The sequence below is a fragment of the Chromohalobacter canadensis genome (assembly GCF_034479555.1).
In the GTDB taxonomy this organism is placed as follows: Bacteria; Pseudomonadota; Gammaproteobacteria; order Pseudomonadales; family Halomonadaceae; genus Chromohalobacter; species Chromohalobacter canadensis.
In genome coordinates this window covers 625,044-739,179 of the sequence record NZ_CP140151.1, presented here as the reverse complement: position 1 = coordinate 739,179, position 114,136 = coordinate 625,044, and the positions used below count along the sequence as shown (strand labels likewise).

The window sequence follows — 114,136 nt, the reverse complement described above, 5'->3', positions numbered from 1 at the left end:
CCTCGAGGCGCCAATCTTCGCTCTGCGCCGTGGGGTAGAAGGTGCGCAGCTCGTCGACGCGCTGCTCATGGGAGAGCCGTACCTGGTCGAGAAGGTATTTGACCAGGCTAAAGTTATCGCGCGCGACCGAGAGCATCGAGGTCACGTTGGACGAGCGCACAGACTTGACCAGATCCAACACTGAGCCGGTCTTCAGGAACTTGGTAGTGAAACCGGCGAAGGGCCCGAACAAGAGCGAGGGCGTGCCGTCGACGTTGCGTGTGTCCAGGTGCGGTACCGACATCGGCGGCGCGCCGATGGGGGCTTTGCTGTAGACCTTGGCGTGATGCCGGGAGACGATTTCAGGCTTGTCGCAACGCAGCCACTGACCGCTGACCGGGAAACCTGCGTAGCCCTTGCCTTCGGGAATGCCGCTTTTCTGCAGTAGATGCAATGAGGCACCGCCGGCGCCCAGGAACACGAAGCGTGCACGCAGGGTGCGCTTGGTGTTGTCGTTGCCTGTGACCTTGAGAGTCCAACTGCCATCGTCGTTGCGGTCTAGATCCTCGACCGTTTGGCCCGTGGTGATGCGTACCTGCTCGTCGGGCTTTTCTTCGAGGCGGTCGAGGAGCTGGCGCGTCAAAGCGCCGAAGTCGACATCGGTACCGCCAGCGACGCGTGTCGCGGCCAACGGTTCGTCGCCCTCGCGTCCATCCAGCAACAGCGGCGCCCATTGGCCGATGACGCTGCGCTCCTCGGTGTATTCCATCCCCTCGAAACACGGATGTTCGCGCATGGCATGGTAGCGGTCGCGCAGGAAGCGGACGTCGTCTTCGCCGCGCACGAAGCTCATGTGCGGTACCGGGTGCACGAAACGTGCCGGATCGCCGAGGTTGCCCTTTTCGACCAAGTAGCTCCATAGCTGCTTGGACTCCTCGAACAGGGTATTGGTATGGATGGCCTTGTCGAGCACGATCGAGCCGTCCTCGGCGCGGGGCGTATAGTTGAGTTCGCACAAGCCGGCATGGCCAGTGCCGGCGTTGTTCCAGGCAAACGAGCTTTCGCTGGCAGTGGTGTCGAGACGCTCGATGATCTCGATGCGTGCCTCCGGCTCCAGCTCGTGAAGCAGTGTCGCGAGCGTGGCGCTCATAACGCCTGCACCCACGAGTACGATGTCTACTGACTCATCCATATGCGTGCCAACCATTCACATAGCCCTTGAGAAGGTGCGTCGGTCAGCCGGCGAACGGCATCTCGAACTGCGACCGGCGCGATGGAATTCTGCGTTGCATTATAACGCTTTTGACGCGGAAATACTGCCTTCCCAAGCTCGACATTATGACTAATGACAAAGCCATAAGGGATCCCTTTGGCGTCTTCTATATAGGCTGCAGGATCGAGGTACCCTCAATCACGCAGGCTGATGATGCGCCAGCCACGTTGCTCGGCTGTCTCACGAAGGGCGTCGTCGGGATCGACGGCGACGGGATGGTCGACGCGTTCTAGGAGAGGCAGATCGTTGTGCGAGTCGCTGTAGAACCAAGCGCCGTCGAGGGTGACGTCTTCCTCGGCGAGCCAGGTGTCCAAGCGCGTCACCTTGCCTTCGCGGAAACTCGGGGTGCCCACCACGCGACCTGTGTAGCGGCCGGCATCGATCTCGGGCTCGACGGCGATCAGGTCATCCACACCCAGGCGTTCGGCGATGGGGCCGGTAATGAAGCGGTTGGTAGCGGTGATGATCAATAGCCGATTGCCTTTGGCGCGATGGCGTGCCAGCAGTTCTTCTCCGCGCGTCAGAATGTGCGGCTCGATCTTGCTGGCCATGAACTGTTGATGCCAGGCGGCTAGTTGCTCCGGCGTGTTCTCGGCCAACGGCTGGAGCGCCAGGGCCAGGTACGCCATGATGTCGAGATCGCCGCTCTGGTAATCTTGGTAGAAGCGTTCGTTGGCATCGCGATAGGTCGTCGCGTCGACGGCGCCTTGCTCGATGAGGAACTCACCCCAGGCATGGTCGCTGTCGAGGTCCAGTAGGGTATTGTCGAGATCGAAGATCGCCAGGCTCAAGGAGGACTCCTTGCATCGTGCTGGGTGAACAGGAAGATTGCGTGCGGCGTAAAAGGAGGTGGATTATCGCAGAGTTACTGAATGTTGCCCACCACAAGGCGTATTGATGCGCTTTCTGGCTTTGTGGAAGAATGGCCTCAACGAATATTCATTAAGGTGATGTCCGTGATCGACGCTGACGGCTTCAGGCCCAACGTTGGCATCATCATTGCCAACCGCAGTGGACAGCTGCTCTGGGCGCGTCGTGTGGGACAGAATGCGTGGCAATTTCCGCAAGGAGGAATCAAGGCGCATGAGACACCGGAACAGGCATTGTATCGGGAGCTCGAGGAAGAGATCGGCTTGACGCCGGAGGATGTCGAGATCTTGGCCTGTACGCGCGGATGGCTGCGCTACCGTCTCCCACGACGCATGGTGAGAACGCATTCGAGGCCGATATGTATTGGCCAGAAACAGAAGTGGTTCCTGCTCAAGATCCGGTGTCGGGATAGCCGAGTTTGCGTGGATTCCACTCCCAAGCCGGAATTCGATGGCTGGCGTTGGGTCAGTTATTGGTATCCACTGGGACAGGTCGTGCCCTTCAAGCGCGAAGTCTATCGCCGCGCTCTGCGCGAATTGGCGCCGCGCGTTCACCGTTTGGCGAACGAAGAGGGGCCTTGCTAGGCGCCGCTCAAGAGATCGCCACCGAGGGTCGATATCGCGGGGTGGGTCAATATGCCCTGCGTTCGCCTTGAGACCAACCGTCGCACGCACGTCGTGACGACAACAAGAAGAAATGCCAATGCTCGATGTTCTCCGACGCATCATTCAGGAAGTCAACGGTGCGCGTAGCCTGGAAGCCGCGCTGGCGACCATGGTGCGTCGAATTCGCAAGGCCATGCGCACCGATGTGTGCTCCATCTACCTGTTCGACGCTGAGCGCGAACGCCTAGTGCTCATGGATACGCTTGGCTTGCACAGCGAAGCGGTGGGGCAGGTGAGCATGGAACTCGGCGAGGGGTTGGTCGGGTTGGTAGGGCAACGCGAAGAACCGCTCAATCTCGAGGACGCGCCTTCGCACCCGTATTTCCGCTATTTCGCCGAGACGGGCGAGGAACGTTTCTCGAGCTTCCTCGGCGTGCCGATCATTCACCAGCGCCGCATGCTCGGAGTATTGGTCGTCCAGCAGCAGGCCATGCGGCGTTTCGACGAAGGCGATGAGGCATTTCTCATTACCATGGCCGCGCAGTTGGCCGGTGTGCTGGCGCACGCCATGGCGACGGGCACGCTGACCCGGCCGGCCCAAGCCGATGGCCAGGCGATGTTTGCGGGTGTTGCGGCATCGCCCGGCATGGCATCGGGAGAACTGGTGGTGCTGATGCCACCAGCGGATCTCAACAGCGTGCCGGACCTGATTCCCACCGATATCGAGGCCGAAATCACCCGCCTGCACGAAGCAATCGCCAATGTTCGCAAGGAAATCGGCGTCGCGGCGGCACGTTTGGTCAAGCGCATCTCGGCGCAGGAAGTGGCCCTGTTCGATGCCTACCAGCAGATGCTGGGTGACGCGGCGTTGGGCCAGGAGGTCGAGAAGCGCATCCGCGAAGGACAGTGGGCGCCTGGCGCCTTGGCCGATGTGGTCAAGCGTCATGTGCAGTATCTGGAGCGTGTCGACGACAATTATTTGCGTGAGCGAGCCGCCGACATCCGCGATCTGGGGCGCCGCGTGCTCGCCCACCTGCAGGAAGATAGCCCGCGTACACCGGATACGTTCCCCGAGCAGACCATCCTGATCGGCGATGAATTGAGTGCGGCATCGCTGGGCGAGGTACCACGCGACAAGTTGGTGGGGCTGGTATCGATTCGCGGTTCGAGTACCTCGCATGTCGCTATTCTGGCGCGCGCAATGGGCATTCCCACCGTGCTGGGGATGGTTGATTTACCCTTGCCGAGGCTCAACGGCGCCCGGGCGATTCTCGACGGCCATCGCGGTCGGTTGTTCGTGCGCCCGGATGTCGAGCGCGAGCACCATTACGAGACCTTGATCGCCGAGGAGAAGGCGCTCAGCGAGGTCCTCGAGCATGAGCAGGATCGCCCCAGCGAAACCTCCGACGGGTACTACATGCCCTTGATGGTCAACACGGGGCTAGCCGTGGAAGCTGTGGCGTCCCTCAAGTCACGGGTCGGTGGCGTAGGCCTTTATCGCACTGAAGTGCCGTTCATGATGAACGAGCGCTTCCCCAGTGAGCAGGAGCAGACACGGCTTTACCGCGATCAGCTCGAGAGTTTCGCGCCGTTGCCAGTGGTGATGCGCACGCTGGATATCGGTGGCGACAAGGATCTGCCGTACTTTCCCATCGACGAGGCCAACCCCTTTTTGGGGTGGCGTGGAATCCGCGTGACGCTCGATCATCCGGAAGTGTTGATGGTGCAGTTGCGCGCCATGCTGCGTGCCTCGGTGGGGCTCGACAATCTTTGCATCCTGTTGCCGATGATCTCGAGCATCGAAGAAGTCGATACCGCGCTCAAGCTCATCGACCGGGCCCAGCGGGAACTGATCGAGGAGGGCGTCAAGCTGGCGCGCCCTCAGGTGGGAGTAATGATCGAGGTGCCGGGAACGCTTTATCAGCTCGATGCGTTGGCCGCCCGTGTCGATTTCTTCTCGGTGGGCAGTAACGATCTCACCCAATACCTGCTGGCGGTAGATCGCAACAATCCTCGTGTGGCGAGCCTCTACGATGCCTGCCATCCAGCCGTGCTGGGCGCCTTATCGCATCTCGCCAGCGAGTCGCGACGCTTGCAGGTGCCAGCCTCGGTATGCGGCGAGCTGGCAGGCGATCCCGCGGGTGCCTTGCTGCTGATGGGGATGGGCTTCGAGGCGCTATCCATGAATGCCCCTAGCTTGTCTCGCGTGCGCGCGGCGATCCGGCGTGTTTCCCTTGCAGACACGCGGACGCTGCTCGACGAAACGCTGGCGTTGCCCACCACCGCGGCGGTGCGGGCGCACCTTCGCCAGCGTATGGGCGAATGGAAGCTGGCACATTTACTGCCCCCCGATGACTGAGTCCTGGTGGCGTGCGCTGCCGCGGGGCCGTTTGATAATGAGTCGTCAGGATTGAGTGGCGTCCGTCAGGGCGAGTGAATATCGGTGACTGTCGTACTCGATGCCGTTCGGGCTGAAGCGTGATTCCTGTAGCTCGATGCCGGTGGGGCGCCATTCCACGAGCGTCGTGGCGCGAGTGCCGTAGCGCTCCCCGCGAATGAAGATCGGTGATAGGAAGCTTTCCATTTCCATGCCCACGCCGGTATCCGGTAGCTCCGATGTCGGCGCCGACCGGGTATCGTGCATCGTCTCCAGCGCGGGCGCCTGCCACGCGGGCTGCGTCAGTGCACGCTCGAAGCCGTCCCGTGCGCGGATCACTTTCGGCCAGGGGGTATCCAGGGTGGCATTGGAAAGACCATGCACACCGGGCGAAACCCGGGCGAGCGTCGTGCCTGCCGGGCCATGGTGAACATGCACGAGCGTGACGCCATCGCAATAGAGCAGATTGAACCAGTCATAGGCCTGCGCCTCGCTCGCCGCGAGAGTCTCGAGCCAAGCGATTGGTGCTTCGTGCGTCAGCGCCTGGTAAGGCAGGGCGCCACGGCTGGGAGGTGAAGACGGTGCTGTAGCGTGTGCGTCGCGAACATTGGTCACTGCTGCGATGCGTCCCGTTTGCGAGGCCGCCAACCAAGTGCCTCCGGCACGCAGATCACGACCGCCGACGAGGGTGGGTGCATCCGGCCATGCGCCCAACGCTTGTGTCGGTCGGGCGTGAAGTTCATCACGGTTGGCGGCTAGACGCAGGGGCGTGTCGCTGCCTGGGCGCCAGTCGAAGACGATCAAACACATGTCATATTTCTCTCGCCAAAGGCTTTCTTGGACGTTGCTATCGCGAAGATGATAGCGCCAGCGTAACGCGCCATGCCGAGGCCCGCACGTGCCATGACAGCCGGTAAGCGAGCGCGTACACTCGCTGCATCGTCACGAGCAGGGTTGGGAATGCACAAAGCCGCGACTCCTTCGAGCCCCCAGCGTTCGCGCTGGAAAGCGTTGCTGTGGCCGTTGTTGCTGGCCGAGATAGGCTTCACGTTGGTGTGCCTGGGCGCCGGGGCATTAATCTGGCAGGCGAGCGACCGTCGTGAATCGGAAAACGCGCTGGCGCGTCTACAGGCCTCGCACAGTGTCTACGCGCGCCAGTTGGACGCTCGCTTGACCGCTCAACAGCAGCATCTGGTGATGCTTGCGCGTGGCTCGCGGCGCATCCTTCAGTCGATGGAAGAGCATGCTTCGTCCTCCCCGAGTATGGCTCCGGGACTGCCGGCCGTGCTGTCGCACGACGATACCCAGCGGCGGCTGACGAGGCTGCTCGATGACTATGACGGCATGGATGCCTTGGTCACTCGCCTCTTTGTCTTGCCGGTGGACATGCGCGAGTTCAGCGTCCCCGAGTTGCAGGACGATATCGATAGCAGCCTTCCCCCATATCAGCGAGAGCCCGTCCCTGGCGATGTGGAAGACGTGACTTGGTGGACCGAGGCGCAAGCACCATCGGGACGTCTGGTCGCCACTCATGATGTCATGTGGAATGAGCGTTACCTCGCGCGGGTGGGGATGGAAATCTCCCTACCGCGGTTGAAGCGTTTGATTCGTGATGAGACGGGCAACATCGGGGAACACTGGCTGATCGACAGCGCCGGGAATGCCTTGATGCGCGATGACGCTTCCCGCGTGTTGCCGGACGCCGCGGGGCGTTATGGCATGCAGTGGCTAGAGGAGGGCCGCCAGGCTCTGATCTGGGACACGCTGCCCAGCACCGGTTGGCGGCTGGTGAGTCGCCTGAGCTTGCCTGACGACAGTGCCTGGCAGAAAGCGCTGCCATGGCTGAGTATCGGCTTGATTCTCGGCAATGTGCTGATCTTCGCGGGCTTCGTGACCGTGCTCTATTGGCGATTGCAGCGCGAGGAGGATGCCTGGCAGGCCGCGCTAGGTAGGCTCCAAGGCTGGCTCCTCCGGTCGCAGGACGATACACCGGACATCACCACCGTCTCGCCGGCTACCTTGGATGCGCTATTGACGCGTCTCGAGCCACAATTGGGGACTCACACATCGAACGATGTTTGGGATATGCCGGCATGGCTCAACATCCTGCAACTACCAGCCCTGCTGACCGAGGGCGATACCATCGTCACTCTGAACCCCGCCTTGGCAAGGTTGCTCGGCGAGCGCCCTGAGGCGTTGCGCGACATTCTGTTGACCGAGTGGTTGAAGCCGCGGCTCGTTGACGAGCAACGGCGCCGGGTACAGGTGAGCGATGCGGGAGGAGGAGCGCGTGAATATCGTCTCGAATGCTTGGCCGTGCGTGGTGAACACTCCGTCTGGGGGTTAATCGATCAGACCGAGGCCGGCGAAACCTTGCATCGCTTGCGCCTCGCCCGTGATCAGGCGCGTGAGGATGCACGTCTCAAGACGGGCTATCTGTCACACCTGCGCCAAGAACTCGAAGCCTGCGTTAATACGCTGACCTCGCCCCCCGAGGGTGATGCGCCTCATCGCCCGCCACAGTGGGAGGCGCTGCGGCGACGGCTGGAAGACGCCATGCTCTTGCTCGATACCTTGACGGAGGAAAAGCCGGCGGTCGATACGCATTCAAGCGATGCGAGCCCCCGGGTGCTAGTCGTCGATGATGGCCCCGTCAATACGCTGCTGGCATGTAGCGTACTCGAGCGCCAGGGGTGTCATGTCGAGACCGCTACGAACGGTGAGGAGGCGCTAGCGCTGGCCGAGCGTCAATCGTTCGATCTGGTATTCATGGACATCTACATGCCGACTCTCGACGGCATGGAAACCAGTCGTCGCTGGCGTCGGTTGGAGCGTCGTCTGGCGAGGCGGCATGCCAGCGTGCTGGTGGCGTTGACCGCCAATGTCACGCAAACCAATCGTGAAGCCTTTCTGCAGGCGGGCATGGATGACTGCCTGGCCAAGCCTTACCGTCCCGGTGATTTGGTGGCGATGGTGCGCCGTTGGGTGGGCAACGGCGATACGCCCGAAACGTAGCCGATGCTGTGTGTCGTTGCCGCCCGGCAGCGGCTGTCGTAAGGTGTCGGGCCCACGCCGACCAGAACGTATGCAAGGAGTACGCATGCTCAGTTACCCCGATATAGACCCCATCGCCATCGCCTTGGGGCCCTTCAAGGTGCATTGGTACGGGCTGATGTATGTCATTGGCTTCGTGGGGGCCTGGTGGCTGGGGCGCAAGCGCGCCGCCCGCATCGGTCTCAAGCCCGATGATATCGGGGACTTGTTGTTCTATGGGGCGCTGGGGGTCGTTCTCGGTGGACGCGTAGGATATGCGATCTTTTATGGTTTCGAACGCCTGATGGCCGATCCGTTATGGATCTTCCAGGTCTGGGATGGCGGAATGAGCTTCCATGGCGGCTTGGTCGGTGTCTTGATTGCCGCTGGCTTGTTCGCGCGTAAGCATCGCTTGGCGTTTTTCCAGCTGACCGATTTCGTGGCGCCCATGGTGCCGATTGGCCTGGGGGCCGGACGCATCGGCAACTTCATCAATCATGAATTACCCGGGCGTGTGACCGATGTGCCCTGGGCGCTGGTGTATCCTGGTCTGGGCCCCGAGGGACGTCATCCCTCGCCACTTTATGAGTTCGCGCTGGAAGGCGTGGTGATGTTCGTCGTGCTGTGGTGGGTCTCTAGCCGGCCGCGTCGGCGTGGTATGATATCCGGCCTGTTCCTGTTGCTTTACGCGGTGTTTCGCTTCTCGGTCGAGTTCGTGCGTCAGCCCGACCCACAGCTAGGTTTCATCGCCTTCGGCTGGCTGACGATGGGTCAATTGTTGACCGTGCCCATGGCCTTGGCCGGCATCGCCTTGATGTCCTGGTCGCGTCGGCAGCCGGTCGACGACGCGCGAGAAGCGCAGCCGACAGCGTGAGTGGCCAGGTGTCCAATTCCGGCGTGGCAATGCCGCGCCTTCATCGTTCAACGTTCGGATGACATGCAGCCTTATCTCGATTTGATGCGCCATGTGCTCGATAATGGCGTGGAAAAAAGTGACCGCACCGGGACCGGGACGCGCAGCGTTTTCGGTCATCAGATGCGCTTCGATCTGGCCGACGGCTTCCCGCTGGTGACCACCAAGAAGCTCCACTTGCGCTCCATCATCCATGAGCTGCTGTGGTTCCTGCGTGGTGACACCAACATTGCCTACCTCAAGGAAAACCGGGTCCGTATCTGGGACGAATGGGCCGACGAGAACGGCGATCTGGGGCCCGTTTATGGTTACCAGTGGCGCAGTTGGCCGCGCCCGGATGGCGGACATGTCGATCAGATCGCCAATGTCGTCGAGCAGATCAAGCGTAACCCCGATTCGCGCCGGCTGATCGTCTCCGCCTGGAATCCCGCATTGGTCGATGACATGGCGCTGCCGCCGTGCCATGCCTTGTTTCAGTTCTATGTTGCCGATGGTCGGCTATCGTGCCAGCTGTACCAGCGCAGCGCCGACATCTTCCTTGGGGTGCCATTCAACATCGCCAGCTATGCATTGCTGACTCATATGGTCGCGCAGGCATGCGATCTGGTCCCGGGTGAGTTCATCCATACCCTGGGCGATGCTCACCTCTACCTCAATCACCTCGATCAGGCGCATCTCCAGCTGAGCCGCGCGCCGCGCCCGCGTCCACGCTTGGTGCTCAATCCCGATATCAAGGATGTGTTCGCCTTCACCTTCGAGGATATCGCTATCGAGGATTATGATCCGCATCCGCATATCAAAGCGGAGGTTGCCGTATGAGTGAGCGCACGACCACCTGTGTCGATACGGTGGTGCCTATTGCACTGGTGGCGGCGATGTCGCGCGAACGTGTCATCGGTGTCGATAACGAGTTGCCTTGGCACTTGCCGGAGGATCTCAAGTTCTTCAAGGCTGTCACCATGAATAAACCGCTGGTCATGGGGCGCAAGACGTTCGAGTCCATCGGCAGGCCGCTTCCTGGACGGCTCAATATCGTTGTCACCCGTGACCGTGACTATGTCCATGATGGAATCAGTGTGTGCCATGACCTGGCCAGTGCTCTCGATATGGCCGATAGCCAAGCCATCATCGAGGGTGTCGAGGATATCTGCGTGATCGGCGGTGGCGAAATTTTCGCCGCCGCTTTGCCGTGTGCGACGCGACTTTATCTGACCGAGGTCGATGTGTCGGTGCAGGGCGATGCCTGGTTTCCCGCGGTCGACACCACGCATTGGCAGGAAACCCAGCGTGTGCCGGGACAGGGCGGCGACGGCAAGCCTGACTACGCGTTCGTGCATTACGAACGGCGGTGAGGTTGCCAGCGCGGCGAAGCTGGCACAGACTTACCCGGTAGCCCGCATGGGCCGGGCCTGTCTGCCGTGTCGATGGTACATCAATACGTAGACGATTCGAGGCCCAGCGTTTGTTCAAGGCAATCAGGGAGTGCACGCCTTGCTGACCGACCACGCAGACGCCCTGTTCAGGGCATTGGAACATCAAGCCGAGGCCTGTCGGGCCAACCTCGAAGCCGCTCGTGGCCAGGTCTCGGCACTCGAGTCGGAAAACCGCGCCCTGCGTGAGCGCCTCCTGGCGCTTGCCGAGTTGGAGCCCGACGAGACCGAGACGCCCGCCACCCAGGCGGAGTTGCCCGACGCCGGCGCGAAAGCCCGAGGGCTTGGGCCCATCGCGTTTCGTGGCCCGCGTCGGTCGGCGGGAGAAACCACCGACGATCAAGCGTCTTCAGCCCCTGCCTCGTCGTCAGACGATCAAAGCAAAAGCGCTAGCCACGCTGAAAGTGAAACTCTGCAGGCAAACCTGGCGCTGGGCGCGGAACATGAGCCGCCTTCTCCCCAGTCGTTGCTGGCGCAGTGGTACCAGCGCTATCCGGAAACCTTCTTCAAGGGCCATACTCAGCCGCTCAAGACGGGTATTCATCTCGATTTGGTGGCGCGCGAGCCCTGGCCGGAGAAGCTCGTGCGTCGCGCCCTGGCGTGCTATGTGCACTTGCCGCGTTACCTCAAGGCGGTACGTGCCGACGTGACGCGAGTGGATCTCGACGGCCAGTCAGCAGGCACCGTGACCGAGGGTGAGGCTCGCCACGCCCGCAAGCAGCTCGATGAGCTCACGAAGAAGCAGAAGAAACAGCAAAAGCAGCGCAACGAGCACAAGGAATCCGAACAGTTGGAGCGCAAGTTGAGCCAGCTACTCGCCAAGCATGGTCGATGACACTCGGATGAAAGTATTGAAAAAGAGGGGCGCAAGCCCCTTTTTTCTTGCCATGTTTTCAACATCGGGCGGGAGTTATCTCCGTGTTATACGACTTTTGTAGTAAAACTTGCCCTTGGTGTGGATTGCCCCTTGCCAGAAAGAGCCTTGAATCGTAAAGATGAGTGCGTCGCTGACGTCACGCCAATGTAATATTGGCGGCGTAGAGTGGCTTCCAGGCCTTTTGGGGCCGGCTCGCGGTAAAGGTGACCTTGACCGAAACGACAGGAAACGCGGAAGGAAAACAGTGTTTTTTTCTTGTTGCGTTCTCCAAAAGACCGGTATATGGTTTCCCTGCGAGCATTGGATAACAACAAGGCTTTACGGACTCGTCGCGGTGTTGCCTTGGCAAGCCGTTGAATAAACAAGCCGGGCCGAAAGCCGACTGCATTTGCAGACACGATCGAACAGTAAGCTAGTTAAGGAATTTATCGCGATGAAAAAGACACTCTTAGCGACTGCCGTTGCCGGTGCCTTGGGCGCCTCCGCTGGTATTGCACAGGCTGCCACTGTCTACAACCAAGACGGCACTCAACTCGACCTGTACGGCAACGTCCAGTTGGCCTACCGCTCCATCGATAATGCAGATGGTGATACCGAAGACGATCTGTTCGATAACGGGTCAACTGTCGGTTTTTCTGGCCAACACATCATCAACCCGGGCCTGACCGGCTACTTCAAGGCTGAGTTCGAATTTGACGCGGACGAGCAAAAAGGTGGCGGTAAAGGTCTTGATACTGGCGACCAAGCTTACATGGGCTTGAAGGGTAACTTCGGTGACGCCCGTGTCGGTTCCTGGGATCCGCTGATCGACGACTGGGTCCAAGACCCGATTTCCAACAACGAATACTTCGATGTCACAGATTCGAGTTCGGACCTCGGCGGCCTTTATGGACAAGATTTTTCCAACGTAGATGATGATCTTGCCACTGACCGTGAAGGCGACAAGATTCAGTATGTTTCGCCGTCACTGGGTGGCTTGCAATTCGCTGTGGGTAGCCAGTACAAGGGCGATGCAGAAGACGAGTTCAACGCCAATGGTGGGTATGAGGGTGACGTATCCAGCAATGGCTCTAATGCCTCCTTCTTCGGGGGTGTGAAGTATACCGTTGGCGCGTTCTCAATCGCCGGTGTCTATGATGATCTGGATAACTATGATCTGACTGGCGCAGATGGTGAGAAATATAGCGCCAAGGCCTATGGTCTGAACGCTCAGTACACCATTAATGCACTGCGTCTGTCGGCCAAGGCAGAAAACACCGACGTCGACTACGCCGGTGAAAGCGGTGATATTATGCGCTATGCCTTGGGCGCCCGTTACGGCTATGGCTTCGGTGATGTCTACGGTTCTTATCAGTACGTAGATGCCGACTCTGAAGTTGCAGCGGTTGCGAACCCAGGCGGTGTTGATGCTACCACTGGCGATTACAATGGCGACGACAGCTTCAACGAATTCGCCTTGGGCGCTACATACAACCTGTCTTCGGCCATGTACACCTTCATTGAGTACGCTAAGTACGATCGTACTAACGACGAAAATGATGGTGTTGCCGTGGGTGCTGTCTACAGCTTCTAAGCTGTCGATACCTCAGCGATCTTGAAGATCGCGAACAAAACGAAGCCGGCTCATTGCGAGCCGGCTTTTTTAATGCGTATCTGTAAGGCGTGATTTCTTTTAGTAAGAATATGTATAGATAAATACGGGGCTATGTCGTGGCTTCCATGGTTTTTTCAAAGGATGACTGGGCCAGAATCCGGCGGGCATCGTCGCGTATTTCTTCGCGCCAAGTACTGGGTTTCAAGACTTCGACATTGGCGCCCATTCCTTTCAGCCACCAGAGTGTTTGCTGATCGTCAGGCAGTTTGACGCTGAGTCGCTGCCAATCACTATGTGGCAAGGGCTCGAGGGTTTGCTCGTGCGCTAACGGTGTTTCGGTGAGTAGCCAGGCGACTTGTGGGGCGACATTGGCAAGCAGGTGGATATCATCGTGCGATTGTCGATAACCGAAAGCGCCGTCGGCGATGTACGCATCGAGATCGAATTCCGGCGTTTCACGCCACGGCATCTGACTGATTGTCGCTTGTTGTATTCGGTGTAGTGCGAACTGGCGTAGGTCGCTGTATTTCTCTACGGTCGCTACGACATAGGTAACGCTGTGACGATTCACGATCCCCTGGGGGTGGAGAATCAGTGTTTTGTAATCCTCACGACTCCGCGACAGGTAACGTACCTCGATAGCATTGTTTTCCAGCAAGGCTTGCGTCACACATTGCCATATGGAGGCTTCGACAGTGGCAGGGAGAAGGGCTTTGCCATTGGGAATGGCCCGAACACGCTTCCTCCATTGGCTCAAGCTGTTGCCATCCAGGTCGTCTAATAATCGGTGTGCATCGGCGAATTGATGAGATAGCTGCCCCAGTACCACGGGGGGCAGAATTCCCTTGAGATACTCTTCGGCTAGCACGAGCGTAAGAGCACTGGGTAAATCCAGAGCTGGGAGATTGCTTTGAAATTGGCGGTCAAAATACCAGCGAAAGGGTTTTTGTGTATCGTCGCAGATCAACGGGAAATGTAGCGCCAACTTGTCACGTAGATCCCGTTGCAGTGAACGAGTATCGACCCTGAAACCGCGTTCGCGAAGCTTCTCCAGCAATACGGGGGTCGCGATGCGACCCGGACTACGGGGGATCAGTTGCAACAGGGTCAGGTAGCGAAAAAGCGTATCGCGCACGTTGGACATGACATACTCGTCTTGGGTTACGTTTTATTACAACGTAATTATCGGCCAGCGACGATCTTGCTTTAGAAAATTCGCGTGCTCATCGTCGGCTGGTCGATGTCGTGTCAAAGACCGCGCAAGCGTTCGGCGATGGGAGCAGGGAGGTGTTGGGTACACCGATAGTCGTTGGCCAGCATGCGTGTATGCGAGCGCCAGCTTTCTGTCAGCTGCCGGTTGACCGTACCTAGTTCGAAATCGAGGTCATGACAACTGCTTCGGGATGACAGGGATGTGTGACATTCCTGCCAGAGACGGTCGGTCGGGAGCTCCTGCTCCAGTGCGGGGTGGGTCAAAAGCCAGTCATACACTTCACGGGCCGGCCGTGTGACTTTGGCAAAAAACAAGACCGCCGAGGTGGGCAGGGCATAGCCTTGTTGTAGCAACAGGCTGTTGATCTCGTGATCCCATGCCAAGTGCCAGAGTGCATGTCCCTGGGTGTTGGGCAGTAGATAGCCGAAGGCGCAGTGCCAGAGCAAGTGAGCCTGCAGGTAACGACGATGCTCTGCGTTGAGCGTTGCACTGAAGCGTGCATCGAAATAGATGCACCGCCCATCGGTGGTGGCTGTCGCCACGCGATCGTCGGTGACAGGGACGAGCGTGAGGCTATCGGCGAGATCGGCATTCATTGGACAGCTATCTCGCCAGTGAGCGCGATCCGCCACCCACAGCGCGAGCTGCTCATCCTTCAATGCCTGTAGATGCTTATCTTCGGTATTCACTTTCTTGCGTGCGATATACGACGCCAGCGGCGTTACCACTCCCTTGCTCATACCGGACTCCTGTGCACGTTGAGGTATGCAGGGAGTATCGAGGTAGGTAGCGACAAAGGGTGTCGCATTCGGTCTCAAGACAAGATGTTCGTCAGAGGGAGGAAGTTGTTGGGGCCGTCAAGAAACGGCCCCAACGGGGGCGGCTTACATCTGCCCCAGGAGCTGCATATCGTCGCGCAAGTTGTCGGGTACGTCCTTGAGAAGGACTAGATTCAGCTCTTGAGAGCCTTTGTGCTGGGCGACACTCTCTCCCAAGTTACCATTGACTTCATCGGGACTAAGCGTATACATGGCGCCCGTCAGCGGATCCACGATCAACCAGCCGATCAAGCCACCGAACAAAATGTTGCCTCCGATATACCAGCCATTGGGTGAGCTGGAAATAGTGATAGCCCGTGATTCATAGCCATCTTTACTGAGGGTGACGCTATAGTCCTTGCCTCCGAAGTAGGATCCATCCGCCTTTGTTAGCGTTACGGTCGTCGGCGTTTCCCCCTGAAAAACTTCCTGATTGGTCTCGTCCGTGATCACGAGGTCTGCCTGAGATGGCGTGCTGTTGATCGTGATTTGCTGGTCCGTATCGCCCACGATGCTGGCACAGCCAGACAGCGACACCATACCCGCTGCGCAGATGGCTGCTGCAGTCATTTTTAGATTCATGGAATTCCCTTGCGTAATTCGATTTTTAATTAGCCTGAAAAGGCGCTGGGATATTACGCAATTGGCGTAATATTAACAATGCTTATAATAAAACTTCGAATGGATGACGCTTTAAAGGGAATGTCGCGAGGAAAGGGTCGGGACGTCTCTAATAGGTCTTGGCATCGGTGCTTGAAGCATGATGGTGCCCCCGATAGGGTTCGAACCTATGACCTTCCCCTTAGGAGGGGGACGCTCTATCCAGCTGAGCTACGGGGGCGTGGCGGGGTGGGCATTATAAGCGCCCTTGGCCTCGGGATAAACCCGTGGTATATGCCGGCGTGCCGTTATTGCGCCTGTAACGCCAGTGGATAGAGGAGTTGGGTCGTGCCGGCTAGATAGTGTGCTTCGAGTTCATCGCTTGGCATGGGATGGCCGATAAGAAAGCCTTGTGCCATGTCGCAGCCCATGTGACGCAGGACGTCGAGCTGCTCGGGCGTTTCGACACCTTCGGCGAGCACGATGCGTTGCATGGCATGCGCCATGTCGATGATACCGCTGACGAAACGACGTTGTTGCGGCCGCTCGACGAGATGACGAATGACGGCCTGATCGATCTTGACGATATCGATGGGAAGCTGGCTGGCGTACGTCAGCGATGAGACGCCGGAGCCGAAGTCGTCGAGGGCGATCTGGGCGCCGAGGCGTCGTGCTTGCTGGAGTTGATTATGGGCCAGGTCGACGTCATGGAATTGGGCGGTTTCCACGACTTCGACATTGAGGAACGGCGAGGCGAGGGCATGGCGCTTGCGTGCTTGCGCCATGTCTTCGGCGAGCTGGCCGGACTCGACCTGATCGCGCGTGACGTTGATGCTCACGGTGACCGCCATGTGGCAGGCTTGAAAGCGTTGCGCGGTGCGCGCGGCCTGGTGGACAAGCCAGGAACTATAGGCACGCTCCAGAGAGGAATGATTGACGATATCGATGAAATGGTGCGGTGCGAGCAATCCCTGGTCGGGGTGATGCCAGCGTACCAGTGCTTCGAAGCTGACGATGCGTTCATCGGCCAGCGACAAGATGGGTTGATAGAACAGCGCCAATTCTTCCTTCTCCAGGGCGCTCTGCAGGCGTGTGTAGAGATCGTAACCATCGCTTGGGTGTCGCTGGCTCATCGCGACGCGGTTCTTGCCTTGGCTCTTGGCTTCGTACATGGCGCTGTCGGCGGCCGCGATCAACGCGTTCGCTGCGAATTGGCTGTCCTCGGTATAGGCGACCCCCACGGAGGCCGAGAGCGTGATGCTATGCTCGTTGCGCAGGCTGATGGGGCTGACTAGGTCGTCGAGGATCTTGAAGGCCACCTTCTCGGCTTTTTCTGCGCTGCGCATGCCCGCCAGAGCAATGACGAACTCGTCGCCTCCCAGACGCGCAACCAGGTCAGTGCTGCGTGTTTGCTGCTTTAGCCGCTGGGCGATGATCACCAGGGCTTCATCCCCTGCCGCGTGGCCGTATGTATCGTTGATCGGTTTGAAGTCATCGAGGTCGATGAATAGTACGGCGACCCCGATGCCGGTGTAGGAAAGCCCGGAGAGCAGGTTTTCCAGCGCACCTCCGAAATGGTCGCGGTTGAACAGGCTGGTAAGTGGGTCATAGATGGCGCGCCGCTCCATGCGTGCCTGTTTCAGGTGTTTCTGGGTGATATCGCGAAACACGGCGATGTAATGCGTGATGGTGCCTTGGACGTCGTGGATCGCCGAGATAGTGACGTTTTCGATGAGCTGACTACCGTCCTTGCGAACGTTCCAGATATCGCCCGTCCAGTACCCTTGTTGGTGCACGGTGGCGAACAGGCTGGTATAGAACTGCGCATCGTGTTTGCCCGAGGACAGCAAGTGGGGAGTGCGTCCCAAGGCTTCCTCGGCGCTGTATCCGGTCAACTGCGTGAAGGCGGGATTGACATCGATGATGCGCTTGTCGGCATCGGTCACGAGGATGCCGTCATGGGTACTGTCGAAAACCGTCTCGGCCAGCGCCATGCGTTCTGTGGCGAGCTTGCGCGCGGTGACATCGGTCAAATAGCCATGCCACAGCGTGCCCCCGTTGGCTAGCCGTGTTGGTATGGCGGCGCATTCCAGCCAGCGCAGCCCTCGAGTGGGGTGATGATAACGAAAGGCCCTTTGCCATAGCCTGAGCGACGTGGCGGAGCATGCGAGTGCGTCGCGCAGCTGCTGTCGATCCTCCGGTGCGATCCGGGCCAATAACGTCTCGGCGTCTTGTTGCAGAGCGTCGCGGTCGATGCCGCAATAGTCGGCCAGCCGGGGACTGATGTAGGGAAAGTCGCCCTGCCCGTTGGGCCATTGCCGATATTGAAACAGTACGCCGGGCGCCTGGACACTGAGCTGTTCGAGGAGACGGTCTTGGATGCGCCAGCGGGTGCGTGATTGATGCTGTTCATCGATGTCGCGCTGCACGCTGACCAGGTAACAATGTCCCTCCTGACTGTATAGCGGGGCGAGCATCAGTTCGCTGTCGAAGCGTGTGCCGTCCTTGCGACGGTTTTCGAGGGTCAGCGTCAGCGGTGTGCGTTCTTCGATGGCCCGGTGCAGGCGGTGGTTGGCCTCCGGGTCTGCATCGCCCGTCTTTAGCAAGCGGCAGGAGCGCCCCAACACGTCCTCACGGGCATAGCCGGTGAGTTGCTCGAAGCCCTTGTTGACGAAGATCAAGGGGCAGCCGGGCTGATCACCATCGGCAATCGCGAGTGCCATGCCTGACACTTCCAGTAACTCGATCAGCGACGCAGGCAAGGTATGTGGGGCCAAGGTCTCGTGTCCTCTACGACATCCACGCGAAAGCGTGGGAATGGCGCTATTTCGCCGGCCACCGGCCGGTGCGCGATCAAGTGGCGTCATGCGTGTTGAATCGACGCCGTGCGCCGTGCGTGAAAGCCCCGTCTGGTCTGGGCTGGAGGCGTACGGCCAGCAGCGATAGACTACTCCTTTTTTACATTCCAGTGCCAGGCTTTGAGCGGAAAAGTGTCTTCATTCGCCGACATTTTAGGCGGGCTGGATGAGTAGGGGATGCCATTGGTCACCAACGACCGGATTTTCGACGGCTTGGCCGACAAGTTTGAACGTAGCCTCTACGGGACGCCGCGAGGTGCGATTCGTCTGGCGGTACTGGGGCACGTGTTACCGAGTGAATTGCCCACCGATGGTCGGTCCGCGCTGGATGTGGGCGCGGGCCTGGGTCAAATGAGCATATGGCTAGCGCAACGTGGCCATACGGTCACCATGGTCGAGCCCTCGCAGGACATGCGCGAACGCGCCATCGCGTGCATGGGCGATCTGGCTGTCACGCCCGTCGATGCCACCTGGCAGACGCTTCCCGAACGCACGCCGGGGCCGTGGGGCCTGATCGTGTGCCACGCGGTTCTGGAGTGGTTGGCCACGCCAGAGGCTGCCTTCGCACAACTCGCCACGCTGCTGGCGCCGGGTGGATATCTGTCGTTGATGGTCTTCAACCGCGATGCATTGCGGTTCTCCAACGTGATCAAGGGCAACCTGGACAAGGCACTCGATGATCGGCTGGAAGGGCTCGGGAAACGCCAGCGTCTGACGCCGATCTCTCCGCTCACCGATGCCCAGATACGCACATGGTGTACGGCGGAAGGCCTGTCGGTCGCGGCAGTGGCGGGAGTGCGTATCTTTCACGACTACCTTTGGGAGCGCCACCCCGCGCCGGCGCAGCTCGAGAAGGTCATCGAACTCGAGCGCCGTTATTGTCAGCAGGAACCGCACTGGCGCCTGGGACGTTATCTGCACTACACCCTGTACAAACCGGAGACCGTGTCATGAGTGCGGAGACGCCCCCTTGCCAGTTGCTGGCCCGTCAGTCCCATGATTATCGCGATTGGTTGTGGGTCGCGCCGCCTCACGATGCCTGGCTGGAAACGAACGGCGGCAGCGTGTGGAGCGCGGATGCGGCGATTTGTCAGGCATGGCGAGCGCGTGGAAACCGGGTTTACGACGGTCTCGCGCCGGTGCTGGAAACGCCGGTTGCGGGGGCCGTGCTGTTCTGGCCCAAGACACATGCGCTAGGCGAGTGGTGGCTGCTGGCGCTGTGCGCGGTGTTGCCCGAAGGCACGCCGCTACAGGTTGTCGGCGAACATCAAGGGGGCGTCAAGCGTGTGCTCAAATCGTTGGCCGCGCTGGGGCTGGGGTGTCGCAAGGTGGATAGCGCGCGGCGCTGTACGCTTTACGCCACGCGTACGGCGGCGTTATCGCTGTCGCCGGAGGCGGCCTGGACAACGTTCGAGGCTGCCGGACTCAGCGTGGCGAGTCATCCCGGCGTGTTCGGTCACGGCAAGCTCGACGACGGCACACGCTTGTTGCTCGAGACGTTGCCCGACGCCCTCGGCGACCCAGCGGGGCGTCACCTACTTGATATGGGATGCGGTGACGGCATTCTCGCCGCCTGGCTCAGCGTAAGAGGCGCAAGCGTCTCGGCGGTGGATCTCAACGCCTTCGCGGTGGCCGCGACGCGTCGCACACTCGAAGCCAATCAGGTGGCGGGGGAGGCGTGGCAGAGCGATGTCTACAGCGAAGTGGCGGGAAAATTCGATGCCATCGTCAGTAACCCGCCTTTTCATCAGGAGCGTGCCATCGACTACGGCCCGGCGGCGCGCTTGATACGCGAGGCGCCCGACAAACTGGTACGGGGTGGCTGTCTAATCCTGGTGGCCAACGCCTTCCTGCCGTATCCCCGCTTGCTGGAAGAGGCTTTCGGTGATTTCACGGTGCTCGCCGATGATCGGCGGTTTCGTGTATATCGCGCCATCAAGCGTTAGGGAAGCACTGCATAAATGTCTGCACAGACGAATCGCCGCGTTACGCGGTGCTCGAAGGCTCGCCTAACCCCATGTTATGTCTCGCCTTCTGTGCTCCGGGCGCCTTGCGACGGGGCGCCGTTCCGATTCATTCTGCTCGACGATTTATTCAGCACATCCGAGGCACTTTTCAGAAAAGAACTTAGGCATCGGGATCGGCGTAGGCGATGTCCGTGATCACGTAGGTGGTGTCGCCGGCCGGGGCGTTGACGGTGACGTCCTCGTCGAGCCCTTTGCCCAGCAAGGCTCGGGCGAGCGGGGCGTCGACGCTGACCCAGTGCTTGTCGGTGTCGGTTTCGTCGTGACCCACGATGCGAATTGCCAGTTCCTCGCCGTGTTCATCCTCGAGCGTGACATAGGCACCGAAGTATATCCGTGAGGTATCGGCGGGCAGGCGGTCGACGACCTGAACCTCATCCAGGCGCTTGCCGAGATAGCGGATGCGCGCGATGACACGGTTGAGCTCTTTCTTGTTATAGGTGTAGTCGGCGTTCTCGCTGCGGTCCCCCTGGGCGGCGGCTTCGCCCACCTTGGTGGAAAGCGCGGGGCGTTTGACGCGGGAAAGATGCTCATGGATGCCCTTGAGTCGGGCATAGCCTTGTGCCGTGATCAGCGGGCTCTTCTTTTCCTGGCGCGGGTCCTTGGCAGGGTCGCGCCAGCGGGTCATGTTGCGGCCTTTCATGCCTACCTCCAGACGTGGAGTGATCACCCTACGCAAGCCTTGCCGGTACGCCAACCCCACTGCCTGGTGCAGGGCTTGTCGGCACTACGACTCGAACTACGACGAATCGACTTAGCGATTAATTCAAACGTTCGTTACATTTTAGGGCGAGTGAACATACCTATTATCACAATGGTGCATCACGCCAGGAGGTCGCCATGCAGGTTCGTTATTTTGCGGAAGCATGCCGTCGACGCCGCCTCGTACCGGCACGTCTTCATGTTGTCTTGTGCGCCGCATTGATCGGTGCGCTCAGTAGCGCTCTGGCCTGGGCCGACGCCTCGCCGGATGGTGTGTATCCGCTGATGTCGCGTTGGGGAAACGTGGAGTATGGCATGCAGGGCGCGGCACAGGAAAAGGCATTGGCAAGCCTGGCGGAAGAAGCCGATGCACTCGCCGAGGCGCATCCCGACAACGCACATGTGTTGACGGCCGAAGGCGCGATTCTTGCCTCGTACGCCAAGGCCAAGGGCGGCCTCGGGGCGCTTGATCTGGCGACGCGCGCACGCAAGGCGCTGGAACGTGCCATCGAGCTCGACCCGCGCGGGGATGACGGCGCCGCCTATGTGACGTTGGGGGCGCTTTATGATCGTGCGCCGGGTTGGCCAGTATCGTTCGGCGATGACGACAAGGCCGGTGAACTGCTGAGTCGCGCGCTGGAAATTCGCGGCGATGGCATCGACACTCATTACTTCTATGCCACGTATCTCCGTGACGAGGGGCGTCGTGCCGAGGCACGTCGCCACGCGCAGCAGGCCGTCGATGGACAGGCCCGCGAGGGGCGCGATTCTGACGAGGCGTTGCGAGAGAAAGCGCGGCGGCTATTGGACGAATTGTCATAGAAGAGCGCGGCGCGGTTGGCATCGCCATGCCGCGTCGGGATAATGAGGCGCAATGTGCCCGTGTATCGGGACGACGCGCCTTGCACCGTGTCGCCTCGTGCATGGCTTTACTGTCAGGAGGCGTCATGACTGAACAGGCTCATCCTTACAAGCCGCGTTACGCGCATGAGTCGGTCGAGGAGCGCTTCGATGAAACGCTGCAGTCGGGATTTTTTAGTCTTGAGCGGCGTCACTATCGGCATCGCCGTTTTGACGGTCGATGGAGCGAGCGGGTCATCCGCGAAGTCCATGTGCGTCACGACGCGGTCGGTGTGCTGCTTTACGATCCGCAGCGTGATTGCGTGGTGCACGTCGAGCAGATACGTGCCGGTGCGTTGGACGATCCGCTCAGCCCCTGGAAGCTGGAGCCCGTGGCGGGGTTGGTCGACGCAGGCGAGACTGGCGCCGAGGTCGCCCGCCGTGAATCCATGGAAGAGGCGGGCTGTGAGATCGGCGAGTTGATCGAACTGTATACGTATTATCCGAGCCCCGGCGCCTGCACCGAGAGGGTCACATTGTTCTGCGGGTTGGTGGATAGCGATGGTGTGGGGGGCGTGCACGGTCTCGAGAGCGAAAACGAAGACATTCAGGTTCACGTACTCACTTTTGCCCAGACCTGGGCACTGCTCGAGCAAGGTGTCATCGATAACGCGATGTCTCTGATCGCGTTGAATTGGCTGGTGCGTGAGCGCGCCTCGCTACGGGCAAGGAGGTAGAGGATGGCGAAAGCGGCATATGTTAACGACCTCAAGTCCCTGCAAGGCGAGTGCACGGCCAACTACCTGCGGCTGAGCCGGCTGCTCGGTGACATGGGCGCCGGAGAAACACGCGAGGTCGCTCTGGCCAGTGAGCATCGCCGCTTTGGCTCGCTGTGGTTGGAAGTGCTCGAATGTGCGCCTTACACCACCATTTGCCGTGTCTCGCAGAGTGGTGTGCTGGACGGCATCATCGAGTCACCGCGCATGCGCGTGCATTTGTATCACGATGCGCGTATGGCGGAAGTTACCGACTTTCAGCGCCAACGGCATTTTCATGGCCGGTATCGCTATCCCAACGCACGCATGCATCAGCCCGACGAAAAACTCCAGCTCAATCGTTTCTTGGGCGAGTGGTTGGAACATGGGTTGGCCCACGGGCTGACCGTGGACGTGCCGGAGCTGCCTTGATGCGCCTGATCCAGATCAGCGATTGTCATCTCTGTGCCAATCCCGAGGCGCGCTCGCGCATCGGGTACCCGCTACGTCAGTTGCGTGCTGTCGTCGCCCAGGCGCGGCGGTTGCGCCCGGATATCGTGCTGGTCAGCGGCGATATCGGCCATGATGAATCCCCGGCCGCGTACCGCCATGCCTTCGAGGTCTTCGCTGAATTCGAGTGCCCATGGTTCTGGATGACCGGCAATCACGACCACCCCGAATTCATGGAGGAGCTGCATCCTTTCCATGATGAACTCGATCTCGGCGAGTGGCGGCTACTGCTGCTGGATTCCCGCGTTCCCGGCCAGGCGGGTGGAGAGTTGGGCCAAGCTGCCTTGCAGGACCTTGCCGCGCGCCTCGAGGAAGACGACCGTCCCACGTTGCTGGCCATGCACCACCCACCGCTGGAAATCGGCTCGGCGTGGATGGATGCGCTGGGCCTGGCGGACCGTGAGGCGCTATGGCAGACGCTGGCCGCCTATGGCCAGGTGCGGGCGGTGCTATGTGGACATATTCACCAGGCCTTTGCGGCACGGCATGGCGACATTGCCGTTTACGGTTGTCCCGCTACTGCCGATCAGTTTCTTCCCCGGCGAGACGATTTCACGCTCGATGAAGCGTCTCGCCCCGGTTTTCGGATCATCGATCTGCAAGGGCAACGGTTGTCGACCTGGGTCGAGCGCGTCGATCCATGACCTGGGGCGTTCTTGCAGCTTTATTCTTTTGTGTACTTAAAAGATAGTTCTTAATTCTTTGACGTTATCATGTGTCTCTGGGTACCGTGAGCGCCATGACGCGTAGAGCGGCGGGCCACGAGCTTCCAGCTTGTCTCAACGACTGTTCCTAAAAACCAAGGTTTTCAGATGTCTGAAATCTCACCCGAACGCCAAACTCATTTGAAGCAGCTTGAGGCGGAGTCGATCCATATCATCCGCGAGGTGGCTGCCGAATTCGCCAACCCGGTGATGTTGTACTCCATCGGCAAGGATTCGTCGGTGATGCTGCACCTGGCGCGCAAGGCGTTCTATCCCGGCACGCCTCCGTTCCCGTTGATGCACGTCAACACCACCTGGAAATTCCGCGAGATGATCGAGTTTCGCGACCGCATGGCGGACGAGGTGGGCATGGAGTTGATCGAGCATATCAACCAGGAAGGCGTCGAGGCGGGCATCAACCCGTTCGATCACGGGAGTGCCAAGCATACCGACATCATGAAAACCCAGGCGCTCAAGCAGGCGCTGGACAAACACGGCTTCGATGCTGCCTTCGGCGGCGCGCGTCGCGACGAGGAAGCCTCGCGCGCCAAAGAGCGCGTCTACTCCTTCCGCGACAAGCATCACCGCTGGGACCCCAAGAACCAGCGTCCGGAGCTGTGGAGCATCTACAACGGCAAGATCAACAAGGGCGAGTCGATCCGCGTCTTCCCGCTTTCCAACTGGACCGAGCTGGATATCTGGCAGTACATCTATCTGGAATCGATCCCCATCGTCCCGTTGTACTACGCCGCCTCGCGCCCGGTGGTCGAGCGCGACGGCACGTGGATCATGGTCGACGATGATCGCATGCCGCTGGAAGACGGCGAGGTCCCCGAGGAGAAGTGGGTGCGTTTCCGTACACTGGGCTGCTACCCGCTTACCGGTGCGGTGGAATCGAAAGCCGACACGTTGCCCGAGATCATCCAGGAAATGCTGCTGACCAAGACCAGCGAACGCTCAGGCCGCGCCATCGATAAGGACCAGGCGGGGTCCATGGAGCGTAAAAAACGCGAAGGGTACTTTTAATGTCACACCAGTCATCGCTGATCGCCGACGATATCGAGTCCTACCTGCAGGAGCATGAGAACAAGGACCTTTTGCGCTTCATTACCTGCGGGAGCGTCGACGACGGCAAGTCGACCCTGATCGGGCGCTTGCTGCACGACTCCAAGATGATCTACGAAGATCAGCTCGCGGCCATCACGCAGGCCTCCAAGACCAGCGGCACCACCGGCGACCAGGTCGACCTGGCGCTGCTCGTCGACGGCTTGCAGTCCGAGCGTGAGCAGGGCATCACCATCGATGTCGCGTACCGGTATTTCTCTACCGACAAGCGCAAGTTCATCATCGCCGACACGCCGGGGCACGAGCAGTACACCCGCAACATGGCCACCGGCGCCTCCACGGCCAGCCTCGCGGTGATCCTGATCGATGCCCGTCACGGCGTGCAGACCCAGACCCGGCGGCACAGCTTCATTGCCGACCTGCTGGGCATCCAGCACCTGGTGATCGCGGTCAACAAGATGGACCTGGTCGACTACTCCCAGGCGCGTTTCGACGAGATCGTCGCCGAGTATCGCGAATTTGCCGCCAAGCTCAACGCGCCGGACATCCACTTCGTGCCGCTGTCCGCGCTGGAAGGCGACAATGTCGTCAATCGTAGCGAGAACATGCCCTGGTACACCGTCGATGGACAACCGGGGACGCCGTTGCTCGAACTGCTCGAGACCGTCGAGGTCGCCCACGACCGGAACCTGACGGATCTGCGGCTGCCGGTACAGTACGTCAACCGCCCGCACCTCGATTTCCGCGGTTACTGCGGCACGCTCGAGGCCGGTATCCTGCGCCCCGGGCAGGCGGTCAAAGTGCTGCCCTCTGGCAAGCACTCCACGGTGTCGCGCATCGTCACCTTCGACGGCGACCTTGAGGTGGCCTATCCGGGGCAGGCGATCACCGTCACCCTTGAGGATGAGATCGACATCTCGCGCGGCGATTGGCTGGTTGCCGCCGACGCTGAGGTGCCGCTGGCGGACGCCTTCGAGGCGGACATCGTGTGGATGCACGACACCGCTCTCGAGACCGGTCGGCTCTACGATCTCAAGCTTTCCACCCGGGATCTGGCCGGCAAGGTGAGCCAGATCGACTACCAGATCGACGTCAACACGCTTGAGCACTACCGTGCCGACAGCCTGGGGCTAAACGCCATCGGCCGCTGCCGCATCGAAGTCGCCGGCACGCTGCCGGTAGACGATTACCGTGTGAGTCCCGGTACCGGTAGCTTCATCGTCATCGATCGACTGACCAACGTCACCGTGGGCGCGGGTATGGTACGTGGTGCGGCCAAAGGCACCGGTACGAGTAATGGCGAGGTGGATTGGCAAGCCTTCGAGATAGAGCTCAATGCCTTGGTCCGTAAGCATTTCCCGCACTGGGAAGCGAAAGACGTCCGCTCGCTATTAGGGCACTGAGCTGCGGTTGCCCGGTGTACTGCATGCCCTTTCCCGACTGCGGGGAAGGGCATTTTTGCATTGGGTTTGGCGCTGAGTGATGTAAGTCCGCGGTATCGAGGTCGCACTCGACCATGAGGCGGCTTATCATGAGTCACTCGTATTCATTGAGGACACGGTGAGGTATGCATAACGTCGATTGGCAGCTTGAGGAAATCGTGACGCAGTTGAGAGCCACGCGCGAAACCTGGCGCGAGCGTCATGGACGCTCGCGCGAGCGTGGCTGTCGTGAACTGCCGTCACGGAGTGCCATTCGTGTCATTACCGACGACTTGATCGGAGCGTTGTTTCCGATGCGTCTCGGCCCTAGTGACCTGCGCCGCGAGAGCGAGGACTTCTACGTCGGCCATACGCTGGATGCCACCCTCAATGCGCTATGCCACGAAGTGTGCCTGGAGCTGAAGTACATCGCCCGGCAATTGGGACACGATGCCGGTGATACCCAGGCGCGTGCGGTGGAGATCGTGCAGGGTTTCGCGGCTGACCTGCCCGAGCTCCGTCGCCGCCTCGATGCCGATGTGATGGCGGCCTACCATGGCGATCCGGCGGCGCGCAGCGTCGATGAGGTGTTGTTGTGCTATCCGGGGGTGCATGCGGTCATCCATCACCGTATCGCCAGCTATTTTTACCAGGAGGATCTTTCGTTGCTGGCGCGGATGATCGCGGAAATCGCGCATTCGGATACGGGCATCGACATCCATCCGGGAGCCACTATCGGCGAGGGTTTCTTCATCGACCATGGCACTGGCGTGGTCATCGGTGAAACCGCGATCATTGGCAATAACGTGCGTCTCTATCAGGCCGTGACGCTTGGGGCCAAGCGCTTTCCATCGGATGAGCGCGGCCATCTGGAAAAAGGCCTGCCGCGCCACCCCATCGTCGAGGACGATGTGGTCGTCTACGCCGGGGCGACCATTTTGGGGCGGATCACCATCGGCAAGGGCTCGATCATTGGGGGCAACGTGTGGCTCACGCGTAGTGTGGAGCCGGGCAGCAACGTGACTCAGGCCAACCTGCAAAGCGGGCCGTGTCCGTAAGACTAAGAGAGCCAGTCTATATTGCGACGCGCGGTTTCGGCCGCGCGTCGTCGTTTGTGAAAGCGCCTCTTTTCCCGCTGATACCTCTTACCTTTTATTTCTCATTAGCCCGCTAACGTGTCGTCAGCGGCGTCCAAGGTCGGTATAGTGTGCGCGCTTATCAGGCTTGGATGACATATGTATAAAGATTCCGTGACCGTTTCGCGTTGGCAGCACTGGCGCGAAATGAACCGTCAACTGTGGCGGCTAGGGCTCATCGGGGCAGTGACCCTGACCTTGATGCGTGTCTTGCTGTGGCAACTGAACGCGCCGTCTTCCCTGGAAGTGCCGGGTGTCGAGATATTTCAGGCCTTCTGGATGGGATTACGCTTCGACGCCAAGATCATGGCGATTCTCCTGGGGCCATGGCTGGTGGTGGCGACGGCGCTGCTACCCTTGCCGCGGGTTTTTATAGCGGGCTGGCGTCGCCTATGGCCAGTCTGGGCCATTGCCATCATGGTGTTGATCAATCTCTTGGCGTTGATCAATCATTTCTTCTTCACCTTTTATCAGGGCCCGATCAACTCGCTGATATTCGGGTTGTTCGAAGACGATACCCAGGCGGTACTGGAAACGATCTGGAGTGATTATCCCTTTTTCTCCTTGCTGATTGCCTTGACCGGCATGACGGGAATCCAAGTCGCCTTGATGCGGCACGGCCACCGACAAGAACGGCGTCGGCTAGGCTGGCGTCGGGCCACCTTGTTGGTGGTCGTTTCCTGGGTGGCGTTGATTGGGTTGGGGCGTGGCACTCTGGGGACCTTTCCCTTGCGCGAGATGCACATGGCGGTGTCGTCGAGTGCCTTTGTCAACGATTTGGTGCCCAGTGGACCGCAGGCGCTTTATCTCGCCTGGAAGGAGCGTCAGGTCAATCAGATTGGCGACGATCCTCAGTCGGGCTTGGCGCGTTATGGATTCAGCTCGCCCATGGCGGCGGCAGAAGTGCTCGGTTGGTCGCAGGCCGATACTCCGCAGGCGGTTTTCGACCACATGACCGAGACGACTCCCGCGCGATCCGCTGAAAAAGATAAACCGCCGCATGTCGTGTTCAGTTTGATGGAGAGCTGGGGGCGTCACCCGCTGGATTTCGACGACGCCGAAGACAACGATCTGCTGGGCCACTTGCGTCCCTGGATGCAGGAAAAGGCAGATTATTTCCCGCATGCACTATCGGCCGAGAACGGCACGCATCCCTCCCTGGAGGGGCTACTGTTCGACACGCCGATCAGCCCGTTGACGCAAAGTCGTTATGGCTATCGTCAGTATTCGACGTCGACGGTGTTGCCTTATGAGCGCGCGGGTTATCACACTGTCTTTTTGACCTCGGGCTCGGCGCAGTGGCGTAATCTCGATGGTGCACTCAAGCGCCAAGGCTTCGACGAGGTGCTGGGAGAGAGCGCGATACGCGAGCGCTTCCCTGATGCCGAGGGTAGCACCTGGGGACTCTTCGATGAGTGGATGTTCCGTTATGGCGAAGAGCTTCTGAAAGAGGCCGAGGCCAACGACGAGAAGCTGATGCTGGTGATGCTCTCGATCACCAATCATCCGCCGTACAAGATTCCGGAAGACTACGAACCCGCACCCTTGGATGTCTCGCGGCTGGGCGATGAGCTGGCCGTCTCGCCCGAGTTTGGTACCTCGATCCTCGAGACCTATCAATATGCCAATGACAGCATGGGGCGGTTTCTCGACCGTCTCGACGCGGATGGATTGATGGATCATACGCTGTTCGCGGCGACCGGCGATCACAATACCCGCTCCCTCATGCAGTACCCCGACGCGCATGATTTGTTCGATCAATTCGGTGTGCCGGTGCTGATGTGGGTGCCTCCGGCCTATCGGGGTGATGGCGAGGCGCAGGTCGAGGACTGGACCAGCCATCGGGATATTTTCCCGACACTCTGGGCGCATTCGCTTTCCGACGTGCAGGTGCCGTGGATGGGGCGCGATCTGTATACGCCGCAAGCATCGCCGATGGCACTGACATTCAACCATCAGGATGGCGGGCAGGGTGTCATGGTCAGCGAGGCGGGTGCGGTGACGAGTCTCACCGATCCTACCTACTATCGTTGGTCGAACGACTCACCTGACTTGGAGGATCGCGCGTTGGCGGCCACGGCGTCGCCGTCACGCGCCTTGGAGGATCAGGCGCAGCGTGCCCAGGCGCGCATGGCACTGGAAGACTGGCGCATTCGGCGTGAGGCCTTGCAGGCCGACACGCCCGAGACCGATTGACGTCAAGGCGTGGCGTCCGGCGCTTTCGAGAGAGGTGTCTCCGCCGTCGGCGGGGTCACCTGAACCCTGAGTACATGGCGTACCGCCGACGTCACGTTGGTGCAGCGTGCATCAGCGTTCATCCACCACACGCGATCACAGCACGCGAGACTCGCGTCGCACTGGCTGACGACCGGTACGATGCACAGGCGGTGGCGCCGTGAGGCGGCGCCTAGATCGGCTAATAGACGCTGCTCTTCCATCGGTGCCAGAGGCTCAAGGTCTAGGAGCAGAATGCCGTTATCGCGCCGCTGCCGGAATGGGCAATGGGGCGCCGCCGCGACTTGGCACAGCGAGCGCGCGATCATCGCGCGTTGAGCATTCGCCGGGTCGAGTTCTCCCAGGCGTTGGTCGCCCAGAGCCTGTAGATCGAGCGCGGCGAGCGCCGTTTCCACTGCAAGCGGAAGGCAGGGCGGCGAACTGGCGCCGTGTTGCGTGACGCGTGAGCAACTCTCCAGCAGTCCCAGTCCGACCAGATCGCGTACGCGCCAATCGGCCAGGCTTTGCGGCGGTGCGACGACATGCGCGATGCGTTGGGCGCGGTAGGTGCTGGGCCAGCAGTGCAGAGGTTGTCCGTCGAGGCATATGCTACCGCGCGTGGGTCGGTAGAGACCGGCGAGCAAGCCGATCAGGGTACTCTTGCCGGCGCCATGCGGCCCGCAGATGCCGAGTAGTTCGCCTGGTACCAGACGATCGGTGAAGGGCAGCAGGCGCGGCGTTCCCTCGAGGGCCGTATTGAAGAGCGACAGCATGATAGGCCTCCTACGACATCGATAATGATAAACATTATCGTTCGCATGCCGAGGGAGAGCAAGCCAAATAAGCGCCAGTCGAATGCAAACGTCAACGGATACAAGTGTCAGACGAATACAAGCGTTAGTCGAATACAAGTGTTAGTCGAATACAAGTGTTAGTCGAATATAGGCATCACTCGGGCTTGCGCGCCACCAGCACGGCACGCCGTGGCGCCGGATAGCCTTCGAGAGTCAACGTCGAATCCTCGGGATCGAGAAAGTCGGCCAACGACTGGAACGTCATCCACGTGGTGCTGCGCTGTTCTTCCATCGATGTCGGGGCCTCATCGACGACTCGTACGTCCTCGAAGCCACAACGCTCGAGCCAGTGGGATAGCGCTGCCGACGAGGGCAAGAAGTATACGTTGGGCATGGCCGCATAGCGCTCGCCGGGCATGAAAACCGTATTCGCGTCACCTTCGACGACCAGGGTCTCGAGGACGAGTTCGCCGCCGGGGCACAGCGTATCGCGCAGTTGCGCTAGATGCTCGAGTGGGGAGGAGCGGTGGTAGAGCACGCCCATCGAGAAGGTGGTGTCGAACGCCTCGAGTTGCGGGGGGACGTCCTCGATACCGACCGGCAGGAAATGCGTGCGCCATGCGTCGGCATCTCCCACGAAATGGCGTATGGCCTGAAATTGGTAATAGAAGCGTGGCGACGGGTCGATGACTAGCACAAACGCCGCGCCGGCGCCGGCCATGCGCCAAGCGTGGTAGCCGTTGCCGCCGCCGACATCCAGCACGCGGCGTCCCTCGAGCGGGGATAGATGCGGTGCGACGCGCTGCCATTTCCAATCCGAACGCCATTCGGTGTCGATGTGGAGTCCGCCCAACACATAGGGCCCTTTGCGCCAGGGCATCAACTTGCGCAGCAGGTTCTCGCATTGGCGTTGGCGGCTGTCGTCGAGCGCGACATCGACCCGCACGCTGTCCTGGTCGAGGGCGACATCACGCGACTCGGGCAGCGCCGGGAGTTTGGCGACGGCCTTTTCCCAAGCGGGCAGGTCGCCGAAGCGTCGACGGTCCAGGCCGTTGGCAAGCTGGTCTGGCAAGCGAGCGACCCATTCGGTCAGGCCGTGGTCGAGGAAGGCATCGAAGAGCGCACGTTGAGTGCGGTCGAGCGGGAAGCGATCAGGCATCCTTGAAGGCCACCATCGAGGCGAAATTGAGATACTGAAACCAGGTGTTGACGCGTGTAAAGCCGGCGGTACGCAGTCGGTCGTGATGCGCTTCGAGGGTATCCGGTACCAGCACGTTTTCCAGCGCGGTGCGCTTCTGGCTGATTTCCATGTCGCTATAGCCGTTGGCGCGCTTGAAATCGTGGTAGCGTTCCACCAGCCAGGCGTTTTCCTGCTCGTCGGGCAGCACGATCTTTTCCGAGAGCACTAGCACACCGCCGGGTTCCAGAGCGTTGTACAGGTGCTCGATGACCGCTCGTCGGTCTTCCGGGGGCAAGAATTGTAACGTGAAGTTGAGCACGATCATGCCGGCGGGTCGGTAATCGATGTGCCGGATATCGCCTTCGATGATATCGATGCGATGATCGGGGCATTCTTCACTGAGTGTTTCGCGCGCTCGGGCGACCATCGTCGGTGACAGGTCGACCCCGGTCAGGGTGAAGGCCTCCGGCGGTAGGCGCCCGGCGAGTGCCAGGCTCACTGCGCCCAGTGAGCAGCCCAGGTCGTAGACATGTGCGCCGAAGCGCAGATGGCGTTCGGCGATCAAGCCCAGCATGCCCAGTATCTGGCCATAGCCGGGTACCGAGCGACGAATCATGTCGGGGAAGCAGGCGACGACCTGTTCGTCGAAGGAAAAGTTAGCCACCCGGTCGAGGGGTGTCGAAAAGATCGCGTCACGGTAAGATGCGTCACTCATGAGGCACTCATCGAGTCGAGGCGTGGCGGGGCCACAGGGAATGGCGCATTGTACGCGCCGCGCCGGGGCTGTGCATCTGCAGGGCCATTAGCGAGCTTGTCAAGGAGAGTACGAGTCATGACCCAGTCAACCATGATCCACCATTCGCCGGCCTGGCAAAAGCTCGCCGCGCATGCCGACGAGATGCGTAACGTGCATCTCAAGAGCTTGTTCACCGAGCATTCCGGTCGTCATGCGCGTTTCACGCGACGCGGGGTAGGGCTGACGCTGGATCTGTCCAAACATCGCTGGCGTGACGAGACGCTTGCGATGCTGCTCGAGCTGGCCCGCGAGGCGGATCTCGAGGGCGCCATCGCGCGTTTGCAAAACGGCGAACGGGTCAATCTCTCCGAGGATCGCCCGGCCTTGCATACCGCCTTGCGTCTGCCCCCCGAGGCTAGCCTGGTGGTCGAAGGCGAGGATGTCGTGCCCGATGTCCACGAGACGCTGGCCCGCATGCAGGCGATGGTCGAAAAATGCCACGCCGGGCAATGGCGTGGCGCCACGGGACGGCCGATCACCGACGTGGTGAACCTGGGCGTCGGCGGCTCCGATCTGGGGCCTTTGATGGTGACCCACGCCCTGGCCGATTATCGCCCGCGTGACGTGCATCAGGTCGATATTCATTTCGCCTCGACCATGGACGGCTCGCAACTCGCCGACTACCTGACCCGGTTCAATCCTGCCACCACGCTGTTCGTGCTGTCATCGAAGTCGTTTACCACCATCGATACGCTGTCCAACGCCTCGACCGCGCGTGACTGGTTGATGACGCGCTTGGCCGACGGCGGTCAAGATACCGAGATGAGCGAGTTGGTGATGCGCCAGCATTTCATCGGTGTCTCGGCCAAGCCCGAGCGCATGAGCGAGTGGGGCATCGATCCGCGCCATCAGTTGCGTTTCTGGGAATGGGTTGGCGGTCGTTATTCGCTCTGGGGGGCGATTGGCTTGCCTATCGCGTTGGCGGTGGGCATGGACAACTTCCGCGAGCTGCTGGCGGGTGCTCACGACATGGACCGCCATTTTCGTGAGACACCGCTCGAGGACAACCTGCCGGTGCTGCTGGCCTTGGCGGGCATCTGGAACGTTAACTTCCTGGATGTGCGTGCGCACTCGATCCTGCCCTATGACGGCCGCCTCGAATACTTCGCCAGCTATCTCGAGCAACTGGAGATGGAGTCCAACGGCAAATCGGTCACCAACGACGGTGAGATCACGCCGTATTCCACCTGCCCGGTGTTGTGGGGACAGCTTGGTCCCAATGCGCAACATGCCTTCTATCAGTTACTTCACCAGGGCACGCAGGCGGTGGAGTGCGATTTCATCGCTCCGGTGCGACGTTATGATCGGGTCGAAGATCCGGCCACTCGAGCGCATCTCAAGGCCCAGCACCGTTTGACGCTGGCTAACTGCATCGCCCAGTCGCGGGTCTTGATGTTGGGTGACGAAGCTCTCCCCAGTGATGTGCCGCGTCCGAGCCATAAACGTTACCGTGGCAACCAGCCTTCGACCACGTTGCTGCTCGATCGGCTGACGCCACGGTCATTGGGCGCGTTGATCGCCCTCTACGAGCACAAGGTGTTCGCGCAAGCCACTCTCTGGGACATCAATCCTTTCGACCAGTGGGGCGTGGAGCTAGGCAAGCAGATCGCCTCCGAAACCGAACAGATTCTGGCCTCACGGCGCGGTGCCGAGACGCTGGATGATTCCAGCCGGGGCCTGCTCGATGTTGTATGGCAAGCACAGGATGGGACATGATACTGGCTGTTTGTACAGGTTGTGCGGTATGCTGACGACGCCCGTGGCCAATATGGCGCCCGTGGCTAATACGACGCCCGTGGCCAATATTCTGTATCTGCACGGTTTCAACAGTGGCGCGGCATCACCCAAGGCGCGCTTGATCGCGGCGACCTGTGAGCGTCTGGCGAGCGAAGATGTGGTATCCCCTCGGTGTGTCACGCCGCAGTTGCCGCATCGCCCCGATGACGCCTTGGCATGCGCCGAGCGCGAGTTGCATGCCCTGGGCGATGACACCTTGCTGATCGGCAGTTCGATGGGTGGCTTTCTAGCCACCTGCCTGGCCGAACGCTTCGGGTTGCGCGCGGTGTTGATCAACCCTGCGGTACGGCCGGCACGATTGGTGACGCAGTGGATGGGCGCGCCGTTGGAAAACCCTTATACCCATGAGCGCTTCACCATCGATGAGCGCCATGGCGAAGCGCTCGAGGCAATGACGCCTACTGCCGTCATCGACCCGAGCCGTTATCAAGTGTTGCTGGGCAGCGCCGATGAAACCCTGGACTGTCGCGATGCACTGGCATTCTATGCCGGTGCCTCGATGATCGTGCATCCCGGCGGCGACCATGGTTTCAGTGCCCTGGCCGATTATTTGCCGGCCATCTTCGCGCATGGTGGTTGGGCGCTGCCCGCACGATCGTACGCGCGCTCTGACGAACTCACTTAATGGACAACGCATGACGCAATACAGTGCCAGTTCCATCGAGGTCCTGTCGGGACTCGACCCGGTGCGCAAGCGCCCCGGAATGTACACCGATACCAGTCGCCCCAACCATCTCGTGCAGGAGGTCATCGACAACAGCGTCGACGAGGCGCTGGCCGGCCATGCACGGCATATTCGTGTGCAGCTGCATGACGACGGCGGCATCGAGGTCTCTGATGATGGGCGTGGCATGCCCATCGACATGCACCCCGAGCACGGGGTGTCCGGCGTCGAACTCATCTTGACCCGGCTGCATGCGGGCGGGAAGTTCTCCCAATCGAGCTATCGCTTCTCGGGCGGCCTGCATGGTGTCGGGGTGTCGGTGGTCAATGCGCTGTCGCGGCGTCTGGAAATCGAGGTCTGCCGCGACGGCGACCGCCACGGTATGGCCTTCGCCCACGGCGACAAGGTAGAGGAACTCACCGTCATCGGGTCGTGTGCCAAGAAGGCCACGGGCACGGTGCTGCGTTTCTGGCCGGACGAGAGTTATTTCGATAGTCCTAAGCTGTCGCTACCGCGTCTTCAGCACCTGTTGCGCGCCAAGGCGGTCCTCTGTCCGGGGCTCGAGGTGACACTGGTGGATACCGACGGCAGCCAGAACGTCTGGCAATACGCCGACGGCTTGCGCGATTATCTGGCGCAGGCCACAGACGATGTCGAGGCGCTGCCCAGTTCGCCGTTTCTGGGTCATTTCGAGGACGACGACCAGGGCGTCGATTGGGCCATCCAGTGGCTGCCGGAAGGCGGCGAGTTGCTGCAGGAATCCTACGTCAACCTGATTCCCACGCCGCTCGGTGGGACGCACGTCAACGGCTTGCGCTCGGGGTTGCTCGAGGCGCTGCGTGAATTCTGCGAATACCGCAGCCTGCTGCCGCGCGGGGTCAAGTTGACCGGCGATGATCTGTGGGAGCGTGTCGCCTTCGTGCTCTCCGTGAAGCTTCTCGATCCGCAGTTCGCCGGGCAGACCAAGGAGCGGCTATCCTCGCGGGTGGTGGCCGGCTTCGTCTCCGGCGTGGTCAAGGACGCCTTCTCACTATGGCTCAACCATCACGTCGACCAGGCCGAGGCGTTGGCCGAACTGGTGATCAATGCTGCCCAGCGGCGCCAGAAGAGTGCCAAGAAAGTGGCCCGCAAGAAGGTGACCTCCGGTCCCGCCTTGCCGGGTAAGCTCGCCGACTGCGCGGGGCAGGACCCCGCGGCCTCCGAGCTGTTTCTGGTCGAGGGCGATAGCGCCGGCGGCAGCGCCAAGCAGGCACGTGATCGTGAGACGCAGGCGATCCTCCCGCTGCGTGGCAAGATCCTCAACACCTGGGAAGTCGAGGCGCATGATATCTACAGTTCCCAGGAGGTCCACGACATCGCCGTGGCCATCGGCATGGACCCCGGCAGCGACGATCTCACCAAGCTGCGTTATCACAAGATCTGCATCCTCGCCGACGCCGACTCCGACGGCCTACACATCGCGACCCTGCTGTGCGCGTTGTTCGTGCGTCACTTCCCCGCGCTGGTCGATGCTGGCCATGTGTTCGTGGCCATGCCGCCGCTGTATCGCATCGATCTGGGCAAGGAAGTCCACTATGCCCTCGACGAAAGCGAGAAGGCTGCCATCTTGAAACGCCTGGAAGGCAAGCGTGGCACGCCTAATGTTCAGCGCTTCAAGGGCCTGGGCGAAATGAGCCCGCTGCAGTTGCGTGAAACCACCATGGCCGCCGACACGCGTCGCCTTGTGCAACTGACCCTCGCTGCGGACGACGGCACCCGCGAGATGATGGACATGCTGCTGGCCAAGAAGCGCGCCGGCGATCGCAAGAACTGGCTCGAGGATTACGGCAACCTCGCCGATATCGAGGTGTAAGAAGGAAGATGGAAGAGATAAGGACGAAGAAATAAGAAGGCAGACGTGAGAGGGAAGGGAAACGATGCGTTTATCTTCCCTCTCAAGGCGCGAAGCGCCGTTCTTCTCTCTTCAAGCTATGTTTCGTGCGGGCACTGTCCGCGAAGTTTCCATGATGGTAGATAGGGCCCCAAACCCATGACCATGGATATCCATGTCGAGGAGGGCGACGTCGAACGTCTGTCCCTCAAGGAATATACCGAGAAGGCGTATCTCGACTACTCGATGTACGTGATTCTCGACCGGGCGCTGCCGCATATCGGCGATGGCATGAAGCCGGTGCAACGGCGCATCGTCTATGCCATGCGCGAGTTGTCGCTGACGGCGAGCGCCAAATACAAGAAGTCGGCACGCACCGTTGGCGACGTGCTGGGTAAGTTCCACCCACACGGCGACAGCGCCTGTTACGAGGCGATGGTGCTGATGGCGCAGTCGTTCAGCTATCGCTACCCACTGGTCGATGGTCAGGGCAATTGGGGCAGTCCCGACGACCCCAAGTCGTTCGCGGCGATGCGCTACACCGAGGCGCGACTGTCGAAATTCTCCGAAGTGCTGCTCTCCGAACTCGGCCAGGGCACGGTCGACTGGACGCCCAACTTCGATGGCACCCTCGACGAGCCGGCCGTGCTGCCGTCGCGTTTGCCGCACGTGTTGCTCAATGGCGCGACCGGGATCGCGGTGGGCATGGCCACCGACATTCCGCCCCATAACGTGCGCGAAGTCGTGGACGCGACCTGTCACTTGCTGCGCCATCCCGAGGCCAGCGTCAGCGATCTGATGCGTTACGTACCGGCGCCGGATTTCCCCACCGAAGCGGAAATCATCAGTTCGCCGGCCGATCTTGGCAAGCTCTACGAGAGTGGGCGCGGTTCGGTGAAACTGCGCGGGCGCTATACGCTGGAAGAGGGCAATGTGGTGGTTACCGCACTGCCGTATCAGGTCAGCGGCGCCAAGGTACTCGAGCAGATCGCCGCGCAGATGCAGGCCAAGAAGCTGCCCATGGTGGCGGACTTGCGTGATGAATCGACCCACGAGACGCCCACGCGTCTGGTGCTGGTGCCACGCTCCGGCAAGGTCGATGTCGAGGCACTGATGGCGCACCTGTTCGCCACCACCGATCTCGAGAAGAACGTGCGCGTCAACCTGAACGTGATCGGGCTGGATGGCCGGCCGCGCGTCATGGCACTCCACGCCATCCTGGGCGAATGGCTGCGGTTCCGTCGGGCGACGGTACGCCGCCGACTCGAACACCGCCTCAAGAAGGTCGAAGACCGCCTGCATATCCTTGAGGGCTTGCTGGCAGCGTATCTCGATATCGATGAGGTGATCCGCATCATCCGCGAGGAGGACGAGCCCAAACCGGGGTTGATCAACGCCTTTGGGTTGTCCGAGCGTCAAGCCGAAGCGATTCTCGAGCTGCGTTTGCGGCATCTGGCCAAGCTCGAAGAGTTCAAGATTCGCGGCGAGCAGGACGAGCTGAGCGCCGAGCGCGAACGCCTCAAGGAACTGTTGGGCAACGACGAGGCGCTGACTGATCTGATCGAGCGCGAATTGCGCCAGGACGCCGACGACTATGGTGATGCACGCCGCGCGCCGCTCGTCGAACGCGGCGAAGCCAAGGCCTTGTCCGAGGTCGAGCTGGTAGGCGCCGATCCGATTACCGTGGTGCTCTCGGAAAAAGGCTGGATTCGCAGTGCCAAGGGCCACGAGATCGACCCCGCAGGGCTTTCCTACAAGGCGGGTGACAGCTTTCATCTGGCCGCGCGTGGCAAGTCAAATCAGCCGCTGGTACTGCTCGATGACGCCGGACGCAGCTATACGCTGCCCGCGCATAATCTGCCCTCGGCCCGGAGTCAGGGCGAACCCATCACGGGACGCATCAACCCCGGCGCCGGCGCGAGTATGGTAGGGGTCATGCTTGATGTCCCCGAAGCACGTTATCTGTTGGCGTCCGATGGCGGCTACGGTTTCATCGCCAGGCTCGATGACTTGATCGGCAAGAGCAAGGCGGGCAAGGCCGCGCTCAGCGTGCCCAAGGGCTGCAATGTGCTACCCCCGGTCGCGGTACCGGAAGGCGAGGACACACGCATCGCCGTGGTGTCCAATGAAGGCCGCCTGTTGGTGTTCCCGCTCGATCAGTTGCCGGTCATGGCCAAGGGCAAGGGCAACAAGATGATCGACATTCCTGGCGCGCGCGCCGCCAATCGCGAGGAATTCGTACGTGACCTGGTCATGCTGCCAGCCAGCGCCTCACTGGTGGTTCACGCCGGCAAGCGCAAGCAGACGCTCTCGAGTCGCGATCTCGACTATTACGTTGGGGAGCGTGGCCGTAGGGGCAGCAAGTTGTCGCGAGGCTTCCAGAAAGTCGACCGTTTAGAGGTCGAAGAGAAATAGAAGAAAGAAGGCAGAAGAGGCGAGGCCGAAGATGGGATATTGTGGTTATGTCCCTCTTCCTGGCGCGTAGCGCCGCTCTTTCTTCTTGCATCTAGATCTAGAGGTAATATGACACAGCGGTTATTGATTCGTGCTGGTGGCCCCGACCACCCCGGCCAATTGGCAGCGTTAGGTGCGGCCTTGACAGCATGCCAGGCGCGGCTTGTGGACATTCACCAGCACAGCGCGTTAGGCCATGTTGCCTTCGAGATGCTGGTGAACGCCGAGGTTGGCGCCGACGCCTTCAAATCGCAACTGAACGGTCACCTCGCTGCTCAAGACATGGTCAAACAGGGCCTTGCCGTCGAGGTCGAGGCGGTGACGGCGGACACATGGCAGATCCTAGGAACTCAGGCCAATATTCCGCGCCTAATCCTGACCCTGCTGGCGCCTCGGCTACCCTCGGGAATTCTCGCCGACGTCGGTGAGTTGGCGGCGACGCATGGTTTGAGCGTCGAGCGTATTGCGCGTTTATCGGGGGGCGATTCCCTCGAGAACCCTCCCCCCAATGGCGCCTGCGTGGAGTTCATCCTGCGCGGGGAAGCGGTCGAACTACCCCGCCTGCGCGAACAGGCGCTAGCGCTGGGGGCGCGCCAGGGCGTGGATGTTGCCATTCAGGAAGACTCCTTGTGGCGCCGCCACCCGAGGCTGATCTGCTTCGACATGGACTCGACTTTGATCCAGGCCGAGGTGATCGATGAGCTGGCTCGCCGGCACGGTGTCTACGATGAAGTGGCCGCCGTCACCGAGCGTTCCATGCGCGGCGAGCTGGATTTTAAGCAGAGCTTCCGCGAGCGCATGGCCAAGCTTGAAGGGCTCGATGAGTCGGTATTGCGCGAGATTGCCGAGACCCTCCCGCTGATGGATGGCGTCGAACGCTTGATGGCGCATCTCAAGCGCCTGGGCTATCGCACTGCGATCATCTCAGGGGGCTTCACCTATTTCGCGCGTTACCTGCAGGAGCGCCTGGGTTTCGACGAAATTCACGCCAACGAGTTGGTCATCCACGCAGGCAAGATCACCGGCGAGGTACGCGAGCCGATCATCGACGCCGAGCGCAAGGCTTGGTGGTTGGGCGAAATCGCGCGGCGCGAAGGATGGGACATGGCGCAGACCATTGCCGTGGGCGACGGCGCCAATGACCTCAAGATGCTGGAAAGCGCTGGGCTGGGTATTGCCTTCCGCGCCAAGCCGCTGGTGCGGCAACAGGCGCGGCAATCGATCAGCACGCTGGGGCTGGACGCCGTTTTGTACCTGTTGGGCTATCACGAGGATGAACTGGACCGCCTGTAGTGGCCACCAGGTACCATTCAAGTCTTGAATGATATAGTCGATAATGGATTACATACCCTTACACGAGCACGCCGCGTGACGGATGTGCTCGTTTTGTTTCGTCAGCGTCGAGACCTCAATGTCGCCACCCGATTCCGCACCACCTCAAGACGTCACGCACCCCGGCGAACTTTACGGCTTTCTCGAGGCCCTTACCCTGCCCGGAGGGGCGAGTCTGTGCTTCGAGAGTGGTGACGGAACGCCGTGGCCGGTGGTGGTCATGGACATCGTCCAGGAGGACTCGCTGTGCCTGGATGTCTCGGCGGTCCGTGAGATCGTGCCTCGGCTGCGTCGCGGCGAGACGTTCCAACTGTTGGGGCAGGTCGAGGGCGCGATGCTGACCACCCAGGCACTCGCGGTGAATGAATGGCGCGAGCAGGGGGAGCGCCTGCAGGTGGTATGCGATTATCCGCAAGCGGTGTCCGTGATACATCGGCGTCAGAGCTTTCGAGCCGCGTTGCGCGCAGGCATGGAGGTCGCCGTCTTGTTGCGCGTGGCGGGGGAGGATACATCGTACGAAGGGCGGCTTTGCAATCTTTCGCTGGGTGGTTGCCTGGTCGCGTTACCACTGGCTGCGGCGGCGGCGATCAAGCCCGAGAAAGCCATCGATAGCATTCGCCTGACGTTTCCCAACCAGCGTCATTTCGAACTGCCGGCCAGCGTCCGCCACGTGCGCACCGACGAGGCATGGACACAGGCGCAGGCAGGCTGCGAGTTCAGCGGTTTATCGTCCGCGATGGAGCGCCTGGTCTGGTACTGCGTCAAGGAGATCGAGCGCGAAAGTGCGCGTACCGTGATGCACACCGGGCGTCCTCTGGAGCCTTCGACACTGTTTCAATCGCCCGACGCCGCCCGGCGTGACGTTTCGCGTCGACGGCAGACGCGATCGCAACCGGGAGGCGCAATGGCGTCCCGGTTGCAGAAGGTGGCCGATTATCTCAACGCGCAGTTGGTGCAGTTGAAAAGCGGTGAGCCGGTGGCCTCGACACAGCTCTCGCGGAGTACCGACACGCTGCTGACACTGTGGCAGCAGGATCGTGAGGCGCTGCTGTATGCGAGCGCGTGTCTCACCCAAGAGTCGCATCTGGTACAGCATAGCTTGATGGTGGCCGTGCGATTGCTGGATCTTGCCCAGTCGCGACGCATGGCACCGGAACGTCTCAAGGCGGTAGTGGCCTGTGCCCTGCTTCACGATTTGGGCAAGGGCATGCTGCCCGATGCCTTGTTGCGTGATGAAACATTACGCCTGGAAGAACAAACGCAGCTTCACTCCCATGTCGGCATGATTCTCGAGCGTCTCGAAGAGTGTCGTTGGCTGGATAAGGAAGTTGTGACCCAGGTGATCGGCATGGCCAATGAGAGACTCGATGGCAGCGGCTACCCAGCGGGCAAGCGGGGGGACGCATTGCCCGAGCTGGCGCGCATGATGGCGGTGGTCGATGTCGCCGACGTGATGACGCGCCCGCGCCCTGGACGTGCTGCCTGGACGCAGCGCGAGGTCTATCGCCATCTGCTGACACAGGACGAGGGCTTCGACAACACCTGGGTACAGCGTTATATCCGCCGTTTCGGCATGGCGCCGATAGGATCACTTGCGCTCTATGCCAACGGCGCCCTGGCATGGGTCCAGCGCCACGATGCGCATGGTACTCCAAGCCAGGTGCATGTCGTGCTCAATACCCGCAATCCCAAGCGGCGTCTCGACCAGCCGCTTAATGGTAACGATCTCGACCAATTGGGTGGGCTGAAGGAAGCCGTCAATTCTGCCCGCTATCGCCTGACGCCGGTCTAGTGCGCCTCGTTGTGCTTGATTGGGCATCCTGAGCCACACTGCCTGGGTATGCCCGATAGGTGATCGAGGAACCAAGTTCATGTCAGATCCGAAGATTTCAGCGTGCGGCTTCATGCCGCCCCACGTACTCGAGCGCGTCGCGGCGCAGGGCTCGGTACGCCTACGTCGTTGTGCCCAGCAGACGCTCGAGGCCGATCACTGGTTTCGCCAGCGCGGCGCGCCGGCACCCCAGCGGGACGCTGCACGAGCCGTTTCCGGGCGCCCTGACCGCCGGATTCATTCCGCCGAGAATGAGCAGACGCTGCCGGGGCGACTGGTGCGCGACGAAGGCCAGCCAACGAGTGGCGATCCGGCGGTGGACGAAGCTTATGAATGGCTAGGTGCGACCTATCGGTTCTACTGGGAGGTCTTCGAGCGCGATTCCATCGATGACAAGGGCATGCCGTTGATCGGTACCGTGCATTACGCTCGCGACTACGACAATGCGTTCTGGAACGGCTCGCAGATGGTCTTCGGCGACGGTGATGGCGAATTGTTTCGGCGCTTCACGGCGGCGCCGGAAGTCATCGCGCACGAATTGACTCATGGTGTGATCGAGCGCGATGTCGGCTTGATCTACGCCGATCAGGCCGGGGCGCTCAACGAGTCGCTGGCCGATGTGTTCGGGGTGCTGGTCAAGCAGTACCATGCCGGCCAATCGCCCCAGGCAGCCGATTGGCTGATCGGCGCGAATCTGTTGACCGACCAGGTGCAAGGTCAGGCCCTGCGCTCCATGAAAGCACCGGGGACGGCTTATGACGATTCCGTGCTGGGGCGTGATCCACAGCCGAGCCACATGCGCGATTTCGTCGACACGCAAGCCGACAACGGCGGTGTGCATATCAATTCAGGCATTCCCAACCGTGCGTTTTACCTTGCCGCGGTGGCACTCGAGTCACCCGCGTGGGAAAGCGTGGGGCCGGTATGGTACGCAGCGATGCGCGACGCGGCATTGAGTCGAGAAGCGGATTTCGCGGCCTTCGCTGCCCTGACGCTCGATCACGTCGAGCGCCTGCACGGACTCGAGAGTCGCGAGCGTCGCGCGGTGGATGAGGCTTGGCGCGAGGTGGGCGTCGTCTCATGAGCGACACCGACGAGCTGCCTGTACTGTCGGGCGATACGCGTCTGGCAGTCACGCGAGAGGGCGGCTTCGCTTATCTACCGGGATTGGCCGCGCCGCGCGAGATCGATTGCGACCGGCTGACGCCCTTGCAATGGGCGCGTCTCGACGCGGGGTTGCGAGCCTTGGTTGCGCTGCCCGAGGCGGAGCGTATGCCGCCCGACGGGCGTTTTTTCCGTCTCACGCTGTCCTCGCGCCGTACCGGGCAGCCACATTGGCAGCGCTGTCTCGACGAGCCGCATGCCCCGGCGTGGCTGGTGCGCCTGTGGCGAGACGGCCACGCGGCGCTCGATGAGGAGATGTCATCATCGTGAGTGGCGGTTGACAGTCATGCACGCAGCTGTTTAGTTAGCTATATGACGATCTTCGACATGCGACTACTACGTTTAGACCTACGACTTACCATCGGCCTATGAGCCGGCGGATGCCTCGTGCATCGTCACCCTCTCGGTCTAACGAAGCCCAGTCCAACGAAGAAAAATCTGCCATGTCGAATATCGCCACTCTCTCCCCGACCTCTCCGAATGCTGTTCGCCCCGTTGTCGGGCGTTCTTCAGTCCGCGCTGAGGATCGCGCGCCGATGTGTCATGTCATTGCCGACGCCCCGTGGTGCTTATCCGCTGCGGGGCGTCGTCGTGTTTCAGGGCGGGCGGGGAAATGCTTCCGATTCCCGAAATTTGAACATCGCAGAAGGAGATAACGCCATGATGCTCCAGGATCCTTCCACCAAATATCGTCCCTTCGAGGCCGTCGACCTGCCCGATCGTCAGTGGCCGGCGCAGCGGATTACGCATCCGCCCGTGTGGTGCAGCGTGGACATGCGCGACGGCAACCAGGCGCTGATCGATCCCATGGATCTCGAGCGCAAGCGGCGCTTCTTCGACTTGCTGGTCAAGGCCGGCTTCAAGCAGATCGAGGTTGGCTTTCCCTCCGCCTCGCAGATCGATTTCGATTACGTGCGTGAGCTGATCGAGGACGACGCAATCCCCGACGACGTCACCATCCAGGTGCTGACCCAGGCACGTCCGCACCTCATCGAGCGCACCTTCGAGGCACTGGAAGGCGTCAAGCGGGCCATCGTGCACGTCTACAATGCCACCGATCCGGTCTTCCGCCAGGTGGTATTCGGCGTCGATAAGACCGAGTGCATCCAGATCGCCAAGGACGCCACTGCGCAGATCAAGGACATAATGGCGGCCCGCCCGCAAACCGACTGGACCTTCCAGTATTCGCCGGAGCTCTTTACCTCGACCGAGCTGGACTTCGCCGTGGAAATCGTCGAAGCGGTTAGCGAGGTTTATGGGCCGACGCCGGCCAAACCGATGATCGTCAACCTGCCGGCAACCGTGGAAATCGCCACGCCCAATCACTATGCCGATCAGATCGAGTGGTTCTGCCGTCACGTCGCCCGGCGCGATAGCCTGGTGGTGAGCGTGCATCCGCACAATGATCGTGGCACCGGCGTGGCGGCGGCAGAGCTTGCGATGATGGCCGGCGCCGACCGCGTAGAAGGCACGCTGTTCGGCAATGGCGAGCGCACCGGCAACGTGGATATCGTCACCCTGGCGATGAATATGTACACCCAAGGCGTGCATCCGCAGCTCGACTTTTCCAATATCACGCCGCTGATGCGCGAGGTGGAGCACTGCAATCAGTTGCCGGTGCATCCCCGACACCCGTATGTCGGTGACTTGGTATTCACAGCCTTTGCTGGCTCGCACCAGGATGCTATCAAGAAGGGCATGGCCGAGCGCCGCGACAATCCCGAGAGCCCCTGGGGCGTGCCGTACCTGCCCATCGACCCACTCGACGTGGGACGCTCCTACGAGGCGGTAATCCGCGTCAACAGCCAGTCGGGCAAGGGCGGAGTGTCCTATCTGCTCGAGCAGGAGCACGGCATCGAGTTGCCGCGTCGTCTGTCCATCGAGTTCAGCCAGGTGGTGCAGACGGTGGCCGAGCGCACCGGGCGCGAGATCACATCAGAAATGATCTATCGCACCTTCGAGGACGAATACCTCACCAGCCGCGATCCTTACGCGCTGATCAATCATCGCTTGAGTTCGGATGACGATAGCCCCCGCGTGCGTCTCGACGCCCAGATCGATGAACAGGGCGAGCGTCGCCATGTCACCGGAGAGGGTAACGGCCCTCTGGCGTCCTTCATCAAGGCGCTGGCGGCGCATGGACTGGATGTCGAGATCATCGACTATCACGAGCATTCGCGCGGCCAGGGCGCCGATGCCGAAGCGGTGGCCTATGTCGAGGTGCGTGTCGAGCAGACGCCGATATTCGGGGTCGGTATCGACGAGAACATCACCAGCGCTTCCATGAAGGCGGTGCTCGGTGCGTTGAACCGCCATTGGCGTACCCAGCAGGCGCCGGCGCCCAACGTCACCGCCGAGACGCTTGGCGAGGCCTGAGGACGCCATGAGCATGCGTCGCCGTGCGATCCTCCTCGGCCTGACGTTCGCGGCGGCGGTACTCGTGTTGGCCGGGGCGTTGGCGGTCCTGGCGCCATCGGTTTCGGCACCGTCGGCTGGCGAGGGCGCGCGCTCGGGCGTCGTGACGCTGCGCGAGGCCTACCAGGAGCACCACAGTGGGCTTCAGGTCGAGGCACGCGGCGAGGTGGTGCGCGTGCTGCCGGATGACAATGAAGGTAGCCGCCATCAGCGCTTCATCCTGCGCCTGTCGAGCGGCCAGACCGTACTCATCGCGCACAACATAGATCTGGCGCCCCGGCTCGAGGGGCTGCGCGTTGGGGATACGGTGGGCTTCTTCGGTGAATACGAATGGAACCCCGAGGGCGGTGTCGTGCACTGGACGCATCGCGACCCCGGCGGCGATCATCTCGATGGCTGGTTGGAATATCGCGGGCAGCGCTATCGATGAGTCTTATTTAGATATACACATTCAGACACGCACGTTCGGGCACGAATCCTAAGGAGGTCAGCATGACCGAGAGCACGCCCTTTCAGCGCGCGCAGGCGGCTATGGATGCCGCCCATGCTGAGGATCCTAAGCGCGAGGCGACGGAGGAAGCCGGCGAGCGGCCCGCCGAGCTGCTGTACGCCCAGCGCATGAGCGAGTGGCTGGCGCGTGTCGCCCCGCATGCGTCGGAACCGCTGCAACTGGCGGTACGCGCCCAGCATCTGCGGCGCTGGGAAGTGCCGCGCGACGATTACCCGCGCGATCGTCCCGGCTATCTAGCCTGGCGGCGCGATCTCGGGCGGCGCCAGGCGGCGTTGGCCGAGACGATCGTGCGCGAGGCGGGATACGACGAGGCGGCGGTACAGCACGTGGGCGCCTTGATCCGCAAGGAGAACCTCAAGCGCGATGCGGACACCCAGGCGCTGGAGGATACCGCCTGTCTGGTCTTCATGGCCCATTACTTCAGCGATTTCGCCCGCGAGCACGATGACGACAAGCTGGTGCGCATCGTCGCCAAGACCTGGCGCAAGATGTCGCCGCGCGGACACGAGCTGGCATCAGCGCTGACGCTGCCCGAGCGGGAACGCGAGATCGTGGCGCGCGCCCTGTCGGCGTGAGACCGGTTGGTCGTCGGCCATCGTGAGCGACCTAGGCTAGCGGTGTCTTGCTGGCCTCGCCGGGTATCTCGCGTACCAGTCGCGGCATCAAAAAGCCGGCAAGGTGGGTGCGTAGCGTCTCGACCAGCGTGACCGCCTCGCTATCGGGGACGTCGAAATGCGCGGCGCCCTCGACGGGGTCGAGCACGTGCAAGTAATACGGCAGGATGCCGACCTCGAAAAGCCGCTCGGAAAGTTGGGCGAGGGTGTCGACGTCATCGTTGATGCCGCGCAGCAGCACGCTCTGGTTGAGCAGGGTGACGCCGGCGCCGCGCAATCGTGCCATTGCCTCGGCGACGTGCGTGTCGATCTCGTTGGGATGGTTGATATGCACCACCATCACCGTCTGTAGCCGCGTAGCCGACAGCCAGTCGAGCAGGGCGCCATCGACGCGGTCGGGAATCACCACTGGCAGGCGCGTATGCAGACGCAGACGCTTGAGATGTGGAATGTCCGCGAGGCGTTCGGCCAGCCAGGCCAGGCGCCGGTCCGGCGAGGCCAGCGGATCGCCACCGGAGAAAATGGCCTCGTTGATCGAAGTGTCCTGACGCAGGTAGTCGAGCGTGGATTCCCACTGCGCGCGCGAGGGTGAATTCTCGGCGTAGGGGAAGTGCCGGCGAAAGCAGTAGCGACAATTGATGGCGCAGGCCGGGCTGGCGATCAGCAACACGCGGTTGCGATACTTGTGGATCAACCCTGGACGCGGGCGATGCTCGGCTTCCTCGAGCGGGTCGCCGACGAAACCCGCGACGCTGTCGCTTTCCCGCTCGAGGGGCAGCACCTGGCGTAGCAAGGGGTCGTCCGGATCGCCATGACGAATGCGCGATAGATAGGCGTGGGGCACGCGTACCGGAAACAGGGCGTGCCCCTGTTCGGCGCCCGGCAACCATGCCGGATCGAGCCCCAGGTGCCGACACAGCGCGTACGGGTCGCGCACCGCGTCGCTCAGTTGAGCTTGCCAGTCCTGGGAGCGCTGACGCGGGGTCAACGTGGCGCCTTCGGAGGCGTCTTCACTGGGCACGGCATTCTCGCTCTGCAAAGCGATGGATGTTCGGGTTATCATTGGTGGCTATTTCCTATGGGCCTCGTGATGGCGGTGGTGTCATCCCATGACGAGGCGCATCGAGCAATCTGCGTAGCGCACGCTACGACGCATGCAACTTAGCGAGGCATCATGGCGACGTATTCTACCAATGAATTCAAGGGCGGTCTGAAAGTCATGCTTGACGGGGATCCGTGCAGCATCCTCGAGAACGAGTTCGTCAAGCCAGGCAAAGGCCAGGCATTCAGCCGCGTCAAACTGCGCAACTTGATCACCGGTCGGGTCTGGGACCGGACCTTCAAGTCCGGCGAGTCGCTGGAGGGTGCCGATGTGCTGGAGCTGGACATGGAGTACCTCTACAGCGACGGCGACATGTGGCACTTCATGCGCACTGACGGTTCCTTCGAGCAGTACGCGGTCGACAAGAAGGCCATCGGCGATGTCGAAAAATGGCTCAAGGAACAGGTCGTCTACACCGTGACATTGTGGAACGACAACGCCATCGCCGTCTCGCCGCCCAACTTCATCGAGCTGGAAGTGGTCGAAACCGACCCCGGCCTCAAGGGCGATACCGCACAGGGCGGCTCCAAGCCGGCCACGCTGTCCTCCGGCGCGGTGGTGCGTGTGCCGCTGTTCATCAACGAAGGCGAAGTGCTCAAGGTCGATACGCGTAACGGCGAATACGTCTCGCGGGCCTGACCCGGGCTTCGGGCTTAGCCGTCGTGGGAGCGAATTTATTCGCGATAGAGGTCGCTACAGGTCTATCGTGAACAAGTTCCCTCCCACAGGGCTTCGAGCAGAGATTGTTGCTGGATTTGGCCACGCTTCGGCGTGGCTTTGTCGTTTCTAAAGGAGCGTTTGATGACCACCGACTGGCGACCCTCGGCGAGTATCGAGACGCTGCGCGAGCGGGCGCGGCTATTGGCACGTGTGCGAGCGTTTTTCGCCGAGCGTGATGTGCTGGAGGTGGAAACCCCGGTGCTGGGCCATGGTGGAAGCACCGACCCGCACCTGGCGAGCCTGTCGCTGACGGCGACGACGCCACAGGGCCGCGAACGGTTGTGGCTGCAGACCTCGCCGGAATTCCATATGAAGCGCTTGCTGGCGGCGGGCAGTGGCCCGATCTTTCAACTGGCGCGCAGCTTCCGCGACGGCGAGGTGGGGCGTCGCCACAATCTCGAGTTCACCATGCTCGAATGGTATCGCCCGGGATTTTCGCTTTCTGCACTGATCGACGAGACCCAGGCATTGATTCGCCACGTGCTGGGACGCGATCCCGGGCCGTGTCGGCAACGCCGCTATCGCGAGCTATTTCGCGATGCGCTGGACCTCGACCCGTTCACGTCACCGCTGGCGGCGCTGCGCGCGCGTGCCGAGACGGTCGGAAAATTATCCATGCGTGACGCCGACCGCGACGGCTGCCTGGATCTGCTGATGAGTCTGGCGGTTGAGCCGGAACTGGGGCAGGACGGTGTCGATGTCGTGGTTGACTATCCCGCCTCGCAGGCGGCGCTGGCCCGCAAGCATCGCGATCCCGAAGATGGCGAGGTCGTCGCCGCGCGCTTCGAGGTCTACTGGCAAGGGGTGGAACTGGCCAATGGCTACGATGAGCTCACCGATGCCGAGGAGCAGGCCGCGCGCTTTGTCGAGGATAATCGAGAACGCCAGCGGCTAGGGCACTGCGAGGTGGATGCCGATGTCCGCTTGCTGGCGGCGCTCGAGGCGGGCATGCCCGCCGGTAGTGGCGTGGCGCTGGGCATGGATCGCTTGATCCAGCTGGCGTTGGGCAAGACGAGCGTGGCGGAGGTGATGGCGTTTGCTACGCCGCGTTGTTAGCGCCGTGTCCAGCCTGATGGAACAAGTCGCCGCGAGAGCGCTGTAAACCCTATCTGGGCGCTACTTTTGCCATTCATGGCAGAAAGATCCTCGCTTCGCCTTGCCCCGCCCGGCGACTCTATCCTGGTCAAGGAGCTCAGGAAGCGAGGGATTGCCCCATACTGACCACCAGGCCGTCGGTGCAGACATCGCGAAACGCGACATCGTGGCCGAAGCACATCACCACGGTGGAGCCGAGTTTGAAGCGGCCCATTTCCTGGCCCTTTTCGATCACGATGGGCTCGTCGAAGCGTGTCGTCTGCACGCGGCCGCTGAGTGGCGAGACCTGGCCGGCCCAGACCGTTTCGATGGCGGCGACGATCATCGCGCCCACCAACACCATCGCCAGCGGGCCGTGTTCGGTGTCGAACAGGCAGACCAGACGCTCGTTGCGGGCGAACAGCCCCGGCACGTGGTTGGCGGTGGCCTGATTGACCGAGAAGAGCCGCCCCGGCACATAGACCATTTCGCGCAGGGTCCCAGTGACGGGCATGTGCACGCGGTGATAGTCGCGCGGCGACAGATAGACGGTGGCGAAGCTGCCATCCCGGAACGGCGCGGCGCGGTGGGTATCGCCCCCCAGCAAGGCGGTCAGGGAATAGGTGTGCCCCTTGGCCTGGACGAGGGTGCCGTTGTCGATGGAACCGAACTGCGACAGCGTGCCATCGGCGGGGGAGACGATGCCCTCGCCAATGGGCCGGGCATCCGCACGCAACGCGCGGGTGAAGAAGTCGTTGAAACAGGCGTAAGCCTCGGGATCGCTTTCGACGGCCTGGCTCATGTCGACGTCGAAGGTACGAATGAAACGCCGAATCGCCCAGTCCTTGAGCCATGGCGTGCGGCTCTCGGCGAGCTTGCCCACCCCACGCGAGATCAGGTGGTGGGGAAGGGGGTACTGCATTCTGGCGAAGAGTTCGTCGCGATCCACGGGCGTATCCACGGCAAGGTCGAAAGGCATGCCACGATAGGGGCGTGGCGTCATGGGCGCAATAGCTTCTGGCATGCGCGCATCGCACGGGGATGCGCGCGGGGTTTACTTCTCTATCGGCGTATCGTCGCGGTTGCCCCATTCCTGCCATGAGCCGGGGTAGGCGCGCATCTTCTCGAAGCCCAGGGCCTTGCCGACCAGCCAGGTGAAGCCGCTGCGGTGGTGGCTCTGGCAGTGGGTGACGATCTCCATGTCCGGCGTCAGGCCTTTCGCCTCGAGTTCGGCGACGAGTTCGGCGTAATCGCGCAGGCGCAGGTGGCGTTCGGGGTCCATGGCATCCGTCCACTCGAAATTGACGGCGCCGGGAATATGTCCCATGTGGGCGTTCTTGCCTTTTTCGCCGCGATATTCGTCCGGCGAGCGGGCGTCCCAGACCGCGAGTTCACGCTCACCCAGGCGCTCGATGAGTTCTTCGCGGCGGATCTGAGCCTGGGGTTGATGGATGGTCGCCTGGTAATCGCTGGGCGTGGGCGCGCTGGGTTCGCGCTCGACGCGTTGCCCGTCGGCGCGCCAGGCATGAATGCCGCCGTTGAGATAGGAATAGCGGGTGTGGCCGATGAGCTCCAGCGTCCATAGCAGGCGTCCAGCCCAGCCGCCGCCTTCATCGTCATAGGCGATGACGTGCGTGTCGCGGGTCAGGCCGAGTTCGGAAAACAGCTTGGATAGCGCCTCTTCGTCAGGGATGTCGTTGGGCACCGTGCCGCTGCCGACGAGCAGGCGACGATGATCGAGAAACACCGCGCCGGGTACGTGGCCGTCGGTGTAGCTGTCGGCCTTGAGCGGTACATCGACGATCAATAGTTCGGGGGCGCCGAGATGCTCGGCGAGCTGCTCGGGCTCGACGATCAATGGCAGCAGGTTGTCTTCGGAACTCATGGTCTTCTCCCGCATGTACTTGGGGCGCGTGAATGCTTGTCAGATCATGGCACAGGCAAGCGGCCTTTTGCAGTCATGCGTGGCCGGGGATGAGCATGGGAGGCGAGATTGGCTATACTGCGCGACGTCTCATCCCAACCCAACCTGTGTGGAGAACGCGACGTGTTCGAACGACTTTTCGGCATCCGGGCCCAGGGGAGTACCCCGCGCACCGAGATCCTGGCGGGGATCGCGACCTTTCTGGCTTCGATGTACATCATCGTCGTCAATCCGACGGTGCTCAGCGATGCCGGCGTGCCCTTTTCCAGTGCCTTGACCGCTACCGTGCTGGTCAGTTTCTTCGGCAGTGTGATGATGGGGTTTTACGCCAAGAACCCGATCCTGGTAGCGCCTGGCATGGGCATCAACGCGCTGTTCGCCTACACCATGGTGCTGGGGGCGGGCATGGAATGGCAGACCGCGCTGGGCTGCGTGTTCTGGGCCGGGGTCATCTTTGCGCTGCTGGCGGCATTCAATGCGCGTCAGTTGGTGATCGATGCGATTCCGGCGCAATTGCGTTATGCCATCGCCTGCGGCATCGGTCTATTCATCACCACCATCGGTTTGGTCAACGCACAGTTCATCGTCCCCAATTCGGTCACCGTGGTGGGTATGGCCTCGCTCGACCCGGTGCTGGTGACGTTTCTCATCGGCTTCGCGGTCACCGCCTGGCTGGTGGTGCGCAATGTTCCCGGTGCGCTGATCCTGGGTATCGTCTTCACCACATTGGCTAGCGTGCCGATCGGCCGTTGGTGGGGCGATGGCAGCCGTTACTTTCCCGAGGATATGGCGTCGTCGACGCTGGTCAACTTCAATGGTGTCTTCTCGATGCCGGATCTCAGCGGTTTGATGGCGCTCGACCTGTGGGGTTCGCTGTCGGTGGCGTATTGGCCGTTCATCTTCGTTTTGCTGTTCACGACTTTTTTCGATGCGCTTTCCACCTTCATGGGGGTTTCCGAGGCGGGTAACTTGAAGGATGCCGATGGCAATCCGCGCAACATTCGTCGCTCGATGATCGTCGATGCCAGCGCCGCGCTAATCTCCGGGCCGCTGGGAACCAGCCCGGCCAACGCCTATGTGGAATCCGCTGCGGGAATTAGCCAGGGCGGTCGCACCGGGCTCGTCGCGGTGGTGGTGGCGGTGCTGTTCCTGCCGTTTCTGTTCCTCTCGCCGCTGCTGTCGTTGGTGCCGGCGATTGCCACGGCGCCGGCCTTGATTCTGGTCGGCGTGTTCATGATGGACCCCATTCGCAAGATCCATTGGCACCAATTCGACGACGCCATCCCGGCCTTCGTCGCCATGGTGTTGATTCCCTTCACCTATTCGATCACGCATGGGATCGCTTTCGGCTTTTTGACGTTCGTGATCGTCAAGCTGGCGGTGGGCAAGACACAGGAAATCAAGCCCACCATGTGGGTGTTGTTCGCGCTTTCGCTGTTGTTGCTGTTCGAAGGCTGAAGGGGGTGTTTCGGTGCTGGCGTCCGTGCCGGCACCGATGCTGTCGTCAGCGCGTTTCCGACGTCGCGTGGCGTTCTAGCCGCGCCAGGAAGACATCCATGACGCGTGCATACAGCCGTGCCCCGAGGTAAGCATCCTCGACACCCGCATCCAGATTGGGATTATCGTTGACCTCAATGACCACGACCCGCTCGCCGATCTGCTTGAGATCGACGCCGTAGAGGCCATCGCCGATCAGGCGCGTGGCCTTCAGTGCGGCCTTTAGAATCGCTTTGGGCACGTCCGAGGGAGGGTGCGTGGTAAAGCTGCCGCTTCGCACCTTAGGGCGTGAGTGATCGTAGATCTGCCAGTGCCCGCGTGCCATGTAGTAGCGGCTGGCGAAGAGTACCTCACCATCCAGAATACCGATACGCCAGTCGAAATCGGTGGGTAGCCATTCCTGCAATAACAGCAGCGCGGAGGAGGCGAACAAGCGCGAAGCCTGCTCCTTGAGCTCGTCGAGCGAGGTGATCTTGACCACGCCTTTCGAGAATGCGCCGTCGGGCACCTTGAGTACCAGGGGGAAGTCGAGGCTGGTGATCTTGTCCGACAGCTGGGTCAGGTCGTCGCGACTCAATAGTACGCCGCGAGGCGCGGGAACGCCGCGTGCACCGAGCAGCGCATGCAGGTAGATCTTGTTGGTACAGCGCAGGATCGACTGTGGGTCGTCGATGACCACCAGACCTTCGTGCTCGGCGCGTTTGGCCATGCGGTAGGTATGATGGTCGAGGCGGGTGGTCTCGCGGATGAACAGCGCATCGAACTCTGCCAGGCGGCCTTCATCCTTGCGGGTGATCAGGCTGACGTCGATGCCGCGTCGCCGTCCGGCGCGAATGAATTGCTTGAGCGCACTCTTGTTGCTGGGCGGCATGGCCTCCTGAGGATCGATGAGAATCGCCAGATCGAAACGGTAGCGACGCCGAGCCTTGGGCGTGCGCCATACCTTGCGCGAATGTCGGTTCAAGGCCGCCGCGAAACGATCCTGCGCGCCGCCCTGCAAGGAGGTGAGTGCCAGAGGCTTGAGCCGGGTCAAGCGCCATGTTCCATGACGCTTTTGAAATTTGGCGCCTAGCAAGGGGCACGGCAGGCGCTCGAAGAGGCGCCGCGCCAGCCGGCCTAGCCCCTCGTGCTCGCATTCGCCGAACATCACCGTCAGGTTGAGTTCATCGCCGCTCAGCGCGCCGCGCTTTTCGAGGTCGCGCATCATGGGCTCGAGCGATTCGAGCTGAAGGTCGATCAACGCTTTGCGCGAGAGCTGGTTGAGCGTCTCTACCGACGGCAATACGCGCTGGCCGCGCGCCTGGGCGAGCAGCGATACGTAGTAGCCCGTCTCAAGGTAGTCGAGCCCGCGGCAGAGGTTGATGACATGCGTGGCGTCGCGTGTCTTGTCGGGGGCGCTCGACTCCAGAGCCAGGAAATCGGCAGCGCTGATCAGGTCTTCGGTGGGGTAATAGGGTGACCAGTCGTCGAGGCGGTCGACGACGATACGCAAGCGGGACATAGACCTTCCTTATGAAGGAAAAACGTCAATCGACCTTGAAAAGTCGTGTCTAGAATGAGCAGCGAGCCGCATCTCGACAATAGCTCCGCCTTGAAATAATTTCTATACACGATTCGCTTCACCCTGTTCGCGTGACCCCGGAGACATTCGCATGTCCTGTTCCCTGCGCGCCGCTACCGTTACTGACCTGGATGCGCTCTGTCATCTCGAGTCGATATGTTTCGATGGCGACCGCTTTACACGCCGTCAACTGGCTTATCTATTGGCGCGTGCCAACGCGTATACGCTCGTTGCGTATGCTACGCCGGGTAACGAGGTTGTCGGTTATGCCACGCTACTTTTCCGGCGCAACAGTCGTGTGACACGGCTTTACTCGTTCTGTGTGGCCCCGCAAACGCGCGGTGGCGGAGTAGGGCGCGCGTTGCTCGAGGCGCTTGAGCGTGAGGCCAGGCGGCGAGATATGACGCGCCTGCAGTTGGAGGTTCGCGCCGACAATCGCGTGGCGTTGGGGCTGTATCGGCGCATGGGATTTTCCGTTCTGCGCTGGCTCGACGATTATTACGTCGATGGCTGCGCGGCCTGGCAGATGAGCAAGCTGCTGAGCGATTCGACGCTTGAGGAGTGTTCCACCATATCGAGTGATGCCGTGGGCAAGCGCGCGCGAGGTTCATGCTAGAATCGCGCCCGATTTTACCCGAGTGAGGAAAGTGTCATGCCATCTTTCGATATCGTCTCCGAATTCGACAAGCACGAGGCCAGCAACGCCGTCGATCAAGCCAATCGCGAGATCCAGACCCGATTCGATTTCCGGGGCGTGACCGCGAGCTTCACCCTGGAGGGCGAGACGGTGACCCTTGAAGCCGAGGTGGATTTTCAGCTCAAGCAGATGCTCGACGTGCTGCGCAACAAGCTGATCGCACGCGGGATCGACGCGCGCTGCATGGATATCAAGGAGCCTGTTACCAGCGGTGTGCGCGCCCACCAGGACGTAGTGCTGAAGCAGGGACTCGAACAGCCGGAGTGCAAGGATATCGTCAAGCGCTTGAAGGAGGCCAAGCTCAAGGTGCAGGCACAGATCCAGGGTGACAAGGTACGTGTCAACGGTAAAAAGCGCGACGAACTGCAGCAGGCAATCGCCTTGTTGAAGAGCGATGCCGGCCCCGAGCTGGCCCTCCAGTACACGAATTTTCGCGATTGAAGGGAATTCGTTCCAGTACCTTGATGCGCATCATCCTTGTGGTCGGCTAGCGTTGCCACCCACGCCTGTGCGCTCGATCCTGTCGCTAAAACAACCGCAACGACACAATAAAACGAGCGACAGGAGAACGGAGATGTTTGATCTGGGACGCGGCTTTCTTGCCACGGTCGAGCGGCGCCCGCACGCCGTTGCTATCAGTGATGGCCGGACGCACAAGACCTACGCGCAGTGGTATGCGGACATCCAGAGCGTGGCGCGCCACCTCCGGCGGCTGGGGCTCGACAAAGGGGACCGGCTGGTGATGGCCATGCACAATCGCTGGCAGATGGCCACTCTGTACTGGGCTTGCCAGTTTGCGGGGGTCATCGCCACGCCGGTGAACTGGCGCTCTACGACGCTGGATATGCGTTACTACCTGAAGAACTCGGGTGCCGGGGCCATCGCCCATGACGATGCGACCGCCGAGGCGGTGCAGGCGTGTGCCGAGGCGCATCAAATACCGCGGATCGTGGTCGGTGACGTAACGCCCCCGGGGGCGATTGCCTTCGACTCACTGCTCGGTTCGACCGGTGAGACGTTGCTGATGGCGACGCCCGACGATTACTCGATGATGCTCTATACCTCGGGAACTACCGGCAGGCCCAAGGGAGTGCCGCGTCGTCATCGTGTCGAGCGGGCCGCGACGGCCGCGTACGTGGCCCAGAACCTGTATCGCCATGATGAGACCATGTTGGGCGTGATGCCGCTTTACCATGCCACGGGCGTACGCGCGCTCCAGGCGATGGCGATGGTCGACGGACGCTTCGTGTGCATTCCCAAGTTCGAGCCGGAGGCGACGTTAGAAGCCATCGAGCGTGAGCGAGTTACTAGCCTCAACTTGGTGCCAACGCTCTATCATATGCTGCTCGAAGCGCCGGGGTTCGCCCCGCATCGGGTAGCCAGCATCGACAAGGTTGGCTTTGCCGGTGCGCCCATGAGTGCGGGGTTGATCGCACGCGTCGAAGAGGCTTTCCAACCGAGTTTGTTCGTCAACCAGTATGGTTGTTCGGAACTGTATGCCTTGACCGTCGATCAGCATGCCAACCATAAGCCTGGCTCGTCGGGACGCGCGGCGCTCAACCAGCGGCTGCGGGTGGTCAAGATCGGGGCCACGTCGCCGGAGATGTGCGTAGCACCAGGCGCAGAAGGCGAAGTCATCGCCGACATGAGCGGAGACGAGGCATTCGAGGGCTACTGGCAGTACCCCGAGGCGGATAGCAAAGCCCTCAGGGAGGGTTGGTACTTCACCGGGGACACGGGGTATTTCGATGACGATGGAGACTTGTTCGTTACCGGCCGCGTCGACGACCTGATCAACTCCGGAGGCGAGAACATCAGCCCGCTGGAAATCGAAAATGTGCTGTCGCTGCATCCGCAGGTCGAGGAAGTTGCGGTGGTGGGACTTCCCGATGACAAATGGGGACAAGTGGTGACGGCATTCATCAAAGCACGTAGCGATGTCGATGAGCGGGAACTCGGGCGTTATTGCCTGGACGCCGGGCTGACGCGCTTCAAGTGTCCGCGTGGCTACCGTTTCATCGAGGAACTGCCCAAGTCGCCGGTGGGCAAAGTCTTGCGTCGCATGCTGCGTGTAACGCCGATCGCGACGTCCGGTGTGCAGGGCGCGCCGACCCGGCAGGCCGACGCCACCATCGGATAACGCTGCATACGGGAGGAGGTGGCGCGGGCCATATGCCTGAGTGCTGAGGAGATCGCTGTCTTGGTCTTGGCCCCTTGCTTTGCGCTAGAATGAACGCACGTGTCCAGTCCTTGGCGATAATCGCCTCGATAGTAAGGGATGATTTCTCTGGATACGCGATTCGGGCTTCAATGCAAGAGGTGGCGTCGGGCTTCGCCATGCCTGCCAGCGATCTCGCGTGAAGTCCGGCGTTTCCCTCTATCACGGCAAGGTGGCGCGGCGCATGTACGATATACGCAAGCTATTGTTCATCTGCTTGGCTGGCGTCAGCTTCTCTCTGGGCGTGATCGGTTTGTTCCTGCCGATCATGCCCACGACGTGTTTCATGCTGGTGGCGGTCTGGGCGGCCTCGAAAAGCTCACCGCGTTTCGCCAACTGGATTCGTCGTCATCCACGCTTTGGCCCCTCCATTCTCGCCTGGGAGCGCGAACGCGCCATTCCCCGTCACGCTAAATGGATGGCGTGCGTCATGCTGCTTGTCTCGATGGGGGTGATCGCCTTTACGGTCGATCCTCTCGTGCTACGTGTGGCGTTGATCATTGGCTTGATGGGGATCGCGGTGTGGATTCTGACCCGCCCGACACCGTCGCTGGGACGTTGCCCGGTCTTGTCTTCTTTCGAGGAGCCTTCCTCTAGCCAACGCCAGGAATCTCGCTGAGAGCTCGATGAAGCGCGGCATTGACCGCACTTTTGAGCCGACTCCACCGGACGCCGTACAATGCTCGGCATGTGCCTCGCGTTTTGCGCGCGAGGCGATGTCTTGGGGGCCAGTGCATGCCCCGATCTCAAGGAGCGTCGATCGATGTCCGAACCGCAAGCGACCCATCTCAAGGATTACCTGCCGCCCGCCTATCGGGTGACGCATACCGAGCTGAAATTCGACCTGGCCCCTTCGGCGACCACTGTAACGGCGCGCCTGCATGTCGAGCGCCATCCTGAGCGCGAGGCGGGGCTTCCGCTACGTTTCGCCGGTGACAAACTGTCGTTGGTGCGCATTGCCGTGGATGGTCAGGAGCTGGAAGCCGACGAGTATGAGGTTGATGACGAAGGCCTGACCATCGCCAGCGTGCCGGAGCGCTTTTTGCTGGATACCGAGGTGTCGATCGACCCCGCTGCCAATACCGCCCTCGAGGGGCTCTATGTTTCCAGCGGCATGTTTTGCACTCAGTGCGAGCCACAAGGCTTTCGCCGCATCACCTTTTATCCCGACCGCCCGGATGTCATGGCGACCTTCTCCACCACGGTGGTGGGTGACAAGACCGAGGCGCCGGTGCTCCTCTCCAACGGCAATCCGGTTGAAAGCGGCGAGCTGCCAGGTGGCCGGCATTTCGTGACCTGGGAAGATCCTCATCCCAAACCGAGTTATCTGTTCGCCCTGGTGGCGGGCAATCTCGAGAAGGTCGAGGACCGCTTCACGACCATGAGCGGACGCGATGTCACGCTGCAGATTTGGGTCGAGCCGGAAAACCTCGATAAGACCGACCACGCCATGGCCTCGCTCAAGCGCGCCATGCGCTGGGATGAAGAGACCTACGGTCGTGAATACGACCTCGACCGCTTCATGATCGTCGCTGTCAACGACTTCAATATGGGCGCCATGGAGAACAAGGGGCTCAATATCTTCAACTCGGCGGCGGTGCTGACGCATCCGCAGACAGCGACCGACGCGGCCTTCCAGAGCGTGGAGGGTATCGTTGCCCATGAGTACTTCCATAACTGGTCGGGCAACCGCGTGACCTGCCGCGACTGGTTCCAGCTCTCGCTGAAGGAAGGCTTTACCGTCTTCCGCGATCAGAGCTTTTCCGCCGACGTCAATTCGGCGCCGGTCAAACGCATCGAGGACGTTTCGTTCTTCCGCACCGCGCAGTTCGCCGAAGACGCTGGCCCTACGGCACATCCCGTGCGTCCCGATCATTACATCGAGATCTCCAACTTCTATACCCTGACGATTTACGAGAAGGGTTCCGAGATCGTGCGCATGCTGCGTCATCTCCTCGGTTGGGAGACGTTCCGCCAGGGCTCGGATCTGTACTTCGCACGTTTCGACGGCCAGGCCGTGACCATTGAGGATTTCGTCGACTGCATGGCGGAAGTCTCGGGGCTCGACTTGAGCCAGTTCATGCGCTGGTACTCCCAGGCGGGCACGCCGGAGATCGACGCCCATGGCGAGTACGACTACGCCAAGTGCGAGTATCACCTGCGGCTCTCCCAGCGCACGCCGCCCACCCCCGGTCAGGCGGAGAAGCAACCGCTGCACATTCCGGTACGCATGGGGCTGGTGGGCACCAAGTCCGGGAACGACATGGCATTGACGCTGGACGGTGAGTCGCTGGGCCATGAGACGGTGCTGCATCTGCGCGACACTGAACAGACGTATGTCTTCACCGGCATCGACGAGGCGCCGACGCCGTCGCTGCTGCGCGGTTTCTCGGCGCCGGTCTACCTGCGCTATCCGTATTCGCGCGAGGAGCTGTCGTTCCTGCTCACCCATGACGCGGACGATTTCAACCGCTGGGACGCAGGGCAGCGGCTGACGATGCTGGCCCTCGACGACCTCATCGCGGCGCATCGCAACGGGGTTGAAAAGGTCATGGATAGCCGCGTCATCGACGCGTATCGGCGCCTTTTGACCACCGAGACCGATGACAAGGCGGTGCTCGCCGAGATGCTGACGTTACCCTCGGAGGCCTACATCGCCGAGCAGCAGCCGATGGTCGACGTAGATGCCATCCACGCCGCGCGCGTCTTCGTCAAGCAGTCGCTTGCCACGGCCCTGCGCGACGAATTCCTGGCCATCCATGAAGCCCACCGCAGCGATGAGCCCTACGCACCGGAGCCGGATCAGATCGCACGGCGTCGGGTGAAGAATGTGGCGCTCGAATACTTGATGAGCATCGAGGACGACGAGGGCGTGGCACTGGCCGAGGCGCAGGTCGATGCCGAGCACAACATGACCGACGTGCGTGCGGCCTTGACGATGCTGGTGCACAGCTCACGCAGTGACATCGCCGAGCCGGCGCTCAAGGCGTTCGGCGAGAAATGGGCGCATGATCCGCTGGTAATGAATCAGTGGTTCACCATCCAGGTCACGCGCCCGCAGGAGGATGTGCTGGAACGCGTCAAATACTTGATGGCGCATCCGCTGTTCTCGCTCAAGAACCCCAACAAGGTGCGTGCGTTGATCGGCGCGTTCGCGGCGCAGAACCGTATCAACTTCCACCGACTCGACGGCGAGGGCTATCGCCTACTGGCGGATGTGGTGATCGAGCTCAACAGCCTCAATCCTGAGATCGCCGCGCGCATCATCACGCCGTTGACGCGTTGGCAGCGTTTCGACGAGCAGCGTCAGGCGCTGATGAAGGCCGAGCTCGAGCGCATTCGTGCCGAGGAACTCTCGCCCAACGTCTTCGAAATGGTTGAACGGGCGCTGGCCGAGGCCTGATAACCGACTTTGCAGGAACGTGACGCTAAAACGCCGCTGCCTGGGCAGCGGCGTTTTCATGTGGGGCCGTTGCAGCAAAACGCTTCAACGAATGAGCCAGCCGAGCACCAGCAAGCCGAGGAACAGCCATACGATACCGGCGACGAAGGCGCGCCGGACAAGCGCACGAATCCCTTTGTAGAGCATCCACACGCCGATGATCAGCACCACCAGGTTGATGAGCGAGGGATTGACGCCCAGCGAGCGGGCGAGGCCGTCGAAGAAACGGTCGATCGCGACCCAGAGTCCCGCGAACAGGGTGGAGAGCGCGTCGACGACCACGCGCAAGGCGTCGCCGAGGAACTCGCCGAGCCAGTGAAAGAATCTGTCGATCTGCATGTCACATCCTTTTTGTGAGCGTGCTTAGGTGAGCGTCTCGTCCTTGTGCTGTCGAGCGCATGGCTGTGGGCCCGTCATTCTAAGCGGCAAGGCGCCAGGATGGCAGGGGCGACTTACGACGGGGTGGCCTTTATGCTTCTCTTCTTGCATGCTGAAAGTGCCATGTGTTGGCTGTTGGTCGTGGGCGATGCAAGTTTGTTGCGCCCTAGCCGATAACTAGAGGGCGTAAAGCGCATTTCATTCACTTGAAGGGAGAAGCTTCATGGACTCATCCGTGAACGCAGCCGTGGGAACTGCGATGGCGTTGCAACAGCATAACGCCGATCAACAGTCTCAGATGGGCCTGCTCAAGGAGTCGCTCAACAATCAGGCGTCACACGTGTCGCAATTGATGGAGTCGGTTTCCCCCCAGCAGTCTCTGGCGACGACCGGCACCGTGGGTACGCAAGTCAATACCTACGCCTGAGCCTAGGATAGGCTGGTCAAGAATGCCGTGGCGCCTAGCGTCGCGGCATTTTTCATTGCAGTGAGAGCCCGTCGTTGATCTCACGCAGACGCTGCATGGCGTGATCGGAAGAAAACGGTGGCTCGCGCGGGGGATCGTAGACCTCGCCGCGGGTGCCGTTGACGATTAGGTCGATGGCATAGCAGGTATCGTCGATCACGGCTCGGTAGCCCGTAGCCTGCTGAAAGTGGCTCATGCCGGCGTCGTTGAGCGTGAAGGCCTGGAAGTCATGGTCATCGATGTGCACCGTGGGCTGTGAGTGACCGTTGGGTGGCAGTTTCAGGCAGTTGGAGACCGCTTTGGCGTCTTGGCTCGTGCCCAGACGCCAGTGCGCGGCCGTGATGTCGTTGGAGCCCGGTAGTGCCAGCGTGATCAGACGCTCGCCCGGTGCATCATCCGCGATCTGCCAGCTGCCGGTATCGAAGTAGCCCGATTGTGGCGCGGTGATGCGCTCAAGCGAGGCGTAGGCGCGCAGCCTGACGGAGTAGGGCGCCAGCGTGAAGTCCGTGGTTTCTTCGTTGGCCGGGGTAGGCGGCGTTTCGCGGGGCTCGGGTGTGCAAGCCGCAAGCGATATGGCGCCTCCAAATACGGCCATAATGGCAGTCGCGATGAATATCCGTTTCATGCTTGGATTCCTTGTGTGGTAGCGAGCGTGATAGCGAGCGTTCACACCGTATCAGCCTACTTATCACCCTTGTAGCGTGCCACGGTCTCCTTGGCGGCCTGTCGCAACAGGCTGATGTCGATGCCCACAGCGATGAAATCGAATCCCCAGTCGGCATAGCGTTTGGCGTCCTCCTCGACGGGAGCCAAGATGCCGGCGGCCTTTCCGGCAGCGCGGGTTGCATCCAGGGTGTGTCGAATCATCGCCTGGACCTCGGGATGATTGGGATTGCCGATATGCCCGATGTCGGTGGATAGATCGAAGGGGCCGACGAACACGGCGTCGACGCCGGGGGTGGCGGCGATAGCGTCGGCGTTGTCGACCCCGCTGCGGGACTCCACCTGCACGATCAGGCACAACTCTTCATGGGCCGTTGTCATGTAGTCTTCCACCTCGCCCCAGCGCGTGGCACGTGTCAGACCACCGCCGACGCCACGAAATCCCTGCGGCGGGTAACGTGTGGCGGCGACCAATTGGGCTGCCTGCTCGGCGGTGTCGACCATGGGGATCATCAGCGTCTGGGTGCCGATGTCGAGCAGTTGCTTGATCAGGGCGGGGTCATGGCTGACGGCACGCACGACCGGGGCGCAGGGATAGGCGGCAACCGCCTGCAATTGGCCAAGTATCGTAGGTACCGTGTTGGGCGCATGTTCGCCGTCGATCAATAGCCAATCGAAGCCTGTGGTGGCCAGAATCTCCCCAGCGTAGCCAGTGGCGAAACCGGCCCAGCATCCATAACGGGTATCGCCTGTCAGTGATGCCTTGAAGGGGTTGTGGGGCACTTGCATGGCGCATGTCCTTTTTCGTTAGATGACTATTGCATACAAAAAATGTAACAGCCTTTCGGCGAGTCAACCATTGCACCAGCGTCTAATGCGCAGTTTCAGTATGGTGCGTCTGAATACGAGGGGACCGGACGGTGCTCGAGGACTCGGCGCAAGACGAAACTGGAGTGCGCGCCGGTGACGCCTTCGATACGCGTGATCTGATTGAGCAACAGGTTCTGGTAGTCATCCATATCGTGGACCACGACCTTGAGTTGGTAATCGGCCTCCTGGCCGGTGATCAGCAGGCATTCCTGTACCTGCGGCAGTGCCGCGACCTTGGCCTCGAAGTTGGCGAAGCGCTCCGGGGTATGCCGGTCCATGGAGATATGCAAGAGCGCCGTGAGGCTATGGCCCAGCCGTTTGGCATCTACCAGGGCACGATAGCCGGTGATCAGTCCGCTGTCTTCCAGGGCACGCACGCGTCGCAGGCAGGGTGAAGGCGACAGGCCGATGCGCTCGGCCAGTTCCTGATTATTGATACGTCCATGGCGTTGGAGGATATCGAGTATTTGGCGGTCGTAACGGTCAAGCGTCACTCCAACGACAGGCGTGCTCTCTTTTGGCATTAACGTTCTCTAAAAAGGGTTATATTGGAATTATATGCTAAAAAATAATCTCGTCGAGGATGATTTTGCAATCGCCTGCGGGGCAGAGCGGCGTAGACTGTGATCATTGCCACGAGCAATTGAATTGGCTCGTTCATCCATTTTCACAGGACTGTTGTCATGAGTTGCTTCGACCATCGCAAGTACCGCCCGGCGCCGCGTGTGCCAGCCTTCGATCGCCAGTGGCCGGATCGTGACCTGGTGGCGGCACCGACCTGGGTCAGCGAGGATCTGCGCGATGGTAACCAGGCGCTACTCGAGCCGATGAGCGTCGAACAGAAGCAGCGTCTGTGGCACCAGATCATCAAGGTGGGCATCAAGGAAGTCATGATCGGCTTTCCGTCGGCCAGCCAGCCGGATTACGACTTCGTGCGCTGGCTGATCGAGGAAGACCAGATACCCGACGACGTGACCATCGCCGTGCTGGTGCAATGCCGCGAGCATTTGATCGAGCGTACCTTCGAGTCGCTGGTCGGGACCAAGCGCGCCATCGTGCATCTCTATAATTCCACCTCGACCGTGCAGCGTGAACGTGTGTTCGAGATGGATCGCCAGGGTATCGTCGATATCGCCGTTCAGGGGGCGGGCTGGGTCAAGGCACACGCCGAGCGTTATCCTGAGGTGGAGTGGCGCTTCGAATATACCCCCGAGAGTTTCTCCAGCACCGAGATCGAGTTCTCGCTGGCGATCTGCGAAGCGGTGATGGACGTCTGGCAGCCGACGCCGGAGAAAAAGTGCATTCTCAACCTGCCGACCACGGTCGAGGTGGCCGGGCCGCATCACCACGCGGATCAAATCGAGTATTTCTGCCAACATATCAGCCGCCGTGACAGCGTGATCATCTCGGTGCATACGCATAACGATCGCGGTGGCGCGGTGGCGTCCGCCGAACTCGCCTTGCTGGCTGGCGCCGAGCGTGTCGAAGGCACGTTGCTGGGTAATGGCGAGCGGACCGGTAACATGGATATCGTCACGTTGGCGATGAATCTGTACAGCCAGGGCATCGACCCCGAGCTCGATCTGTCGCGTCCCGACGAGATCATCGAAGTGGTGCAGGAATGCACGGGCATCCCCATGCATCCACGTCATCCCTGGGTGGGGGAAATGGTCTACACCGCGTTTTCCGGCAGCCATCAGGACGCTATCCGCAAGTCGTTGAGAAAGCAGCAAGCGGACGAGCCGTGGCAGGTGGCGTACCTGCCGATCGATCCACGCGATATCGGGCGCGATTACCAGGCAGTCATTCGCGTCAACAGTCAGTCCGGCAAGGGCGGCATGACGTTCCTGCTCGAGCGCGACTACGGGATCAGTCTGCCGCGCTGGATGGCGTTGGAGCTGGCCCCGGCGGTGCAGGCGGTGAGCGAGACGGTGAGTGGCGAGTTGTCCAGCCAGCGAATTCGCGAAGTGCTGACCGAAACCTTTTCCCGACATGAGCCGCTCTCGTTGACTGGCTACCGGCTGGATCGCGACGCCGATGAAAGCTTGACGGTGTCGCTCAACGATGCCGGTCGGGCCGTGCGTTTGAGTGGCCAGGGCAACGGTGTCATTTCGTCTTTCATGACCGCTTGGCAAACCCATACAGGGCAATCGGTGAGTGTCGTCGATTACAGCGAGCACGCGCTGGGCGAGGGTAGTGACGCCGTGGCGATCGCCTTCGTGCAACTCAATGTAGGGGGGCAGCGCATCAGTGGCATGGCCGAGGACGGCGACACCGTCAGTGCGTCGCTCAAGGCCGTGTTGAGTGCGCTCAATCGCGCGGGGCACCAGGGCACGATGTCGGAGTTGGCGGCCGAGGCGCAGTCCTCAGCATAGAGCGGCAGTCAGTGATGCGCCACGACCGTATGAATACGGAGAGCGGTCGTGGCGCGTCGCGTGACGCTTACTGTTTGGCGAGGCCGATGGCTTTCATGATCTCACCGAATTCGGCGTCGCTTTTCTCCATGTAGTCGCCAAAGGCCTGTGCGTCCCTCCACTGCACGCCATAGCCCTGTTTTTCCATGAACGATTGATACGTTTCGCTCTGGTAGGCTTCGTGCAGAGCGTCTTCCAGCGTCTCGACGATGGCATTGTCCATGCCCTTGGGAGCGATCACCCCACGCCAGGCGCCGGTGGTGAAGTCGCTATCCACCTGCGAGGCGATGGTCGGTACATCGGGGAAGCTTTCCAGCGGCTCCTCGGCCATCACGCCAAGACTGCGTACGCGGTCGGAATCGATCATCGAACGCGCCTCGGGTAGCGAGGTAGCGGCCATGTCGACGCCGCCGGAAGCGAGTTCCGTCATGGCCGGTGCGGCGCCTTGACTGGGGATCCAGTTGACCTTGTCTGCGGGCATGTCGAGATCCATCAATAGCCCGCCCAGCGCGACATGCCAGATACCCCCGAGCCCAGTGCCGGAGGCATTGAAGTGACCGTCGGGCTGATCGCGGATCGCATCCATCAGTTCGCCCAGGTCCTGGTAGTCGGCATCCTCGGCGACGCTGATGCTGGCGGCATCGAAGTTGATCTGTCCGATGGGAGTGAAGTCTTCGTAGGTAAGGTCAGTCAGGCCTTGCCAATGCATCATGTTGATCTCGACCGTGCCTAGCCCGAGGGTATAGCCATCGGGGTTGGCACGCGCGATGGCGGTGTGCCCCACAACGCCGCTGCCGCCCGTGCGGTTGACCACATTGATGGTCTCGCCGAGCTCTTCCTCCAAGGCCTTGGCGATGATGCGTGCCGTGGCATCGGTCCCGCCGCCGGCGGCCCAGGGTACGATCAGCGTGATGGGTTTTTCGGGGTAATCGGCGAGCGCGGGGGAGGCAATCCCCATGACCAGTGCTGCGGCAAGCCAATATGGTGTGCGTGGTGTGGCGCGTCCCATTGTTATTGTCCCTCGTCATCGATCCGGTCAAACCGGGTGGGTGGTATAAGCCACTTAAGCTTTAACAGGCACTTGGGCGCTTCGCTAATTCCGAAACCCAGCATGGCGATAACAATTGGTTATCAATAGAGCGTGTTGGGCTCTATTCGGAGTCTCGTCCGTGAGAGCGTATAAAGCGGCATAGACGAATGGACAAGCTCGGCACGCCGATGGCGGAAGGGGCGTACCGAGCCAAGCTATTTTGTAGAGACCCGTTCAGGTGTCGCTGCGAACCTGCGCATGGCTAATGAGGGCGAAGATGAAGGTGCCGCCGATCACGTTGCCAGCCAGCGTAGGCAGAGCGAAGTGGAAGAGATACTCACTCAGGCTGGCCTGGCCGGCGAACATCAAGTACATCACTTCGGTAGACCCCACGATGATGTGCGTGAAACCGCCTAGTGCGACGAGATAAGTGACGATCAGAATCACCCAGATCTTGGCGCCGCCAGCGGCGGGGAGCAGCCAGACCATCGTGGCGATCATCCAGCCGGCAATGATGCCTTTGGCGAACATCTGGCCGCCAGTATTCTCCATGATGTGATGCCCCAGGCTGAGAAAGGCCTGATGTGTCTCGGCGTCGAAAACGGGCATGTAGAGGATCGCATACGCGGAGATCGCCACCCCCACGAGGTTGCCGATGAGTACCACGCCCCATAGCTTCAATAGCTTGAGAAACTGCATGATGCGCGGTGTGCTCATGACCGGTAGCACTGCGGTCACGGTGTTTTCGGTGAAGAGTTGCTGACGTGCGAGGATGACCACCAGAAAGCCGATGGTGTAACCGAACGACTCGACGAGATAGCCGATATCGCTGTCCGGCAGGCGCGCATGCAGTAGCCCCTTGGCGAGCATTGAGAAACTCATCGACAGACCGGCGGCGAGTGCCGACCAGAATAACGCCGAAGCGGCGCGTTTGAGCTCCTTTTCGCCTTCTTCCCGGATCGACTCATGGACGGCCGCCGCACTTGATGGCCTGGGACCGCCGTTGAGATGCAGGTCGTGTTCGTCATCTTCCACCCGACTGGGTGGCGTGAGGTTGGACGGGTGGCTCACGCAGCGATCCTTCTATCGAAAGGTGGGAATTGTCGTGGATTCTGTAGGGTACAGTGGCAGACGCTATGCTGACACGATAGACGATAACGCAGGAGAAGGAAGAGGCGCATGTCGGTGAGTTTGTGGACGATAGTGATGCACTTGGGCGCGGCTTGGTTGGCGGGTAGTCTGATCGGGCTTGAACGTACCTTTCATGGGCGCCCCGCAGGGTTTCGGACACATGCGTTGGTGTGCATTGCGTCGGCATTGTTGATGATGGTGACGGTCTACCAGTGGCAGTGGCTAGGCAGCGATGTGCCAGAAGAAACGATCAGGACCGATCCCACACGCATGGCTCAGGGCATCATGACTGGCATCGGTTTCCTGGGAGCCGGCGTGATCTTCAAGGAGGGACTGACGGTACATGGCCTGACCACGGCGGCCTCGATCTGGATTACCTCGGCGTTGGGCATACTCTTCGGCGTCGGCTTCTGGTGGCCGGGCGTGGTGGCGACGCTGGTGACCTTGCTGACGTTGTCGTTGTTTCGTTTCGTCGAGGCACGGATGCCGAGCCGTACCTTCGCGCGCTGCGTTCTACGCTTCGATAGCCAGTGGATACCCGACGAGTCGGAGATTTATGCGCTCATGAAAGCGCACCGCTTCCATATCGAGAGCCTCAGCTATCGCACGCGCGACGAGGGGCGCCAATTCGAATACCGTATGATGCTGCGGACGCACGATCGTCACTACCTGCCGTTATTGGCCACTGACCTGCGCAGCCACGAGACGCTGTTGGAATTTCAGCTGTCGCCGACCGGTGAATGATGCAGGCCCGCCAGCATCTATGTCGGGGGGCTGGCGGGCGAAGCCAACGATGGCGCCCATCACGAGGGGGCGCCACGTTTGCCAGGAAAGACGTTCACCAGTCAGAAGGCAGCAAGGCCCTGATGTCGTTGTCCATTGGCACTTCGAAGCTCGAGGCACCTAAGACCTGGCGGTCTGCGATGCGTACCAGACGGGCGTTGACGAACAGCGTGTTCTCGCCTTGCGCATAGGTGCCCAGCAACACGGCCTGGGCATCGTGGTTATCGCTCAAGCGCTGAACGTTGCGTGACAGAATCAGTTCCCCGGTATTCTGCTCGATGTACAGGCTGTCGCGCATCTTCACTTCGATGACATTCAGGCCACCCTGCACGAGGCGCGAGGTGAAGGTCTCTGACAGGGTGCGCCCGAGCGTCGATGACTGATCCAGTTGGTCGACGTCGACGAACGTGGTGGCGATGATCGGTGCTCGGTCGCCGAGCCTCTCGCTGCTGGTAGAGAGCAATTTGTCGGCGGCTTCATCGACGCGCATCAGCATGCTGGGCTCGGGGGCCGTCGCCTGATTGTTCTGAAGAAGGCTGCAACCAGAGAGAACCAGCAACAGGATGGCCAATGTCAGCAGGCGCAGTGTGACGCGCCCGGTGTGGCGTTGGGCAGATGACATGTCGAGCGGTCTCCTCACCAGTCGGATGATAGCGGCAGGCCGGCGGAATCGCCGGTGTCGGACGCACCGTAATGATTGCTATCGCCCGCGTTGATGTAATACATGTTCGAGGACGAATAGCGCAGCGTGTCGTATTGGCTGACCTGAGTCGTGATGATGGTCTCCAGCTGGCCGGTGGTGGTCCAGCTACCACTGAAGGTATCGGCCAGGGCGGCCGCGGGAATCAGCCCCAAAGCAGGCTCGGTCCAGTGATTGAACGGAATGGTCGCCACGGCGATGCCAGCGGCCAATGCGGTCAGGGCACCCTGGGGAGGCCGTACGAAGCCGCGACCCTCATGATTGATCACTTGGACATCGAAGCTGACATGGGCGGCGCCATCGTCCGGTTGGGTGCGAACGATGGCACCTTGCTCGACCAGCTCGCTGGTCAGCAGTGAACGGAATCCGCGGCTGAAGGCGGTCTCCTGTTCAGGCTCCTCGACATAGAGCGGCTTGCCCCACAAGTCGCGCTTGGCAAGGATCTCGCCTGCCTCGTGTTCGGCAAGCACTTCCCAATGCTGAGCGGCCTGCATGCGTTGCTGCTCACTGGTCGGGTACGTCGTGGCGATGGGAGCCTGCGAGGTATTGACCCCGAAGCAGCCGCCCAATAGGACGGCGCTTAGCACGACCCCCCAGGTGCGGAATGGCATGGCGTTTCCTGTGCGATGGATGATCGGCGGACATGGGGCATTGCTTGGATCACTGCCCTGAAAGGGAATATCGGCGGGGTGAATATGAGCTTTAGGCCTGGTGCTGAAAGTATCTGCGCGCGTCGGCTTTTCGAGCGACACCTAAACAGGAAAATGCACGCGTCACCCGTCCAGTTGCATCTTGGCGTGTTCGGGGTAAGGTGGCGTTCTTTTTGTCGCCTCGGAGGTTTCATGTCGGGTGCCCGTTTGCTTCCCCTGCTGGTGGGCTGTGTGATGTTGTCGCCATTGGCGATCGATATCTACCTGCCGTCTCTGACGGTCATGGCGCGCGAGTTCGACGTCCCGTTCAGCCGACTCCAGTTCACCGTGACATTACTCTTGCTGAGCGTCGGCCTGGGACAGGTGCTAGTCGGCCCGCTGACCGATCGCTTCGGTCGTCGTCCGGTGCTGCTTTGCGGCACCGTGGTTTATATGGCGGGGGCGCTGCTGGGCATGCTAGCGACCAGTCTCGGGCCGCTTTACGTATCGCGTGTGCTGCAAGGCTTGGGGGCTTGCGCGAGCATGACGGTGGCCTTCGCCGCGGTGCGCGACTGCTTCACGGCTGAGCAAGGCGCGAAACTCTACAGTTATCTCAACGGGGCGCTGTGCATCATCCCTGCACTGGCACCCGTCATCGGCGGGAGCCTGGCGGTGACCTTCGGCTGGCGCAGCAATTTTGCGTTCATGTTCGTCTTCGCGGCGGTGCTGGGCGTGGCCGCTTTATGGCGCTTCGCGGAGACGCGGCCCCAGGACACGGTTCTCGAACGCCGACTTTATCATTGGGCCCGCTACCGACCGGTGCTGACCAGTGTTCGCTTTGTCTACTTCGCGGGGCTGGCCGGGGTGATCATGTCGGCGATCCTGGTATATGTGTCGACCGCGCCGGTCATATTGGTGGAACGGCTTGGGCTTTCGGAGCTGGCATTCAGTGGCTGGTTCGGCGCCAACGCAGTGGTCAACATCATGGCGTTTTTCTTCGCACCCCGCATCATTCACCGCCTCGGGCGTGTCGGGACTGTGCGTTTAGGGCTGGGGGTGATCATTGTCTCGGGCGTCTTGCAGGCGTTGATTGTCACCGTGTTGCCGTTGTCGGCAGTCGGCTTCATGGGGCCGATAGGCGTGCTCTCCGTAGGCTTTTCATTGGCGCTGGGTGCAACCTCGAGCCTAGCGCTGGAACCGTTTCGTGAGCGCGCCGGGACGGCGGCTGCTTTGCTGGGTGCCTTGCAGTTGGGCGGTGGTGCGTTGTTGGCTACGCTATTGCTGGCGATGCCGCTGTCGCCGCAGTGGGCCCTGGCATTGATCGGCGTTGTGTTGGTTTCACCATTGCTGTGGCTTTCCTGGCGAGTGGCGCCGACGGCATGAGTTTGTAAAGATACACAAGGCAAAGCGACGCGCCAGTCGGCAGACATCAAGGAGCAGCCATGTTCATCGTATCGCTGGAGTACGTGGTCGATCCGGACACGGTCGAGCCGTACCGAATGGCTCATATGGCATGGGTGCGGGAAGGCTTCGAGCGTGGCGTATTTATCGCGTCGGGACGTAAATCGCCACCGAGTGGTGGCATCATTCTGGCCAAAGCGGCTTCGCGGGAGCGTTTGACGGCCTGGCTTAATGAAGACCCATTTATCGTCGCCAGCGTGGCGCAATATCATGTCGAGGAATTTCTGCCGACGACGGTAGGCAATGGTTTCGAGGTGCTCAAGGGAATATGAGACCCGTTGGTGCAAAGTGCATATGGCAAGACGAGAGGCCTGTGTGTCTCAAGGAACGAGGATGATAAAGCGATGAGTGAAACACTCCAGCCTACCGCAACCGATGGGGACGCATGGCTGATTCTCAATGGTAAGTCCGCCCAACTTCCGGATATCCGTGAGGCGGTGGAACGCATTCGTGAAGAGGGCCACCCCCTGGCGGTGCGGGTGACCTGGGAAGCCGGTGACGGCGTGCGCTTGGCACGGGAAGCCAGCGAAGCGGGGATTAAACGTATCATCGCCGGCGGCGGTGACGGAACGGTCAACGAGGTCGTGGGCGGCTTGATGCAACTGACCCAGGGCATGCGGTCGACCCTGGGCATCCTCCCGCTAGGCAGTGCCAACGACTTTGCGCGTGGTCTGGAACTGCCATTGGACCCTTTTGAGGCACTGCGCGTGGCGTTGGAAGCGCGTCCCCACGATGTGGACGTGGGTAGCCTGGGAGGTGATTACTTCATCAACCTTGCCTCTGGCGGTTTCGGCGCCCAGATCACCAATTCGACGCCAGCCCCCCTCAAACGACTTTTGGGCGGTGGCGCCTATTCGTTGATGGGCATGCTCAAGGCCTGGAATTACCAACCTTACCGGGGCCGTTTGCGGCTCCCCGGTGGAGAGCGCAACATCCCCTTGTTCCTGCTCGCCCTGGGCAATGGCTCTCAAGCGGGAGGCGGTCAGCAGTTGGCCCCCCTGGCCAAGGTCGATGATGGCCTACTGGAACTGCTCATCGTGCGTCACTTCACCTCGCTCAGGGAGATGAAGCAGCTTATCGATGAGTTGGAAAACCTCCCCCAAAGCGGCGAGTTCGTCGAGTACTTGCAGGTGCCCTGGGTCGAATTCGAAGGTGAAGATGCCCTGCCGCTGAACCTCGATGGCGAGCCGTGTTTTCACGAGCGTTTTCGCGCCGAGTTGCTACCCGGGGCGCTTTCCTTGGCGGCACCTTCGTCTTCCGCACTGTACTCACACCAAAGCGATGAGGGCTGAAGCACGACAGGTTGGCTTGCGTGATCGTTTGCCCAGGAGCCTTCAAGGCGCTTACGCTTGAAATGATGGCGTGAGTACCCAACGTCAACGAGTGTAACGTGGTACATCAAGGTGAATGACAAAAGGATCGCCATGGACCCCTTCATGCAGGCAGCCATCGACGAAGCGCGCAAAGGGTATGACGCGGGTGGGGTTCCCATCGGCTCGGTGCTTGTGCATAAGGGCGTTATCATCGGGCGTGGGCACAACCAACGCCAGCAACGTGGCAGTGCCATCTTGCACGGTGAAATGGATGCCCTGGAAAACGCCGGCCGTTTGGCGGCGCATGTGTATCGTGAAGCGGTGCTTTATACCACACTGTCACCTTGCGCCATGTGTAGTGGCGCCATTTTGCTCTATGGCATCCCCAAGCTCGTGATTGGCGAAAACTCGACCTTTCAAGGGGAGGAAGCATTATTACGTCAACGTGGTGTCACGCTCACGGTATACGATGACCCTCAGTGCAAGGCGCTGATGGAACGGTTCATCGCCGAGCGGCCCGAGATTTGGTATGAAGATATTGGCGAGCCCGGCATGTAGGGCTTGCTAACGCTGTACCATGGGACCTGGATGGCCTCATGGACTTTTAGGAAAGTGCCGGCCCCCGGCAGAAATGAGCGACTCAAGGAGAGAAATGATGACGTATAAGCAATGGACGATGAGTGCGTTGGCATTGGTGATGTCACTTGGCCTAACGGCTTGCGATAGCGGTGACGACCCCGCTCAGGAAGCTTCAGACAGTAGCGAACAGGCGGCCGAAGAAACCCAGCAAGCCGCTGACGAGCCCGGCGATGAAATGTCCGAGATGAGCGATGAAGCCAGCGACGACATGGAAGAAATGGGTGACGACGTCGCTGATGAATCCTCCGACGCCATGAACGAAGCCGGCGAAGAGGTCGACGAAGCGCAAGACGCAACGGCAGACGCCGCCGACGAAGCTGGCGATGAAATGAGCGAAGCCGCCGATGAAACTGGCGATGCAATGGATAATGCCGCCGACGAAACGCAAGAGGAAGCCGACGAAGCGGCAGATGAAATGGACGAGGCTACCGACGAAAACGACAACAAGTCGTAATATCGGCTGATTCTGCCAGAGGATAGACACATGGCGTGCACGTCGCGCCATGTGTCCTTTGGTATAAGGAAAGTTAGTATAAGGAGCGTACGTCATGCATCGAATCTCGCGAGGCATTGCTTGTGCTACGTTGGCGCTAGGAGTGGCCTGGCCATTGGTGACGCTGGCTGCGGAAGATGACTCACGTGGCGGTGGCACCGGTGGAGAGCCTCCGGCCGAATCTCAGGAGGAAAACCAGGAATCGGCCAATCAGCCCGGCACGGAGCAAGGGAAAACGGAAGAGAGTAGTAACCAGGAGTCACAGTCTTCCCAGACCGATTCGTCGGAAGAGGCCGATATCGAGGCGCATCGCGAGTCGTTCAGCGAACGCACCTATGACGAGCACGACACACAGCCGTCCGAAGGAGATGACGACACGCCATGACATCAATACATGGCTCATGAGATGGAGGCGGACAATGCGTGTAGCGTATTCGTTACGTAGGTGTAGGAATAAATGATCTGGAAATAAAAGAGCCCACCGTCAGGTGGGCTCATGCGTTCGGAGTCCGGTGTCGGTCTCACGACCGCTGAGGCATCGGAATTACCCGACCACCTTGATGTTGGACGCCTGCAGGCCTTTCTTGCCCTGTGTGACTTCAAAGCTCACTTTTTGGCCATCCTGCAGGCTTTTGAAGCCTTCAGCCTGAATCTCGGAGAAGTGTGCGAACAGGTCGTCACCACCATCTTCCGGAGAGATGAAGCCGTAGCCTTTAGTGTCGTTAAACCACTTGACAGTGCCAGTTGCCATTTCGAATTCCTTAACTTGCGAAGTAATGATGCGGGCCGACCCATTGGCGACCATTGTACGTGGGTAAGACAAGGAGGGAATGCGCAAGGGCGATCGAGAATTCGATTAACAGCTGACGACATTCGACTTGCAAACCTACGCAGCGGAGAATGCATGACCCTGGGACAAGCGTCAAGCTTCTTGCCGAGGGGCTTTTCCGGGTACCATGCACCGCATATGCAACATAGATCGAAAATTCGGGGTCGTCCAGAACGCCAATGTGTGCGCCGTGAGTAAAGCGTGGCGCCTTGACCGAGGGCAATCATATTGCTGCCTGACGTCTGTCTAGCGAGCGCAGTCGCCTTGCCAGGCAAAAGCGTCACGGTGCGGCAGCAACCTTCGCGTGATGTGGGCGTTTGTCATGGGATATCGCACTGTGGAGATGGGTGCGGATCGAGCGAGTTTCATTTTGGAGGAGTTGTCACGTGACCCATACCGCCGTCGCTGCGAACGATACGCATAGCAAGGTCGTGGGCTATCTGTTGTGGGTGTTTGGCTTTACCGGCGCGCACCGCTTTTACTACGGCAAGCCCATCACCGGCACGATTTGGTTTTTCACGCTAGGTTTGCTGGGCATCGGCTGGTTGATCGACTTTTTCCTGATCCCGCTGATGGATCGTCAGGCAGACCTGCGTTTTCAGGCGGGGCCCACCAGCTACACCCTTGCCTGGATATTGCTGACCTTTTTGGGCGTCTTCGGCCTGCATCGCATGTACATGGGGAAGTGGCTGACCGGGTTGTTGTATCTCGTCACCGGCGGGTTGTTCTTGTTGGGTGTCCTCTACGATTTCTGGACGCTCAATGACCAGATCTCGATGAAGCATGCCAGGCGTGGCCTGTTTGGCTGATAGTATTTGGCCTTCCATTATTCAATGGCCTCATCAACGACCGTTCCCAAGGAGAAATCGCGCATGGAGTCGCGCATCAGTTTGACCCAGTTGCTGGAAACGCTCGACGATGCCAATGATGGCAAGACTATCCGTCTGCAAGATATCGTCGAGACGTTTCGCTCGCGGGGCTTCGGCCCTCTGATTACGCTGCCTGCATTGCTGGCATTCTTGCCCACTGGCGGCGTTCCCGGTGTGCCCACGTTATGTGCCGTGTTCATCATTTTGATGGCGGTGCAACAGCTTTTCGGGCGGCAATCTCCCTGGTTGCCGAAGAAGCTGCGTGAGCGGGGTATCAGCCATGACAAGCTGCATCGCACCGTCAAACGCGTCCGGCCCTGGACGCAACGTATCGACAAGCTGCTGGCACAACGCTTGGAGATATTGTTGCAGCCGGCCGCGCGCCGCCTCATCGCCGTACTGGTCATCGCATTGGCACTGGCCATGATCCCCTTGGAGTTGCTCCCCTTCGCGGCGGCGATGCCGGCGCTGGCGATTACGGTGATCGGTCTGGGCATGACGGCCGAGGATGGTCTGTTGCTATTGATCGGCGTGTTGATGACGGTAGGGCTTGCCGTGAGCGCCTTCTGGCTCTTGTAAACGCTCATTTCATGCCGTGCGGCCTCCTTGTCGCCTGGGTGGCTCGCGTTTTGGTTATCAGGAAACACCTATGTTCTTCGATGCTCAGTTTTGGCCGTTTCTAGTAGCGATTACACTGCTGACGCTAACGCCAGGCGTGGACACGCTGCTGGTCATTCGTAACACCTCGCGCGGGGGCGTACGCGATGGCATGTTGACCAGTTTGGCGATCTGCTCCGGTCTGTTCGTGCATGCCACCGTCTCGGCGCTTGGGATCTCGCTGATCCTGCTGCAATCGGCATGGGCCTTCAACGCGCTCAAGCTGCTTGGTGCGGGGTACCTGATCTGGCTCGGTCTAAGAAGTCTGGCCAGCGCTCGTCGCGGGAGTGGCCTGCCAGTAGCCGACGTCGGCGTTGAACGCCAACGGGTACCGGCCTGGATACCGCTGCGCGAGGGCTTCCTCTCCAATGTGCTCAATCCCAAGACGGTCGTTTTTTATATGGCGTTTCTGCCGCAGTTCATTGCGCCAGGTGACCCTGCGCTTGCCAAGTCCTTGTGGCTCGCAAGCGTGCATTTCGTGATCGCCAATATTTGGCAGATGGGCGTGGTGTTGATGGTGGGAAGTGCCACCAGATGGTTGGCCAAGCGCTGGGTGTCGCGCATGATGGAAGGGGCTACCGGCACGGTGCTGGTACTCTTCGGCGTCAAGCTGGCACTGGCTCAACGTCCCTGAGGAAGTCCGAACGTCTTGGTGATGCCGACGCCCTTGAGGGGCGTCGGCGCTAGCGTTTATGGATTGCGCGCCAGCAGCGTAGTGTCGTAGATACCTTCCCGTTCGGCCTGGGTCAGCAGTGCGACGCCTTGCGAATCGCCCTGTTTGGCGAGGCTCTCGAAGATGACCCGGTACGTCAGCACGGCTTGCACGTAGGCACGGGTTTCGCGATACGGAATGCTTTCCACGAAAAGGTCGAAATTACCGGAAGCCTCGCGAAGCCAACGGTCGACACGCCCGGGGCCAGCGTTGTAGGCCGCTGCGGCGGCGAGACGGTTGCCTCGATAGCGTTCCATCATGTCGCGAATGTAGGTGCTGCCCAACTGGATATTGGTGGTAGGCTCGAAGAGCTCGCCGAGGCTTGGTGCGTCGATATCCAGCTGGCGACTGACGTGTTTGGCGGTGCCGGGCATCAGTTGCATGAGTCCGCGTGCGCCGACCGGCGAGACCGCTTGGCGATTGAATGAACTCTCCCGCCGGGAAATCGCCATCAGCAGATAGGGATCGACGCCGTTGCGTTGCCCCCATTGAGTGAAGTCCGTTTGATACGCGGGGGGAAAGCGCCAGGCCAGGGCATCCCATTGCTCGGCCATGATCGCTCCGTGCACGGCTAAGTCGTACCAGCCCCGCTCGCGTGCGTAGGCGTTGAGTGCGGCGGCATCGGATGCACTGGCCTGGCCGATGGCGTGGAACCACTCGCTGCGCGCAAGACCGGGCTCGCCGATACGACGCAAGGCCTCGCTGCGCTGGACGCTGGGTCGCATGGCCGCCATTTCGCTCTGCAGTGGCGACACCTCGGGCATATCCATGTTCAAGGCATAGGGCTGGCCGATCTTGTCGGCAGCCGCGAAGGCAAAGAACCCGCGCTCCTGGGCGGCAAGTTGCCAAGCGGCTTGCGCGGACTCGGAGTCGCCGCGCTGATTGAGTGCGCGGCCCAGCCAGTATTGCCAATGTGCCTTCTGGCGGGTGGCGTCCGGCATCGCATCGATCCAGTCAATGACCTCGCCCCAATCTCGGTCGGCCAAGGCATTGCGTACTCGCAATTCGAACAGATCGCCATCGGCGAGACGGGGCAAGGCGTCGTCGGTCCAGCCAAGATTGTTGTCGACGTCGCGTACCATCGAATAGAACGCCAGATCGTGTTCGACGGTGTTGCGCTGCGTGTCGCTCAACGAGAGGTGGGGTCCGATTTTGCGCCAAGCCTCGAGCGCGGCTTCCGTGTCGGCGCGCGTGAAATTGTGCATGGCGGCGGTAAAGAGCGCGCCGCTGCCTTGCCCTTGGGGGCCGATATCGGTGGGGATCTCGGTAATGGCTGCATAGTTGCCGCGCAGGCGCTCGAGTGCATCGATACCGGCGTCCCAGTCATCGTCGAGCTGGTCTTCCAGGTAGTCGACGAGACGACTTTCGCCGCCTTGCCAGGCCAGCGTCAGCCGTGTCCAGATATCGCCCTCGTCGATATCGCCGCGTTCGCGCAAGGTGTCGAAAAGCCGGTCGCAGGCATCGGGTTGCGAATGTCCGACCTGCCATAGTTCACGTCCGCCTTGCGCGGCTTCTTGAGGTTGGCGATCGAGCAGGGCGGTGTAGTAATAACATTGCCGGATGGTGCCCGGGGGCTCGCCATCGCTAATGGCCAACAGGTCACCGAAGCGACCGTCGCGCCCAAATGTGGTCTGTGCTTGGCCGCGCATCCAGCTCGAAAGGGGCGAGTCGGCATGCCGCGTAATATAGTTTTGTATTTCCACTACCGGCGCGCTCGACAGATGCGCCTTGAGGCGGTGGTATTCCACGTAACCGGCCAGCACATGATCGTCGATGGCAGCGTCATCGATTCGTGACCAGCGATGATCGCGGGCTGCTGCGAGCGCGTCTTGCATGGCGCGATCCGCGGCGTCGAGCGTCTGAGTGTCGGATTGTGCCTGGACGTTGGTGGCCTGTAACGCAAGTCCTAGCGAGGCCACCGATAATAGCGTCAGCCAGCGTTGGCGAAGCCGCGGTGCGAGCATCTTCCATGTCTCCTTGCTTGCCTGGCGTTATGATGATGTGATCATCCTCGCTCAGGGGACACGCCTTGGGTAGTGTTGTCGAACGGCGACACCCTGCATAATGACGCCTGCAGGAACGCAATGCCAAGGAGGCATGCCATGAAGTTTATGCGAGGACTGGCGCTGTGGTCGCGGCTCAAGCAGCGCGGCGGGGCATTGATGCGCATCGCCCGCGCGCTACGTGTGTTCGTGCCCATGCTGGGCGATGTGACTGCCGGTCGCTATCGCCCTGTGCCGTGGGCGGCCTGCGGCTGGATGACGGCGGCGGTGGCCTACTTGATCATGCCATTCGATATCATTCCCGATTTCCTGATGCTCATCGGCGTGATCGATGACGTCTTCATCGTCGGCTGGTTGCTGACCCGCGTCGACCATTCGCTTGCGCCTTACCGCCGCTGGAAAGGCATCGACCCGCCCGACACCGCACCCTGAGGTTGAAGCCCTAGGCCATGGGAACACCTGGACCGGGCCGCAAGCGCTTGAAAAGTCACGCGCGGCCCCCATATCGATGCGCATGACGACATCTATCGTCACATTTTCACCGTTCAACATGCATCCGTTATGGCCACAGGGGAATTTCGACCATGACTACCGCCGCTCAAGCCGAAACAATGGGCTTCCAGACCGAAGTCAAACAGCTCTTGCAGCTGATGATCCACTCCCTGTATTCCAACCGGGAGATCTTCCTGCGCGAGCTGATTTCCAATGCCGCGGATGCCTGCGACAAGTTGCGCTACGAGGCGTTGGACAACGACGCGCTGTACGGCAATGACAGCGAGTTGCGCGTCGAGATCGAGCACAATGCCGAGGCGGGCACCGTCACCGTGCGTGACAATGGCATCGGTATGAGCCGCGACGAGGTCATCCAGAACCTGGGCACTATCGCACGCAGCGGCACGGCGGAATTCCTCCAGCAGCTCTCCGGCGAAAAGCAGAAAGATGCCAAGCTGATTGGCCAATTCGGTGTGGGCTTCTACTCCGGCTTCATCGTCTCCAACGAAATCACCGTGCGCACGCGCCGAGTCGATCAGGAACAGGGCGTGGAATGGCATTCACGTGGTGAAGGCGAGTTCGATATTGCGGATATCGACAAGCCCGAACGTGGCACCGAAATCGTGTTGCACTTGAAGGAAGATGCCCAAGAGTTCGCCGACGCTGAACGCCTCAAGCATCTCGTACGCACCTACTCCGATCACATCGAAGTCCCGGTACGTATGCCGAAGGTCGAGAAGGCCCAGGATGAAGAAGGCAACGAGATCGAGGGCAGCGAAACCGTCACTTGGGAAACCGTCAACGAGGCGACTGCCTTGTGGGTACGGCCCAAGGAAGAAATCAGCGATGATGAATACAAGGCTTTCTACAAGCACGTTGCGCACGATTTCAGCGATCCGCTGACCTGGAGCCACAACAAGGTCGAAGGCACGCTCGAATACACCAGCTTGCTTTACGTGCCGGGTCGCGCGCCGTTCGATCTCAATCAGCGCGAGGGCGTACGTGGGCTCAAGCTCTATGCGCAGCGCGTGTTCATCATGGACGACGCCGAACAGTTTCTGCCGCTGTACCTGCGTTTCATGAAGGGCGTGGTCGACTCCAAGGATCTGTCGCTCAACATCTCGCGTGAATTGCTGCAGAAAGATCCCCAGGTCGACAAGCTCAAGTCCGCGTTGACCAAGCGCTCGCTGGACATGCTCAAGAAGCTGGCTAAGGATGAGGACGCCTACCAGACGTTCTGGAATGCCTTCGGCAACGTGCTCAAGGAAGGGCCGGCGGAAGATTTTGCCAATCGTGACAAGATCGCCGAGCTGTTGCGCTTCTCTTCCACACAGACCGACAGCGCGACTCAGGATCAGTCGCTGGCCGGCTACGTGGAACGCATGAAGGAAGGCCAGCAGAAGATTTATTACCTGGTGGCCGATGGGTTCAATGCGGCAAGCCATAGCCCGCACTTGGAGATCTTCCGTAAGAAGGGCATCGAAGTACTCTTGCTGCATGACCGTATCGACGAGTGGCTGATGAGCCATCTCACCGAATACGACGGCAAGTCATTGGTCGATGTCGCCAAGGGTGACCTTGATCTAGACGAGATGGCTGACGAGGAAGAAAAGAAAGCGCAGGAAGAGACGGCCAAGGCCAAGGCGCCGCTGCTCGAGCGCGTCAAGGCAGCGTTGGGCGACGAGGTGCAGGAAGTGCGCGTGACGCACCGTTTGACCGATTCGCCGGCGTGTGTCGTGCTTTCCGAACACGACATGGGCTATCAGATGCGCCGCCTCATGGAAGCGGCCGGACAGCCGTTGCCGGAGGTCAAGCCGATCCTCGAGCTCAATCCCGAGCATGGGCTGGTGACACGTCTGGAAAGCGCCGACGATTCCCGGTTCGATGACCTCGCGCGGATCCTGCTCGATCAGGCGATCATCGCCGAAGGTGGGCATCTTGAGGATCCCGCCACCTATGTCCAGCGTCTCAACAAGCTCTTGAGCAGCTGAGTGGCGTTGGCGTTCGCTTACCGGGCCGGCCGCATAGGCCGGCCCGTTTCATTTGGATGCCAGCAATATTGACTCAACATGGACGTTCGTTATTGCTAGACTGATGTCTTCATGTTCAAGGAGTCGTCTCATGCCGATTCGACACGACTTGTTCTTCTCTCGGCGATGGCGTGGCGTTGTCGCGGCGGTATTGTTGGGGGCGCTTGGCGTGACGGTAACGCCGCCACCTCTGGACGCCCATGCTGCGTCTCCCTCGCGAGACGTGCGGACACTCGAAAGTAACGTCGATACGCCGGCTCTCGATCCCGTCGAGGAGATGCCGGACCTGCGCGAATATGCGGCCGGGCCCGAGCGCAAAACGGAGTTTCTCGAGTTGCTGGTGCCGCTGGTCGAAGCCGAAAACGCCAAGATCCAGGCCCAACGTGATTGGTTGATCGATGCGCGTGAGCGTCAGGACTCGCTGAGTGATGCCGAACGCTCGCATCTTCAACAGTTGTGCGATAGCTACCAGATCGAATGCGGCACTTCCAACACGTTCGAGTACCTTCTCTCCCGTGTCGATACCTTGCCGTTGGAAATGGTGGTCATCCAGGCCGTTGAAGAGTCGGGATGGGGGACATCGCGCTTTGCCCGCCAGGGCAATAACCTGTTCGGCTTGCGTTGCTTCAGTGAAGGCTGCGGCTTGGCACAGCGGGGTAGTGATCGCCATTACCAGCACTTCGATAGCGTCCAGGCGAGTATCGAAGCGTACCTGCATAACTTGAACACGCACCGTGCTTATCTCGCGATGCGTCAAGCGCGGGCCGCGCAGAATGAAAAAGGCGCGGCCGTCAGTGCCGAGTCATTGATTCGCACACTGGACAGCTATTCCGTGCGCGATAATTATTTCGACGTGTTGTTGGCGCTGCTGCGCACCAATGCTGAATTGATTCGTGAGCACAGTAGTAACGAGGCCGAAGACAGCCCGGCCTGAGGCGTTGCCTCCGCCGTTTTACGACGCCGCCTTCGGGCGGCGTTTTTGGTCGTCCGGCACGCTTTTATCGGTCGTTGCCGGACGTGTAAAGTAGTTCGACATGCCCCTTCGCGAGGTCTCACCATGACGCTCGATGCGCTGCGCTTCGACAATGCTTGGGCGCGTCTGCCCGACGACTTCTTCACCCGGGTCAGCCCCGCAGCCTGGAAAAATACGCGACTGGTGGATATCAGTCCACGTGGTTGTCGCGCGCTAGGCCTCGACGCCGAGCTATTCAGTGACGATTCCCCGTCGCGGGAGACGCTGCGCCAAGTCATGGGGGGAGAAACCGTGTTACCGGGGATGGAGCCTCTGGCGCAGAAATATACCGGCCATCAGTTCGGTGTCTATAATCCTGCCTTGGGTGATGGGCGCGGACTCCTGCTGGGAGAAGTGGAGACCGACGACGGTTTCTGGGATCTGCATCTCAAGGGGGCCGGACAAACGCCGTATTCGCGTTTCGGTGATGGCCGCGCGGTGCTGCGTTCGACGATTCGTGAATATCTCGCCGGTGAGGCCATGGCGGGCCTGGGCATTCCCACGACGCTGGCGCTGGCTCTAGCGATGAACGGCGAGAAGGTTCAGCGCGAGCGGGTCGAGCCCGGCGCGACCCTATTGCGCCTGGCGCCCAGTCACGTGCGTTTCGGCCATTTCGAGTGGCTTTACCAGGCGCGCCGCAACGAAGACCTGCAGCGTCTCGTCGAGCATGTTATTACGCGTCACCGTCCGGCCCTGGCGGAATGCGAGGCACCGGCGGAGGCGCTATTCGGCGATACGGTCGCGCGCACGGCACGTCTGATTGCCGCCTGGCAAGCCTATGGCTTCGTGCATGCGGTGATGAATACCGACAACATGTCGATTCTGGGCTTAACGCTGGACTACGGGCCCTATGCCTTCATGGATCGTTACGAGCCCACGCTGGTGCCCAACCACACCGACACTGCGGGCCGTTACGCCTTTGATCAGCAACCCGGGGTGGGGTTGTGGAATCTCTCGGTGCTGGGGCAGTCGCTGACGCCGTTGGCCGATCCAGAAGCGCTGCGTACGCAGCTGGCGGAGTACGAACCGGCGCTGCAACAGGAGTACGCGCGCTTGATGCGGGCACGCCTGGGGCTCGAGAACGTGCAAGAAGGCGATGCCCAACTGGTTCAGGACTGGCTGACGCTGCTGGTCGACGCCGGCGCCGACTATCACCGCGCCTTTCGTGCCCTGGGGGAATGGGCTGTCGATGAGGGCGAGTGGCTGCATGAAGAGGTCCCGGCCGAAGGTCTGGCCGCCTGGCTGTCGCGCTATCGTCAGCGCCTCGAGGAAGAGGAACGCGATGCCGTGTCGCGCCGTGACGCCATGCAGGCGGTCAATCCCCTCTATGTGCCGCGCACGCACCTTATTCAGCAGGTCATCGAGGCGGCGGAGGCAGGCGATATGGCGCCGTTGGCTGAATTTCGGGCCTTGCTCGCCGATCCCTTCACGCCGCGTCCGGGAATGGCGCATTGGGCGGCCGCCCCGGCACCGGAAGCCTCGGTGATCTGTCTTTCCTGCTCGTCATGATATTCCACGACGTCGCATCGACAGACGCCGTATGACGGCGTCTCCCGACAGCCGTTTTTGACAATCGCCATGATGCGCCATACTCAAGACGACGCGATTCGTCGAAAGGAGGCATCATGGCACCTCGCTGTCAGGTATTACCTCTCCATCCTCACGAGGCACGTGACGCGCCGGCTGCGTTGCTCGTGGTGACCATGCTGCATACGCCTGCGCGGCCCGAGCTTGTCGCGCCGCTGACAGCGTTGCTGGATGATTGGCGCGGTGGCGAAGGCTGTATAGTGCATATCCGTCGTTTTTCGCGTGAGCCGCATTCCCCCGGCCGGAGCGGCCAACCCGGTACTGAGGCTATGCCCTGCGCCGTGCCACTTCCCGGCGAGCGTGTGGTCACGACCCATACCGATGACGCCTTCGTCGATACCGACCTTGACAGTTGGCTGCACCGTCACGGTATCTCGCACCTCGTCTTGGCAGGGGTCACCACGCTGGGCACGGTCTCTACATTGGCGCGGCATGCGCAATGCCTGGGGTTTTCGGTCACGGTGCTGGCCGATGCCTGTGCCGATGACGAACTGACGGATCGCAGTGGCGTTCATTGGCAGGCCGAGACCTTGCATGGACTGGGGCTTGCGCTTCTTGAGCGTCAGGGAGTCGAGGTGCTGAGCGTGGAGGAGTTGTGTCGTGATTGTTGAATGGCGTATCGGAAAAGCGGCGTGCACGCTTTCAATATGCGCGAGTAATAACTAAGCAAAAGTGTAAATAACGTATCGTTTATGGTGGCTATAAGGAAATAGGTAGGTCATGTTTTTAAAATAATTCCAAATTAAAACAAGGGGTTGTGAGTTGTTGTGAGGCATAAGAGCTGTGTTATGCTCGCTATAACTCAATGATTATGATAGAGATTTTTGTTTTTCCTGTTGATTTTTAAGACGTTTTTCCTTAAATAAATAAGACTCTTTTGTTCGAAATGCATCGACGTTCCTGGTGTATAACGACGTCATTTACAGAACCACGTGCCAATGTACCGATATGACACAAGATTTCATGATGGAGAGCCCTATGCGACGAGCAAGGAGTCAAGGATGAATATCACCGAATATATGACAAGCGGTGCCGGGCAAGGCGCCATCCGACACGAAACAGGAGGTGCGGCATGAGAATTGGGGCTCCCAGGGAGCGTGCCCAGGGCGAGGCGCGCGTGGCGCTGACGCCGGAAAGTGCTAAGCACATCCAGAAACTCGGCCATGACTGCGTCGTCGAGTCAGGCGCCGGGCGCGCGGCCGGCTTCGATGACGATGCATACCGCGATGCAGGTGTCGAGGTTATCGACGGCGGCGCGGCGTTGTGGTCGGCGTCCGATGTCGTCATCAAGGTGCGCGAACCCGACGAAGAGGAAGTCGGCTATCTGCGCAAGGGGCAGACGCTGATCGCGTTTTTCTGGCCGGCGCAGAACGAGGACTTGCTCGAGCGTTGCAAGGCGACTGGTGCCACGGTCATGGCCATGGACATGGTGCCGCGGATCTCGCGCGCTCAGAAGATGGATGCGCTTTCCAGCACCGCGAATATTGCCGGCTATCGGGCGGTGATCGAGGCCGGCAATCATTTCGGACGCTTTTTCACCGGCCAGGTTACGGCGGCGGGCAAGGTGCCACCGGCCAAGGTGCTGGTCGTGGGTGCGGGCGTCGCCGGGCTCTCGGCCATCGGTACCGCGACCAGCCTGGGCGCCGTGGTGCGTGCCTTCGATGTACGCCCCGAAGTGGCCGAGCAGATCGAGTCGATGGGCGCCGAGTTTCTGTTTCTCGACTTCGAGGACAGCCAGGATGGCTCGGGCTCCGGCGGTTATGCCGCACCCTCTAGCCCTGAGTTTCGCGAGAAGCAGCTGGCGCTGTTCCGCGAGCAAGCGCCCGAAGTGGATATCGTCATTACCACAGCACTGATTCCGGGCAAGCCGGCGCCCAAGCTGTGGCTCGAGGACATGGTCCATGCCATGAAGCCGGGCTCGGTGATCGTTGACCTGGCGGCCGAGAAGGGCGGCAACTGCGATCTCACCGTCCCCGACGAGCGTATCGTTACCGACAACGGCGTGGTGGTCGTCGGCTATACCGATTTCCCTTCGCGCATGGCGACGCAGGCATCGTTGCTTTACGCCACCAATATTCGTCACATGCTCACCGATCTGACGCCGGAAAAGGATGGCGTGATCGTTCACGACATGGAAGACGACGTGATTCGTGGCGTCACCGTGGCGCATCAAGGCGAGATCACCTTTCCGCCGCCGCCGCCCAAGGTCAAGGCCATTGGGCAGTCGGCGCCCAAGGAGAAACCCAAGGAGCCCACACCTGAGGAAAAGAAAGCCGCCGAGCACGCTGCCTTTCTCGACCAGACCAAGCGTCAGATAGGCATGCTCGTGGCCGGTGGCGTGGTGATGGGCCTGCTGGGGCTGGTTGCGCCGGCATCGTTCATGCAGCACTTCATCGTTTTCGTGCTGGCCTGTTTCGTCGGTTTCCAAGTGATCTGGAATGTCAGTCACTCGTTGCATACGCCGTTGATGGCGGTGACCAACGCCATCTCGGGCATCATCGTGCTCGGCGCGGTCCTGCAGATCGGGTCGGGCAGTTGGCTGGTAGGCTTGTTGGCCAGCATTTCGGTGCTGATTGCCACCATTAATATCGTGGGTGGCTTCCTGGTGACGCGCCGGATGCTCGCCATGTTCCAGAAATCCTAACGCGGCGGAGAAAAGACGATGTTGAGTCAAGGATTGGTGTCCGCCGCAGCGGTGGCGGCAAGTGTGTTGTTTATCCTCTCACTGGGGGGATTGAGTAATCAGGAAAAGGCCAAGCGTGCCGTCTGGTATGGCATTGCCGGGATGGGACTGGCGGTGGTCTTCACCATGTTCGGCCCCAATGTAGGCGGCTATTGGTGGATGATTCCGATGATGGTGATCGGCGCTGGCATCGGCGTCTATCTGGCCAAGAAGGTCGATATGACCGAGATGCCCCAGCTGGTCGCGGCGCTGCATAGCTTCGTCGGCTTGGCGGCGGTGTTCATCGGCTTCAATGCCGACCTGGAGCGTCGGCGGGTGATGGCCGCGCAGGCCAGCGAAGGTTTCTCGGCTTTCGCGGCACTGGTGGCCGAAAAGACGCCGGCAGAGCTGACCTTCCTGCAGGTCGAGGTGGTGCTGGGGGTGTTCATCGGCGCGGTGACGTTCACCGGTTCGGTGGTCGCGTTCGGTAAGCTGGCAGGCAAGGTGGACGGCAAGCCACGCCAATTGCCGGGCGGCCATCTGCTCAATGCGGGGGCGGCGATCGTCTCGCTGCTGCTGGCAATCGCCTATCTTAACGGCGCCGGCTTCTGGACGCTGCTGCTATTGGCGCTGCTGGCATTCTTCATCGGCTATCATCTGATCATGGGCATCGGCGGCGCCGACATGCCGGTGGTGGTGTCGATGCTCAATAGCTACTCCGGTTGGGCGGCGGCGGCCATCGGCTTTACGCTTTCCAACGATCTGCTGATCGTGACCGGGGCGTTGGTGGGCTCTTCAGGGGCGATTCTCTCCTACATCATGTGCAAGGCGATGAATCGCAACTTCGTCAACGTGATTCTGGGTGGCTTCGGTGGCAGCAAAGGGCCGGCCGCGGAAATCGAGGGCGAGCAGGTTGCCATCGATACCGGTGGCGTTGCGAGTGCGCTCAACGATGCCGACAGCGTGATCATCGTGCCCGGCTATGGCATGGCGGTGGCGCAGGCGCAGAATGCGGTCAGTGAGCTGACCCGCAAGTTGCGCGCTGCCGGCAAGACCGTGCGCTTCGGTATTCACCCGGTTGCCGGGCGTTTGCCGGGACATATGAACGTACTGCTGGCCGAGGCCAAGGTGCCGTATGACATCGTGCTGGAGATGGACGAGATCAACGACGATTTCGCCGAAACTGACGCGGTGATCGTCATCGGTTCCAATGACATCGTCAACCCTGCCGCCGAGGAAGACCCCAACAGCCCCATCGCCGGTATGCCGGTGCTCAAGGTATGGGACGCCAAACAGGTCTTCGTCTGCAAGCGTGGCCAGGGGACGGGCTACTCGGGCATCGAGAACCCGCTGTTCTTCAAGGAAAACACTCGTATGGTGTATGGCGACGCCAAATCGAGCATCGATGCCTTGTTGCCGATGATCGATTGATCGGCCTGCTGCTTGGCAGGAGCAGAGCGAGTAGTATGACGACACCGCCTACGGGCGGTGTCGTCGTTTGCAGGCAGACGATGATCAGGCGTGCGTGACACGTCAGGTCCGCTACAATGGCGTCATTTCGCAGGCCACCAGGAAACGTCCATGACCGACGAACGTCTTCAAGTCGCCGTGCTTGGCGGCGGCAGCTTTGGCACCGCTATCGCCAGTATTGCCGCCGACAATGGAGCCCGTGTGCGCCAGTGGTTGCGCGACCCGGCCTTGATCGAACAGATCAACAGTGAGCATCGCAATCCACGCTACTTGCCGAATTACGCCATCAATCCCTCGGTGGTCGCTTCCGACGATATGCGTGCGGTGCTACAAGATGCCGAGGTGGTCTTCATCGCGATTCCCTCGAGCGCCTTTTCCGCCGTTGTTCGTCAGGCTCGGGCGTGGCTCAAGCCTTCGCAAATTCTGGTCAGCACCACCAAGGGGATCCGTGAGGAAGGCTTCAAACTGATGAGCCAGATCCTCGAGGAGGAGACCGGTTTCCCCCATATCGGTGTGCTTTCGGGGCCCAATCTCGCTTCCGAAATTGCCGACAAGCACCTCACGGCGACGGTCATCGCCAGTGACGATCCTTATACCCGTGCCCGGGTGCAATCGGCGCTCGGTTGTGACTATTTCCGCGTCTATGCCAGCAACGACCGCTATGGCGTCGAATTGGGCGGCGCGCTGAAAAACATCTATGCCATCGCCGCGGGCATGGCGGCGGCGCTTGGCATGGGAGAAAACACGCGCAGCATGCTGATGACGCGGGCACTGGCGGAAATGAGCCGCTTCGCGGTGGCGCTGGGCGCCAATCCACTGACCTTCATCGGGCTGGCGGGCGTGGGGGATCTCATCGTGACCTGCTCGTCGAAGCTCTCGCGCAATTACCGCGTCGGATTCGCGCTGGGCGAGAACAAGACGCTCGAGGAAGCCATCGAATCACTGGGCCAGGTGGCGGAAGGCGTCAACACTGTCAGTCTGGTACGCGAGAAAGCGCGTCGTGAAGACATTTATATGCCCTTGGCCGAAGGACTTTACCAAGTGCTGTTCAACGGCGTGCCGGCGCGACAGATGGCGCAAATGCTCATGCAGCAAGAGCAGAGCAGCGACGTTGAGTTCGTCCTGCCGCGACAGGATGTATTCGAGGCACGCCGGATGGAACCCGGCGCAGAGGAGACTTGAACGTGTCGAACCTTTATATCATGCGTCATGGCGAAGCCGTGCCGGGCATGCCAGATAGTGAGCGTTCACTCACTAAGAAAGGCGAGGCGGAAGCGCGTGCCATGGGGACATGGCTGGACAGCATGCTCGCCAAAGACGTGCGTGCGGCACTGCGTATCGTTGCCAGCCCCTATCGGCGTGCTCAGCAGACCGCGCAGTGGATGGCGACGCCCTTGGAGCGTCCTGTCGAAACGCTACCGATCATCACTCCGGATGATCCGCTGGAACCACTCATCGACTGGTTGCAGCACGAAGCCGCGGACACGCCGTGCCTGCTGGTCAGCCACATGCCGTTGGTCGGCGCCCTGGTTGGGCGTCTGGTCGAGGGCGATATGCGTGCATCTCAGCCCATGCCGCCGGCCACCATTGCCATGCTGGAAGCCGATATCTGGGCGGCGGGATGCGCGACGCTCAAACACTGGCAGTCGCCTCGTGAACTGCTTGGCTAAGGAGAGAAACGGATGAGTTTTATCGTCATCAACCGCGTTTTCGTCAATTCAGGGTATGAGGCCGAATTCGAGCGTCGGTTTCAGCAACGTGCCAGCCAGGTCGATAAACAACCTGGCTTCAAAGCCATGCGGGTATTACGGCCTCAGGGCAACCAGGCGCCTTATCTCGTCGAGACGGAATGGGAAGACCAGGATGCCTTCCGCGCCTGGGTAGGCAGTGATGACTTCAAGCAAGCCCACGCCAATCCCATGCCCACCGAGGCTTTTTCCGAGGGCGGTGGCCTCGAGCAATTCGAGATCGTCGAGGGAACCGAGGCCTAGTCCCGCAATTGCTTGCCGCTACTCCCGTCCCTGGTAGCGGCGGCCTGCCCGGGTGAGATCACTGCCATCGACACCCACTGGATCTGGCAGGATGGGCAGCGCATTACCAAGGAACCGTTCAAGATCCGGGACGGCAAGCTGAAAGTACCGTCCGAGCCGGGGCTTGGCGTTGAGCTGGACGAGGACAAGTTGATGGAAGCCCACCAGCTTTATAAGCGTCTCGACGTGACGCAGCGCAATGACGCCATGGCGATGCAGTACCTGATCCCGGGATGGGAATTCGATCCCAAGAGCCCCGCTCTAGTGCGCTGATGTTTCCCGATACGCCTGACTTGAATTGTGCTGATCTTTGCATGAACGATGGTCTGGGCTCGTACGCGCGTTTGCGCGGGGATTGAGTGTGTTCTTGGAGGATGGCGCTGACGCCGATCGTTGCCAGCGCGTACAATGTCGCTTCGACGTAGGTTGGGCTCGCGCTGCCGGGTCCGCCGTCGCTTCATTCACGCCGTTTCCCGCGAGAACCTCGATTTTGCTCTCTACCGCCAACATCACCATGCAATTTGGTGCCAAGCCGCTATTCGAAAATGTCTCCGTCAAGTTTGGAGAGGGCAACCGCTATGGCCTGATCGGTGCCAATGGTTGCGGCAAGTCTACCTTCATGAAGATTCTGGGTGGCGATCTGGAACCTACCAACGGCCAGGTTATGAAGGACGCCACCACGCGGCTCGGCAAGCTGAGTCAGGATCAGTTCGCGTTCGAGAACGAGCGTGTAATCGACACCGTGATAATGGGTAACACAGAGCTCTGGGAGGTTACCGCCGAGCGCGAGCGTATCTATTCGCTGACTGAGATGTCCGAGGAAGATGGCATGAAAGTCGCCGACCTTGAGGTGCGCTACGCTGAGCTCGATGGTTACACAGCAGAGGCGCGTGCGGGGGAGTTGCTGCTTGGCCTTGGCATCCCTCTTGCGCAGCACACGCAGCCGATGAGCGTGGTGGCGCCGGGCTGGAAGCTGCGCGTACTGCTGGCTCAGGCGCTGTTCAGTGATCCCGACGTGCTGCTGCTCGACGAGCCGACCAACCACTTGGATATTAATACTATCCGGTGGCTGGAGGAGATCCTGCGTTCACGTAGCTCGACCATGATCATCATTTCTCACGATCGTCACTTCTTGAATAGCGTCTGTACCCATATGGCGGATCTCGACTACGGCGAGCTGACGCTTTTTCCGGGTAACTATGATGAGTATATGACCGCTGCTACCCAAGCGCGGGAGCGCTTGCATGCCGATAACGCCAAGAAGAAGGCAGAGATCGCGGAACTGCAGCAATTCGTTAGCCGTTTCTCGGCCAACGCCTCGAAGGCCAAGCAGGCCACGTCGCGCCAACGCAAGATCGACAAGATTCAGCTCGATGAGGTCAAACCATCGTCACGCGTCAGCCCGTTCATTCGCTTCGAGCAGACCAAAAAGATACACCGGCATGCGTTGAACGCAGAGAAGCTCTCCAAGGCTTGGGGTGACAATGTGCTGTTCGACCGCTTCGATTTGCAGGTCGAAGCCGGCGAGAGAGTCGCTATCATCGGGCCCAACGGGATTGGCAAGACGACCCTGCTGAACTGTCTGGTTGGCACTATGACGCCGGATTCGGGCGAGGTGAAATGGACCGATGCGGCGGAAGTTGGCTACTTCGCCCAGGATCACGCCGATGATTTCGAAGGCGGAGAGACGCTTTTCGAATGGATGCGGCAGTGGACCACGGAAGGCGAGCAGACCGTACGCGGTGCGCTGGGCCGGATGCTGTTCTCCAACGATGACATCGGTAAGTCGGTCAAGGTGATCTCCGGGGGCGAACAGGGGAGGATGCTGTTCGGTAAGTTGGCGCTGCAGAAACCCAACGTACTGGTGATGGATGAGCCCACCAACCACCTTGATATGGAGTCGATAGAAGCGCTCAACCTGGCGCTAGAAAACTATCCCGGCACCTTGATCTTCGTCAGTCATGACCGCGAGTTTGTCGGTTCCTTGGCGACCCGCATCATCGAGATGAAGGACGACGGTATCGTCGACTTCAGCGGCAGTTATGATGATTATCTGCGCAGCCAGGATATCTACGGTTAAGCGCAAAGGTCGCCATTCTCACCACCAACGGACACGGCAAGTCTAAAAGGTAGTTCCCGACCAACGCGTGCTGCTTGCAGCATGCGTTGGTGCGTTGTAACTGCCGGCCGGTCGTGTCAGCCAGATCCCCACGTTGCCGGCGGCGACGCATCGTTATCTGGAGCGTGTTGCCGAGGAGCATGCTGATATTCTCGCCGGTGACTCGGACGCGGCCCGCGATGCGATGCGTCATCACCTGAGTCGTGCGAGTAATACCTATGCTTCTTATCGGGCGTGACACCGGGGATGGACACATGGCGGCCCTTATCCGGTGACCTTGGAGTCTCGGATAACGCTCGGGCCGACATGTTCATTCGAACGCTTGTGGGTAGCGACGCCTGGCGCGGGCTAGCCGGTAGATGGTGATGGCGTTGGTGATAAATACCAACGCCTCGGCCAGCATGCCGCCTACCGAGCCGACCAGGGCGTGGCTGAGGAACCATGACAATGCTGCGAGCCCCAAGCAGATGCGCATGGATATGCCGTGAAATAGAAACATGCCCACCGTTCCCACCGTCATAGCCACTAGGGCAGGCAGATCCGCCCAATCTTGCCAGGTCAACAGCGCTGCCACACCGCTGGCGACAAGCACGCCAGCCATTATCTGCTTACTACCCGGATAACGTCGCGCCAGTGCTATGCGCACGATCACCAGCACCGTCAGCGCCGCCGCTGTCCAGCTTTCGAAGAGGATGAACTGCAACGCGAAGGCCACATTGGCGGAGAGCAATAGGCCCATCAGCCGCTCATCCCGCTTGCTGGCAAAGGCCAGCAGGCAGAGTATCAGCGAGATTACGCCAAAGAATTGCCCGGCGAGAGCGTTATAACTGTCAAGCATGCAGCAGCTGACTCCTTGTCATGGCCATCTCCGCTCAATTCAGTTTGCGACCATGGCCGCAAACTCTTGGCAAATACGGTGAGGTTTCGCGGTGAGTGACCGGTTTTAGATCCAGCCCACCAGTTTCAGGATGAACACTCCGGCGCTGATGGTGAACAGCGAGGCGACGGTGGTGATGACAATGATATTGGCGGCGAGCTTGGCATTGGCATGTGCGGCCTTGGCCATGACGAAACTCGCCGCGGCGCCGGGGCTGCCGAAGAAAAGGAAGAGAATGCCTAGCTCGCGCCCACGATAACCCAGCGCGAAGGCGCCCAGCACACCGAGAAGGGGAAGCCATAGGACCTTCCATAGGCTGGCATCCAGTGCCAGGCCGCTACTCTGCTTGACGGACGTGAATGACAGCGTGCCGCCGATGCAGACCAGGGCCAGAGGTAGAGACATGGCGCCGAAATAGTCGCCTGATGTGAGCAGCCATGTGGGCAGATCGATATGGAAATACGCAAAAGGAATGGCCAGCAAGACACCCAGGATGAGTGGGTTCTTGGCGATATGCTTGAGAATCGCGCCGAGGCCCGAGCGCGCGCCTTCACTGTAATAGGCCAGAATGATCGCCGACAAAACGTTGTACACGATGATGATGCCACCGACCAGGATACTTCCCAGCGAGAGTCCATAATCGCCGTATTGGTTGGCGGCAAGGGCCAAGCCGACGATCCCGCAGTTGCCGCGAAAAGCCCCTTGCGTGAAGACGCCGCGCTCGGCATGGGGGCAGCGCCAGATGGCCCAGCCCCAGGCGAGAAAGAAGCTCAGTACCGAAAAGCCCAGGAAATAGACGATCAGTCCCGGTTGCAGGGCGACGTCCAGGTCGGCGCGAACGATGCTCAGGAAAATCAGTGTCGGCATGGTGGCGCGAAACACCAAGGCCGAGGCCATGGAAATGAAATGAGCGTCGATCCAGCCGATGCGTTTGAAGACGATCCCCAGAAACACCATGGCGAAGACGGGCAGCGTGACTTGCAGCGTATGCGAGAAGACGGCCAACAGGTCCATGCGCGATCAGTTTCCTTGTTTTGCTAGTACGAAGCCCACGATGATGGCGGCGGCCACGACGAGCCAAAATAGGGTATTGCGCAGGCGAGTGGGGCGGGGCGGTCGAGATCTTGGCACGCAGGATTCCTTGTTCCTTGGTCGGCTTGGGCTACGAAAAGGTTTATGGTAAACCCGTTAGCCTGCTAGGCCCAGTGCCGCGCTTCAAACGTCCCATGACCGATGAAGCAGGCGGCGTGTCGAGCGGGCCCTCGATCGATCAACTGTGAGAGTCTTTATGCGCGAACCCGAATCTCTGAATCTGGCCCATGGGCGTCTCGCGGCCCTGGCCTGGGGCGACGCCGACGCGCCCGTGTGGTTGGCGCTGCATGGCTGGCTGGATAATGCCGAGAGCTTTTCGCGCTTGGCACCGTTGCTGGTCGAGCGTCTGGGGGTTCGCATCGTCGCGATCGACTTCCCTGGCCACGGGCGCTCGCAGCCGCGCGCCGAAGGCGGCGACTACCCGATCTGGGAATATACGTTGGATGTGTTAGACGCGCTCGATGCACTGGGGCTCGAGAGTGCGCCGCTGCTGGCGCATTCGATGGGGGCAGCTGTCTCGTGTTTGGTGGCGGCCGCGATGCCGGAGCGTGTCGCTCGGTTGGTGCTGATCGACGGCTTGGGTACCTTGACCACCGAGGTTGATGACACCGCCAAGCAACTGCGCATGGGCTTGATCCAGCGCCGTCGCTCGCGCTCCACGGTGCCGCGCTATCCCGATGAGGACACCGCCATTGCGGTGCGCGTGGCGGGTGGTGTGACGCCCATCGATGCCGATACGGCTGCCCCCCTGGTACGCCGCAACCTGGATGTGGAAGACGATGGCCACGTGCGCTTGCGCTCCGACGGTCGCTTGCTGCGTCCATCGTTGGTGCGCTTTACCACCGAGCAGATGCTGTCGCTGCTGCGCACTATCGAAGCCCCGGTACTGTTGATCGAAGGCGAGCAGGGTATTCTCGCCGAGCGTGCCTACGCCCAGCGGGCACGTGACGCCATCGCTCGGCTCACGCGCGTGATACTGCCCGGTGGACATCACCTGCATCTCGAAGCGCATGCCGTCGATGCCGTGGCCGAGGCCATCGTCGCCGACTCGAACGAGACGACGAGGCGTCATGCGTGAAGGAGAGTGTTGATATGGGCAAACGAGTTGCGCTGGTACTGGGTAGTGGTGGCGCGCGGGGCTACACGCATATCGGCGTAATCGATGAGCTAGTAGCCCGTGGGTACGAAATAGCCGCTATCTCGGGCTGCTCGATGGGGGCCTTGGTGGGCGGCGTTTATGCGGCCGGCCAGCTTGATCGATACCGCGACTGGGTATGCCAGTTGGATTACTTCGATGTGCTCAAGCTGGTCGATGTGACCTGGAGTCCGATGGGGGCGATGCGCGCCAGCAAGGTGATGAACAAGCTCGAGAGCCTGATCGGTGATATCCGCATCGAGGACTTGAGCATCCCGTTGACTACCGTGGCCACCGACCTCAATCGACAGAAGGAAATCTGGTTCCAGAGCGGTCCGCTTTTGCGTGCGATCCGTGCCTCCATTGCGGTCCCGGGCATCATCACACCGGTGCACCTGGATGGGCATGTGCTCGTCGATGGCGGTTTGCTCAACCCATTGCCGATCATTCCCACCGTGGCGGTCCACGCCGACCTGGTAGTGGCGGTCAACTCTACCGCGCAGACCTCCCGACAGGTGACGCTCGAGGAAATGCTGCCTCCCGAGGAAGCAGCACAGGAAGAAGCACGCGAACGCGAGCGCGAATCGCGCGGACAAGGGTTCGGCGGCTGGCTGGGCGGCGTACGTGAGCGTGTGCAGCAGATGTTCGGCAACGGCCAGGAAGACGTTGAGGTTAGCGATGCCTCCGAGCAAGCGGCTACCGAACGCGCCTGGGGCAAGCTCGACATGATGCTGGCGTCATTCGATATCACCCAGGCGGCGCTAGCCAAATACAAGGTGGCTGGGTACCCCCCCGATATCTTGATCGAGGTGCCCAAGAGCGTGTGCGGTGCCTATGAGTTTCACCGTGCCGAGGCGCTGATTCAATTGGGGCATCATCTGGCCGCGCAGGCCATCGACCGTTACGAGGGGGATCGCGACATGACCGTGACCGGAGGTGACGTGACTGAAGCCAAGAATCATCCGCTGATGAAGCCCGCCAGGCGCAGGCCGCGTTGAAACGTGGATTTAGTTGAAACTGGATTGTTCATGGCCGGTAGCGGTCGGTTATACGGCATCGCCGCGCCGGCGGAGCAGAATATAGACCGCCCCGGTACCACCATCCGCATCGCGTGCCGAGCAGAAGGCGAGCACGGCGGGCCATTCGCGCAGCCAAGCATTGACGTGGCTCTTGATGACCGGGTAATCGTCATCCTTACCGAGTAGCGATGCGCGGGCCTTGCCGTGTATCACGAGCACACAACGCCAGCGTTGCCCGTGGGCGTCGTGAAGGAAGGTTTCGAGTTGCTCGCGTGCCTCGCTGACGGTGTAGCCGTGGAGGTCCAGGCCGGCTTCCCATTCGATATTGCCGCGCTTGAGTTGTGTCCGCGTCCGGTAGGGCAGATCAGGGACCGCGAATTCCAGTGCCTCGCTGGGGCGCACCGGCTCGACGCGTCCATCACTGGTGCGGCTGGTGGGGGCTTGGGTATCGGCGCTGGTGGCGGCGGCGCGGCGCTCTGCCACGGCATCGTCGTCGCGGCGGCGCGGGCGCCCGGTATCGGCGCGGTTGGTATGCAGACGATGCACGCCAGCGTCTTCCAGCGCTTGACGAAACACGTTGATCTCGGCGTCGTCAGGCTGGCCACGGCGTCGGCTCATGGCGAAACTCCCCAGGCGGCACGGTCGGTTTAAAGGCTACCCAGTATAGCGACTTGTCCACGACTGTGAACCGGCGCGCGCTCCGGGTACAATCGCCGATTCCATGGAACCGCTTAACAGGATGCTTCGTGCCTGCTTCCCGACCGACCGACGTTTCCACGCTGACCCTCGACGACGCGTCACTGGCTGAAGGGCTGGTGTCGCTGCGTGATTGCCTGCGCTGGGCGACCAGTGAATTCAATGCGCACCGCCTGCACTTTGGGCACGGTACGGCCAGTGCGTGGGACGAGGCGGTGGCGCTGGTCCTGGGCGCGCTGCATCTGCCCTGGGACATCGATCCCGCCGTCCTTGATGCCCGGCTATTGCCGATCGAGCGCCGTCGGGTCGTGAACCTGGTGCGTCAGCGCATCGAGCAGCGCACGCCCCTGCCGTATTTGCTGGGTGAGGCCTTCTTCGCCGGCCATCCCTTCGAGGTCGACGAGCGGGTACTGATCCCGCGCTCGCCGATCGCGGAGCTGGTCGAGGACGGCTTTGCGGCCTGGTTCCCCCAGTGGTCGCCGACGCGAGTGCTGGACTTGTGCGCTGGTTCCGGTTGCATCGGCATCGCCACGGCGCTGTATCTGCCCACGGCCGAGGTCGATCTGGTCGATATCAGCCCCGAAGCACTGGCGGTGGCCAAGGTCAACATCGTGCATCACGATGTTGGCAAGCGCGTGCGCGCGGTGACCTCGGATCTGTTTGCCGGCGTTGTCGGTCAGCGCTATGACATCATCGTCTCCAACCCGCCCTATGTGGACGCGCGCGACCTGGCGGGCATGCCGGCTGAGTTCTGCCACGAGCCGAGCCTGGCCTTGGCGGCGGGCGACGATGGTTTGGATATCGTGCGCCGCATGCTGCGCGAGGCGCGTGAGCATTTGACCGACGATGGCGTGTTGATCGTCGAAGTGGGTAATTCCGCGCGGCATCTCGACGCGGCGTTTCCCGAAGTCCCGTTCTTGTGGCTCGAGTTCGAGCGGGGCGGCGAGGGCGTATTCGCGCTAACCGCTGCCGAGCTCGACCAATATGCGGCATCGTTCGCCTGATCGTTGAGGAGCGCGGAATGTCCGGCAATACCTTTGGCAAGTTGTTCACCGTCACGACCTTCGGCGAGAGCCACGGCGAAGCGCTAGGCGCCATCATCGATGGATGCCCGCCGGGGCTCGAGCTCGATGCCTCGGATTTGCAGCATGATCTGGATCGGCGTCGGCCGGGCACCTCGCGGCATACTACGCAGCGCCGCGAGCCCGATCAGGTACGCATCCTCTCGGGCGTTTTCGAGGGCGTTACCACCGGCACGCCGATTGGCCTGCTGATCGAGAATACTGACCAGCGTTCCAAGGACTATTCGAAGATCAAGGATCAGTTCCGACCCGCGCATGCCGACTACACCTACCATCATAAGTACGGGGTTCGTGATTATCGCGGTGGAGGGCGTTCGAGTGCCCGCGAGACGGCCATGCGCGTCGCTGCCGGGGCTATCGCGCGCAAGTACCTGGCATCGCAAGGCATCCGTGTGCGCGGTTACATGAGTCAGTTGGGCCCTATCGGTATAGACTTCAAGCAGTGGGAGGCGGTCGATAGCAACCCGTTCTTTTGCCCCGACCCGGATAAGGTCCCCGAGCTCGAAGCCTTCATGGATCAACTGCGCCGCGATCAGGACAGTGTCGGCGCACGGATCACTGTCGTCGCCGAGGGCGTGCCGGTGGGACTGGGTGAGCCGGTCTTCGACCGCCTGGATGCCGAACTGGCCCATGGCTTGATGAGCATCAATGCCGTCAAGGGCGTGGAGGTCGGTGACGGCTTCGCGTCCGTGGCTCAACGGGGCAGCGAGCATCGCGACGAAATGACACCCGAGGGTTTCCTCTCCAATCATGCCGGGGGCGTTTTGGGAGGCATCAGTTCCGGCCAGACGCTGGTGGCACACCTCGCGCTCAAGCCGACCTCGAGCATCACCCAGCCTGGGCGCTCGATCGACGTACATGGCGAGGCCGTCGAGGTGGTCACCAAGGGCCGGCACGACCCTTGCGTCGGCATCCGGGCCACACCGATCGCCGAGGCGATGATGGCGCTGACACTCATGGATCATTATCTGCGTCATCGGGCGCAGAACGCCGATGTGGAAGTGGCCACGCCGCGTCTCGCCTAGGTCAGCGCCTAAACATGACCCGCGTCATCCAAGATCAAGCCCGCCTGGTTTTCAGGCGGGCTTTGTCATGGTCATTGCTCCCGTTTTGGCCGTGGCTCGCTACACTGAAAGCAGCCAGCAATGGGAGCGTCTCATGAAAGTCCATGTCGAGTTCGATCTCACCCCGCAGGAATTTCGCCAGGCGATGGGTCTGCCGGATGTCGAAGCCTTTCAACAGGAGCTGATGGCCCACATCCGCCAGCAGATGGAGTCTGGGGTGGAGGGCTATGATCCCTGGAGCCTCATGCAGCCTTTCCTGCAGCAGGGCATGGCGCAGGGCGTCGCCAGCTTTGGCCAATACCAGCAGATGTTGATGGATATGTTGCGCCAAGCCGATACACAGAGTGACGAAGCGGCTCACAATTCGAAACGAAAAAAGCCCTAGAGTCTTGACATATGGCAATTGCAAGCTCAGAGGGGTGGGGCTATTCTTTGTGCAGTGCAGCATAACGCGCACTGGCCTTGCCTAGATCCTCCAGGAGGGATTCGTCATGCAGGACAAAATGTTTAGTGCCTTCTCCGAACAGACGCGTGGCTTTTTCGAGCCCATGCGTAAGTTCAACGGTTTGATGCTGGACAACATGGAGCGAATGACCGAATACCAGCTCGATGCCATGAAACGCTATAGCCAGCTGGGTGTGGAGCGCATGCGGGCCGCTTCTGAGGTCAAGGACGCCGAGGACGCGCGCGATTTCACCACCCAGCAGGCCGACATGCTCAATGCGCTCTCCAAGCAAATGCTCGAAGACGCACGCGCCATGGCCGACATCAGTCTCAAGTTCAAAAGCGAACTCGAGGAGATGATGTCTGAAGCGGGGCAGAACGCCGCCGATCAAGCCTCGGAAAACATGAAGTCGGCGTCTGAGTCTGCCAAGGCGTCCGAGCCCGCCAAGGCGTCGAGCGGCGGCAACCAGTCGTCTTCTTCACGCAGTAGCAGCAAACAATAGATACCCCATGCCATGCCCCGGCAGTCGCGAAGAGAAGCGGCTGCCGACGGCGCACATGTGTGTGAACCGTTTTGCTATGCGGGGAGATGACGTATGTGGCAAGGGCCCGAAGAGGGCGATGACGCCTTCGGTGACCCACACGCTTGGCAGCGCCAGGTGAGTGCGTTCGGTGAGCAATACCAAGCCCTCATGCAGGAGGCTTTCAATCGGCTGTGGCCAAGCGACGCCGGCGCTTCGGTGTATGCCGATATTCAGGAGAGCCTGCGTATCGGTGCCGAGGCCATGGTCGTCAATGCGCCAGCGGTGTATGCCGTGCAGATGCGTCTGGCGCAGGATCAGCTACGCGTCTGGCAGAATGCCCTGCGGGAACTCATGGGCCAGAGCGTACCTGCGGTGATCGAGCCGAGCCCAGAGGATCGCCGCTTTCGCGATGATGCCTGGCACTCGCATCCCTTCTATCGCTATATCCTGCAGCAGTACCTGCTTTTTGTACGTGCCGTCGACGAGTTGTTGGCGAACCTGGGCGGTCTGACTCCCGAGACGCGCCATCAATTGGAATTCTATGCTCGGCAGTACGTCAACGCACTGGCGCCGAGCAACTTCGTCTCCACCAATCCTGAAGTGGTACGCAAGACCCTCGAAACGCGAGGACAGAACCTTGTCGAGGGACTCAAGCGACTGCGCGAGGACCTGGCCAACTCCGCCGAAGGCCTCAATGTGGCGATGAGCGACCGCAGTGCCTTCCGGCTGGGTGAGAACCTCGCCGTCACGCCGGGCGAGGTGATCTTCGAAAACGAGCTGATGCAGCTGATCCAGTACCAGCCGAGTACCGAGAAGGTATTCAAGACCCCGCTTCTGGTCGTACCGCCCTGGATCAACAAGTACTACATCCTCGACTTGCGCTCGGACAATTCCTTGGTGAAATGGTTGGTGGCGCAAGGGCATACCGTCTTCATGATCTCCTGGCGCAACCCTGGGCCCGAGCAGCGGCACCTCACCTGGGCCGACTACATGCAGTCGGGGCCGATCGCCGCCATGGCGGCGATCACGCAAGCCTGCGGCGAGAAGTCCGTCAATCTGTTGAGCTATTGCATCGGTGGCACCTTGGCGGCGACCACGGTCGCGTACCTGACCAGTAGCCTGCGTGGCCGCAAGGTGCGCTCGGTCACCTACATGGCTACGTTGCAGGATTTCAGCGACCCCGGCGAAATCGGCGTGTTCCTCCGCGAGCCGGTGCTGGCGGGCATCGAGCGCCAGCTCGCGCGTGACGGCTACCTCGATGGCCGCGTCATGGCGTTTTCCTTCAACTTGCTGCGCGAGAACGATCTCTTCTGGTCGTTCTATATCAGCAATTATCTCAAGGGCGAGGCGCCGGCGGCTTTCGATCTGTTGTACTGGAACGGTGACGGTACCAATCTGCCAGCGGGCACCCATGGCTGGTATCTGCGCCACATGTATCGCGAGAATCGCCTCGTTCAGCCCGGTGGGATAGAACTCGATGGCGTCAAGATCGACTTGCGCAAGATCTCGACGCCGAGCTACTTCGTCTCCGCGCGCGACGATCATATCGCCAAGTGGCGGAGTAGCTATCTGGCCACTCGCCTGCCCAAAGGACCGACGACCTTCGTACTGGGAGGCGCGGGACACATCGCAGGGATCGTCAACCCACCGGAAAAACGCAAGTACGGTTACTGGACCAATGACGAGATTCCTGACGATCCCGACACCTGGTTCGAGGCCGCCGACTACCATGAGGGATCCTGGTGGCCGCATTGGCAGGCGTGGATGACCGACAACCGCTACGCCGATCCCGACAAGATGGTCGCGGCGCGCCTTCCTGGTGAAGGCGAGTTGACGCCCATCGAACCCGCTCCGGGCCGTTACGTGCGGCAGACCATCCCCGAGGTGCTGGGTGTTAAACCCGCTGAGGACGACAGTTCGTCGTCATGATGGTGAGTGCCCTCAGCGCTTGACGGGAAAAAGTCGCACCGGGACCACTGGTGCGTCTCGCGATTGCAGGCGGTCGTCGCTGGGAGCGCAGCCGAAGAAGCGTCGGTAGGCCCGTGAAAAGTGCTCTAGTGAACCGAATCCCGCGCAGTTGGCGACTTCCGCCACGCTTAGGTCGGTTTGCTGCAGTAACCGGTGTGCGCGATTGATACGCAGCCACAGGTAATAACGAATCGGCGTGACGCCGAGTTCGGCCTTGAAGCGTCGCTCCAGCTGGCGCGGCGAGAGCCCCACCAGGGCGGCCAGCGCCGGAGCCGAGAGCGGCGTCTCCAGGGTGCGTCGCATGGTACGTATTACCTTGCGTAACTGCGCAGAGGTTTCGACATGATGTTCGGGCGCCGCAGACAACTGTTCGCTGTCGTCGCGGCGTTGGCGTCGTTCTAGTAGATGATTGCGCAACTCCTCCATGTAGGGCGGCTCCACACGTGGCGTGAGCCAGGCGAACATCATGTCGAGCACGGCGGTGCCACCGGCGCAACTCAGCCGCTGGCCCGCGATGCGATAGAGATCGCTGGTGGCCTGGATGCGTGGATAAAGCTCGCGAAAGCCTTCCAGGTTATCCCAGTGCACGGCCACCTGATGGTCGTCGAACACGCCCGCCGCGGCCAGCACTTCGCTGCCCATCTCGATGCCGCCTAACGCTACGCCAGCCGCTGCGCACTGACGTAGCCACATGGCGATACGCTTGTCGCCGGTATACGTCTTGGTTTCGAAGCTTGCCAGGACGAAGACACTATCCAGCTCGGTGGGCGCGGGCCACTCGGTATCCACGCTTAGAGGCACGCCGTTGGAGGCTGCGACCGTGGCATCGCTGCCCAATAATTGCCACTTGAAGCGCGGCTCTTGGGCCAGCCAGTTGATGATGAACAGCGGATCCAGCATCGCCCCCAGACCGGCAAAGGAAAACTGCGGCATCAGCAGGATCGCGATGCGTTCTGGGGCTGGCGTTGTGCGCTGCGTATCAATCACGATAGTCGGGCGCATCGCGGTCGAGCAGGCGCATCAAGGCGGCAAGATGCATGTGTGCCGAGCCTTGTGCCAGATAGTCTTCCCATTGCTGCGCGGTCTTGCGTGCGACTTCGGGAGCGACGGGGCGCACGGGCAGACCGCTGGCGCGCGCTACCAGGTAGGAGCGGCAGGCGCGCTCGAAGTAATAGAGGTTGTCGAAGGCTTCGGCGACGTCCTGGCCGGTGGCGACTACGCCATGATTGCCGAGCAGGAGGATCGGCGCCGTGCCGGCCAACTGACCGAGGCGTTCCGCTTCTTCGTCGAGCCCCATGCCGTCGAACCCGGCATCGACATGCACCCGCTCGAAGAAGCGCATGGCGTTCTGTTCCACCGGGGGCAGCTCCGGCGTCTCCAGGCAGGCCAGGGCGGTGGCGTAGAGGGAGTGAGCATGCATCACGCATCCCACGTCGCGGCCCTGGCGATGCATGGCACCATGGATGGCCCAGGCGGTGGGATCGATGGACTCGGGGCGTTGTGCGGCGCTGGCATCTACCTCGATCAGATCACTGGCACGCATTTCCGCGAAATGACGCCCCTCGGGGTTGACCAAAAAGCGCATGCCGTCTGCCTGGGTGGCCAGGCTGCAATGATTGGCGACCCCTTCGTGCATGTCGAGGCGAGCCAGCCAGCGGAACGCGCAAGCCAGTTGTTCGCGCGGTGTGCCGGGAATCTCGGTAGCGGTCGTCATGTAACGCTCCTATGGCGATGGCGAAAACGAGGCCATCAATAGTGGATCCAGCGCGTCTTGAGCGCCATGTATTTGTGCATGCCGGCCAGCGCGTAGTCGCGGCCGATGCCTGATTGCTTCATACCGCCGAAGGGCGTCTGCGGGCTGACGGCATCGACGCCATTGACCGTCACGGTACCGGCCTGCAGGGCATCGCAAAGGCGATGGGCGCGTCCCAGGTCGGCGGTCCATAGGGACGCCGCCAAACCATACTGGCTGGCGTTGGCCAATGTCACGCCCTGGTGCTCGTCGCTGAAGCGCGTCACGCTGAGCACGGGGCCGAAAATCTCTTCCTGGAAGAGCCGGTGGTGCGGTTCGACATCGGTGAACACCGTGGGCGCGACGAACAATGTACCGCCGGCCGCCTGCAGCGTCTCGCCGCCGTACAGCAGCGTGGCCTCACGCTTGCCGACTGCTAGGTAGTCGCGGACCTTGTCGAACTGCGCCTGACTGACGAGCGGGCCGAGCGTCGTTGACGGATCGAGCGGGTCTCCTGGCACGAGCGCCTCGATGCGTACCTGCAAGGCCTCGAGGAAACGCTCGGCGATGCCGTCTTGCAGCAACAGGCGCGAATGCGCCGAGCAGACCTGGCCGGCGTTGGTGAAGATACCGGCCACGGCGTTGTCCACGGCGGCATCCAGGTCGGGGCAATCGTCGAACACCAGATGTGGGCTCTTGCCGCCGCATTCCAGCCATACGGGTTTCATGTTGGATTCCCCCGAGTAGACCAGAAAGCGTTTGCCGATCTCGGTGGAGCCGGTGAAGCCGAGCGCGTCGACATCCGCGTGCCGGCCCAGCGCTTCGCCGGCGATATGCCCATATCCCGGCACGACATTGAGTACACCGGGCGGGAGGCCGGCCTGGGTCGCGAGTTCCGCCAGGCGCAGCGCGGAGAGCGACGATTCCTCGGCGGGTTTGAGCACCACGCTATTGCCGGCGGCCAGCGCGGGAGCCACTTTGACCGCCGCGTTATGCAAGGGAAAGTTCCACGGTACCACGGCGGCAACGACGCCGAGAGGCTCGTGGGCCACCGTGGCCTGTACGTTATTGGGACTGGGCGCGAGCTGGTCGTAGCTTTTGTCCTGGAGCTCGCCGAACCAGTCGAAGAGCAAGGCCGCTTCCTCGACGTCGTCCAGGGCTTCGTGGATGCACTTGCCAACTTCCAGGCTGTCGAGCAGGGCCAATTCCTCGGCGTGATCGCGCACCTGAGCGGCGAGCGCCTGAAGGCACCGGCGGCGTGTCGTCGGCTCGGCACGTGACCAGGCACCGGTGTCGAATGCGCGGCGTGCCGCGGCGACCGCGACATCGATATCCGCCGGGCCGCAGGCCGCGACCGTCGTCAGCGACGTACCCGTCATGGGATTGACCGACGCGAGCGATTCACCCTGGCGTGTCGCATAGCGGTGACCGTCGATGTAGGCGGTGCCGTCCAGCGAGAGGGTGGCAGCGCGCTGTTGCCAGTCGGCGTGGGTGAGAGGCATAGAGGTGGAAGACATGACGTACCTTGGCGATTGTCGAATGGGCGTAGAAAGCGCTCGTGCCGACCTCACAGGTCAAGCACCAGTCGCTCCCCCTTGGGGCGCGAAACGCAGACGTAAATGATGTCGTTGGTGGCTTTTTCGGCATCGGACTGGAGCACGTCGCGATGCTCGACCTCGCCTGCGAGCACGGGGATACCGCAGGTGCCGCAGGCCCCTTCACAGCACAGGCTGTCCGGCGCCGCGCCGGCGCGTGCCAGGCCGTCGAGCAGGGTTTCATCCTCGGCGAGCGTGAAGTGCTTATCGCTGCGCGCGAGCTCGATCTGGCAAGGCGTGGTACGCGCTGCCGGCGCTTGCGATGCGCCCCGGAAACGTTCCATTTGCAGTGCGCCCGGGGGCCACGCCTGTGCCGCGTCGGTCAAGGCGTCCAGCAGGCTTTCGGGGCCGCAGGCATAAACGCCGGTGTCCGGCGTGTAGTCGCCCAGCAGCGCACGCGGAGCGAGCCTTCCCTGCGTGGCGGAGGCGTGCAGGTGCAGCCGCGACGCGGGCAGGAACGCGCGGAGTTCGTCGAGGAACGCCGCCTCGTCCCGGTGGCGCACCAGGTAATGCACCTCGACCGTGTCGCCCCGCTCGACGAGTCGGCGTGCCATGGCGACGAGTGGCGTGATGCCAATCCCGCCACCAATCAGCCGGTAGTGCTGCCGGGCGTCGGCGAGGGGAAAGCGATCCTGGGGCGGGGAAACGCGCAGTCGCGTGCCGAGCCCGGCCTGCTCGGCCAGAAAGGCGGATCCCCCGCGCGAGGCCGGGTCATGCAGCACGCCGATGCGATAACGGCCGTGACGCGCGTCGTCCAGCAGCGAATAGTGACGTACCAGGCCATTGGGAAGGTGTATCTCGAGATGGGCACCCGCCGGGGCCGGAGGCAGGGCAGCGCCATCGGCGGCGGCCAACTCGATCTGGTAGATAGCGCTCGATAGCCGCTGGTGGCTTTCGATCACGACGTCGAATGGCGTCGCGGTCATGGCATGTCCTCCTCAACGTTGCTGGTGTTGCCAGTCGTCATGCAGCCAGAAGGGAGCATCCGAGGGCATCGGCGGGGCATGGCCGAGGATCATGTCGCTGGCCTTTTCAGCGATCATGACGGTCGGCGCATTGGTATTGCCGCTGACCACGCGGGGCATGATCGAGGCATCGACCACGCGCAAGCCGGCGACGCCATGCACGCGAAGCTCGGGGTCGACCACGGCTTCCGGATCGTCGGCTGGGCCCATCTTGCAGGTGCCGGCGGCGTGATAGCCGGTTTCGGTGGTGGCGCGCGCCCAGGCATCCAGCGCCTCATCGCTCTGGCAGTCGGCACCGGGGGAAATTTCCTCGCCCCGCAAATCCGCGAATGCCGGCTGCTCGACCAGTTCCCTGACGCAACGCACGGCCGCGCGCATGTCGGCGCGGTCGCGCTCGCTGGCCAGGTAGTTGAAGACGATGTCCGGCGCTCGCGCGGGGGCCGCGCTCCTGAGGCGCACGCGGCCCATGCTCGTGGGGCGCATCAAATCGATGTGCACCTGGAACGCATGTTCGCGCAGGCTTTCGGTGGTGCCGGGCGCGATGGCCAGTGACATGAACGTCAACTGGAGGTCGGGATGCTCGACCCCCGCCCGCGAGCGGATGAAGGCGCCAGCATCGAACTGGTTGCTCGCCGCGAGGCCGCGCCGATCGAGGAACCAGCGCATGCCTAGCCACCACTTGCGGGGGGCATAGGTCCAGGGCGCATGTGAGACTGGCTGGCGGCAGCGGTACGCCACCACGGTATCCGGGTGGTCACTGAGGCGACGGCCCACGCCATCGAGCGTGTGGACGCGAGGAATGCCCCAGCGGGCCAATTCGTCGTCGGGGCCGATGCCGGAGAGCATCAACAACTGGGGGCTGTTGATGGCACCACCCGCCAGGATGACCTCACGGGTGGCGTGTGCTCGGTATAACGTCTCCTCGTGGCGATATTCGACACCCTCGGCACCGGCCTCGCCGACGAGCACGCGCTGGGCCAGCGCGTGGGTGACGACCGTCAGGTTGGCGCGCTTTTCGGCGCGTGCCAGGTAGCCACGCGCCGTGCTCCAGCGCCTGCCCGCGCGCGTCGTGCGGTCGACACGGCCGAAGCCTTCCTGACGGTAGCCGTTGAGATCGTCGCTGGCGGCATAGCCGGCTTCCTCCCCGGCGGCCAGGAAGGCTTTTGCCAAGGGATCCTCGGGACGACCGGCACTGACATGCAAAGGCCCTGTCTCGCCATGGTAGGCATCGGCGCCCAGTTCGTGGGTTTCGGCACGGCGAAAGTAGGGCAGGACGTGCCGGTAGCCCCAACCGTGGCAGCCGGCTTCTTCCCAGACATCGTAATCGCGGGCGTGGCCACGGATGTACACCATGCCGTTGATCGACGACGAGCCGCCCAGCGTGCGCCCGCGAGGCGTGGCGATGCGCCGTTCGTCGAGGTGGGGCTCGGGGCCCGACCAATAGTGCCAGTTGAAGCGTGGCCCATCGATGGCCGCTCCCATGGCGGCCGGCATGTCGATGGTCCACGAGCGATCACGAGGCCCGGCTTCGAGCAGCAATACGTGGGCTTCGCCATCGGCGGTGAGTCGGTCGGCCAGCACGCAACCGGCCGACCCTGCCCCGACGATGATGTAGTCGTAATCTTGATGAGTTGTCATGCAAGCATCCTGAGGCGAAGGGCGAAAGTTCAACGCGAGGCCTGGTAGGCGTCTTGTGCACTCGTATCACCATCCGCCGTGGTGACGCCTTCGAGCCAGGCGTTGACCCGCTCGGGATGCGACTGGATCCAGTTCGCGGCGACCGCTTCCAGCGGCTGATCATCGCGACTGAAGGCGTAGACCCATTGGTCCTGGACCTCGATGGGCACGACCATGCTGTCGAGAAAGGCGATGACGTTGGGGTGACGCTCGGCGAAGTTGCTGGCAACCACCGTGGACACTGAACTGGCGTCGCCCCACAGGTTCTTGGGGTCCTCGAGGTAGCGAATGTCGAAGTCGACGTTCATCCAATGCGGTTCCCAGCCAAGGAAGGCGATCCATTGGTCGTTGCGGATGTCGCTTTCGACTTGCGACATCATGCCGGTCTCGCTGGACGCGGCGACTCGCCAGTCATCCAGGCCGTAGGTGCCGTCGTCGATGGCTTTCTGCATCAATTCGTTGCCGACGTTGCCTGGCTCGATGCCATAGAAGGTGCGATCAAAGCGTTCCGCGTGCTCGGCGAGGTCGGCCATCGAATGCACGCCGGCGTCCCAAACATACTCGGGAACCGCGAGCTGAAAGCGTGCGCCGTCGATGTTCTTGACGACTTCGACCAGTTCGCCGGACTCCAGACGAGGGTCGAGCATGCCGCTTTGTGACGGCCGCCAGAGCGCCATGTTGACGTCGAGATCGCCGCTCGCCATGCCTTCCAGGATGATCGACGAGCTGGCTTCCCGCAGCGAGGTGCGATAGCCGAGCGTATCCAGAATCTGTCGTGCCACTTCCGACTTGACGGTAGCACCGGGCCATTGCGGCGTGCCGAAGCGGACCCTGTCGTCCTCGGCCTGGGCGATCCCGAAAGGTGCGAGCAGCAGCGCGCCCATGGCGCCGCCGATGAGCGTGGACGTCAAACGGCCCAGTGGGGTGCGGTGTCGGGGGGTAGCGGTCATGGGAGTCTCCTCGTGGTGTATTGTCGTTGTGTTGTCGTCAGGGGCGGTGCGCGATGCAGTGAGGGCTCAAAAGCCGCACACGCCGCCACCGTCGACGGACAGGATGGCGCCATGCGTGAAGCCCGCCTGGGGGGAGGCGAGATAGAGCACGGCATCGGCGATCTCTTGCGGTTGCCCCATGCGCTTCAGGGGCGAACGTCGATGGGCCGCGTCCAGATAAGCATGTGGATCGTCGCTGGTCTCGGCGGCGTGCTGGATCATGTCGGTCTCGACATTGCCCGGGCACACGCAGTTAAGCCGTATGCGGCCGGCCAGCTCCAGGGCCAGGGCACGGGTCAGGTTGACCACAGCGGCCTTGGCGCCGGAGTAGACGCTGCTCGGCGGAAAGCCGATCAGGCCGGCATCCGAGCCCAGGTTGACGACGTTACCGCCACTGGCCTCCAGGTGCGGTAGCGCCGCCTGGATGCAGAAGAAGGTGCCGCCCACGTTGACGCGGAAGGTGCTCTCCCAGTGTTCCTGCGTGACCGCCTCGAAGGGCACTTCCTCGAAGACGCCGGCGCAATTGACCAGGATGTCGAGTCCACCGAGACGCGCGACGGCGGTTTCCACGACCGCCTGGCATTCGTCCTGGGTGCCGATCTCGCCGACGGCGGCTTCCACCGTGGCAGCGGCCAGGTCGGTATTCGCCAGCGAATCGCGAAACGCGTCGACGGAGGCTTCTCGGCGTGCGCCGATGGCGACGCGTGCGCCCTGTTCCAGAAAGCGCCGTGCCGTGGCGGCGCCGATACCGCGGGCGCCACCGGTCACCAGCACGCGTTGACCGGTGAATGTCATGACGGCGCCTCCTGGGGTGTGGTGGCGTCGCCGTGCAGGGCCTGGAACACCAGACGGTGGAAGTGCAGCACCAGATGCTCGCTTTCATTGCTGCGCGCGGCATCTATCATGTAACGGCCTTGGTCATAGCCCAGCGAGTGCAGGCCTTTCTGCACGCTGATGTTGAGCTCGATGTCCTCGGGGCCGAGCTCTTCGTTCATCCAGCGCATGCTGGCCTTGGTCACTTCCGGCAGCGTGTCGTGCGGGGTGTAATACCCGAAGCGCAGGATCGAGCGTTCGGCATCCAGCGGGATGATCATGAACGTGCCCATGCACTGCGAGAACGGGAACTGGTAGAAGGTGTTATGCGGCCAGATGCCGATGTTGAAAAAGCCATCGCCGTTGCCGGGCGGGCGGTCCAGCGGCACGCCGTAGGCTTGCTTGGCGCTGGCATTGGGCGGCGCGCCATAGGTCCACCAGTTGTCGTGATGGGTCAGGCGGTAGCCATCGAAATCGATCAAGGCGGCCAGGTCGACGTGGTGGGGCCCCGAAAGCTGGAAGTGATAGCCTTCGATGGAGTTGTCCATGATCACTTTCCAGTTGGCCGGGATGATGACGTCGTCTTCCTGGATTAGCTGCATGGCGTCCAGGTCCGGAATCGCCTCGCGTATGGCGGTCTCGGCACCGGGGAAAAGCGTCTGCATGTCGGTCGCGTTGGGATCGAGATTGAAGTAGACGCCCCCCGCGAAGACTTCCAGGCGTACCGGCGGGATGTGGTAATCATCGACATTGAAGGCCGCGATCCGGTCGCTGCGTGGCGCGGCGCGCAGGCTGCCGTCCAGCCCGTAGCACCAGGAGTGATAGGCACAGCGGATGACGCCTTTCTGAACGCCGCGCGTCTCGTTGAGCAGACGGTTGCCACGGTGCTGGCAGACGTTATGAAAGGCGTGCAACTCACCTTGGCGGTCACGTATCACGATGACGCTCTGATCGAAGATCTCGCGCACCACGAAGGCGCCGGGCTCGGCCACCTCGTTGACATGACAGGCGAAATGCCAGGCGCCCATGAAGATGCGGTCACGCTCGGCGGCGAAGAGTTGCGGGTCGTAGAAATAACGGGCCGGAAGGGTCAATGCTGTTTCCGCGGGCTGCTCCGCCCACGCTTGGGGAGTCGTGTTGGTCATGTCCTGCCTCATGCAAGCGGTTTGTGTCGTTGGTCTGGCACAAGGCTAAGGCGGTGCTGTGCAGCTCACATGATGTTTTCTGACACGACGTATCGGCCGGGTTGATAATAAACGGCGTTTTTGTGTCGCTATAGATCAAATAAGAGTGACGAAAAAAGGCGAAGGCCCTGGCTATCTTGTGGGTGATGTTGATCTTTCACGACATGGGGTCATGACGACCAGTCTTGGGCGGTCGTGTCCTGGGCGGCATCCAGCATCTCGATCATGGCCCGTGCGGCGTTGGAGAGAGTACGGCTCTTGTGAAACAGGTAACCCAGTGGGCGTTGGATGGGGCGATGCTCAATGGGCATGAGCTTGATGTCGTCGTCGATCATGGACTCGGGCAGCACGCTCCATCCCAAGCCGATGGCCACCATCATCTTGAGGGTTTCGAGGTAATTAGTGGACAGCGAGACGTTCACTTGCAGGCCGTCGCGGGCGAAGGTTTCCACCACGATGCCCCGGGTGAAGGTCAGATGTCCCGGCAGCACGGCGTCGTAATCGGACAGCGCCGACAGGGCGAGCGTATCGTGTCCTGCGAGGGCGTGCTCGTGCCCGCAAACGAAGCGCAACTGGTCGATCCACACCGGCACCACTGTCAGCGCCGGATCGGGCACCGGCGCCAGCGTGACCACGGCGAGCTCCAGGTCGCCGTCCAGCACGCCTTGATAGGCCTGCTCCGAGTCCAGAAAGCGCATGTCCATGCGTACGTCCGGGTATGCCTGGGTATAAGCCTTGAGCAGCGGTGGCAGACGGTGCAAGCCGACATGGTGACTGGTGGCCATGGTCAGGCTGCCGCTGACGTCGCCACTGAGGTTGGAAAGCGCGCGGCGGCTGTCGTCGAACATCACCAGAATCTGGCGGGCACGCGGCAGCAGGGTGCGACCGGCTTCGGTGAGTGTCACGCGGCGGTTGAGGCGGTCGAAGAGCTGCGCGCCGACTTGTCCCTCGAGGCCCGCGATGCGCTTGCTGACGGCGGGCTGGGTCAGGTGGAGCTGCTCCGCGGCGAGCGAGAACGAGCCGTAATCGGCGACCGCGAGGAAGGCTTGCAGGCTTTGCGTATCCATGAGCGCGCTCTCTTGGGTAGGTATTCTATTTTGGAATCCAAAGCATAAATAACATGAATTGCGTTTATCCATAACCCCCCTTAGGCTTAGGGGCATCAAGGTTGCGTCGGTTATCGCGGCGCGTAGCTAGCGACATGTTGTAAGGCGACATGTTGCAAGACGGCATAGATCGTCATCGCCCAATCTTCCCGGTCGGGGAGGCACGAGTGGAGGAGATTCCATGGCAGGCCAGACTCTTTACGACAAGCTTTGGTCGCGGCACCTGGTAAAGGAACGCGACGATGGTACGGCGTTGATCTACATCGACCGTCACCTGTTGCACGAGGTGACCTCGCCCCAGGCCTTCGAGGGGCTACGTCTCGCCGGGCGCAAGCCGTGGCGGCTGGATACCAATCTCGCCACGCCGGACCATAACGTGCCGACCACACTCAAGGAGCGTGCCGAGGGTAACGCGGGCATCGTCGATCCGGTCTCACGCATTCAGGTCGAGACGCTGGACGACAATTGCACCAGTTTTGGCATCGAAGAGTTCCGCATCAACGATGCACGCCAGGGCATCGTGCACGTGGTAGGGCCGGAGCAAGGCGCCACGCAGCCCGGAATGACGGTCGTCTGTGGCGACTCGCACACTGCCACGCACGGTGCCTTCGGAGCCTTGGCGCACGGCATCGGCACCTCCGAGGTCGAGCATGTGCTGGCGACCCAGTGCCTGATTCAGCGCAAGATGAAGAACATGCAGGTGCGCGTCGAGGGCGAGCTGGGTCTCGGCGTGACGGCGAAGGATATCGTGCTGGCCGTGATCGGCAAGATCGGCACCGCCGGCGGCACAGGCTATGCCATCGAGTTCGCCGGTAGCGCGATTCGCGACCTTTCCATGGAAGGCCGCATGACCATCTGCAACATGGCCATCGAGGCTGGCGCACGTGTGGGCCTGGTGGCGGTCGACGAGACGACCATCGAGTACCTGCGTCGACGCCCCTTCGCGCCCAGCGAGGAATACTGGGACGCGGCGGTCGCCGACTGGCGCGGGTTGGTCTCTGACAGCGGTGCGGATTTCGATAAAGGCATCGAGCTCGATGCTGCCGCGATCGAGCCGCAGGTCACCTGGGGCACCAGCCCGGAGATGGTCGCCGGTGTCGGTGCGCAGGTGCCGGACCCGACGGCTTCCGGCGACGAGACCGTGCAGCAGGGCGTCTCGCGTGCGCTTGAGTACATGGGGCTTCACGCAGGGCAGCAGATCACCGATATTCAGCTCGACAAGGTCTTCATCGGCTCGTGCACCAACTCGCGCATCGAAGACTTG

The 114,136-nt window shown here is 61.2% G+C and carries 106 protein-coding genes and 1 tRNA gene (2 of these 107 only partly in view); 69 read left to right on the top strand and 38 right to left on the bottom strand.

Going from position 1 to position 114,136, the window contains the following annotated elements; genetic code table 11:
* Positions 1-1,186: the 5' portion of a malate dehydrogenase (quinone) gene (mqo, locus tag SR908_RS03550; protein WP_246920309.1), read on the bottom strand. Its footprint begins 341 nt before the window's first position; the window shows 1,186 of its 1,527 coding nt (coding positions 1-1,186); its start codon is at positions 1,184-1,186; the stop codon falls past the left edge of the window.
* Positions 1,187-1,386: 200 nt separating this feature from the next.
* On the bottom strand, positions 1,387-2,043 hold the full coding sequence (locus SR908_RS03545; protein WP_178999827.1) for a histidinol-phosphatase: 657 nt from the start codon (positions 2,041-2,043) through the stop codon (positions 1,387-1,389).
* 165 nt (positions 2,044-2,208) lie between these two features.
* Here SR908_RS03545 and SR908_RS03540 point away from each other — a divergent pair, with 165 nt between their 5' ends.
* On the top strand, positions 2,209-2,706 hold the full coding sequence (locus SR908_RS03540; RefSeq protein WP_040243185.1) for an RNA pyrophosphohydrolase: 498 nt from the start codon (positions 2,209-2,211) through the stop codon (positions 2,704-2,706).
* Positions 2,707-2,824: 118 nt separating this feature from the next.
* A complete protein-coding gene (ptsP, locus tag SR908_RS03535) occupies positions 2,825-5,086 on the top strand; it encodes a phosphoenolpyruvate--protein phosphotransferase (RefSeq protein ID WP_246920310.1) in 2,262 nt (753 codons plus the stop codon).
* 45 nt (positions 5,087-5,131) lie between these two features.
* On the opposite strand, the gene SR908_RS03530 is transcribed toward ptsP, so the two are convergent.
* Positions 5,132-5,914 (bottom strand): NRDE family protein, encoded by a 783-nt coding sequence (locus tag SR908_RS03530; protein WP_246920314.1) that lies wholly within the window; start codon positions 5,912-5,914, stop codon positions 5,132-5,134.
* Positions 5,915-6,064: 150 nt separating this feature from the next.
* On the opposite strand from SR908_RS03530, the gene SR908_RS03525 reads away from it, so the two are divergent.
* From SR908_RS03525 to SR908_RS03500, 6 genes are all read left to right on the top strand, one after another.
* Entirely contained in the window at positions 6,065-8,119 is a 2,055-nt protein-coding gene (locus SR908_RS03525) for a response regulator (RefSeq protein WP_246920317.1), read from the top strand.
* Positions 8,120-8,204: 85 nt separating this feature from the next.
* Positions 8,205-9,011, top strand: coding sequence for a prolipoprotein diacylglyceryl transferase (lgt, locus tag SR908_RS03520; RefSeq protein WP_246920320.1), 807 nt, complete (start codon positions 8,205-8,207; stop codon positions 9,009-9,011).
* 63 nt (positions 9,012-9,074) lie between these two features.
* Positions 9,075-9,869 (top strand): thymidylate synthase, encoded by a 795-nt coding sequence (locus SR908_RS03515; protein WP_040242459.1) that lies wholly within the window; start codon positions 9,075-9,077, stop codon positions 9,867-9,869.
* Positions 9,866-10,402, top strand: a complete 537-nt coding sequence (locus tag SR908_RS03510) for a dihydrofolate reductase (protein WP_246920323.1) — start codon at positions 9,866-9,868, stop codon at positions 10,400-10,402. Before SR908_RS03515 ends, SR908_RS03510 begins: the two co-directional genes overlap by 4 nt.
* Before the next feature lie 139 nt (positions 10,403-10,541).
* Positions 10,542-11,315 (top strand): ProQ/FINO family protein, encoded by a 774-nt coding sequence (locus SR908_RS03505; protein WP_246920326.1) that lies wholly within the window; start codon positions 10,542-10,544, stop codon positions 11,313-11,315.
* 475 nt (positions 11,316-11,790) lie between these two features.
* Positions 11,791-12,930, top strand: coding sequence for a porin (locus SR908_RS03500; protein WP_246920329.1), 1,140 nt, complete (start codon positions 11,791-11,793; stop codon positions 12,928-12,930).
* Between the two features lie 130 nt (positions 12,931-13,060).
* Here SR908_RS03500 and SR908_RS03495 read toward each other — a convergent pair whose 3' ends face one another.
* From SR908_RS03495 to SR908_RS03475, 5 genes are all read right to left on the bottom strand, one after another.
* On the bottom strand, positions 13,061-14,095 hold the full coding sequence (locus SR908_RS03495; RefSeq protein WP_246920333.1) for a helix-turn-helix transcriptional regulator: 1,035 nt from the start codon (positions 14,093-14,095) through the stop codon (positions 13,061-13,063).
* A 104-nt stretch (positions 14,096-14,199) separates the two neighbouring features.
* Positions 14,200-14,904, bottom strand: a complete 705-nt coding sequence (locus SR908_RS03490; protein ID WP_246920335.1) for a DUF2201 family putative metallopeptidase — start codon at positions 14,902-14,904, stop codon at positions 14,200-14,202.
* Positions 14,905-15,048: 144 nt separating this feature from the next.
* A complete protein-coding gene (locus SR908_RS03485; protein ID WP_246920338.1) occupies positions 15,049-15,564 on the bottom strand; it encodes a peptidase associated/transthyretin-like domain-containing protein in 516 nt (171 codons plus the stop codon).
* 182 nt (positions 15,565-15,746) lie between these two features.
* Positions 15,747-15,823: transfer RNA gene (locus SR908_RS03480), tRNA-Arg, on the bottom strand.
* 67 nt (positions 15,824-15,890) lie between these two features.
* Positions 15,891-18,359, bottom strand: coding sequence for a sensor domain-containing protein (locus SR908_RS03475; RefSeq protein ID WP_246920341.1), 2,469 nt, complete (start codon positions 18,357-18,359; stop codon positions 15,891-15,893).
* Positions 18,360-18,617: 258 nt separating this feature from the next.
* On the opposite strand from SR908_RS03475, the gene SR908_RS03470 reads away from it, so the two are divergent.
* Complete coding sequence (locus tag SR908_RS03470; RefSeq protein ID WP_246920343.1) at positions 18,618-19,394, top strand: methyltransferase domain-containing protein; 777 nt, start codon at positions 18,618-18,620, stop codon at positions 19,392-19,394.
* Entirely contained in the window at positions 19,391-20,386 is a 996-nt protein-coding gene (locus SR908_RS03465; RefSeq protein WP_246920346.1) for a class I SAM-dependent methyltransferase, read from the top strand. Before SR908_RS03470 ends, SR908_RS03465 begins: the two co-directional genes overlap by 4 nt.
* A gap of 181 nt (positions 20,387-20,567) precedes the next feature.
* On the opposite strand, the gene greB is transcribed toward SR908_RS03465, so the two are convergent.
* Entirely contained in the window at positions 20,568-21,107 is a 540-nt protein-coding gene (gene greB, locus SR908_RS03460) for a transcription elongation factor GreB (protein ID WP_097023898.1), read from the bottom strand.
* Positions 21,108-21,304: 197 nt separating this feature from the next.
* Here greB and SR908_RS03455 point away from each other — a divergent pair, with 197 nt between their 5' ends.
* From SR908_RS03455 to SR908_RS03420, 8 genes are all read left to right on the top strand, one after another.
* Positions 21,305-21,988: a TRAP transporter TatT component family protein gene (locus tag SR908_RS03455; RefSeq protein WP_246920348.1), complete on the top strand. Its 684-nt coding sequence runs from the start codon at positions 21,305-21,307 to the stop codon at positions 21,986-21,988.
* 125 nt (positions 21,989-22,113) lie between these two features.
* Positions 22,114-22,743 (top strand): NUDIX domain-containing protein, encoded by a 630-nt coding sequence (locus SR908_RS03450; RefSeq protein ID WP_246920351.1) that lies wholly within the window; start codon positions 22,114-22,116, stop codon positions 22,741-22,743.
* A 3-nt stretch (positions 22,744-22,746) separates the two neighbouring features.
* Positions 22,747-23,193, top strand: coding sequence for a DUF1249 domain-containing protein (locus SR908_RS03445; protein ID WP_097023901.1), 447 nt, complete (start codon positions 22,747-22,749; stop codon positions 23,191-23,193).
* Positions 23,193-23,915, top strand: coding sequence for a phosphodiesterase (locus tag SR908_RS03440; RefSeq protein WP_097023902.1), 723 nt, complete (start codon positions 23,193-23,195; stop codon positions 23,913-23,915). Before SR908_RS03445 ends, SR908_RS03440 begins: the two co-directional genes overlap by 1 nt.
* 168 nt (positions 23,916-24,083) lie before the next feature.
* Positions 24,084-25,001 (top strand): sulfate adenylyltransferase subunit CysD, encoded by a 918-nt coding sequence (gene cysD, locus SR908_RS03435; RefSeq protein WP_246920354.1) that lies wholly within the window; start codon positions 24,084-24,086, stop codon positions 24,999-25,001.
* Positions 25,001-26,443 (top strand): sulfate adenylyltransferase subunit CysN, encoded by a 1,443-nt coding sequence (gene cysN / locus SR908_RS03430; protein WP_246920356.1) that lies wholly within the window; start codon positions 25,001-25,003, stop codon positions 26,441-26,443. The genes cysD and cysN overlap by 1 nt, the downstream gene beginning before the upstream one ends.
* Before the next feature lie 164 nt (positions 26,444-26,607).
* Positions 26,608-27,519 (top strand): serine O-acetyltransferase EpsC, encoded by a 912-nt coding sequence (gene epsC, locus SR908_RS03425; RefSeq protein WP_075368983.1) that lies wholly within the window; start codon positions 26,608-26,610, stop codon positions 27,517-27,519.
* 177 nt (positions 27,520-27,696) lie between these two features.
* Positions 27,697-29,793 carry an LTA synthase family protein gene (locus SR908_RS03420; RefSeq protein ID WP_246920359.1) on the top strand — a complete coding sequence of 699 codons (2,097 nt, stop codon included), beginning with the start codon at positions 27,697-27,699 and terminating at the stop codon, positions 29,791-29,793.
* A gap of 2 nt (positions 29,794-29,795) precedes the next feature.
* On the opposite strand, the gene SR908_RS03415 is transcribed toward SR908_RS03420, so the two are convergent.
* From SR908_RS03415 to cmoA, 3 genes are all read right to left on the bottom strand, one after another.
* Positions 29,796-30,584, bottom strand: a complete 789-nt coding sequence (locus tag SR908_RS03415; protein WP_246920360.1) for an ATP-binding cassette domain-containing protein — start codon at positions 30,582-30,584, stop codon at positions 29,796-29,798.
* Between the two features lie 175 nt (positions 30,585-30,759).
* Entirely contained in the window at positions 30,760-31,764 is a 1,005-nt protein-coding gene (cmoB, locus tag SR908_RS03410; protein WP_246920362.1) for a tRNA 5-methoxyuridine(34)/uridine 5-oxyacetic acid(34) synthase CmoB, read from the bottom strand.
* Complete coding sequence (gene cmoA, locus SR908_RS03405) at positions 31,757-32,500, bottom strand: carboxy-S-adenosyl-L-methionine synthase CmoA (RefSeq protein ID WP_246920364.1); 744 nt, start codon at positions 32,498-32,500, stop codon at positions 31,757-31,759. The genes cmoB and cmoA overlap by 8 nt, the downstream gene beginning before the upstream one ends.
* 117 nt (positions 32,501-32,617) lie before the next feature.
* Between cmoA and pgi the strand changes: the two genes are divergently transcribed.
* The 11 genes from pgi (at position 32,618) to SR908_RS03350 (ending at position 47,194) form a co-directional block, all read left to right on the top strand.
* Complete coding sequence (pgi, locus tag SR908_RS03400; protein ID WP_246920368.1) at positions 32,618-34,297, top strand: glucose-6-phosphate isomerase; 1,680 nt, start codon at positions 32,618-32,620, stop codon at positions 34,295-34,297.
* 28 nt (positions 34,298-34,325) lie between these two features.
* Entirely contained in the window at positions 34,326-35,003 is a 678-nt protein-coding gene (locus tag SR908_RS03395; RefSeq protein WP_246920372.1) for a YqiA/YcfP family alpha/beta fold hydrolase, read from the top strand.
* A gap of 10 nt (positions 35,004-35,013) precedes the next feature.
* Positions 35,014-36,894, top strand: coding sequence for a DNA topoisomerase IV subunit B (parE, locus tag SR908_RS03390; protein ID WP_246920374.1), 1,881 nt, complete (start codon positions 35,014-35,016; stop codon positions 36,892-36,894).
* 177 nt (positions 36,895-37,071) lie between these two features.
* On the top strand, positions 37,072-39,327 hold the full coding sequence (gene parC, locus SR908_RS03385; RefSeq protein ID WP_246920376.1) for a DNA topoisomerase IV subunit A: 2,256 nt from the start codon (positions 37,072-37,074) through the stop codon (positions 39,325-39,327).
* A 108-nt stretch (positions 39,328-39,435) separates the two neighbouring features.
* Positions 39,436-40,659, top strand: a complete 1,224-nt coding sequence (gene serB / locus SR908_RS03380) for a phosphoserine phosphatase SerB (RefSeq protein ID WP_246920377.1) — start codon at positions 39,436-39,438, stop codon at positions 40,657-40,659.
* A gap of 118 nt (positions 40,660-40,777) precedes the next feature.
* Positions 40,778-42,490, top strand: a complete 1,713-nt coding sequence (locus SR908_RS03375) for an HD domain-containing phosphohydrolase (RefSeq protein ID WP_175575859.1) — start codon at positions 40,778-40,780, stop codon at positions 42,488-42,490.
* Between the two features lie 79 nt (positions 42,491-42,569).
* Complete coding sequence (locus SR908_RS03370) at positions 42,570-43,613, top strand: M4 family metallopeptidase (protein WP_246920378.1); 1,044 nt, start codon at positions 42,570-42,572, stop codon at positions 43,611-43,613.
* Positions 43,610-43,963 (top strand): protealysin inhibitor emfourin, encoded by a 354-nt coding sequence (locus SR908_RS03365; protein WP_246920381.1) that lies wholly within the window; start codon positions 43,610-43,612, stop codon positions 43,961-43,963. Before SR908_RS03370 ends, SR908_RS03365 begins: the two co-directional genes overlap by 4 nt.
* A gap of 390 nt (positions 43,964-44,353) precedes the next feature.
* Positions 44,354-46,069, top strand: a complete 1,716-nt coding sequence (gene leuA, locus SR908_RS03360) for a 2-isopropylmalate synthase (RefSeq protein WP_246920384.1) — start codon at positions 44,354-44,356, stop codon at positions 46,067-46,069.
* Positions 46,070-46,076: 7 nt separating this feature from the next.
* Positions 46,077-46,538: a DUF3465 domain-containing protein gene (locus SR908_RS03355; protein ID WP_075368995.1), complete on the top strand. Its 462-nt coding sequence runs from the start codon at positions 46,077-46,079 to the stop codon at positions 46,536-46,538.
* A gap of 62 nt (positions 46,539-46,600) precedes the next feature.
* Entirely contained in the window at positions 46,601-47,194 is a 594-nt protein-coding gene (locus tag SR908_RS03350; RefSeq protein ID WP_246894131.1) for a DUF4202 domain-containing protein, read from the top strand.
* Positions 47,195-47,225: 31 nt separating this feature from the next.
* Here the strand turns inward: SR908_RS03350 and epmB are convergent, their stop codons facing one another.
* Positions 47,226-48,296, bottom strand: coding sequence for an EF-P beta-lysylation protein EpmB (epmB, locus tag SR908_RS03345; RefSeq protein WP_246894132.1), 1,071 nt, complete (start codon positions 48,294-48,296; stop codon positions 47,226-47,228).
* A 111-nt stretch (positions 48,297-48,407) separates the two neighbouring features.
* Between epmB and efp the strand changes: the two genes are divergently transcribed.
* Complete coding sequence (gene efp / locus SR908_RS03340; RefSeq protein ID WP_040242404.1) at positions 48,408-48,974, top strand: elongation factor P; 567 nt, start codon at positions 48,408-48,410, stop codon at positions 48,972-48,974.
* 162 nt (positions 48,975-49,136) lie between these two features.
* On the top strand, positions 49,137-50,111 hold the full coding sequence (gene epmA, locus SR908_RS03335; protein WP_246920386.1) for an EF-P lysine aminoacylase EpmA: 975 nt from the start codon (positions 49,137-49,139) through the stop codon (positions 50,109-50,111).
* A 136-nt stretch (positions 50,112-50,247) separates the two neighbouring features.
* Here epmA and asd read toward each other — a convergent pair whose 3' ends face one another.
* On the bottom strand, positions 50,248-51,108 hold the full coding sequence (gene asd, locus SR908_RS03330; RefSeq protein WP_246894163.1) for an archaetidylserine decarboxylase: 861 nt from the start codon (positions 51,106-51,108) through the stop codon (positions 50,248-50,250).
* Positions 51,109-51,183: 75 nt separating this feature from the next.
* Positions 51,184-52,014 (bottom strand): sulfurtransferase, encoded by an 831-nt coding sequence (locus SR908_RS03325; RefSeq protein ID WP_246894134.1) that lies wholly within the window; start codon positions 52,012-52,014, stop codon positions 51,184-51,186.
* A 162-nt stretch (positions 52,015-52,176) separates the two neighbouring features.
* Here SR908_RS03325 and SR908_RS03320 point away from each other — a divergent pair, with 162 nt between their 5' ends.
* Positions 52,177-53,511 (top strand): NCS2 family permease, encoded by a 1,335-nt coding sequence (locus SR908_RS03320; RefSeq protein WP_246920388.1) that lies wholly within the window; start codon positions 52,177-52,179, stop codon positions 53,509-53,511.
* Between the two features lie 46 nt (positions 53,512-53,557).
* Here the strand turns inward: SR908_RS03320 and SR908_RS03315 are convergent, their stop codons facing one another.
* Positions 53,558-55,051, bottom strand: coding sequence for a RimK family protein (locus SR908_RS03315; protein ID WP_246920389.1), 1,494 nt, complete (start codon positions 55,049-55,051; stop codon positions 53,558-53,560).
* A gap of 151 nt (positions 55,052-55,202) precedes the next feature.
* On the opposite strand from SR908_RS03315, the gene SR908_RS03310 reads away from it, so the two are divergent.
* The 5 genes from SR908_RS03310 to pepN all read left to right on the top strand — a co-directional run bounded on the left by SR908_RS03310 (position 55,203) and on the right by pepN (position 61,429).
* Positions 55,203-55,727 carry a GNAT family N-acetyltransferase gene (locus tag SR908_RS03310; protein ID WP_246920390.1) on the top strand — a complete coding sequence of 175 codons (525 nt, stop codon included), beginning with the start codon at positions 55,203-55,205 and terminating at the stop codon, positions 55,725-55,727.
* Between the two features lie 36 nt (positions 55,728-55,763).
* Entirely contained in the window at positions 55,764-56,249 is a 486-nt protein-coding gene (locus SR908_RS03305; RefSeq protein WP_246920391.1) for a YajQ family cyclic di-GMP-binding protein, read from the top strand.
* A 133-nt stretch (positions 56,250-56,382) separates the two neighbouring features.
* Positions 56,383-57,948: an AMP-binding protein gene (locus SR908_RS03300; protein WP_246920392.1), complete on the top strand. Its 1,566-nt coding sequence runs from the start codon at positions 56,383-56,385 to the stop codon at positions 57,946-57,948.
* A 262-nt stretch (positions 57,949-58,210) separates the two neighbouring features.
* Complete coding sequence (locus tag SR908_RS03295) at positions 58,211-58,645, top strand: YbaN family protein (RefSeq protein ID WP_246920393.1); 435 nt, start codon at positions 58,211-58,213, stop codon at positions 58,643-58,645.
* Between the two features lie 144 nt (positions 58,646-58,789).
* Complete coding sequence (gene pepN, locus SR908_RS03290; RefSeq protein WP_246920394.1) at positions 58,790-61,429, top strand: aminopeptidase N; 2,640 nt, start codon at positions 58,790-58,792, stop codon at positions 61,427-61,429.
* An 84-nt stretch (positions 61,430-61,513) separates the two neighbouring features.
* On the opposite strand, the gene SR908_RS03285 is transcribed toward pepN, so the two are convergent.
* Entirely contained in the window at positions 61,514-61,807 is a 294-nt protein-coding gene (locus tag SR908_RS03285) for a hypothetical protein (RefSeq protein ID WP_246920396.1), read from the bottom strand.
* 262 nt (positions 61,808-62,069) lie between these two features.
* On the opposite strand from SR908_RS03285, the gene SR908_RS03280 reads away from it, so the two are divergent.
* Entirely contained in the window at positions 62,070-62,273 is a 204-nt protein-coding gene (locus SR908_RS03280) for a putative motility protein (protein ID WP_097023928.1), read from the top strand.
* 52 nt (positions 62,274-62,325) lie between these two features.
* On the opposite strand, the gene SR908_RS03275 is transcribed toward SR908_RS03280, so the two are convergent.
* The 3 genes from SR908_RS03275 to SR908_RS03265 form a co-directional block, all read right to left on the bottom strand.
* Positions 62,326-62,937 carry a hypothetical protein gene (locus SR908_RS03275; RefSeq protein ID WP_246920398.1) on the bottom strand — a complete coding sequence of 204 codons (612 nt, stop codon included), beginning with the start codon at positions 62,935-62,937 and terminating at the stop codon, positions 62,326-62,328.
* Between the two features lie 56 nt (positions 62,938-62,993).
* Positions 62,994-63,764, bottom strand: coding sequence for an HpcH/HpaI aldolase family protein (locus tag SR908_RS03270; RefSeq protein WP_246920401.1), 771 nt, complete (start codon positions 63,762-63,764; stop codon positions 62,994-62,996).
* 95 nt (positions 63,765-63,859) lie between these two features.
* The gene (locus SR908_RS03265) at positions 63,860-64,369 is read right to left on the bottom strand and encodes an Lrp/AsnC family transcriptional regulator (RefSeq protein WP_052444987.1); all 510 of its coding nucleotides are present in this window, start codon (positions 64,367-64,369) and stop codon (positions 63,860-63,862) included.
* Between the two features lie 159 nt (positions 64,370-64,528).
* Here SR908_RS03265 and SR908_RS03260 point away from each other — a divergent pair, with 159 nt between their 5' ends.
* Positions 64,529-66,220 carry a 2-isopropylmalate synthase gene (locus SR908_RS03260; RefSeq protein ID WP_246920405.1) on the top strand — a complete coding sequence of 564 codons (1,692 nt, stop codon included), beginning with the start codon at positions 64,529-64,531 and terminating at the stop codon, positions 66,218-66,220.
* Positions 66,221-66,287: 67 nt separating this feature from the next.
* On the opposite strand, the gene SR908_RS03255 is transcribed toward SR908_RS03260, so the two are convergent.
* Both SR908_RS03255 and SR908_RS03250 read right to left on the bottom strand, forming a co-directional pair.
* Entirely contained in the window at positions 66,288-67,268 is a 981-nt protein-coding gene (locus tag SR908_RS03255) for a Bug family tripartite tricarboxylate transporter substrate binding protein (protein ID WP_246920408.1), read from the bottom strand.
* 255 nt (positions 67,269-67,523) lie between these two features.
* On the bottom strand, positions 67,524-68,360 hold the full coding sequence (locus SR908_RS03250) for a formate/nitrite transporter family protein (RefSeq protein WP_097023933.1): 837 nt from the start codon (positions 68,358-68,360) through the stop codon (positions 67,524-67,526).
* 108 nt (positions 68,361-68,468) lie between these two features.
* On the opposite strand from SR908_RS03250, the gene SR908_RS03245 reads away from it, so the two are divergent.
* Positions 68,469-69,164: an MgtC/SapB family protein gene (locus SR908_RS03245; protein WP_246920411.1), complete on the top strand. Its 696-nt coding sequence runs from the start codon at positions 68,469-68,471 to the stop codon at positions 69,162-69,164.
* 94 nt (positions 69,165-69,258) lie between these two features.
* Here the strand turns inward: SR908_RS03245 and SR908_RS03240 are convergent, their stop codons facing one another.
* Complete coding sequence (locus SR908_RS03240; protein WP_097023935.1) at positions 69,259-69,825, bottom strand: FlgO family outer membrane protein; 567 nt, start codon at positions 69,823-69,825, stop codon at positions 69,259-69,261.
* Positions 69,826-69,839: 14 nt separating this feature from the next.
* Positions 69,840-70,514, bottom strand: coding sequence for a hypothetical protein (locus SR908_RS03235; protein ID WP_097023936.1), 675 nt, complete (start codon positions 70,512-70,514; stop codon positions 69,840-69,842).
* 231 nt (positions 70,515-70,745) lie between these two features.
* On the opposite strand from SR908_RS03235, the gene SR908_RS03230 reads away from it, so the two are divergent.
* The 6 genes from SR908_RS03230 (at position 70,746) to SR908_RS03205 (ending at position 74,823) form a co-directional block, all read left to right on the top strand.
* The gene (locus tag SR908_RS03230; RefSeq protein WP_097023937.1) at positions 70,746-71,915 is read left to right on the top strand and encodes a multidrug effflux MFS transporter; all 1,170 of its coding nucleotides are present in this window, start codon (positions 70,746-70,748) and stop codon (positions 71,913-71,915) included.
* Between the two features lie 59 nt (positions 71,916-71,974).
* A complete protein-coding gene (locus SR908_RS03225; protein WP_246920414.1) occupies positions 71,975-72,265 on the top strand; it encodes a YciI family protein in 291 nt (96 codons plus the stop codon).
* A gap of 72 nt (positions 72,266-72,337) precedes the next feature.
* The gene (gene yegS, locus SR908_RS03220; RefSeq protein ID WP_246920417.1) at positions 72,338-73,285 is read left to right on the top strand and encodes a lipid kinase YegS; all 948 of its coding nucleotides are present in this window, start codon (positions 72,338-72,340) and stop codon (positions 73,283-73,285) included.
* Between the two features lie 132 nt (positions 73,286-73,417).
* Complete coding sequence (locus tag SR908_RS03215; protein ID WP_246920420.1) at positions 73,418-73,864, top strand: nucleoside deaminase; 447 nt, start codon at positions 73,418-73,420, stop codon at positions 73,862-73,864.
* Between the two features lie 97 nt (positions 73,865-73,961).
* Complete coding sequence (locus SR908_RS03210) at positions 73,962-74,399, top strand: hypothetical protein (protein WP_246920421.1); 438 nt, start codon at positions 73,962-73,964, stop codon at positions 74,397-74,399.
* Positions 74,400-74,493: 94 nt separating this feature from the next.
* Positions 74,494-74,823 (top strand): hypothetical protein, encoded by a 330-nt coding sequence (locus tag SR908_RS03205; protein ID WP_097023942.1) that lies wholly within the window; start codon positions 74,494-74,496, stop codon positions 74,821-74,823.
* 159 nt (positions 74,824-74,982) lie between these two features.
* Here the strand turns inward: SR908_RS03205 and SR908_RS03200 are convergent, their stop codons facing one another.
* Positions 74,983-75,189 (bottom strand): cold-shock protein, encoded by a 207-nt coding sequence (locus tag SR908_RS03200; RefSeq protein WP_097023943.1) that lies wholly within the window; start codon positions 75,187-75,189, stop codon positions 74,983-74,985.
* 464 nt (positions 75,190-75,653) lie between these two features.
* On the opposite strand from SR908_RS03200, the gene SR908_RS03195 reads away from it, so the two are divergent.
* The 3 genes from SR908_RS03195 (at position 75,654) to SR908_RS03185 (ending at position 77,427) form a co-directional block, all read left to right on the top strand.
* Positions 75,654-76,076 (top strand): NINE protein, encoded by a 423-nt coding sequence (locus SR908_RS03195; RefSeq protein WP_097023944.1) that lies wholly within the window; start codon positions 75,654-75,656, stop codon positions 76,074-76,076.
* Positions 76,077-76,139: 63 nt separating this feature from the next.
* Positions 76,140-76,715, top strand: a complete 576-nt coding sequence (locus SR908_RS03190) for an exopolysaccharide biosynthesis protein (protein ID WP_246920422.1) — start codon at positions 76,140-76,142, stop codon at positions 76,713-76,715.
* Positions 76,716-76,785: 70 nt separating this feature from the next.
* Complete coding sequence (locus tag SR908_RS03185; protein ID WP_246920423.1) at positions 76,786-77,427, top strand: LysE family translocator; 642 nt, start codon at positions 76,786-76,788, stop codon at positions 77,425-77,427.
* A gap of 56 nt (positions 77,428-77,483) precedes the next feature.
* Here SR908_RS03185 and SR908_RS03180 read toward each other — a convergent pair whose 3' ends face one another.
* Positions 77,484-79,469 carry a transglycosylase SLT domain-containing protein gene (locus SR908_RS03180; protein WP_246920424.1) on the bottom strand — a complete coding sequence of 662 codons (1,986 nt, stop codon included), beginning with the start codon at positions 79,467-79,469 and terminating at the stop codon, positions 77,484-77,486.
* Positions 79,470-79,607: 138 nt separating this feature from the next.
* Between SR908_RS03180 and SR908_RS03175 the strand changes: the two genes are divergently transcribed.
* From SR908_RS03175 to SR908_RS03120, 12 genes are all read left to right on the top strand, one after another.
* Positions 79,608-79,940: a YkvA family protein gene (locus tag SR908_RS03175; RefSeq protein WP_097023948.1), complete on the top strand. Its 333-nt coding sequence runs from the start codon at positions 79,608-79,610 to the stop codon at positions 79,938-79,940.
* Positions 79,941-80,092: 152 nt separating this feature from the next.
* Positions 80,093-81,991 (top strand): molecular chaperone HtpG, encoded by a 1,899-nt coding sequence (gene htpG, locus SR908_RS03170; RefSeq protein WP_097023949.1) that lies wholly within the window; start codon positions 80,093-80,095, stop codon positions 81,989-81,991.
* 130 nt (positions 81,992-82,121) lie between these two features.
* Positions 82,122-82,964: a protein bax gene (locus SR908_RS03165; protein WP_097023950.1), complete on the top strand. Its 843-nt coding sequence runs from the start codon at positions 82,122-82,124 to the stop codon at positions 82,962-82,964.
* 123 nt (positions 82,965-83,087) lie between these two features.
* Positions 83,088-84,551 carry a protein adenylyltransferase SelO gene (locus SR908_RS03160; RefSeq protein ID WP_246920425.1) on the top strand — a complete coding sequence of 488 codons (1,464 nt, stop codon included), beginning with the start codon at positions 83,088-83,090 and terminating at the stop codon, positions 84,549-84,551.
* Between the two features lie 116 nt (positions 84,552-84,667).
* Positions 84,668-85,240, top strand: coding sequence for an isochorismatase family protein (locus tag SR908_RS03155; RefSeq protein WP_246920426.1), 573 nt, complete (start codon positions 84,668-84,670; stop codon positions 85,238-85,240).
* 461 nt (positions 85,241-85,701) lie between these two features.
* Positions 85,702-87,273: a Re/Si-specific NAD(P)(+) transhydrogenase subunit alpha gene (locus SR908_RS03150; protein WP_246920428.1), complete on the top strand. Its 1,572-nt coding sequence runs from the start codon at positions 85,702-85,704 to the stop codon at positions 87,271-87,273.
* Between the two features lie 18 nt (positions 87,274-87,291).
* Positions 87,292-88,722 carry an NAD(P)(+) transhydrogenase (Re/Si-specific) subunit beta gene (locus SR908_RS03145; protein ID WP_246920430.1) on the top strand — a complete coding sequence of 477 codons (1,431 nt, stop codon included), beginning with the start codon at positions 87,292-87,294 and terminating at the stop codon, positions 88,720-88,722.
* A gap of 150 nt (positions 88,723-88,872) precedes the next feature.
* On the top strand, positions 88,873-89,943 hold the full coding sequence (locus SR908_RS03140) for an NAD(P)H-dependent glycerol-3-phosphate dehydrogenase (RefSeq protein ID WP_246920432.1): 1,071 nt from the start codon (positions 88,873-88,875) through the stop codon (positions 89,941-89,943).
* A 2-nt stretch (positions 89,944-89,945) separates the two neighbouring features.
* The gene (gene sixA / locus SR908_RS03135; protein WP_246920433.1) at positions 89,946-90,431 is read left to right on the top strand and encodes a phosphohistidine phosphatase SixA; all 486 of its coding nucleotides are present in this window, start codon (positions 89,946-89,948) and stop codon (positions 90,429-90,431) included.
* A gap of 12 nt (positions 90,432-90,443) precedes the next feature.
* The gene (locus SR908_RS03130) at positions 90,444-90,752 is read left to right on the top strand and encodes an antibiotic biosynthesis monooxygenase family protein (RefSeq protein WP_246920434.1); all 309 of its coding nucleotides are present in this window, start codon (positions 90,444-90,446) and stop codon (positions 90,750-90,752) included.
* Positions 90,753-90,764: 12 nt separating this feature from the next.
* The gene (locus SR908_RS03125; protein ID WP_246920435.1) at positions 90,765-91,064 is read left to right on the top strand and encodes an enolase C-terminal domain-like protein; all 300 of its coding nucleotides are present in this window, start codon (positions 90,765-90,767) and stop codon (positions 91,062-91,064) included.
* Positions 91,065-91,281: 217 nt separating this feature from the next.
* Entirely contained in the window at positions 91,282-92,871 is a 1,590-nt protein-coding gene (locus tag SR908_RS03120) for an ABC-F family ATPase (protein ID WP_246920436.1), read from the top strand.
* A gap of 349 nt (positions 92,872-93,220) precedes the next feature.
* On the opposite strand, the gene SR908_RS03115 is transcribed toward SR908_RS03120, so the two are convergent.
* Together SR908_RS03115 and SR908_RS03110 are read right to left on the bottom strand one after the other, a co-directional pair.
* Positions 93,221-93,748, bottom strand: a complete 528-nt coding sequence (locus SR908_RS03115) for a YgjV family protein (RefSeq protein ID WP_246920437.1) — start codon at positions 93,746-93,748, stop codon at positions 93,221-93,223.
* A gap of 105 nt (positions 93,749-93,853) precedes the next feature.
* Positions 93,854-94,801 carry an AEC family transporter gene (locus tag SR908_RS03110; RefSeq protein WP_246920438.1) on the bottom strand — a complete coding sequence of 316 codons (948 nt, stop codon included), beginning with the start codon at positions 94,799-94,801 and terminating at the stop codon, positions 93,854-93,856.
* A gap of 274 nt (positions 94,802-95,075) precedes the next feature.
* On the opposite strand from SR908_RS03110, the gene SR908_RS03105 reads away from it, so the two are divergent.
* Both SR908_RS03105 and SR908_RS03100 read left to right on the top strand, forming a co-directional pair.
* Positions 95,076-95,957 carry an alpha/beta fold hydrolase gene (locus SR908_RS03105; RefSeq protein WP_246920439.1) on the top strand — a complete coding sequence of 294 codons (882 nt, stop codon included), beginning with the start codon at positions 95,076-95,078 and terminating at the stop codon, positions 95,955-95,957.
* Positions 95,958-95,971: 14 nt separating this feature from the next.
* Complete coding sequence (locus SR908_RS03100) at positions 95,972-97,012, top strand: patatin-like phospholipase family protein (RefSeq protein WP_097023965.1); 1,041 nt, start codon at positions 95,972-95,974, stop codon at positions 97,010-97,012.
* Between the two features lie 48 nt (positions 97,013-97,060).
* On the opposite strand, the gene SR908_RS03095 is transcribed toward SR908_RS03100, so the two are convergent.
* Positions 97,061-97,651, bottom strand: coding sequence for a Smr/MutS family protein (locus tag SR908_RS03095; protein WP_246920440.1), 591 nt, complete (start codon positions 97,649-97,651; stop codon positions 97,061-97,063).
* Positions 97,652-97,779: 128 nt separating this feature from the next.
* Between SR908_RS03095 and prmB the strand changes: the two genes are divergently transcribed.
* The 5 genes from prmB to phaC all read left to right on the top strand — a co-directional run bounded on the left by prmB (position 97,780) and on the right by phaC (position 102,772).
* Complete coding sequence (gene prmB, locus SR908_RS03090; protein WP_246920441.1) at positions 97,780-98,733, top strand: 50S ribosomal protein L3 N(5)-glutamine methyltransferase; 954 nt, start codon at positions 97,780-97,782, stop codon at positions 98,731-98,733.
* A 17-nt stretch (positions 98,734-98,750) separates the two neighbouring features.
* The gene (gene aroC, locus SR908_RS03085) at positions 98,751-99,836 is read left to right on the top strand and encodes a chorismate synthase (RefSeq protein WP_246920442.1); all 1,086 of its coding nucleotides are present in this window, start codon (positions 98,751-98,753) and stop codon (positions 99,834-99,836) included.
* 67 nt (positions 99,837-99,903) lie between these two features.
* On the top strand, positions 99,904-100,260 hold the full coding sequence (locus SR908_RS03080; protein ID WP_378075373.1) for a hypothetical protein: 357 nt from the start codon (positions 99,904-99,906) through the stop codon (positions 100,258-100,260).
* Positions 100,261-100,366: 106 nt separating this feature from the next.
* Entirely contained in the window at positions 100,367-100,822 is a 456-nt protein-coding gene (locus SR908_RS03075) for a phasin family protein (protein ID WP_246920443.1), read from the top strand.
* A gap of 93 nt (positions 100,823-100,915) precedes the next feature.
* Positions 100,916-102,772, top strand: coding sequence for a class I poly(R)-hydroxyalkanoic acid synthase (phaC, locus tag SR908_RS03070; protein ID WP_246920446.1), 1,857 nt, complete (start codon positions 100,916-100,918; stop codon positions 102,770-102,772).
* A gap of 12 nt (positions 102,773-102,784) precedes the next feature.
* Here phaC and SR908_RS03065 read toward each other — a convergent pair whose 3' ends face one another.
* The 9 genes from SR908_RS03065 to SR908_RS03025 form a co-directional block, all read right to left on the bottom strand.
* Positions 102,785-103,798, bottom strand: coding sequence for a GlxA family transcriptional regulator (locus SR908_RS03065; protein WP_246920449.1), 1,014 nt, complete (start codon positions 103,796-103,798; stop codon positions 102,785-102,787).
* Positions 103,791-104,525, bottom strand: a complete 735-nt coding sequence (locus SR908_RS03060; RefSeq protein WP_246920451.1) for a class II aldolase and adducin N-terminal domain-containing protein — start codon at positions 104,523-104,525, stop codon at positions 103,791-103,793. The genes SR908_RS03065 and SR908_RS03060 overlap by 8 nt, the downstream gene beginning before the upstream one ends.
* A 35-nt stretch (positions 104,526-104,560) precedes the next feature.
* Positions 104,561-106,060 (bottom strand): aldehyde dehydrogenase, encoded by a 1,500-nt coding sequence (locus SR908_RS03055; RefSeq protein ID WP_246920454.1) that lies wholly within the window; start codon positions 106,058-106,060, stop codon positions 104,561-104,563.
* Positions 106,061-106,110: 50 nt separating this feature from the next.
* The gene (locus tag SR908_RS03050) at positions 106,111-107,064 is read right to left on the bottom strand and encodes a PDR/VanB family oxidoreductase (RefSeq protein ID WP_246920456.1); all 954 of its coding nucleotides are present in this window, start codon (positions 107,062-107,064) and stop codon (positions 106,111-106,113) included.
* Between the two features lie 12 nt (positions 107,065-107,076).
* Entirely contained in the window at positions 107,077-108,741 is a 1,665-nt protein-coding gene (locus SR908_RS03045; RefSeq protein ID WP_246920459.1) for a choline dehydrogenase, read from the bottom strand.
* Positions 108,742-108,770: 29 nt separating this feature from the next.
* Positions 108,771-109,730 (bottom strand): ABC transporter substrate-binding protein, encoded by a 960-nt coding sequence (locus SR908_RS03040; protein WP_246920461.1) that lies wholly within the window; start codon positions 109,728-109,730, stop codon positions 108,771-108,773.
* A 66-nt stretch (positions 109,731-109,796) separates the two neighbouring features.
* Complete coding sequence (locus SR908_RS03035) at positions 109,797-110,564, bottom strand: SDR family NAD(P)-dependent oxidoreductase (protein WP_246920463.1); 768 nt, start codon at positions 110,562-110,564, stop codon at positions 109,797-109,799.
* Positions 110,561-111,727: an aromatic ring-hydroxylating oxygenase subunit alpha gene (locus SR908_RS03030; protein WP_246920465.1), complete on the bottom strand. Its 1,167-nt coding sequence runs from the start codon at positions 111,725-111,727 to the stop codon at positions 110,561-110,563. Before SR908_RS03030 ends, SR908_RS03035 begins: the two co-directional genes overlap by 4 nt.
* 209 nt (positions 111,728-111,936) lie before the next feature.
* A complete protein-coding gene (locus tag SR908_RS03025; RefSeq protein WP_246920468.1) occupies positions 111,937-112,833 on the bottom strand; it encodes a LysR family transcriptional regulator in 897 nt (298 codons plus the stop codon).
* A gap of 220 nt (positions 112,834-113,053) precedes the next feature.
* On the opposite strand from SR908_RS03025, the gene leuC reads away from it, so the two are divergent.
* Positions 113,054-114,136, top strand: the 5' portion of a protein-coding gene (gene leuC, locus SR908_RS03020) for a 3-isopropylmalate dehydratase large subunit (RefSeq protein ID WP_246920471.1). 381 nt of this gene lie beyond the right edge of the window; the window shows 1,083 of its 1,464 coding nt (coding positions 1-1,083); the start codon lies at positions 113,054-113,056; the stop codon falls past the right edge of the window.

Excerpts from the sequence above, each read along its gene's own strand:
- SR908_RS03110 (WP_246920438.1), bottom strand. The coding sequence starts at position 94,801 with ATGGACCTGTTGGCCGTCTTCTCGCATACGCTGCAAGTCACGCTGCCC.
- SR908_RS03215 (WP_246920420.1), top strand. The coding sequence starts at position 73,418 with ATGGACCCCTTCATGCAGGCAGCCATCGACGAAGCGCGCAAAGGGTAT.
- SR908_RS03365 (WP_246920381.1), top strand. The coding sequence starts at position 43,610 with ATGAGCGACACCGACGAGCTGCCTGTACTGTCGGGCGATACGCGTCTG.
- cysD (WP_246920354.1), top strand. The coding sequence starts at position 24,084 with ATGTCTGAAATCTCACCCGAACGCCAAACTCATTTGAAGCAGCTTGAG.
- SR908_RS03440 (WP_097023902.1), top strand. The coding sequence starts at position 23,193 with ATGCGCCTGATCCAGATCAGCGATTGTCATCTCTGTGCCAATCCCGAG.
- SR908_RS03115 (WP_246920437.1), bottom strand. The coding sequence starts at position 93,748 with ATGCTTGACAGTTATAACGCTCTCGCCGGGCAATTCTTTGGCGTAATC.
- SR908_RS03155 (WP_246920426.1), top strand. The coding sequence starts at position 84,668 with ATGGCACCTCGCTGTCAGGTATTACCTCTCCATCCTCACGAGGCACGT.
- lgt (WP_246920320.1), top strand. The coding sequence starts at position 8,205 with ATGCTCAGTTACCCCGATATAGACCCCATCGCCATCGCCTTGGGGCCC.
- SR908_RS03105 (WP_246920439.1), top strand. The coding sequence starts at position 95,076 with ATGCGCGAACCCGAATCTCTGAATCTGGCCCATGGGCGTCTCGCGGCC.
- SR908_RS03240 (WP_097023935.1), bottom strand. The coding sequence starts at position 69,825 with ATGTCATCTGCCCAACGCCACACCGGGCGCGTCACACTGCGCCTGCTG.
- SR908_RS03285 (WP_246920396.1), bottom strand. The coding sequence starts at position 61,807 with ATGCAGATCGACAGATTCTTTCACTGGCTCGGCGAGTTCCTCGGCGAC.
- asd (WP_246894163.1), bottom strand. The coding sequence starts at position 51,108 with ATGCCTTTCGACCTTGCCGTGGATACGCCCGTGGATCGCGACGAACTC.
- SR908_RS03450 (WP_246920351.1), top strand. The coding sequence starts at position 22,114 with ATGACTGAACAGGCTCATCCTTACAAGCCGCGTTACGCGCATGAGTCG.
- SR908_RS03420 (WP_246920359.1), top strand. The coding sequence starts at position 27,697 with ATGTATAAAGATTCCGTGACCGTTTCGCGTTGGCAGCACTGGCGCGAA.
- SR908_RS03445 (WP_097023901.1), top strand. The coding sequence starts at position 22,747 with ATGGCGAAAGCGGCATATGTTAACGACCTCAAGTCCCTGCAAGGCGAG.
- SR908_RS03305 (WP_246920391.1), top strand. The coding sequence starts at position 55,764 with ATGCCATCTTTCGATATCGTCTCCGAATTCGACAAGCACGAGGCCAGC.
- SR908_RS03175 (WP_097023948.1), top strand. The coding sequence starts at position 79,608 with ATGAAGTTTATGCGAGGACTGGCGCTGTGGTCGCGGCTCAAGCAGCGC.
- SR908_RS03035 (WP_246920463.1), bottom strand. The coding sequence starts at position 110,564 with ATGACATTCACCGGTCAACGCGTGCTGGTGACCGGTGGCGCCCGCGGT.
- SR908_RS03300 (WP_246920392.1), top strand. The coding sequence starts at position 56,383 with ATGTTTGATCTGGGACGCGGCTTTCTTGCCACGGTCGAGCGGCGCCCG.
- SR908_RS03210 (WP_246920421.1), top strand. The coding sequence starts at position 73,962 with ATGACGTATAAGCAATGGACGATGAGTGCGTTGGCATTGGTGATGTCA.
- SR908_RS03465 (WP_246920346.1), top strand. The coding sequence starts at position 19,391 with ATGAGTGCGGAGACGCCCCCTTGCCAGTTGCTGGCCCGTCAGTCCCAT.
- epsC (WP_075368983.1), top strand. The coding sequence starts at position 26,608 with ATGCATAACGTCGATTGGCAGCTTGAGGAAATCGTGACGCAGTTGAGA.
- SR908_RS03530 (WP_246920314.1), bottom strand. The coding sequence starts at position 5,914 with ATGTGTTTGATCGTCTTCGACTGGCGCCCAGGCAGCGACACGCCCCTG.
- SR908_RS03235 (WP_097023936.1), bottom strand. The coding sequence starts at position 70,514 with ATGCCATTCCGCACCTGGGGGGTCGTGCTAAGCGCCGTCCTATTGGGC.
- SR908_RS03315 (WP_246920389.1), bottom strand. The coding sequence starts at position 55,051 with ATGTCCCGCTTGCGTATCGTCGTCGACCGCCTCGACGACTGGTCACCC.
- SR908_RS03145 (WP_246920430.1), top strand. The coding sequence starts at position 87,292 with ATGTTGAGTCAAGGATTGGTGTCCGCCGCAGCGGTGGCGGCAAGTGTG.
- serB (WP_246920377.1), top strand. The coding sequence starts at position 39,436 with ATGACACAGCGGTTATTGATTCGTGCTGGTGGCCCCGACCACCCCGGC.
- SR908_RS03140 (WP_246920432.1), top strand. The coding sequence starts at position 88,873 with ATGACCGACGAACGTCTTCAAGTCGCCGTGCTTGGCGGCGGCAGCTTT.
- SR908_RS03310 (WP_246920390.1), top strand. The coding sequence starts at position 55,203 with ATGTCCTGTTCCCTGCGCGCCGCTACCGTTACTGACCTGGATGCGCTC.
- SR908_RS03270 (WP_246920401.1), bottom strand. The coding sequence starts at position 63,764 with ATGCAAGTGCCCCACAACCCCTTCAAGGCATCACTGACAGGCGATACC.
- SR908_RS03165 (WP_097023950.1), top strand. The coding sequence starts at position 82,122 with ATGCCGATTCGACACGACTTGTTCTTCTCTCGGCGATGGCGTGGCGTT.
- pgi (WP_246920368.1), top strand. The coding sequence starts at position 32,618 with ATGACCCAGTCAACCATGATCCACCATTCGCCGGCCTGGCAAAAGCTC.
- SR908_RS03350 (WP_246894131.1), top strand. The coding sequence starts at position 46,601 with ATGACCGAGAGCACGCCCTTTCAGCGCGCGCAGGCGGCTATGGATGCC.
- efp (WP_040242404.1), top strand. The coding sequence starts at position 48,408 with ATGGCGACGTATTCTACCAATGAATTCAAGGGCGGTCTGAAAGTCATG.
- SR908_RS03025 (WP_246920468.1), bottom strand. The coding sequence starts at position 112,833 with ATGGATACGCAAAGCCTGCAAGCCTTCCTCGCGGTCGCCGATTACGGC.
- ptsP (WP_246920310.1), top strand. The coding sequence starts at position 2,825 with ATGCTCGATGTTCTCCGACGCATCATTCAGGAAGTCAACGGTGCGCGT.
- SR908_RS03355 (WP_075368995.1), top strand. The coding sequence starts at position 46,077 with ATGAGCATGCGTCGCCGTGCGATCCTCCTCGGCCTGACGTTCGCGGCG.
- SR908_RS03395 (WP_246920372.1), top strand. The coding sequence starts at position 34,326 with ATGCTGACGACGCCCGTGGCCAATATGGCGCCCGTGGCTAATACGACG.
- epmA (WP_246920386.1), top strand. The coding sequence starts at position 49,137 with ATGACCACCGACTGGCGACCCTCGGCGAGTATCGAGACGCTGCGCGAG.
- SR908_RS03040 (WP_246920461.1), bottom strand. The coding sequence starts at position 109,730 with ATGACCGCTACCCCCCGACACCGCACCCCACTGGGCCGTTTGACGTCC.
- phaC (WP_246920446.1), top strand. The coding sequence starts at position 100,916 with ATGTGGCAAGGGCCCGAAGAGGGCGATGACGCCTTCGGTGACCCACAC.
- htpG (WP_097023949.1), top strand. The coding sequence starts at position 80,093 with ATGACTACCGCCGCTCAAGCCGAAACAATGGGCTTCCAGACCGAAGTC.
- cysN (WP_246920356.1), top strand. The coding sequence starts at position 25,001 with ATGTCACACCAGTCATCGCTGATCGCCGACGATATCGAGTCCTACCTG.
- SR908_RS03515 (WP_040242459.1), top strand. The coding sequence starts at position 9,075 with ATGCAGCCTTATCTCGATTTGATGCGCCATGTGCTCGATAATGGCGTG.
- SR908_RS03255 (WP_246920408.1), bottom strand. The coding sequence starts at position 67,268 with ATGGGACGCGCCACACCACGCACACCATATTGGCTTGCCGCAGCACTG.
- SR908_RS03225 (WP_246920414.1), top strand. The coding sequence starts at position 71,975 with ATGTTCATCGTATCGCTGGAGTACGTGGTCGATCCGGACACGGTCGAG.
- SR908_RS03185 (WP_246920423.1), top strand. The coding sequence starts at position 76,786 with ATGTTCTTCGATGCTCAGTTTTGGCCGTTTCTAGTAGCGATTACACTG.
- yegS (WP_246920417.1), top strand. The coding sequence starts at position 72,338 with ATGAGTGAAACACTCCAGCCTACCGCAACCGATGGGGACGCATGGCTG.
- SR908_RS03130 (WP_246920434.1), top strand. The coding sequence starts at position 90,444 with ATGAGTTTTATCGTCATCAACCGCGTTTTCGTCAATTCAGGGTATGAG.
- SR908_RS03490 (WP_246920335.1), bottom strand. The coding sequence starts at position 14,904 with ATGAGCAAGGGAGTGGTAACGCCGCTGGCGTCGTATATCGCACGCAAG.
- parE (WP_246920374.1), top strand. The coding sequence starts at position 35,014 with ATGACGCAATACAGTGCCAGTTCCATCGAGGTCCTGTCGGGACTCGAC.
- pepN (WP_246920394.1), top strand. The coding sequence starts at position 58,790 with ATGTCCGAACCGCAAGCGACCCATCTCAAGGATTACCTGCCGCCCGCC.
- SR908_RS03260 (WP_246920405.1), top strand. The coding sequence starts at position 64,529 with ATGAGTTGCTTCGACCATCGCAAGTACCGCCCGGCGCCGCGTGTGCCA.
- SR908_RS03050 (WP_246920456.1), bottom strand. The coding sequence starts at position 107,064 with ATGACCGCGACGCCATTCGACGTCGTGATCGAAAGCCACCAGCGGCTA.
- SR908_RS03100 (WP_097023965.1), top strand. The coding sequence starts at position 95,972 with ATGGGCAAACGAGTTGCGCTGGTACTGGGTAGTGGTGGCGCGCGGGGC.
- SR908_RS03510 (WP_246920323.1), top strand. The coding sequence starts at position 9,866 with ATGAGTGAGCGCACGACCACCTGTGTCGATACGGTGGTGCCTATTGCA.
- SR908_RS03325 (WP_246894134.1), bottom strand. The coding sequence starts at position 52,014 with ATGAGTTCCGAAGACAACCTGCTGCCATTGATCGTCGAGCCCGAGCAG.
- cmoA (WP_246920364.1), bottom strand. The coding sequence starts at position 32,500 with ATGAGTGACGCATCTTACCGTGACGCGATCTTTTCGACACCCCTCGAC.
- SR908_RS03370 (WP_246920378.1), top strand. The coding sequence starts at position 42,570 with ATGTCAGATCCGAAGATTTCAGCGTGCGGCTTCATGCCGCCCCACGTA.
- SR908_RS03095 (WP_246920440.1), bottom strand. The coding sequence starts at position 97,651 with ATGAGCCGACGCCGTGGCCAGCCTGACGACGCCGAGATCAACGTGTTT.
- SR908_RS03375 (WP_175575859.1), top strand. The coding sequence starts at position 40,778 with ATGTCGCCACCCGATTCCGCACCACCTCAAGACGTCACGCACCCCGGC.
- SR908_RS03060 (WP_246920451.1), bottom strand. The coding sequence starts at position 104,525 with ATGACGACCGCTACCGAGATTCCCGGCACACCGCGCGAACAACTGGCT.
- SR908_RS03265 (WP_052444987.1), bottom strand. The coding sequence starts at position 64,369 with ATGCCAAAAGAGAGCACGCCTGTCGTTGGAGTGACGCTTGACCGTTAC.
- SR908_RS03470 (WP_246920343.1), top strand. The coding sequence starts at position 18,618 with ATGCCATTGGTCACCAACGACCGGATTTTCGACGGCTTGGCCGACAAG.
- SR908_RS03150 (WP_246920428.1), top strand. The coding sequence starts at position 85,702 with ATGAGAATTGGGGCTCCCAGGGAGCGTGCCCAGGGCGAGGCGCGCGTG.
- SR908_RS03205 (WP_097023942.1), top strand. The coding sequence starts at position 74,494 with ATGCATCGAATCTCGCGAGGCATTGCTTGTGCTACGTTGGCGCTAGGA.
- SR908_RS03200 (WP_097023943.1), bottom strand. The coding sequence starts at position 75,189 with ATGGCAACTGGCACTGTCAAGTGGTTTAACGACACTAAAGGCTACGGC.
- SR908_RS03295 (WP_246920393.1), top strand. The coding sequence starts at position 58,211 with ATGTACGATATACGCAAGCTATTGTTCATCTGCTTGGCTGGCGTCAGC.
- SR908_RS03495 (WP_246920333.1), bottom strand. The coding sequence starts at position 14,095 with ATGTCCAACGTGCGCGATACGCTTTTTCGCTACCTGACCCTGTTGCAA.
- SR908_RS03415 (WP_246920360.1), bottom strand. The coding sequence starts at position 30,584 with ATGCTGTCGCTCTTCAATACGGCCCTCGAGGGAACGCCGCGCCTGCTG.
- SR908_RS03055 (WP_246920454.1), bottom strand. The coding sequence starts at position 106,060 with ATGTCTTCCACCTCTATGCCTCTCACCCACGCCGACTGGCAACAGCGC.
- greB (WP_097023898.1), bottom strand. The coding sequence starts at position 21,107 with ATGAAAGGCCGCAACATGACCCGCTGGCGCGACCCTGCCAAGGACCCG.
- SR908_RS03030 (WP_246920465.1), bottom strand. The coding sequence starts at position 111,727 with ATGACCAACACGACTCCCCAAGCGTGGGCGGAGCAGCCCGCGGAAACA.
- SR908_RS03525 (WP_246920317.1), top strand. The coding sequence starts at position 6,065 with ATGCACAAAGCCGCGACTCCTTCGAGCCCCCAGCGTTCGCGCTGGAAA.
- SR908_RS03275 (WP_246920398.1), bottom strand. The coding sequence starts at position 62,937 with ATGAAACGGATATTCATCGCGACTGCCATTATGGCCGTATTTGGAGGC.
- SR908_RS03080 (WP_378075373.1), top strand. The coding sequence starts at position 99,904 with ATGGTCATTGCTCCCGTTTTGGCCGTGGCTCGCTACACTGAAAGCAGC.
- SR908_RS03500 (WP_246920329.1), top strand. The coding sequence starts at position 11,791 with ATGAAAAAGACACTCTTAGCGACTGCCGTTGCCGGTGCCTTGGGCGCC.
- SR908_RS03045 (WP_246920459.1), bottom strand. The coding sequence starts at position 108,741 with ATGACAACTCATCAAGATTACGACTACATCATCGTCGGGGCAGGGTCG.
- SR908_RS03180 (WP_246920424.1), bottom strand. The coding sequence starts at position 79,469 with ATGCTCGCACCGCGGCTTCGCCAACGCTGGCTGACGCTATTATCGGTG.
- epmB (WP_246894132.1), bottom strand. The coding sequence starts at position 48,296 with ATGATAACCCGAACATCCATCGCTTTGCAGAGCGAGAATGCCGTGCCC.
- SR908_RS03075 (WP_246920443.1), top strand. The coding sequence starts at position 100,367 with ATGCAGGACAAAATGTTTAGTGCCTTCTCCGAACAGACGCGTGGCTTT.
- SR908_RS03280 (WP_097023928.1), top strand. The coding sequence starts at position 62,070 with ATGGACTCATCCGTGAACGCAGCCGTGGGAACTGCGATGGCGTTGCAA.
- leuA (WP_246920384.1), top strand. The coding sequence starts at position 44,354 with ATGATGCTCCAGGATCCTTCCACCAAATATCGTCCCTTCGAGGCCGTC.
- SR908_RS03245 (WP_246920411.1), top strand. The coding sequence starts at position 68,469 with ATGTCGGTGAGTTTGTGGACGATAGTGATGCACTTGGGCGCGGCTTGG.
- SR908_RS03485 (WP_246920338.1), bottom strand. The coding sequence starts at position 15,564 with ATGAATCTAAAAATGACTGCAGCAGCCATCTGCGCAGCGGGTATGGTG.
- SR908_RS03190 (WP_246920422.1), top strand. The coding sequence starts at position 76,140 with ATGGAGTCGCGCATCAGTTTGACCCAGTTGCTGGAAACGCTCGACGAT.
- aroC (WP_246920442.1), top strand. The coding sequence starts at position 98,751 with ATGTCCGGCAATACCTTTGGCAAGTTGTTCACCGTCACGACCTTCGGC.
- SR908_RS03160 (WP_246920425.1), top strand. The coding sequence starts at position 83,088 with ATGACGCTCGATGCGCTGCGCTTCGACAATGCTTGGGCGCGTCTGCCC.
- cmoB (WP_246920362.1), bottom strand. The coding sequence starts at position 31,764 with ATGCCTGATCGCTTCCCGCTCGACCGCACTCAACGTGCGCTCTTCGAT.
- SR908_RS03455 (WP_246920348.1), top strand. The coding sequence starts at position 21,305 with ATGCAGGTTCGTTATTTTGCGGAAGCATGCCGTCGACGCCGCCTCGTA.
- SR908_RS03230 (WP_097023937.1), top strand. The coding sequence starts at position 70,746 with ATGTCGGGTGCCCGTTTGCTTCCCCTGCTGGTGGGCTGTGTGATGTTG.
- parC (WP_246920376.1), top strand. The coding sequence starts at position 37,072 with ATGACCATGGATATCCATGTCGAGGAGGGCGACGTCGAACGTCTGTCC.